Source organism: Tepidicaulis sp. (genome assembly GCF_965222285.1).
Lineage (GTDB): Bacteria > Pseudomonadota > Alphaproteobacteria > Parvibaculales > Parvibaculaceae > Tepidicaulis.
Map to the genome: position 1 here is coordinate 3,396,793 of NZ_OZ244942.1, position 112,608 is coordinate 3,509,400.

The 112,608-nt window shown below is 61.5% G+C and carries 107 protein-coding genes, 1 tRNA gene and 1 pseudogene (2 of these 109 cut by a window edge); 65 read left to right on the plus strand and 44 right to left on the minus strand.

Going from position 1 to position 112,608, the window contains the following annotated elements:
- Positions 1–686, plus strand: the 3' portion of a protein-coding gene (locus tag ACOQOT_RS16305) for a CaiB/BaiF CoA transferase family protein (protein WP_420560212.1). It extends 577 nt beyond the left edge of the window; the window shows 686 of its 1,263 coding nt (coding positions 578–1,263); its start codon lies off the left edge, out of view; the stop codon is at positions 684–686.
- A gap of 5 nt (positions 687–691) precedes the next feature.
- On the opposite strand, the gene ACOQOT_RS16310 is transcribed toward ACOQOT_RS16305, so the two are convergent.
- A complete protein-coding gene (locus tag ACOQOT_RS16310; protein WP_420560213.1) occupies positions 692–2,893 on the minus strand; it encodes a putative bifunctional diguanylate cyclase/phosphodiesterase in 2,202 nt (733 codons plus the stop codon).
- Between the two features lie 243 nt (positions 2,894–3,136).
- Here ACOQOT_RS16310 and acs point away from each other — a divergent pair, with 243 nt between their 5' ends.
- Both acs and ACOQOT_RS16320 read left to right on the plus strand, forming a co-directional pair.
- Positions 3,137–5,080, plus strand: a complete 1,944-nt coding sequence (acs, locus tag ACOQOT_RS16315; RefSeq protein ID WP_420560214.1) for an acetate--CoA ligase — start codon at positions 3,137–3,139, stop codon at positions 5,078–5,080.
- A gap of 166 nt (positions 5,081–5,246) precedes the next feature.
- On the plus strand, positions 5,247–6,065 hold the full coding sequence (locus tag ACOQOT_RS16320) for an MBL fold metallo-hydrolase (RefSeq protein ID WP_420560215.1): 819 nt from the start codon (positions 5,247–5,249) through the stop codon (positions 6,063–6,065).
- A 57-nt stretch (positions 6,066–6,122) separates the two neighbouring features.
- On the opposite strand, the gene ACOQOT_RS16325 is transcribed toward ACOQOT_RS16320, so the two are convergent.
- The 5 genes from ACOQOT_RS16325 to ACOQOT_RS16345 all read right to left on the minus strand — a co-directional run bounded on the left by ACOQOT_RS16325 (position 6,123) and on the right by ACOQOT_RS16345 (position 11,065).
- Entirely contained in the window at positions 6,123–7,328 is a 1,206-nt protein-coding gene (locus ACOQOT_RS16325) for a hypothetical protein (RefSeq protein ID WP_420560216.1), read from the minus strand.
- A 45-nt stretch (positions 7,329–7,373) separates the two neighbouring features.
- Positions 7,374–9,446 (minus strand): methyl-accepting chemotaxis protein, encoded by a 2,073-nt coding sequence (locus tag ACOQOT_RS16330; RefSeq protein WP_420560217.1) that lies wholly within the window; start codon positions 9,444–9,446, stop codon positions 7,374–7,376.
- 138 nt (positions 9,447–9,584) lie between these two features.
- Positions 9,585–10,040 carry a thermonuclease family protein gene (locus ACOQOT_RS16335; protein WP_420560218.1) on the minus strand — a complete coding sequence of 152 codons (456 nt, stop codon included), beginning with the start codon at positions 10,038–10,040 and terminating at the stop codon, positions 9,585–9,587.
- 70 nt (positions 10,041–10,110) lie between these two features.
- Positions 10,111–10,797: an extensin family protein gene (locus tag ACOQOT_RS16340; RefSeq protein ID WP_420560219.1), complete on the minus strand. Its 687-nt coding sequence runs from the start codon at positions 10,795–10,797 to the stop codon at positions 10,111–10,113.
- 31 nt (positions 10,798–10,828) lie between these two features.
- A complete protein-coding gene (locus tag ACOQOT_RS16345) occupies positions 10,829–11,065 on the minus strand; it encodes a DUF1674 domain-containing protein (protein WP_420560220.1) in 237 nt (78 codons plus the stop codon).
- A gap of 127 nt (positions 11,066–11,192) precedes the next feature.
- Here ACOQOT_RS16345 and htpX point away from each other — a divergent pair, with 127 nt between their 5' ends.
- Positions 11,193–12,059 carry a zinc metalloprotease HtpX gene (htpX, locus tag ACOQOT_RS16350; RefSeq protein ID WP_420560221.1) on the plus strand — a complete coding sequence of 289 codons (867 nt, stop codon included), beginning with the start codon at positions 11,193–11,195 and terminating at the stop codon, positions 12,057–12,059.
- Positions 12,060–12,076: 17 nt separating this feature from the next.
- On the opposite strand, the gene ACOQOT_RS16355 is transcribed toward htpX, so the two are convergent.
- Complete coding sequence (locus ACOQOT_RS16355; RefSeq protein WP_420560222.1) at positions 12,077–12,622, minus strand: GNAT family N-acetyltransferase; 546 nt, start codon at positions 12,620–12,622, stop codon at positions 12,077–12,079.
- A gap of 209 nt (positions 12,623–12,831) precedes the next feature.
- Between ACOQOT_RS16355 and ACOQOT_RS16360 the strand changes: the two genes are divergently transcribed.
- From ACOQOT_RS16360 to ACOQOT_RS16385, 6 genes are all read left to right on the plus strand, one after another.
- Positions 12,832–14,199: an RsmB/NOP family class I SAM-dependent RNA methyltransferase gene (locus ACOQOT_RS16360; protein ID WP_420560223.1), complete on the plus strand. Its 1,368-nt coding sequence runs from the start codon at positions 12,832–12,834 to the stop codon at positions 14,197–14,199.
- Between the two features lie 130 nt (positions 14,200–14,329).
- Positions 14,330–14,839 carry a Dps family protein gene (locus tag ACOQOT_RS16365; protein ID WP_420560224.1) on the plus strand — a complete coding sequence of 170 codons (510 nt, stop codon included), beginning with the start codon at positions 14,330–14,332 and terminating at the stop codon, positions 14,837–14,839.
- Positions 14,840–15,055: 216 nt separating this feature from the next.
- Positions 15,056–15,715: a ribulose-phosphate 3-epimerase gene (gene rpe / locus ACOQOT_RS16370; RefSeq protein ID WP_420560225.1), complete on the plus strand. Its 660-nt coding sequence runs from the start codon at positions 15,056–15,058 to the stop codon at positions 15,713–15,715.
- 51 nt (positions 15,716–15,766) lie between these two features.
- Positions 15,767–17,650: a heparinase II/III family protein gene (locus ACOQOT_RS16375; RefSeq protein WP_420560226.1), complete on the plus strand. Its 1,884-nt coding sequence runs from the start codon at positions 15,767–15,769 to the stop codon at positions 17,648–17,650.
- Positions 17,651–17,769: 119 nt separating this feature from the next.
- Positions 17,770–19,371, plus strand: coding sequence for a bifunctional phosphoribosylaminoimidazolecarboxamide formyltransferase/IMP cyclohydrolase (gene purH / locus ACOQOT_RS16380; RefSeq protein ID WP_420560227.1), 1,602 nt, complete (start codon positions 17,770–17,772; stop codon positions 19,369–19,371).
- A gap of 14 nt (positions 19,372–19,385) precedes the next feature.
- Complete coding sequence (locus tag ACOQOT_RS16385; RefSeq protein WP_420560228.1) at positions 19,386–19,802, plus strand: NUDIX domain-containing protein; 417 nt, start codon at positions 19,386–19,388, stop codon at positions 19,800–19,802.
- On the opposite strand, the gene ACOQOT_RS16390 is transcribed toward ACOQOT_RS16385, so the two are convergent.
- Together ACOQOT_RS16390 and ACOQOT_RS16395 are read right to left on the minus strand one after the other, a co-directional pair.
- A complete protein-coding gene (locus ACOQOT_RS16390; protein WP_420560229.1) occupies positions 19,799–21,277 on the minus strand; it encodes an MFS transporter in 1,479 nt (492 codons plus the stop codon). The two genes, ACOQOT_RS16385 and ACOQOT_RS16390, sit on opposite strands and share 4 nt — an antisense overlap.
- A gap of 80 nt (positions 21,278–21,357) precedes the next feature.
- The gene (locus ACOQOT_RS16395; protein WP_420560230.1) at positions 21,358–22,782 is read right to left on the minus strand and encodes an MFS transporter; all 1,425 of its coding nucleotides are present in this window, start codon (positions 22,780–22,782) and stop codon (positions 21,358–21,360) included.
- Between the two features lie 139 nt (positions 22,783–22,921).
- Between ACOQOT_RS16395 and ACOQOT_RS16400 the strand changes: the two genes are divergently transcribed.
- A complete protein-coding gene (locus ACOQOT_RS16400) occupies positions 22,922–23,935 on the plus strand; it encodes a D-2-hydroxyacid dehydrogenase (RefSeq protein ID WP_420560231.1) in 1,014 nt (337 codons plus the stop codon).
- A 65-nt stretch (positions 23,936–24,000) separates the two neighbouring features.
- On the opposite strand, the gene ACOQOT_RS16405 is transcribed toward ACOQOT_RS16400, so the two are convergent.
- Positions 24,001–24,075, minus strand: a tRNA-Gly gene (locus ACOQOT_RS16405).
- Positions 24,076–24,337: 262 nt separating this feature from the next.
- Between ACOQOT_RS16405 and ACOQOT_RS16410 the strand changes: the two genes are divergently transcribed.
- Entirely contained in the window at positions 24,338–24,868 is a 531-nt protein-coding gene (locus ACOQOT_RS16410; RefSeq protein WP_420560232.1) for a prolyl-tRNA synthetase associated domain-containing protein, read from the plus strand.
- Between the two features lie 62 nt (positions 24,869–24,930).
- Here ACOQOT_RS16410 and ACOQOT_RS16415 read toward each other — a convergent pair whose 3' ends face one another.
- Entirely contained in the window at positions 24,931–26,667 is a 1,737-nt protein-coding gene (locus tag ACOQOT_RS16415; RefSeq protein ID WP_420560233.1) for a methyl-accepting chemotaxis protein, read from the minus strand.
- A gap of 344 nt (positions 26,668–27,011) precedes the next feature.
- Here ACOQOT_RS16415 and trxA point away from each other — a divergent pair, with 344 nt between their 5' ends.
- Genes trxA through ACOQOT_RS16435 form a run of 4 tightly spaced genes read left to right on the plus strand, consistent with a single transcriptional unit; the run spans position 27,012 to position 29,259 of the window.
- On the plus strand, positions 27,012–27,935 hold the full coding sequence (trxA, locus tag ACOQOT_RS16420; protein ID WP_420560234.1) for a thioredoxin: 924 nt from the start codon (positions 27,012–27,014) through the stop codon (positions 27,933–27,935).
- A 52-nt stretch (positions 27,936–27,987) separates the two neighbouring features.
- Positions 27,988–28,671: an LON peptidase substrate-binding domain-containing protein gene (locus tag ACOQOT_RS16425; protein WP_420560235.1), complete on the plus strand. Its 684-nt coding sequence runs from the start codon at positions 27,988–27,990 to the stop codon at positions 28,669–28,671.
- Between the two features lie 16 nt (positions 28,672–28,687).
- Positions 28,688–28,903 carry a Trm112 family protein gene (locus ACOQOT_RS16430; RefSeq protein ID WP_045441767.1) on the plus strand — a complete coding sequence of 72 codons (216 nt, stop codon included), beginning with the start codon at positions 28,688–28,690 and terminating at the stop codon, positions 28,901–28,903.
- Positions 28,900–29,259, plus strand: coding sequence for a gamma-butyrobetaine hydroxylase-like domain-containing protein (locus ACOQOT_RS16435; protein WP_420560236.1), 360 nt, complete (start codon positions 28,900–28,902; stop codon positions 29,257–29,259). Before ACOQOT_RS16430 ends, ACOQOT_RS16435 begins: the two co-directional genes overlap by 4 nt.
- A gap of 16 nt (positions 29,260–29,275) precedes the next feature.
- Here ACOQOT_RS16435 and ACOQOT_RS16440 read toward each other — a convergent pair whose 3' ends face one another.
- Positions 29,276–30,529 (minus strand): FAD-dependent monooxygenase, encoded by a 1,254-nt coding sequence (locus ACOQOT_RS16440; protein WP_420560237.1) that lies wholly within the window; start codon positions 30,527–30,529, stop codon positions 29,276–29,278.
- A gap of 132 nt (positions 30,530–30,661) precedes the next feature.
- Between ACOQOT_RS16440 and ACOQOT_RS16445 the strand changes: the two genes are divergently transcribed.
- Entirely contained in the window at positions 30,662–32,023 is a 1,362-nt protein-coding gene (locus ACOQOT_RS16445) for an amidase (RefSeq protein WP_420560238.1), read from the plus strand.
- Positions 32,024–32,089: 66 nt separating this feature from the next.
- Here ACOQOT_RS16445 and ACOQOT_RS16450 read toward each other — a convergent pair whose 3' ends face one another.
- A complete protein-coding gene (locus ACOQOT_RS16450) occupies positions 32,090–34,333 on the minus strand; it encodes a PQQ-dependent dehydrogenase, methanol/ethanol family (RefSeq protein ID WP_420560239.1) in 2,244 nt (747 codons plus the stop codon).
- Between the two features lie 418 nt (positions 34,334–34,751).
- Here ACOQOT_RS16450 and ACOQOT_RS16455 point away from each other — a divergent pair, with 418 nt between their 5' ends.
- From ACOQOT_RS16455 to ACOQOT_RS16490, 8 genes are all read left to right on the plus strand, one after another.
- Complete coding sequence (locus ACOQOT_RS16455) at positions 34,752–35,090, plus strand: P-II family nitrogen regulator (RefSeq protein ID WP_045442278.1); 339 nt, start codon at positions 34,752–34,754, stop codon at positions 35,088–35,090.
- A gap of 10 nt (positions 35,091–35,100) precedes the next feature.
- A complete protein-coding gene (locus ACOQOT_RS16460) occupies positions 35,101–36,456 on the plus strand; it encodes an ammonium transporter (protein ID WP_420560240.1) in 1,356 nt (451 codons plus the stop codon).
- A 475-nt stretch (positions 36,457–36,931) separates the two neighbouring features.
- Positions 36,932–38,161: an ammonium transporter gene (locus ACOQOT_RS16465; protein WP_420560241.1), complete on the plus strand. Its 1,230-nt coding sequence runs from the start codon at positions 36,932–36,934 to the stop codon at positions 38,159–38,161.
- A gap of 322 nt (positions 38,162–38,483) precedes the next feature.
- The gene (locus ACOQOT_RS16470; RefSeq protein WP_420560242.1) at positions 38,484–39,689 is read left to right on the plus strand and encodes an aminotransferase class I/II-fold pyridoxal phosphate-dependent enzyme; all 1,206 of its coding nucleotides are present in this window, start codon (positions 38,484–38,486) and stop codon (positions 39,687–39,689) included.
- Positions 39,690–39,724: 35 nt separating this feature from the next.
- Entirely contained in the window at positions 39,725–42,310 is a 2,586-nt protein-coding gene (locus tag ACOQOT_RS16475) for a DNA translocase FtsK 4TM domain-containing protein (RefSeq protein ID WP_420560243.1), read from the plus strand.
- Between the two features lie 94 nt (positions 42,311–42,404).
- The gene (locus ACOQOT_RS16480; protein ID WP_420560244.1) at positions 42,405–43,127 is read left to right on the plus strand and encodes a LolA family protein; all 723 of its coding nucleotides are present in this window, start codon (positions 42,405–42,407) and stop codon (positions 43,125–43,127) included.
- Positions 43,128–43,246: 119 nt separating this feature from the next.
- Positions 43,247–44,089 (plus strand): gamma-glutamyl-gamma-aminobutyrate hydrolase family protein, encoded by an 843-nt coding sequence (locus ACOQOT_RS16485; RefSeq protein WP_420560245.1) that lies wholly within the window; start codon positions 43,247–43,249, stop codon positions 44,087–44,089.
- Positions 44,082–45,440 carry a glutamine synthetase family protein gene (locus ACOQOT_RS16490; RefSeq protein WP_420560246.1) on the plus strand — a complete coding sequence of 453 codons (1,359 nt, stop codon included), beginning with the start codon at positions 44,082–44,084 and terminating at the stop codon, positions 45,438–45,440. The genes ACOQOT_RS16485 and ACOQOT_RS16490 overlap by 8 nt, the downstream gene beginning before the upstream one ends.
- A 21-nt stretch (positions 45,441–45,461) precedes the next feature.
- Here ACOQOT_RS16490 and ACOQOT_RS16495 read toward each other — a convergent pair whose 3' ends face one another.
- Positions 45,462–46,421, minus strand: coding sequence for an alpha/beta fold hydrolase (locus tag ACOQOT_RS16495; RefSeq protein ID WP_420560247.1), 960 nt, complete (start codon positions 46,419–46,421; stop codon positions 45,462–45,464).
- 132 nt (positions 46,422–46,553) lie between these two features.
- On the opposite strand from ACOQOT_RS16495, the gene ACOQOT_RS16500 reads away from it, so the two are divergent.
- From ACOQOT_RS16500 to ACOQOT_RS16520, 5 genes are all read left to right on the plus strand, one after another.
- The gene (locus tag ACOQOT_RS16500) at positions 46,554–47,129 is read left to right on the plus strand and encodes a TetR/AcrR family transcriptional regulator (protein WP_420560248.1); all 576 of its coding nucleotides are present in this window, start codon (positions 46,554–46,556) and stop codon (positions 47,127–47,129) included.
- Positions 47,130–47,350: 221 nt separating this feature from the next.
- Positions 47,351–48,727: an aspartate aminotransferase family protein gene (locus tag ACOQOT_RS16505; protein WP_420560249.1), complete on the plus strand. Its 1,377-nt coding sequence runs from the start codon at positions 47,351–47,353 to the stop codon at positions 48,725–48,727.
- Between the two features lie 620 nt (positions 48,728–49,347).
- Entirely contained in the window at positions 49,348–49,956 is a 609-nt protein-coding gene (locus ACOQOT_RS16510) for a hypothetical protein (RefSeq protein WP_420560250.1), read from the plus strand.
- A 45-nt stretch (positions 49,957–50,001) separates the two neighbouring features.
- Positions 50,002–50,814, plus strand: a complete 813-nt coding sequence (xth, locus tag ACOQOT_RS16515; RefSeq protein WP_420560251.1) for an exodeoxyribonuclease III — start codon at positions 50,002–50,004, stop codon at positions 50,812–50,814.
- 316 nt (positions 50,815–51,130) lie between these two features.
- A complete protein-coding gene (locus tag ACOQOT_RS16520; RefSeq protein ID WP_420560252.1) occupies positions 51,131–51,757 on the plus strand; it encodes a TetR/AcrR family transcriptional regulator in 627 nt (208 codons plus the stop codon).
- Positions 51,758–51,760: 3 nt separating this feature from the next.
- On the opposite strand, the gene ACOQOT_RS16525 is transcribed toward ACOQOT_RS16520, so the two are convergent.
- Positions 51,761–52,279, minus strand: coding sequence for a PaaI family thioesterase (locus tag ACOQOT_RS16525; protein ID WP_420560253.1), 519 nt, complete (start codon positions 52,277–52,279; stop codon positions 51,761–51,763).
- Positions 52,276–52,749 (minus strand): cyclic nucleotide-binding domain-containing protein, encoded by a 474-nt coding sequence (locus tag ACOQOT_RS16530; protein ID WP_420560254.1) that lies wholly within the window; start codon positions 52,747–52,749, stop codon positions 52,276–52,278. The genes ACOQOT_RS16525 and ACOQOT_RS16530 overlap by 4 nt, the downstream gene beginning before the upstream one ends.
- 109 nt (positions 52,750–52,858) lie before the next feature.
- On the opposite strand from ACOQOT_RS16530, the gene ACOQOT_RS16535 reads away from it, so the two are divergent.
- Both ACOQOT_RS16535 and ACOQOT_RS16540 read left to right on the plus strand, forming a co-directional pair.
- On the plus strand, positions 52,859–53,326 hold the full coding sequence (locus ACOQOT_RS16535) for an acyl-CoA thioesterase (RefSeq protein ID WP_420560255.1): 468 nt from the start codon (positions 52,859–52,861) through the stop codon (positions 53,324–53,326).
- A gap of 117 nt (positions 53,327–53,443) precedes the next feature.
- Entirely contained in the window at positions 53,444–53,623 is a 180-nt protein-coding gene (locus ACOQOT_RS16540; protein WP_045441786.1) for a hypothetical protein, read from the plus strand.
- A 52-nt stretch (positions 53,624–53,675) separates the two neighbouring features.
- Here the strand turns inward: ACOQOT_RS16540 and ACOQOT_RS16545 are convergent, their stop codons facing one another.
- Positions 53,676–54,362, minus strand: coding sequence for a response regulator transcription factor (locus tag ACOQOT_RS16545; RefSeq protein ID WP_420560256.1), 687 nt, complete (start codon positions 54,360–54,362; stop codon positions 53,676–53,678).
- A gap of 164 nt (positions 54,363–54,526) precedes the next feature.
- Positions 54,527–56,293: a tetratricopeptide repeat-containing sulfotransferase family protein gene (locus tag ACOQOT_RS16550; protein WP_420560257.1), complete on the minus strand. Its 1,767-nt coding sequence runs from the start codon at positions 56,291–56,293 to the stop codon at positions 54,527–54,529.
- A 303-nt stretch (positions 56,294–56,596) separates the two neighbouring features.
- On the opposite strand from ACOQOT_RS16550, the gene ACOQOT_RS16555 reads away from it, so the two are divergent.
- Together ACOQOT_RS16555 and ACOQOT_RS16560 are read left to right on the plus strand one after the other, a co-directional pair.
- Positions 56,597–57,571: a hypothetical protein gene (locus ACOQOT_RS16555; RefSeq protein WP_420560258.1), complete on the plus strand. Its 975-nt coding sequence runs from the start codon at positions 56,597–56,599 to the stop codon at positions 57,569–57,571.
- Positions 57,572–57,618: 47 nt separating this feature from the next.
- Complete coding sequence (locus tag ACOQOT_RS16560; protein WP_420560259.1) at positions 57,619–58,143, plus strand: L,D-transpeptidase family protein; 525 nt, start codon at positions 57,619–57,621, stop codon at positions 58,141–58,143.
- An 11-nt stretch (positions 58,144–58,154) separates the two neighbouring features.
- Here the strand turns inward: ACOQOT_RS16560 and ACOQOT_RS16565 are convergent, their stop codons facing one another.
- On the minus strand, positions 58,155–58,823 hold the full coding sequence (locus ACOQOT_RS16565) for a YggS family pyridoxal phosphate-dependent enzyme (protein WP_420560260.1): 669 nt from the start codon (positions 58,821–58,823) through the stop codon (positions 58,155–58,157).
- Positions 58,824–58,924: 101 nt separating this feature from the next.
- Here ACOQOT_RS16565 and ACOQOT_RS16570 point away from each other — a divergent pair, with 101 nt between their 5' ends.
- The gene (locus ACOQOT_RS16570) at positions 58,925–59,536 is read left to right on the plus strand and encodes a thiamine phosphate synthase (protein WP_420560261.1); all 612 of its coding nucleotides are present in this window, start codon (positions 58,925–58,927) and stop codon (positions 59,534–59,536) included.
- Between the two features lie 7 nt (positions 59,537–59,543).
- Here ACOQOT_RS16570 and ACOQOT_RS16575 read toward each other — a convergent pair whose 3' ends face one another.
- Positions 59,544–60,386, minus strand: a complete 843-nt coding sequence (locus ACOQOT_RS16575; RefSeq protein ID WP_420560262.1) for a sulfotransferase domain-containing protein — start codon at positions 60,384–60,386, stop codon at positions 59,544–59,546.
- 140 nt (positions 60,387–60,526) lie between these two features.
- A complete protein-coding gene (locus tag ACOQOT_RS16580; protein WP_420560263.1) occupies positions 60,527–61,630 on the minus strand; it encodes a porin in 1,104 nt (367 codons plus the stop codon).
- 654 nt (positions 61,631–62,284) lie between these two features.
- On the opposite strand from ACOQOT_RS16580, the gene ACOQOT_RS16585 reads away from it, so the two are divergent.
- The 4 genes from ACOQOT_RS16585 (at position 62,285) to holA (ending at position 67,210) form a co-directional block, all read left to right on the plus strand.
- On the plus strand, positions 62,285–62,860 hold the full coding sequence (locus ACOQOT_RS16585) for a DUF3576 domain-containing protein (RefSeq protein ID WP_121881407.1): 576 nt from the start codon (positions 62,285–62,287) through the stop codon (positions 62,858–62,860).
- Positions 62,861–63,012: 152 nt separating this feature from the next.
- Complete coding sequence (gene leuS / locus ACOQOT_RS16590; RefSeq protein ID WP_420560264.1) at positions 63,013–65,637, plus strand: leucine--tRNA ligase; 2,625 nt, start codon at positions 63,013–63,015, stop codon at positions 65,635–65,637.
- On the plus strand, positions 65,624–66,145 hold the full coding sequence (locus ACOQOT_RS16595; protein WP_121881403.1) for an LPS assembly lipoprotein LptE: 522 nt from the start codon (positions 65,624–65,626) through the stop codon (positions 66,143–66,145). The genes leuS and ACOQOT_RS16595 overlap by 14 nt, the downstream gene beginning before the upstream one ends.
- 30 nt (positions 66,146–66,175) lie before the next feature.
- The gene (gene holA, locus ACOQOT_RS16600) at positions 66,176–67,210 is read left to right on the plus strand and encodes a DNA polymerase III subunit delta (protein ID WP_420560265.1); all 1,035 of its coding nucleotides are present in this window, start codon (positions 66,176–66,178) and stop codon (positions 67,208–67,210) included.
- 75 nt (positions 67,211–67,285) lie between these two features.
- Here the strand turns inward: holA and leuA are convergent, their stop codons facing one another.
- From leuA to mnmE, 6 genes are all read right to left on the minus strand, one after another.
- Positions 67,286–69,010 (minus strand): 2-isopropylmalate synthase, encoded by a 1,725-nt coding sequence (leuA, locus tag ACOQOT_RS16605; RefSeq protein WP_420560266.1) that lies wholly within the window; start codon positions 69,008–69,010, stop codon positions 67,286–67,288.
- A gap of 361 nt (positions 69,011–69,371) precedes the next feature.
- Entirely contained in the window at positions 69,372–70,304 is a 933-nt protein-coding gene (locus ACOQOT_RS16610) for a ParB/RepB/Spo0J family partition protein (RefSeq protein WP_420560267.1), read from the minus strand.
- A gap of 257 nt (positions 70,305–70,561) precedes the next feature.
- A complete protein-coding gene (locus ACOQOT_RS16615; RefSeq protein ID WP_420561962.1) occupies positions 70,562–71,416 on the minus strand; it encodes a ParA family protein in 855 nt (284 codons plus the stop codon).
- A 37-nt stretch (positions 71,417–71,453) separates the two neighbouring features.
- On the minus strand, positions 71,454–72,116 hold the full coding sequence (rsmG, locus tag ACOQOT_RS16620; protein ID WP_420560268.1) for a 16S rRNA (guanine(527)-N(7))-methyltransferase RsmG: 663 nt from the start codon (positions 72,114–72,116) through the stop codon (positions 71,454–71,456).
- A complete protein-coding gene (gene mnmG / locus ACOQOT_RS16625) occupies positions 72,113–73,993 on the minus strand; it encodes a tRNA uridine-5-carboxymethylaminomethyl(34) synthesis enzyme MnmG (RefSeq protein WP_420560269.1) in 1,881 nt (626 codons plus the stop codon). The genes rsmG and mnmG overlap by 4 nt, the downstream gene beginning before the upstream one ends.
- A 174-nt stretch (positions 73,994–74,167) precedes the next feature.
- The gene (gene mnmE, locus ACOQOT_RS16630) at positions 74,168–75,523 is read right to left on the minus strand and encodes a tRNA uridine-5-carboxymethylaminomethyl(34) synthesis GTPase MnmE (protein ID WP_420560270.1); all 1,356 of its coding nucleotides are present in this window, start codon (positions 75,521–75,523) and stop codon (positions 74,168–74,170) included.
- Positions 75,524–75,723: 200 nt separating this feature from the next.
- Between mnmE and ACOQOT_RS16635 the strand changes: the two genes are divergently transcribed.
- From ACOQOT_RS16635 to ACOQOT_RS16645, 3 genes are all read left to right on the plus strand, one after another.
- Positions 75,724–77,754, plus strand: coding sequence for a thioredoxin domain-containing protein (locus ACOQOT_RS16635; RefSeq protein WP_420560271.1), 2,031 nt, complete (start codon positions 75,724–75,726; stop codon positions 77,752–77,754).
- Positions 77,755–77,850: 96 nt separating this feature from the next.
- Positions 77,851–78,564 carry a dienelactone hydrolase family protein gene (locus ACOQOT_RS16640; RefSeq protein ID WP_420560272.1) on the plus strand — a complete coding sequence of 238 codons (714 nt, stop codon included), beginning with the start codon at positions 77,851–77,853 and terminating at the stop codon, positions 78,562–78,564.
- 72 nt (positions 78,565–78,636) lie between these two features.
- Positions 78,637–79,611, plus strand: coding sequence for a quinone oxidoreductase family protein (locus tag ACOQOT_RS16645; RefSeq protein ID WP_420560273.1), 975 nt, complete (start codon positions 78,637–78,639; stop codon positions 79,609–79,611).
- A 131-nt stretch (positions 79,612–79,742) separates the two neighbouring features.
- Here ACOQOT_RS16645 and rho read toward each other — a convergent pair whose 3' ends face one another.
- The 4 genes from rho to hemE all read right to left on the minus strand — a co-directional run bounded on the left by rho (position 79,743) and on the right by hemE (position 83,909).
- Positions 79,743–81,008: a transcription termination factor Rho gene (gene rho, locus ACOQOT_RS16650; RefSeq protein WP_420560274.1), complete on the minus strand. Its 1,266-nt coding sequence runs from the start codon at positions 81,006–81,008 to the stop codon at positions 79,743–79,745.
- A 292-nt stretch (positions 81,009–81,300) separates the two neighbouring features.
- The gene (gene hemJ, locus ACOQOT_RS16655) at positions 81,301–81,744 is read right to left on the minus strand and encodes a protoporphyrinogen oxidase HemJ (RefSeq protein ID WP_420560275.1); all 444 of its coding nucleotides are present in this window, start codon (positions 81,742–81,744) and stop codon (positions 81,301–81,303) included.
- A 63-nt stretch (positions 81,745–81,807) separates the two neighbouring features.
- A complete protein-coding gene (hemH, locus tag ACOQOT_RS16660) occupies positions 81,808–82,863 on the minus strand; it encodes a ferrochelatase (RefSeq protein ID WP_420560276.1) in 1,056 nt (351 codons plus the stop codon).
- Between the two features lie 8 nt (positions 82,864–82,871).
- Positions 82,872–83,909, minus strand: a complete 1,038-nt coding sequence (hemE, locus tag ACOQOT_RS16665; protein WP_420560277.1) for a uroporphyrinogen decarboxylase — start codon at positions 83,907–83,909, stop codon at positions 82,872–82,874.
- Between the two features lie 738 nt (positions 83,910–84,647).
- On the opposite strand from hemE, the gene ACOQOT_RS16670 reads away from it, so the two are divergent.
- Genes ACOQOT_RS16670 through dnaQ form a run of 5 tightly spaced genes read left to right on the plus strand, consistent with a single transcriptional unit; the run spans position 84,648 to position 88,354 of the window.
- Positions 84,648–85,469, plus strand: coding sequence for a pyruvate, water dikinase regulatory protein (locus tag ACOQOT_RS16670; RefSeq protein WP_420560278.1), 822 nt, complete (start codon positions 84,648–84,650; stop codon positions 85,467–85,469).
- Positions 85,469–86,065, plus strand: coding sequence for a Maf family protein (locus ACOQOT_RS16675; protein ID WP_420560279.1), 597 nt, complete (start codon positions 85,469–85,471; stop codon positions 86,063–86,065). Before ACOQOT_RS16670 ends, ACOQOT_RS16675 begins: the two co-directional genes overlap by 1 nt.
- Complete coding sequence (locus ACOQOT_RS16680) at positions 86,062–86,940, plus strand: shikimate dehydrogenase (RefSeq protein ID WP_420560280.1); 879 nt, start codon at positions 86,062–86,064, stop codon at positions 86,938–86,940. Before ACOQOT_RS16675 ends, ACOQOT_RS16680 begins: the two co-directional genes overlap by 4 nt.
- A 27-nt stretch (positions 86,941–86,967) precedes the next feature.
- Positions 86,968–87,597, plus strand: a complete 630-nt coding sequence (coaE, locus tag ACOQOT_RS16685) for a dephospho-CoA kinase (RefSeq protein ID WP_420561963.1) — start codon at positions 86,968–86,970, stop codon at positions 87,595–87,597.
- A 52-nt stretch (positions 87,598–87,649) separates the two neighbouring features.
- Positions 87,650–88,354 (plus strand): DNA polymerase III subunit epsilon, encoded by a 705-nt coding sequence (dnaQ, locus tag ACOQOT_RS16690; RefSeq protein ID WP_420560281.1) that lies wholly within the window; start codon positions 87,650–87,652, stop codon positions 88,352–88,354.
- 23 nt (positions 88,355–88,377) lie between these two features.
- Here the strand turns inward: dnaQ and secB are convergent, their stop codons facing one another.
- Positions 88,378–88,866: a protein-export chaperone SecB gene (secB, locus tag ACOQOT_RS16695; protein ID WP_420560282.1), complete on the minus strand. Its 489-nt coding sequence runs from the start codon at positions 88,864–88,866 to the stop codon at positions 88,378–88,380.
- 96 nt (positions 88,867–88,962) lie between these two features.
- The gene (locus tag ACOQOT_RS16700; RefSeq protein ID WP_420560283.1) at positions 88,963–89,523 is read right to left on the minus strand and encodes an FxsA family protein; all 561 of its coding nucleotides are present in this window, start codon (positions 89,521–89,523) and stop codon (positions 88,963–88,965) included.
- A 353-nt stretch (positions 89,524–89,876) separates the two neighbouring features.
- Here ACOQOT_RS16700 and ACOQOT_RS16705 point away from each other — a divergent pair, with 353 nt between their 5' ends.
- The 4 genes from ACOQOT_RS16705 to ACOQOT_RS16720 are packed head-to-tail and all read left to right on the plus strand — an operon-like array spanning position 89,877 to position 92,907.
- Positions 89,877–90,593, plus strand: a complete 717-nt coding sequence (locus tag ACOQOT_RS16705) for a Tim44/TimA family putative adaptor protein (protein WP_420560284.1) — start codon at positions 89,877–89,879, stop codon at positions 90,591–90,593.
- Between the two features lie 4 nt (positions 90,594–90,597).
- The gene (locus ACOQOT_RS16710) at positions 90,598–91,869 is read left to right on the plus strand and encodes a murein transglycosylase A (protein ID WP_420560285.1); all 1,272 of its coding nucleotides are present in this window, start codon (positions 90,598–90,600) and stop codon (positions 91,867–91,869) included.
- A gap of 1 nt (position 91,870) precedes the next feature.
- Positions 91,871–92,533 carry a Smr/MutS family protein gene (locus tag ACOQOT_RS16715; protein ID WP_420560286.1) on the plus strand — a complete coding sequence of 221 codons (663 nt, stop codon included), beginning with the start codon at positions 91,871–91,873 and terminating at the stop codon, positions 92,531–92,533.
- On the plus strand, positions 92,530–92,907 hold the full coding sequence (locus ACOQOT_RS16720) for a helix-turn-helix domain-containing protein (RefSeq protein WP_420560287.1): 378 nt from the start codon (positions 92,530–92,532) through the stop codon (positions 92,905–92,907). Before ACOQOT_RS16715 ends, ACOQOT_RS16720 begins: the two co-directional genes overlap by 4 nt.
- Positions 92,908–93,090: 183 nt before the next feature.
- Here ACOQOT_RS16720 and hslU read toward each other — a convergent pair whose 3' ends face one another.
- The 4 genes from hslU to ACOQOT_RS16740 form a co-directional block, all read right to left on the minus strand.
- The gene (gene hslU / locus ACOQOT_RS16725; protein WP_420560288.1) at positions 93,091–94,398 is read right to left on the minus strand and encodes an ATP-dependent protease ATPase subunit HslU; all 1,308 of its coding nucleotides are present in this window, start codon (positions 94,396–94,398) and stop codon (positions 93,091–93,093) included.
- A 48-nt stretch (positions 94,399–94,446) separates the two neighbouring features.
- A complete protein-coding gene (gene hslV / locus ACOQOT_RS16730; protein ID WP_420560289.1) occupies positions 94,447–95,013 on the minus strand; it encodes an ATP-dependent protease subunit HslV in 567 nt (188 codons plus the stop codon).
- A 125-nt stretch (positions 95,014–95,138) separates the two neighbouring features.
- Positions 95,139–95,783, minus strand: a complete 645-nt coding sequence (locus ACOQOT_RS16735; protein ID WP_420560290.1) for a pyridoxamine 5'-phosphate oxidase family protein — start codon at positions 95,781–95,783, stop codon at positions 95,139–95,141.
- An 18-nt stretch (positions 95,784–95,801) separates the two neighbouring features.
- Entirely contained in the window at positions 95,802–96,326 is a 525-nt protein-coding gene (locus ACOQOT_RS16740) for an HPP family protein (protein ID WP_420560291.1), read from the minus strand.
- 124 nt (positions 96,327–96,450) lie between these two features.
- On the opposite strand from ACOQOT_RS16740, the gene ACOQOT_RS16745 reads away from it, so the two are divergent.
- From ACOQOT_RS16745 to coaA, 10 genes are all read left to right on the plus strand, one after another.
- Positions 96,451–97,032 carry a TetR/AcrR family transcriptional regulator gene (locus tag ACOQOT_RS16745; RefSeq protein WP_420560292.1) on the plus strand — a complete coding sequence of 194 codons (582 nt, stop codon included), beginning with the start codon at positions 96,451–96,453 and terminating at the stop codon, positions 97,030–97,032.
- A 325-nt stretch (positions 97,033–97,357) separates the two neighbouring features.
- Positions 97,358–97,990: an imidazoleglycerol-phosphate dehydratase HisB gene (gene hisB / locus ACOQOT_RS16750; protein WP_420560293.1), complete on the plus strand. Its 633-nt coding sequence runs from the start codon at positions 97,358–97,360 to the stop codon at positions 97,988–97,990.
- A 132-nt stretch (positions 97,991–98,122) separates the two neighbouring features.
- Positions 98,123–98,683, plus strand: a complete 561-nt coding sequence (locus ACOQOT_RS16755) for a DUF2628 domain-containing protein (RefSeq protein WP_420560294.1) — start codon at positions 98,123–98,125, stop codon at positions 98,681–98,683.
- On the plus strand, positions 98,680–99,318 hold the full coding sequence (hisH, locus tag ACOQOT_RS16760) for an imidazole glycerol phosphate synthase subunit HisH (RefSeq protein ID WP_420560295.1): 639 nt from the start codon (positions 98,680–98,682) through the stop codon (positions 99,316–99,318). The genes ACOQOT_RS16755 and hisH overlap by 4 nt, the downstream gene beginning before the upstream one ends.
- Before the next feature lie 17 nt (positions 99,319–99,335).
- On the plus strand, positions 99,336–100,067 hold the full coding sequence (gene hisA / locus ACOQOT_RS16765) for a 1-(5-phosphoribosyl)-5-[(5-phosphoribosylamino)methylideneamino]imidazole-4-carboxamide isomerase (protein WP_420560296.1): 732 nt from the start codon (positions 99,336–99,338) through the stop codon (positions 100,065–100,067).
- Entirely contained in the window at positions 100,067–100,825 is a 759-nt protein-coding gene (gene hisF, locus ACOQOT_RS16770; protein ID WP_420560297.1) for an imidazole glycerol phosphate synthase subunit HisF, read from the plus strand. Before hisA ends, hisF begins: the two co-directional genes overlap by 1 nt.
- Positions 100,826–100,953: 128 nt before the next feature.
- Positions 100,954–102,474 carry a CHAD domain-containing protein gene (locus tag ACOQOT_RS16775; RefSeq protein ID WP_420560298.1) on the plus strand — a complete coding sequence of 507 codons (1,521 nt, stop codon included), beginning with the start codon at positions 100,954–100,956 and terminating at the stop codon, positions 102,472–102,474.
- 149 nt (positions 102,475–102,623) lie between these two features.
- Positions 102,624–103,664, plus strand: a complete 1,041-nt coding sequence (locus ACOQOT_RS16780; RefSeq protein WP_420560299.1) for a pentapeptide repeat-containing protein — start codon at positions 102,624–102,626, stop codon at positions 103,662–103,664.
- Between the two features lie 226 nt (positions 103,665–103,890).
- On the plus strand, positions 103,891–104,256 hold the full coding sequence (locus ACOQOT_RS16785) for a phosphoribosyl-ATP diphosphatase (RefSeq protein ID WP_420560300.1): 366 nt from the start codon (positions 103,891–103,893) through the stop codon (positions 104,254–104,256).
- A 13-nt stretch (positions 104,257–104,269) separates the two neighbouring features.
- Positions 104,270–105,307, plus strand: a complete 1,038-nt coding sequence (coaA, locus tag ACOQOT_RS16790; RefSeq protein ID WP_420560301.1) for a type I pantothenate kinase — start codon at positions 104,270–104,272, stop codon at positions 105,305–105,307.
- Here coaA and ACOQOT_RS16795 read toward each other — a convergent pair.
- On the minus strand, positions 105,304–106,299 hold the full coding sequence (locus tag ACOQOT_RS16795; protein WP_420560302.1) for an adenosine kinase: 996 nt from the start codon (positions 106,297–106,299) through the stop codon (positions 105,304–105,306). The genes coaA and ACOQOT_RS16795 overlap by 4 nt on opposite strands.
- A 218-nt stretch (positions 106,300–106,517) precedes the next feature.
- Here ACOQOT_RS16795 and ACOQOT_RS16800 point away from each other — a divergent pair, with 218 nt between their 5' ends.
- The 3 genes from ACOQOT_RS16800 to ACOQOT_RS16810 are packed head-to-tail and all read left to right on the plus strand — an operon-like array spanning position 106,518 to position 107,969.
- Positions 106,518–107,180 carry a sulfate transporter family protein gene (locus ACOQOT_RS16800; protein WP_420560303.1) on the plus strand — a complete coding sequence of 221 codons (663 nt, stop codon included), beginning with the start codon at positions 106,518–106,520 and terminating at the stop codon, positions 107,178–107,180.
- Positions 107,173–107,592, plus strand: a complete 420-nt coding sequence (locus ACOQOT_RS16805; RefSeq protein WP_420560304.1) for a hypothetical protein — start codon at positions 107,173–107,175, stop codon at positions 107,590–107,592. The genes ACOQOT_RS16800 and ACOQOT_RS16805 overlap by 8 nt, the downstream gene beginning before the upstream one ends.
- Before the next feature lie 32 nt (positions 107,593–107,624).
- Entirely contained in the window at positions 107,625–107,969 is a 345-nt protein-coding gene (locus tag ACOQOT_RS16810; protein ID WP_420560305.1) for a cupin domain-containing protein, read from the plus strand.
- An 18-nt stretch (positions 107,970–107,987) separates the two neighbouring features.
- On the opposite strand, the pseudogene nth reads toward ACOQOT_RS16810, so the two are convergent.
- From nth to ACOQOT_RS16825, 3 genes and pseudogenes are all read right to left on the minus strand, one after another.
- A pseudogene (nth, locus tag ACOQOT_RS16815) lies at positions 107,988–108,602 on the minus strand (endonuclease III); the annotation flags it as partial.
- 74 nt (positions 108,603–108,676) lie between these two features.
- Complete coding sequence (gene dmeF / locus ACOQOT_RS16820; RefSeq protein WP_420560306.1) at positions 108,677–109,627, minus strand: CDF family Co(II)/Ni(II) efflux transporter DmeF; 951 nt, start codon at positions 109,625–109,627, stop codon at positions 108,677–108,679.
- Positions 109,628–109,636: 9 nt separating this feature from the next.
- Entirely contained in the window at positions 109,637–109,903 is a 267-nt protein-coding gene (locus ACOQOT_RS16825) for a metal-sensing transcriptional repressor (protein ID WP_420560307.1), read from the minus strand.
- Positions 109,904–110,012: 109 nt separating this feature from the next.
- On the opposite strand from ACOQOT_RS16825, the gene ACOQOT_RS16830 reads away from it, so the two are divergent.
- A complete protein-coding gene (locus ACOQOT_RS16830; protein ID WP_420560308.1) occupies positions 110,013–110,516 on the plus strand; it encodes a DUF2244 domain-containing protein in 504 nt (167 codons plus the stop codon).
- Positions 110,517–110,525: 9 nt separating this feature from the next.
- Here ACOQOT_RS16830 and ACOQOT_RS16835 read toward each other — a convergent pair whose 3' ends face one another.
- The 3 genes from ACOQOT_RS16835 to ACOQOT_RS16845 all read right to left on the minus strand — a co-directional run.
- Positions 110,526–111,158: a 2,3-bisphosphoglycerate-dependent phosphoglycerate mutase gene (locus ACOQOT_RS16835; protein WP_420560309.1), complete on the minus strand. Its 633-nt coding sequence runs from the start codon at positions 111,156–111,158 to the stop codon at positions 110,526–110,528.
- A 57-nt stretch (positions 111,159–111,215) separates the two neighbouring features.
- Positions 111,216–112,025, minus strand: a complete 810-nt coding sequence (gene dapB, locus ACOQOT_RS16840; RefSeq protein ID WP_420561964.1) for a 4-hydroxy-tetrahydrodipicolinate reductase — start codon at positions 112,023–112,025, stop codon at positions 111,216–111,218.
- Positions 112,026–112,227: 202 nt separating this feature from the next.
- Positions 112,228–112,608 carry the final stretch of an OprO/OprP family phosphate-selective porin gene (locus ACOQOT_RS16845; RefSeq protein ID WP_420560310.1) on the minus strand. It continues 900 nt past the right edge of the window, so the window shows 381 of its 1,281 coding nt (coding positions 901–1,281); its start codon lies beyond the right edge, outside the window — the gene reads right to left on this strand; its stop codon occupies positions 112,228–112,230.

Sequence of the window (112,608 nt, forward strand, 5' to 3'; positions counted from 1 at the left end):
TCTCCGGCCTCTTTCTCGTCTCCGCGATCACCAGCGCGCTCTTTCATAAAGAACGAACGGGTGAGGGGCAGTTCGTGGAAGTGCCGATGCTGGAATCCGTCACCTCCTTCGTGCTCGCCGAACATTTCTACGATCATGTCTACGATCCGCCGACCGGCGAGTGGACCTATGGGCGCATCACCAATCCGGACCGGCGCCCTTACAAGACAAAGGACGGCTATATCGGCCTCCTTCCCTATTCGGACAAGCAATGGGAAAACTTCTTCGAGCTGGCGGGCCGCAAGGACGAATATCTCAGCGATCCGCGCTTCAAGGATTACAAAGCGCGCACGAAACATATCCGCGAGCTTTATGCGATGATCGAGGAGACGACGCAGCTCAAGACGACGGGAGAATGGCTGAAAGTATTGCAGCCGCTTTCCATCCCTGCTGTAAAAATGAACAAGCTGGACGATCTGCAGGACGATCCGCATTTCAAGGAAGTGGATTTCTTTGCCCGCTACGAGCACCCGGATGCGGGCGGTTATTTCGCGCTGCGCCCGCCCGTGCGCTTTGCCGAAACGCCTTCCAATATCCGCCGTCACCCGCCGCGCCTTGGCGAGCAAACCGAAGAAGTGCTGAAGGAAGCCGGGCTCAGCGATGAGGAAATCGCGGCGCTGCGCGCGGGGCGAAAAGCGGCCGAGTAAGAGCCTTAAGCCTGCGCGGTGCCGGAGGCCGGGGCCGCGCCCTCTTCGTGCTGCTCTTCCAAGAGCGCCTGATATTCGGCAAGGTCGAGCGGCTTGTTGAAATAAAAGCCCTGCAATTCATCGCAGCCCATGGCGGTCAGAAGATCGGCCTGCGAGGCCGTTTCAACGCCTTCCGCCACCACGCAGAGCCCAAGCCCCTTGCCGATTTCCACGATCTGCCGTGTAAGCAGCGCATCGGGCGCATGCGTCAGGCGCTGCACGAAAGAGCGGTCGATCTTCAGCTTGTGCACCTGGAACTGGTGCAGATAGGCAAGCGAGGAATAGCCGGTGCCGAAATCGTCGATCAGAAGCTCGACGCCCATGCCGGCAAGCTCGGCCAATTGTTCCTGCACCCGCTCGCGGTCGCTCAGCAGAGAGGATTCCGTCATTTCCACTTGCAAGAGAGACGGCGGCACCTCGAGCTCGCCGAGAAGCGCGCCGATTTCCTGCGCCTGGTCCTGCAGCATCAAATCGGCAGCGGAAAGATTGAGCGAGACAGGAAGCGGCTCAAGCCCCATCGCCATCCAGGAGCGCAGCTGGAAGACCGCCGTCTGCACCACCCAGCGGCTCAGCACGGTGATGAACCCCGTTTCCTCCGCAATCGGAATGAACTGATCGGGGGGAATGGGCCCGCGCTCCGGATGTTCCCAGCGCAAGAGCGCTTCAGCGGCGATGGGTTTGCGGGTGCGCGCGCACATGCGCGGATGATAGACGAGACGGAATTCACCGCGCTCGATCGCCTGGCGCATATCCTGCTGCAATTGCCCGCGCTCATGCACTTCTTCGGTCAGCCTGTCATCGACGACGAAATACTGCCCGCGCCCAAGTTCCTTGGCTTTGTAAAGCGCCATATCGGCATAGCGCATCAGCTCGTTCGAGAGCCCGTTATGCCAGGGATAGATGGCGATGCCGATGGAGCAGCCGACATTGACCATATTGCCGATCACTTCATAAGGCGCGGAAATCTCGCTGATCAGCGCGCCGGCCAATTCCTCGATGGCCGGAATACTGTCGAGGCGGCGGTAAAGAATGGCGAACTCGTCCCCGCCGAGCCGCGCGATCTGGCAGCTTTCCGGCGAGAGATCCTGCAGGCGCGTCGCGGCCTGAATAAGAAGCTGGTCGCCTGCTTCATGACCGAGCGTGTCGTTGACGTTTTTAAAACGATCGAGATCGATCAACAAAAGCCCGAAGACTTCGCCCGTCTCTTCCGTCTCGCGCACCGCATCGGCCATCAGATCGGCGAATGTCTGACGGTTATAAAGGCCGGTCAGTACGTCGAATTGCGCGCGCTGGCGCAATTCGTCTTCAAGACGCTTGCGCTCGGTCTGGTCGTGCATGATCACATAAGCGCAAGGCTGGCCGTTATGCTCGATCAGCACGCAGGAAATGAACGCCCAGAATTCATCGCCGTTGATTTTCTTCAGCCGCGCTTCGCGGCCCGTCGAATAACCTTGGGCAAGAAGGTCGGCGCGCAGCTGCGCGAGATCGGCTTTCTCGACGAAGAAGTCCGGCGTCTTCAAAGTGCCGCCATCACTCGCCACACCGAAAAGCTCGTTCGCCATGGCATTGGTGTAGATCACCTGGCGCGTATAAAGATTGGTGATGATGAGCGGGAACGGCGCCGCGGAAACGAGAGAGCGGAAATGCTCCTCGTTCTTTTGCAGCTGCTCGAGCATTTCCACACGCTCGGTAATATCTTCGATCGACCCGCCCACCGCATGAACATGTGCGCTCTTGTCGCGCAGCGCATAGCCGCGCGCGCGGATCCAGCGATAGCCGTCTTCCGACAGAAACCGCACTTCGATGTCGTACGCCTCGCCCTGGTCCACCTGGCCGCGAATGGCGGTGATGAGTGTTTCCCGGTCATCTGGATGCGCGCGCTCGGCCAGCGCATCGGTGAGCCCCGCCCGTGCCCGCTTTTCGATCCCCAAGAGACGCCAGGCATTGGAAGAGAAATTGAACTCACCGGATTTCAAGTCCCAGAACCATGAGCCGAAGGCTGAGTTCTCCTCGGCGGTATTGACCTGATTTTCGTGAAACTGAAGCTGGGCCTCGGCCTGCTTGGCCCGGGCACGCGCCGCCGCAGCCCGGCGCCCCGGCGCGCGGGCGCGCGCGGAAGCTGCCAGAAATCCCCGTCTTTTTGTTTCTCGTCTTAGAACACGTGCCACACTGTCCCTCCCTCACAAACGATCATGTAAGGAGGAAATGAACCAAATCTTTCCGGGGCTTACGCAGATTGCCAAAAACTTGGGCACAGTTAACCCTGCGTAAAACGCTGCTCTCACGAGTGTGAAGACCCCTGCTTGCTGCCCCTTGCCCAAGTGCCCATAATGCGCCCCAACCGGCTGAAAGAGCCCGGAAATCCGCCCACTCTAAAGAAGCCTGTAAAGAAGAACGGCAGGGAGGCCGCCATGTCAGAACCCCAGACTTTTCCCGTCCCCCAGGATTGGGCCCGCCGCGCCTATGCAGATGAAAACGCCTACCGGAAAATGTATGAGGCCAGCATCGACAACCCGGAGGGGTTCTGGCGCGAGCACGGCCAGCGCATCGACTGGATAAAACCCTACACCAAGGTCAAGAATGTCTCCTACGACAAGAGCGATCTGCATATCCGCTGGTTCGAGGACGGCACGCTCAATGCCTCGGCCAATTGCGTCGACCGGCATCTGGCCCACCGGGCCGACAAAGTGGCGATCATCTGGGAAGGCGACGAGCCGACCGACGACAAGAAGATCACCTACCGCGAGCTGCACGAGGAAGTGTGCAAATTCGCCAATGTGCTGAAATCGCAAGGCATCAAGAAGGGCGACCGCGTCACCATCTATATGCCGATGATCCCGGAAGCCGCTTACGCCATGCTGGCCTGCGCGCGCATCGGCGCGGTGCATTCGGTGGTCTTTGGCGGCTTCTCGCCGGACAGCCTGGCGGGCCGGATCGAAGACTGCGAATCGAACTGCGTCATCACCGCCGATGAAGGCGTGCGCGGCGGGCGGAAAATTCCCCTGAAAGCCAATATGGACAAGGCGCTGGAAAAATGCCCGGGCGTCAAATCCGTTATCGTCGTGAAGCGCACGGGCGGCGATGTCACCATGAAAGAGGGCCGCGACATCTGGTACGAAGAAGCCAAGGCCAAAGCCAGCGCCGACTGCCCGCCCGAGGAGATGAGCGCCGAGGACCCGCTTTTCATCCTTTATACGAGCGGTTCGACCGGCAAGCCCAAAGGCGTGATGCACACGACCGGCGGCTACATGGTCTATACCTCCATGACCCATCACTACGTCTTCGATTATCACGATGACGATATTTACTGGTGCACGGCGGATGTCGGCTGGGTGACGGGCCACTCCTACATTCTCTATGGCCCGCTCGCGAACGGCGCAACGACGCTGATGTTCGAAGGCGTGCCGACCTATCCTTCCCCCTCGCGCAGCTGGGAAGTCTGTGACAAGCACGGCGTGAACATCTTCTACACCGCGCCCACGGCGCTTCGCGCGCTGATGCGTGAAGGCGAAGGACCGGTGAAGAAAACCTCGCGCAAGTCACTGCGTCTTCTCGGCTCCGTGGGCGAGCCCATCAACCCGGAAGCCTGGCTCTGGTATTACAATGTGGTGGGCGAAGGGCGCTGCCCCATCGTCGATACCTGGTGGCAGACGGAAACGGGCGGCATTTTGATCTCGCCGCTGCCGGGCGCGACCGCACTGAAACCGGGCTCGGCAACGCTGCCCTTCTTCGGCATCAAGCCGGTGCTGGTCGACAATGAAGGCAAGGAGCTGGAAGGAGCAACGCAGGGCAATCTCTGCATCGCCGACAGCTGGCCGGGCCAGATGCGCACCGTTTACGGCGACCATCAGCGCTTTATCGACACATACTTCTCGCAGTTCCCCGGCAAGTATTTCACCGGCGACGGCTGCCGGCGCGATGAAGACGGCTATTACTGGATCACCGGCCGCGTCGATGACGTGCTCAACGTCTCCGGCCACCGCATGGGCACGGCGGAAGTGGAATCGGCACTCGTCGCCCATGCCAAAGTCGCAGAGGCCGCCGTGGTCGGCTATCCCCACGACATCAAGGGCCAGGGCATCTATGCCTATGTGACGCTGAATGTCGGCGAGGAACCGAGCGAGGAACTGCGCAAGGAACTCGTGCAATGGGTGCGCAGCGAAATCGGCCCCATCGCCTCGCCCGATCTCATTCAATGGGCGCCCGGCCTGCCGAAAACCCGCTCCGGCAAAATCATGCGCCGCATCCTGCGCAAGATCGCCGAGGACGATTTCTCCAATCTGGGCGATACCTCGACCCTGGCGGACCCCGGCGTCGTCAATGATCTGATCGACAACCGGCAGAACAAAAACTGACCGGACCTCCCAAGACACACAAAAGGCCGCCTCTTAAGGCGGCCTTTTTCTTATCCTCTTCCAATCCGCGCGCCATTCCCCATATGGGTCTCATCGGGCAGCGAGGAAACGGGAGGAGCGCGCCCTGCTGAGCTGGCAGGTTGGAAACGTCACGATCAAACGGCTTGTGGAATTCGAAGGCCCGCTGCCGGGCGGCGGCAAGGGCTCGATGGTGGAAGAGGCCTATCCGGAAGAAGTGAAAAAGATCGATTGGCTCACGCCGCATTTCGCCACCGAGGAAGGCCATATCATTGCCGCGGTGCAGGCGCTCCTCATCGAAACGCCGGACAAGAAAATCATCGTCGATACCTGTGTCGGCAATGACAAGAAACGATCCAATCCTTTCTTCAACGAATTGCAAACCCCGTTCCTGAAGCACTTGGCGGATGCCGGCTGGGACCGGGAGAAAGTCGACATGGTGCTCTGCACGCATTTGCATGTGGACCATGTAGGCTGGAACACCATGCTGGTGGACGGCGAACGGGCGCCGACTTTTCCCAATGCGGATTATCTGATCGCGCGCAATGAATGGGACCATTGGCGTAAAGAAATCAACGGTCCCGATCAGGCACCGGTGATGGAAGATTCCGTCCATCCGATTTTCGATGCGGGTCTTGCCAAACTCGTCTCGGAGGACGAGCGCATCAGCGATGAAATCCGCCTGATGCCGACACCGGGCCACACGCCGGGCCATGTTTCCATCGTCATCGAAAGCGAAGGCAAGACCGCCATCATCACCGGCGATATCATGCACCATCCCTGTCAGATCGCCCGGCCTTCTTGGGCAAGCGGTTTCGACACCGACCAGACTGCCGCCCGCGCCACCCGCGCCGCGTTTCTAAAAGAAGTGGAAGGGAAAGACATTCTCGTCCTCGGCACCCATTTCGCCGCGCCGACCGGCGGCTATGTGCGTGAAGAGGGCGAGGGTTACCGCTTTCACGTCTAAGAAAAAGGGGCAGCGCTGCCGCTGCCCCTTCCGCGCCTCCCTTAAAGCGCAGATCTTTTAAAGCGAATAGGCAAGCTGCACCCAGACCTTGTCCCTGTCTGCAAAACCGTTTTCCCCATCGAAGAAGGCGGCCTTAAGACCGAGAGAAAGGTCATGCGGCAGCTTCGCGTTCAGCGTGAAGTCCAGCTCATCGCCATAACTGGCCGAGCCGCGCTCGGCTTCGAAATCGTGATAGGTCGCGCCGAAGGCAATCCCGCTCAAGGGTCCGAGATCGCCGAACGTGTATGAACCGCCCGCATAAAGATCCTGAATGCCGTTGACCGGCGTCGTCAGGAACGCATCGGCAAAGCCTTGGAACTTATGCAGCGTGGCGATGGGTGTCGAAAAGCCCTGTGTGCCATTGCCTTCCAGCACTTCACCGCCAAGCGTGACTTCCCAGGCGTCTTTGCCGGCTTTGACCTCCCCGTGCCAGTAATCGAGCGAGAGGCTCAAGGGATTGTCGTCATAATCTTCCTGATGGGCATATTCCGCCACGCCCTTGAGGGAAAAGCCCGCGGCCTCCGTCTTGCCGTCGAGCCGCAGCCCGATGGTGCGCGTGGAAAGCAAAGGCGCCTGATCGAGCGAGAGGAAATGCCCATAAGCTTTTGCGGTAAGCGCATCGCTAAAGGCGTAGGCAATCTCACTGAGATGCGTTTCCCCGTTATACCGGCCATTGGGTGAGTTGTCCCCGAAGATGCGGTTGACCTGATCCACATAAGCGTAAGTCACACGCAGGTTTTCGATGCTCTCGAAATCGAGCTTGAAAGCATCGAAAGTCTGCTCGTTCTGACGCCAGCCGACATTGCCGACAAAGCGGCCATTGCCGAGAATAATGCGCTGGCGCCCGAGCGTCGCCGTCACACCGCCGTTCTGATAAGAAACCTGCGCACGGTTGAGCTCGGTATCTTCAGGATCGGCCACCACCGGATAATTGCCGCGCCCGTTCACCGTGTCATTGTAGCGGCCAAGACCGAGATCAATGACGGTTTCCCCTTCCACAAGAAAAGTGAACCCGTAAAGCGCGCCCGTCTCGAACCCGTAGCGGGCACGGAAGGTCGTGGCATGGGCATCTTCCGGCAGGCCTTGCTGATCGACATACTCATAGCGCAGCCGCGTATCGAGAATGGGCTTGCCTTCCTCCCAAAGCGCCGACAGCGTCTCCCCGGCGAAAGCCGGCGTGGCAAGGCCTGACAAGAGCACGGCGCCTGCAATGGTTTTCTTCATTTTCATCTCCTGCTTCCTTTCCTGACAAGTGGCCTTTGGGCGGCCTTAGGCGGCCTTGATTGCCTGCAGGAATGTCTGGATCGTTTTTTCCAATGAACCGCGGGCAGCGGAAAGCCCTTCCGCCGCGCCCAGTACTTTTTTCGATGCTTCACGCGTTTCGCCCGTGCTCGCGCGCACGTCCGAAATCTGCTGCGTCACTTCCTGGGTGCCGCGGGCTGCATCATTCGCACTCGTGGAAATTTCCGCCGTCGCGGAGCTTTGCTGCTCCGTCGCACTCGTCACGGAGGCGGCGATTTCCATATTCTCGCGGATGACGGATTGAATATCGGCCACGACCGACACCATCCGCTCGCTTACGGAACGCACTTCATCGACATTGGTGGAAATATCCGCCGTCGCCTTGGCGGTCTGCGTGGCCAGCGCCTTGACTTCGGAGGCAACGACGGCAAAGCCCTTGCCCGCTTCCCCCGCCCGCGCCGCCTCGATCGTGGCGTTGAGGGCTAGAAGGTTCGTCTGCTCGGCGATTTCGTCGATAAGGCTCGTGATCTCACCGATGCGCTGGGAGGCGGCGTTCAAAAGCTCGACGGTTTCCACCGCGTTCTGCGCCTTGTCCACCGCCTGCTGGGTGATTTCGGAGGAACGCTTGATCTGCCGCATGATCTCGCGCGAGGAAGAATCCATTTCCTCCGCGGCAGCCGCCACGGTCTGCACGTTGGAGGACGTGCGCTCGGCGATATCCGTTACCATGCCGCTTTGCTGTTCGGTCTGCTCGGACACGCTGGACAGCGTGCCGGCCACCCCTTCCAGATGCGCCACGTTTTCGGTGAGCTGCGACATGGCGGCAAGCACCTCCTCGTCGAAACTCCGGATCGAACTATCGACCGCTGCGGCCCGTTCATCGCGCCGCGCCTGATCCTCGCGCGCTGCCTGTTCGAGCGCTTCGCGCTGCTCCGCCCCTTCCTTGAAGGACAGAAGCGAGGCGGCCATGAGCCCGAGCTCGGATTTCGCACCCTCGCACGGCACCTCGACATCGAGCCGGCCACCCGACAAAGACTGCATCGCATCGGCCAGCGATACAAGCGGCCGCGTGACGCTTTGTGCAACGATATAGGCACAGAAGGAAAGCGCTCCCGCCCCGATCAGCGAGAGGGCAAGCGCGATCGTCATCGTCACGCGCGCATCCGCCGCAAGCCCGCTTGCCCGCTCCATTAGATGCATGTTCAGATCGTCCTCGACCTGCTTGAGCAGATTGATCTTCTTCGTGATCTCGGCAATCCAGTAAGGCCCGCTATAAGGCCCGCCCGCTACATCGCCGCGCCGGGAAATAACGTATTCCCGCATTTTGGCAACGTTTTCCACGGCCTCGCCCGTCACGATGCGCTTGTAAGCGTCCCGCGCTTCCTGCGTCGCCAGTCCGTCGAAAGAAGCAAGAAAGGCCTGTTGCTGAGCGATGAGGCCGATCACACGGCCTAGCAGCAATTCGGAAAGCTGACCGGAAGCAAAACCCGGCGCTGCCGCCGCCCGCTCCTGGCCCGCCCGTTCCTTGGCTTCCAGGAACGCGACATAAGACGCGATTTCACGGCTCAGCCCCGCATCCTCGGAAATCCCCGCCATGGTCTTAATGACATCGAGCAGGATTGCGATCGTGCCGCTATACCAATCGGCCATGGCTGCCGCTTCAAGATTAAGCGCGGAAATATCGGCGCGGGTGCGGGTGAGCTCTTCGAGCCGGGTCAGGCTCTTGGCCACTTTTTTCTCGAAGGCTGGGTCCTGCGCGCCCATGTCGAAGGCATTGAGCGCCCCGTTGAGCGCGGCAAGCTTGCTGTCGGTATCCGCCCGCTGCGCATTCAGCGACGTTACGAATTCCGCGCTGCCCTTCGCCCCGATGAAGCCCGCGGACTGGCCGCGTTCTTTCTGCAATTCGTGAATGACGTTGGAAAATCCCGGCGCAAGCTGCGCCAGATTCGAGAGCGCCTGGTAGGTGCGCGTGTCGCTATAGGCATTCCAGGAAATAACGGCCCCCGTCAGAGCCAGAAAGAAAAGCGGCAAGGCCGTCAGGCCGATGATCCGCTTGGTGAGGCTGAGGTTATTCAGCGCCCGCTCGACTGTGCCGATCACGGTATCCCCCTTGGAGTTGAGTAAGGGCGATAATCGGCACGCCTATGGCTTGCCTCTTACAACCCCAACCTCATCCCCACACGGACAATACAACCTGAAAGGTTAGAAACTGGTGAACCGGGGTGTAGTTTCGAACACCTAGCTGACGCCGCACCACCCCGCCCGCGCCCCGCCCTCGTAAGGCCGCGCGAAACCGGCGGCGGTCAGCCGCTCGGCAAGATCGCCGAGCTCCGCCTCGCGGACATGCGCCAGCACCCGGCCGGCATATTTGCCGTAATGAATGCCCGAAAGTGCGACGGCCTTACCCTCCACCCGGGAGAGCCAAGCCTTGGCGGCGCGGGCCTTTTCCTTTTCATCGGGGCATTTACCGCGCAGCTCCGGCGTGTCGATCCCGGCAAGACGTACCCGCACGAAAACATCCTGCCCGAGCCAGATGCGCGCCCGCACATCGAGCGTGTCCCCATCCACCACCCGCACGACTTCGGCAGGAACGGGGCCTGCAAGCGTTTCCGCCGCGCGTGCGGGCGCATTCGGCCCGAAAGCCGTCAAAAATAGAAAAGCGCACACGCCCGCTATGAGGGAAAATCGTCTCATGCTCGATTTATACGAGAATGACGGTTTTAGCGCCAGCCCGGAAAGCGGCAAGCGGGCTAGGGGCGCCAGATCAGCGGCAATAGCCCCAGCCGCTCAACTCGAAATGGAAATGGTCTTTGTGCCGGTCGTTGTAGTCGGGGCCGAGCACCCCGCCGAAAAGCCCGCAGGCCCCTTCATGAACGCGGGCGAGAAACTCTCCTTCCGGCGTTTCCTTGCCCCAGTCTTCCAGCACGGTGATCCGCCGCCCGTCTCTCAGCTCGAACCCCGCCACATCGATCGCTGCGGCGCTGGCATGTTTCGAGCGCCGGCCTTCTTCGGCATTATTGACGTTGCGGCAGGAATAGGTGCCGTAATGCAAAACGCGTTTGACCTGGCTTGAAAGAACCTCTTCGGCGGCGGGCATCACCTCATGGCGCTCCCAGAGAAGCAGCGAGACCATGGCCGGGCAGGCAAGGCGCACGCCGCCGCCGTAATTCAGCTTGCCTTGAAGGAGCCGCAGCGCATGAAGCGCGCCGCAGCCTTCCCGTTTGGAAATGATGGCGTCATGGGCATAGGAAATTCCGTCCTTACGCGCCGCCTCCTTCTCCATCACCGCGCGGCAGGCCGCCGGATCGCCCGCAATCCAGCGCTGTTTCAAAGGCGTTGCGAAGGTGGGCTCATGGGAAAGTTCGAGCGGGGCGAAGGGATTGTAAGGGGCGGGCAGGTTCCAGAGAACGAGAGCGCAGAACCCGGCCACGCCCAGCAGGACACCGAGCATGAGCGCTGCCGTGGCAAACCGGGTCGGGCGTTCAGAAATCGCTCAGGATCCCTTTCTTTTCCCAGTCCCCGTAGCGGGTCGGCTCCGGCCCGTCCTGGCCGCCAAGCTCGCGCGGACGCGCCGCCTCCTGCGCTGCGCGTTCGGCGCGGCGCGCATCGGCTTCCGCAAGCGCCCGCTGAGCCGCGGGCGGCAAAAGCTTGCGTCTTTCTTCTTCCGAAAGCGGGGCCTCTTCGGGCGCGCCCGTCTCTGTCTCGCTTGAATTGCTCATCACGCTCCAACATATAGAAAGATGCCCCAGCGGCGTCCAGCTTCCTATCGGCGTTCTGCCGGAGAAGGCAAGCGTCGGGTAAGAATCGGGCAAAAAGAAGAACGCTTATCGGATAGAGGTCCGGCAAATGAATATGGTCAAAACGGGCATGCTGCTTGCCGCCATGACGGCACTTTTCATGGGGATCGGCTTCATGCTGGGCGGCGAGGCAGGCATGCTTCTCGCGCTGCTCCTTGCCGGCGGCATGAACCTCTTTGCCTATTGGAATTCCGACAAGATGGTGCTGCGCATGTATGGCGCGCGCGAGGTGGACGAGGCCGCCGCGCCGGAATTCGTGCGCATCGTCCGCCAGCTTGCCGCCAATGCAGACCTTCCCATGCCGCGCACCTTCATCATCGAGACCGACCAGCCGAACGCTTTTGCCACAGGCCGCAATCCGGAAAACGCCGCCGTCGCCGCCACCACCGGGCTCATCCGGATGCTTGAGCCCGAAGAGCTTGCCGGCGTCATGGCCCATGAGCTTGCCCATATCAAGAACCGCGACACGCTGATCATGACCGTGACGGCAACCATCGCCGGGGCGATTTCCATGTTGGCGAATTTCGCGCTCTTTTTCGGCGGCAGCCGCAACAACCCGCTCGGCATTGTCGGTGTCATCTTGATGATGATCCTCGCTCCGCTCGCCGCCGCCCTCGTGCAAATGGCGATCTCGCGCACCCGCGAATATTCCGCCGATGCAGGCGGCGCGGAAATTTGCGGACGCCCGCAATGGCTCGCCTCGGCTTTGAAAAAGATCGAGCAGGGCGCTTCCCGCATCGACAATGAACCGGCCGAGAGCAATCCCGCCACTGCCCATATGTTCATCATCAACCCGCTGCATGCCCATAAGCGCGACAGCCTTTTTTCGACGCACCCGGCCACGGCGAACCGCGTGGCAAAGCTGATGGAAATGGCCGGGCTCGGCACAAGCGCGCCCAAACGTCCCTGGGGCTGAATGAGAGGCGGGGCGGCTTAAAGCGCCTGCCAGTCTTTCCGGCTCATGGCATAGATGAGAAAATCCGTGCCGCCCACATCGATGGAGCGGGCCTCACGTTCACCGAGCTTTTCGGCAACGCGGCGTGAGGCGGCGTTTTCCGGATGGATGATCGAACAGATCTCATCGGGCCCCAGCGCCCGGAAGGCCATGTCCCGGCAGGCGCGCGCCCCCTCGCTCGCATAGCCCTTGCCCCAATGGGTTTTGTCGATGAACCAGGAAAGTTCGAGCCCCGGCCAGCCATCCGGATACCAAAGCCCGAGCCGGCCGAGAAACGCGCCGCTTGCTTTTTCTTCCACCGCCCAAAGCCCGTAGCCGCGTAAATGCCAATGGCCGATCATCAAAGCGATGACGGACCAGCTTTCATCCGCGCTCACCGCGCCGCCGATCATATAGCGCATCATATCGGGATCGGCATGAAGGCGGGCAAGCGGAGCAACATCTTCCGCCCGCCACTGGCGAAGACGCAGGCGCTCGGTTTCAAAGGAAAGCGGAAGAGAGGCGTTGGAAACGGCAACAGACATGGGGAAAAGGTTTTCAGAAAAGCGTATCTATTTTCTTATCCCTTCCGATTTTCCCGCCTGAAGGTGGACTGGCCAAGTCACGTAGCGGTGATCGCAGAGGGGTCCATCTGCTTACAGACGAATTAAAGGGAAGGTGAACCCCGCCAATGCCCCCTTGGCCTGCGCCCTGCCATATGCTCTAACCGCGCTCAGAAACGAGTGAGAGCGCCATGACGGACAAACCCGGCAAGAAGAACCAAAAGTCCCCGGCTCCGGTCAAATCCCGCCAGACAAGCGGGGTGCCCGCGCGCGTCGCCGCCCATGAGCTGATCGCAAGGGTGCTTTTCGACCGGATCTCGCTGGATGAGGCGCTCCTTGCCTGCGAGCCCATGCTGGGCGCGCTCGAAACGAGAGACCGCGCTTTTGCCCGCGCCATTGCCGCCACCAGCCTGCGCCGGCTCGGCCAGATCGAGGCGCTTTTGACAAAGTTTCTCGACAAGCCGCTGCCGGAGCGGGCCAAGCGCGGGGGGGTCATTTTGGTCGCCGCTGCCGCCGAGCTCCTTTTTCTCGGTGTCAAACCCCATGCGGCGGTCAATGCCGCCGTTGGCGCCGCCGCGCTCGATCACAAGACGCGCCCGCTCAAAAATCTCGTCAATGCCATTGCCCGGCGCATCGACCGGGAGGGCAAAGAAATTGTGGAAGGCCAAGACGCGGAAAAGCTGAATACCCCCGCCTGGGCCTGGGAAAGCTGGCAGCGCGCTTACGGGGAAGAGACCGCGCGCGCCATTGCAAGCGCGCATCTGAAAGAGCCGCCGCTCGATTTTTCGGTAAAGGAAGACGCCAAAGGCTGGGCCGCGCGGCTGGAGGGCACGGTTCTGCCGACGGGCAGCGTGCGCCTTGCCAAAACCGCCGCGGTTGAAAAACTGCCCGGCTTTAAAGCGGGCGGCTGGTGGGTGCAGGATGCCGCCGCGGCGCTACCCGCCAAAATGCTGGGCGATGTAAAAGGCAAAGACGTGCTCGATCTATGCGCCGCACCCGGCGGCAAGACCGCCCAGCTTGCCGCGGCAGGTGCCCATGTGACCGCGCTCGATAAATCGGCAAGCCGCCTTGCCCGCATCCGTGAAAACCTGAAACGCCTTTCCCTTGAGGCCGACCTTGTGAGTGCGGACGCCTTGCGCTGGAAACCGGAGCGCAGCTACCCGCTTATTCTGCTCGATGCTCCCTGCTCGGCGACGGGCACCGCAAGGCGTCACCCGGATGTGCTGCATCTGAAAAGCGCCGAAGACATCGCCAAACTTGCCGATCTGCAATTCCGCCTCCTAAGCAAGGCACTCGGCTTCCTCGCCCCCGGCGGCACGCTCATCTATTGCACCTGCTCGCTGGAAGAAGCCGAAGGCCCGGCGCAGATCGAAAAGCTGCTGCGCAACCGCAAGGACATTGCCCGCCTGCCCATTGCGCCCGGCGAGCTTGGCGAAGACGCGGATGCCCTGGCCCCGCTCATCACGGCGCAGGGCGATCTGCGCACCCTGCCCGCCCATTTCGAAAGCCTTGGCGGGCTTGACGGCTTTTATGCCGCCAGGCTTCAAAAGCTAGCCTAAGATACTGATTTTATTGGGGAACAAGGTTTCTTTAGAAGCGTTCTTGCTTGTGAATGATCCAGTCACTTCCGGCCCCGGGGCACTCTCCTCCCGCCCCTGGCAGGCCGGCAAGAAGATGAAGGAGAACGTCATGAGTAAGGTTGCTGCCCTGAAAGAAAGCCCCCGCGAATCCCATATTCATACCGGCATCAAGGATGAAGAACGCAAGAAGCTCGCCGATGCGCTGGGCGGCGTTCTGGCCGATACCTGGGTGCTGCTCGTCAAGACCCAGGGCTTCCACTGGAATGTGGTCGGCCCGCATTTCTACGGCCTCCACAAGCTCACCGAAGAGCATTACGAGGATCTTTTCGCCGCTCTCGACGATTTGGGGGAACGGATCCGCGCGCTCGGCCATTTCGCGCCGCAGAGCCTGTCCGAGGTTTCCGAGCTTTCCTCCATCAAGGAGCAGGAAAACCCGGCCGCGGCGGACAAAATGATCCACCAGCTCATCGACAATCACGAGAAAATCGTGCGCCGGCTGCGCAATGCCGCCGAACATGCCGACAGCGCCGGCGACAAGGCGACGGACGACCTCCTCACCCAGCGCCTCGAAAAGCACGAAGAAGCGATCTGGATGCTGCGCGCGATCGTCAGTGAATAACCTCACCCCCTGAAACGCGCTCAGCGCTTCCGGGCGGCGCCTCTCCTTCTCGGCGCCGCCCGTTTTTTGTCTGAAGGCTCCGCTTTTTGTCTGAAGATTACGGCCGATGACCGGCAGGCACAGGCCCCGGCCCTTGCGCCAAGTTTGCTTGCGCGCCCGGAATCGCGCTGTTAAGCATGGACCTTAAGAGAAAGACCCCTTAGGCAGCACGAGTAAATGAGCCAGAGCATCAAGATCGCCCCGTCCATCCTGTCCGCCGATTTCGCCCGTCTGGGTGAGGAAGTGCGGGCCATCGACGAGGCCGGCGCCGATTACATCCATGTCGATGTCATGGACGGGCATTTCGTCCCCAACATCACGATCGGCCCGAATGTCGTCAAAGCGCTCCGGCCGCACTCGAAAAAGACCTTCGACGTGCATCTCATGATTGCCCCGGTCGATCCTTATATCGATGCCTTTGCCGATGCGGGCGCCGACATCATCACCTTTCATCCGGAAGCGGGCGCCCATATCCACCGCACCATTCAGTCGATCAAGGCGCGGGGCCTGAAAGCGGGCCTCTCGCTCAACCCGGCCACGCCGCTGAATGTGATCGACCCGATTTTGGAAGATCTGGACCTCATTCTCGTAATGAGCGTTAATCCGGGCTTCGGCGGGCAGTCTTTCATCGAATCGAGCCTGCCGAAGATCGAGGAACTGCGCCGCCGCATCGACGCCACCGGAAAAGCGATCGACCTGGAAGTGGATGGCGGCATCAATATGGAAACCGCGCCGCGCGTCATCGCTGCAGGCGCGGATGTCCTGGTTGCGGGCACCGCCACCTTTAAAGGCGGCCCGTCCGCCTATGCGAGTAATATCAAGGCCCTGCGCGGCTGAACCAGCGCCGAAGGCCTTGAGCGAGGGAGCCGCACGAAGCGGGTTTAGGCCTTGAGCGAAGAGCTTGCCGCATCACGCGCGCCGACCAAAGGCGCCCGGTCCGAACATCACATCATGCCCCCGGGCAACCGGACGGCGGACCTGATTGTCGCCGCGGCCCGGCGCACGCTCGATCATGCGCTCGCTTATATTTACGGCACCCGCGCCTATGGCCTCACGCTGCGCGGGCCGATGCCGGACCATATGGTCCATTACCCCAAAGACCTGCGCCCCGGCCGCGCCGACAAGGGCGCCGCTCTCATGCATGGCCGCTTCGACCTGCCGGGCGGCCAGGTGCGCGTCACCGACACCTCGCCTTTTTTGGCGGAACCGCCGAGCGAAACCTGGGCCGAGGAACTGCACGGCTTTTCCTGGGCCCGGCACCTTTCCGCCCGGGGCGATGCCCATGCGCGCCAATTCGCACGGCTGCTCATCGAAGACTGGATCGCCACAAGCGGGCGCTGGCATCCCATTGCCTGGCGCCCCCATGTCATCGGCCGCCGGCTCATCTCCTGGGTCGCCAATGGCCGGCTGATCATGGAAGACAGTGAACTCGTCTACCGCTCGACGCTCCTGCGCAATATGGCAAGTCAGGCCCGTCATCTCGCCCGCGTGGCAGGCGGCGCCCCGGCGGGCGAGCCGCGGCTTACCGCGGCGCTCGGCCTTGCCTTTTCCGGCCTCTGCCTTTCCGACGGGCCGAAGCGGCTCGCCAAGGGCCTTGCCCTGGTCTGCCGGGAGCTGCGCGAGCAGATCCTGCCCGATGGCGGCCATATCAGCCGCAGCCCCGCCGCTCAGCTTTCCATCCTACTGGATCTCGTCTCGCTGCGCGAAGCGCTGATCGCAAGGCGCCAGGAAGTGCCGATGGATGTGCGCAACGCCATCGACAGGATGATGCCGATGCTGCGCTTCTTCCGGCACGGCGACAGCAAGCTGGCGCTTTTCAACGGCTCGAACGAAGGCCCGGACGGGGCGATCGATGCGGTACTCGCCTATGACGACACGAAGGGCAAGCCTTTCGGCTTTGCGCCCCATTCGGGCTATCAGCGCCTCTCGGCGGGCAAATCGACGCTCCTTATCGATACCGGCCCGCCGCCGCCCGGCCGCTATTCCCATGACAGTCATGCCGGCTGCCTTTCCTTTGAACTGAGCGCCGGGCGCTGCCGCCTCGTCGTCAATTGCGGCGACACACGCCTTTTCGGCCCGGACTGGCGCGCGGCGAGCCGGGCAACCGCCGCTCATTCGACCATGGTGGTCAACGACACCTCCTCGGCCCGCTTCACGCAAGGCGCGATGGCCCATCTCCTGCTCGGGCCCCGGCTCATGGAAGGGCCGAGCCGGGTGGAAAGCCGGCGCAACGAAACGGCGGACGGGATTTGGCTGGAGGCGAGCCATAACGGCTATCAGAAGCTTTTCGGCCTGATCCATGGCCGCCGGCTCTTCCTTGCCGCCAACGGCGAGGATTTGCGCGGGGAAGACCATCTCCTGCGCGTTACCGACGACGACACCCCGCCCTGGCATCCCGATTACTGGAAAAAGAAGACCGAGGGCGAAGCCTTTGCCTTGCGCTTTCATCTGCACCCGGAAGCGCGCGCCTCGCTTGCCCATGACGGCTCCAATGTGCTCGTCATGCTGCCGAACGGGGACGGCTGGCAGTTCCGCGCAAGGGTGCTGGGCGGCGGGGAAAGCACGCTCGCGCTCGAAGACAGCGTCTATCTGGGCGGCGGCGAAACCACCCGCCGCTCCGAGCAGATCGTCGTCTCCGGCCATGTCTTCAAGGACGAGGCGAAGGTGCAATGGGCCTGGCGGCGGCTCTCGAACGCCCGCCCCGCAAAGGGCGAGGAGGCCGAAGTGCCGGAATTCCCGGAACTGACCCCCGCCTCCCCGGTATCGGACTAAGGTTCACCCTTCACATAAATGGCAGGATTGCCGCAGGCAGGCCCCGCCCGCTTGGCGCGGGACGCGCTTTCATGCTATCGCCCTCCTCAATTGTCCTCCCGCCAACAAATGAGCCAATCATGCCGCACGCCAAAGCAGCCGATATTCAGCCCATCCGCCGGGCGCTGATCTCCGTTTCCGACAAGACGGGGCTGATCGAATTCGCCGCCGCCCTCAATGAGGCGGGCATCGAGCTGGTCTCCACCGGCGGCACCGCCCGGGCGATCAAGGAAGCGGGCCTGCCGGTCAAGGACGTCTCGGACCTGACGGGCTTTCCGGAAATGATGGACGGAAGGGTGAAGACCCTGCACCCCATGGTGCATGGCGGGCTTCTGGCCGTGCGGGACAATGAGGATCACAAGTCCTCCATGGAAGTGCATGGCATTGCCCGCATCGACCTTCTAGCGGTCAATCTTTATCCCTTCGAGGAAACCGTGGCGAAGGGCGCGGATTACGAAACCTGCGTCGAAAATATCGACATTGGCGGCCCGGCCATGATCCGCGCCGCGGCAAAGAACCACGACTATGTGACCGTGCTGGTGGACGGCGCCGATTATGCGCAGGTGATCGCCGAGATTACGGAAGAAGGCGGCACGACGATGAAGACCCGCCGCGCCCTTGCCCATAAAGCCTATGCGCGCACCGCCGCTTATGACGCCGCCATCTCCAACTGGTTCGCGGATGCGCTGAAAGAAGAAGCGCCGACCTACCGCGCCATCGGCGGCACGCTCAAACAATCGCTGCGCTACGGTGAGAACCCGCACCAGAAGGCAAGCTTCTATGTCACCGGCGAAAACCGCCCGGGCGTTGCCACCGCCGAGCAGGTGCAGGGCAAGGAGCTGTCCTACAACAATATCAACGACACGGACGCCGCCTTTGAATGCGTCGCCGAATTCAACCCGGAAGAAACCGCCGCCGTCGCCATCATCAAACACGCCAATCCTTGCGGCGTCGCGATGGACGGCTCGCTCGCCGAAGCCTACCGCAAGGCGCTGAAATGCGATCCGGTTTCGGCCTTTGGCGGCATCATCGCACTCAACCGCACGCTGGACGGGGAAACGGCGGAAGAGATCGCCAAGATCTTCACCGAAGTCATCATCGCCCCCGACGCCGACGAAGAGGCGCGCAAGATCATCGGCGCGAAGAAGAACCTGCGCCTGCTGGTCACGGGCGGCCTGCCCGACCCGCGCGCGCCGGGCCTTTTCGTGAAAACCGTGGCCGGCGGCTTTCTTGCTCAGACCCGCGATAATGGTGTGATCGACGATCTCGACCTTAAAGTCGTCACCAAGCGCAAGCCGGGCGCGCAGGAACTAGCGGATCTGAAATTCGCCTTCCGCATCTGCAAACATGTGAAATCGAACGCCATCATCTATGCCAAGAACGGCGCCACCGTGGGCATTGGCGCAGGCCAGATGAGCCGCGTGGATTCGGCGCGCATCGCCGCACGCAAATCCGAAGACGCGGCCCGCGAGGCAGGCGAGGCCGAAGCGCTGACCAAGGGCTCGGTCGTTGCCTCCGATGCCTTCTTCCCCTTTGCCGACGGGCTTTTGTCTGCAGCGGAAGCCGGCGCCACCGCCGTCATTCAGCCGGGCGGCTCGATGCGCGATGAAGAAGTGATCGCGGCGGCGGATGAAAAAGACCTCGCCATGGTCATGACCGGCATGCGCCACTTCCGCCACTAAAGGCATGGGCAATCATGGAACGCGGAGCCACCCATGCCATTGCCGTTAAAGCGCATATCTGGCGCGCGGGGAAACTCTTGATCCTGAAGCGCCAGGAAAACGATGAAGAATATGGCGGCTACTGGGACATTCCCGGCGGCCGCCTTTTGCCTGGCGAAGACGCGCGCCAAGGCCTTACGCGCGAAGTGCGCGAGGAAACGGGACTGGCCCCGCAAAAAATCCGCCCGCTCACCGTCTGGGATTATGAAGCAGGCGGCACGAAGGTCGTCGGCCTCTCCTTCCTTGCCCGCACGGAAGAAGAGAGGGTGCGCCTTTCAGCCGAGCACAGCGCCTATGCCTGGATGGCCCCGGAAGAAATGAGCGCCTACCGCTTTGCCGCCAATCTGGAAAAAGAAATTTCCTGGATCATCGAAAAAGGCTGGCACCTTTAAATTTCATCTTCCACCGCTTCCGCCCGTTCCTCGCGCACGAAAAGCATCAGCGCCATGCCGCCGCCAAGGAGCAAAAGCACGGAGGCGAAACCGGCGCGCTGGCTGTGAAATGCGGAAGTGGCAACCCCCACGAGCAGCGGGCCGAGAAACGCCGTCGCCGTACCCGACAGCGCATAGAGCCCGAAAAATTCCGACATCTTGGAGACGGGCGCAATGCGCGCCAGCATGGTGCGGGAATTGGCATAGGCCGCGGTAATGAAAATCGCGACGAGAATGACGACGCAAACATAAAGAAGTTCCGGCAAAGTGCGGAAGAAAGGCAGATCCCAAAGCGGGGCGGCGGTCGCCGCATCGTAAGGGAAGATGAAAAACATTTCCTGCGGCGTCATGGAAACGGCCAGCACCACACCGAGCGAGGTAAAGCCGATCGAAGTGAGAATGGCATTGCGCGAGCCCAGATGATTGTCGAGCCAGCCGCCGACGAAGCCGCCCAGCACCGCGAAGATAGAAAGCACCACGCCGTATATCGTCAGCGCCAGCGGCCCCCAGCCGAAAACCCCTGCCGCATAGACCCCGCCGAAAATCAGCACCGCCGTCTTACCGTCATTGTAAAGCATCCGCGCGATGAGATAGAGCGCGATATTGCGATAGTGACGCAGCCCCTTCACCGTGCGCCAGACCGTCTTCACCCCCTCGCGCACCGCGCCTTTGGGGGAAAGCCCCGTTGCCTTTGCATCCGGCGTGAAAAGGAAAAGCGGCACGGCGAAGATCAAAAGCCAAAGCGCGGCAATGGGCCCGGCAATGCGGCTGTTTTCATGAGCGCTTGTATCGAGGCCGAAAATCGGCACCTCGGGAATGAAGCTCCACGGCACCGCCCCCGGCAGCATGAAGGCAATCAGCATGAAAATCAGAATGAGGAGGGAACTGAGATTACCGAGCGCGAGACCGAGGCCGGAAAGCCCCGCGAGTTTTTTCTGCGGCGCGATATGCGGCAGCATGGAATTGTGAAAGACGGCGGAAAACTCGAAAGAGACATTAGCGATGATCACCGCCGCCGCCGCGCCCAGAATGCCGATCCCCGCATTCATCGGCAGCGCGAACCAGAGGCAGAAAGTAGCAAAGCCCATGGAGAGCACGAAAGCGGCAAGCCAGGGCTTGCGCCGCCCGCCTCTATCCGCAATCGCGCCTAAAAGCGGGCCGAAGATCGCGATAATGAACCCGGCAATGCCGTTGATATGGCCCCAGATCGCCTGGCCGCGTACGGGATCGCCCACCACCGTGCTCGAGAAGTAAGGCGCAAAAATATAGATCGTGATGAGGATCACATAAGGATTGCGCGCCCATTCAAAGCCCGCCCAGGCAAGCTGGCCTTTGCTATCCGCCGCCTCGAGCCCCGTTGCCGATAGAAGCTGCGCGCTTGCCTGCCCCGGCACCTGCACGCGCACCGGCTCCGCCTTCTGGTCCTGGTCCGCCACATTCCCCTCCCTTAAAGGCGTTTCTGCCGAACGCCTTCAAACGAGTGGAGCACAGGACGCGCAAAGAAGAAAGCTGCCCTTTAAAGCGCCGCGCTGCGTTCTTCACGCACGAAGAGAAGACCGAGAAGACCGACAAGGAGAAAGCCGATGATCACGGCAAGGCCCGCGCGCTGGCTTTCATAAATCCCCGTGGCAACGGCAATCGCGAAAGGCGCGATGAAACTCGTTGCTTTACCCGAGAGCGAATAAAGGCCGAAGAACTCCGTCATCATCGAGGCGGGCGCAAGGCGCGCAAGCAGCGTGCGCGAGGCGGCCTGCGCCGGCCCGCCGAATACCCCGATCAGAATACCGGAGACGAGATAGACCTGCTCGGCAAGGGACGAGAACGGCGCCCCGCCCGGCTCCACCGGCGGCACGGCAATGACAAAGAAAATTTCATCACGGGTGATCGAAACGGCTAGCAGCACCGAAAGCACGAGACCCGTCACGGAGATAACGATGGTGCGCTTCGAGCCGATCGCATCGTCAAGCCGCCCGCCGATGAAAGCCCCGATGGCAGCGAAGACGGAAAGCACGATGCCGAAAATTGCCAGCGTCTCGATCCGCCAGCCGAATGTGCCCGCCGCATAAATGCCGCCGAACGCGAAGATCGCCGCCAGCCCGTCATAATAGACCATGCGCGAAATCAGAAAGAGCGCGATGTTGCGGAAGCGCCCGAGGCTTGAAAGCGTGTGGCCGAGCTGCGCGAGCCCTTTGCGCGCGGCATCGGCAAGCTTCATGCGCGTGCGCGGCGCATCGGGCGTGAAAAGCAAGAGCGGCAGAATGAAAAGAAGAAACCAGAGCCCCGTCATCGGCCCGGTAAAACGGTCCGCCTCATGCAGCGCCGGATCGAGCCCGAGAATGGGCGTAAGGCCCGCCAGCGTCTTGCCCGTTTCTTCATTCGCTACCATCAAAAGCAGCACGATGAAAAGCGCGATGAGCCCGCCCACATAGCCAATGCCCCAGCCAAACCCGGAAAGCCGCCCCATCTTCTTTTCCGGCACGATGGCCGGCAGCATGGCGTTATTAAAGACGATGGCAAATTCCATGGAAAACGCGGCAACCACCACCGCGCCCATGATGAAGAACGCCCCCTCAGGCGCACCGGGCATGGCGAACCAGAGGCAGGAGATGGCAGCGGCAAAGACAAGCGAGAAAAACGCAAGCCAGGGTTTGCGCGCGCCGGTCTGGTCCGCGATGGCACCGAGGATGGGCGAGCCGAGCGCAATCACGAGCCCGGCCATGGACTGCGTATAACCCCAAAGCTCCTGGCCGCGCACCGCATCGCCGATGAAGCCTGAGGCGAAATAGGGCGCGAAAATAAATGTCGTGATCAGCGTGTAATAAGGCTGGTTGGCGAAATCGAACATCGCCCAGGAAAAGCGCCCGAGCGAGGAGGCAGGTGTACCGCCGCTCACCGTCAGGTGATCGCTGTGTTGTGTGATGGTTTCTTCTTGCGCGCTCATGGCTCCCCCTTGATCCCCCGCCTAGCCTGACGATCTTGCGCGCCGGCGCAACTTAAAAAGCAGATGCGGCGTAGCGCGCCACCATGACAGGTTCAAGACAGAGCCGACTTCGCACGGTATAACTCGGGCCAAGAAATGAATGAGTGAAACGGGAGAAGAGATCATGCGCGTGTTGATGGGCGAGACCGCTTTTGAACGGGTGGGGGAACGGGCCAAGAAAATCACCGCGGATTTCACCCCGCTTATCGTCACACCGGAAGGCGATATCCTGGACGCAGGGAAAACACTCGCCAAGGGCGACGCAAAGCCCGATGCCGCTTGGCTGAGCACCGACATCCTGATGACGAAAAGCATCTTCCCGTTCGTCGAAACATTGCTGGCGGGCGAAAAGCTCAAATGGGTGCAGTCGGGCGCCGCCGGTTTCGATCATCCGATCTTCAAGGACATCGCAAAGAAGACGGAGGCCTTCTGCAATTCGAACGCCCATTCCATTCCCATCGCCGAATATGTGATGGCCAGCGTCATGGCCGAATTGCAGCCCATTGCCGAGCGCCGTGCCGCGCAGGCGGAAAAGAAATGGCAGCGCCTTGGCTTCCGCACGGTCTGGGGCACGAACTGGCTCGTTATCGGACTCGGCAATATCGGCTCTACCATCGGCGCGCGGGCACAAGGCTTCGGTGCCCATGTCACCGGCGTGCGCCGCACGGCAAAGCCCTCGCCCGGGGCGGATGAAGTCATCACACCGGCAGAGGTGAATGAGGCGCTCGGCAAGACGGATGTCATCGTGCTCGCCTGCCCGCTGGGTGAGACGACGCGTCATCTGGTGAATGCGGATTTTCTCTCCCGCCTCAAAGAAGACGCGATCCTCGTCAATATCGGCCGGGGCGGGCTTGTCGATGAAGCCGCGCTTTTAAAAGGGCTGGATGAAGCGAAACCTGCCGCCGCGCTGCTCGATGTTTTCGAAACCGAGCCGCTGCCCGCCGAAAGCGCCTTCTGGGCACATCCGCGCGTGCGCCTTACCGCCCATTGCGCCGCCTGGAGCCCCGTCTCGGAAATTCAGAACGACACGCTCTTCCTGGACAACCTTGCCCGCTTCGCCAAAGGCGAAACGCTTCAGCAGGAAGTCCCCATCGCCCAAATTCTGGAAGGGTAAGCGCGGATAGCGCCATGCGCGCCGCAGCGCTGGCGTTTGAAACAGCTAAATGAAAGAGAAGAAAATGGAGCGGGCGATGAGATTCGAACTCACGACCCCAACCTTGGCAAGGTTGTGCTCTACCCCTGAGCTACGCCCGCCCACCGGGAGAAACGCCCCAAACGAGGCGCTGTCGAGGGCCGTTATATGCCTGAGACGGCGGGCGATTGCAAGCCCGATTTAGGCACTATTTTCGGGCTATTCGGGGGTTTTTTTGCCGCTCCCGGCCCGCCCGCCGTTCCAACTTGAGGCAAGAGGCGCCCGGTTTTGACAAAGAATGGGGCCGGAACGTAAATCTTCTCACCCATACGCGGCCCGCGCCTTTTCGAACCGCCCGCGCCTTTTCAAACCGGAAGAGACCCCATGCTGACCAGCAAGGAAGACCTGCTCGCCCATCTTGCCTCCCTCGGCCTTGAAACCGAGACGGTGGAGCATCCCCCGCTCCACACGGTCGAGGAAAGCCAGGCCTGGCGGCGGGACATGGCGCCGGGCGGGCATTTCAAGAACCTCTTTCTGAAAGACCGGGACGGCCAGCTCTGGCTCATCGTCGCGCTGGAGGAAACGCGGATCCGCCTCAACAAACTTTATAAGCGCATGGAAGGTGCCGCCCGGCTTTCTTTTGCGAGCGCCGAGCTAATGGAAGAGGTGCTGGGCGTCAAGCCGGGCTCCGTGACGCCCTTCGCGCTTGCCAACGATAAAGAGCGCCGCGTGCGGCCCGTCTTCGATAAGGGGCTTCAGGCCCATGAGCGGCTTTATTTTCACCCCCTCGACAACCGCGCCACCACCGCCATTTCAAAGACAGACTTCATGGCCTTCCTTGCCGATTGCGGCCATGAGGTGACTTTCATGGCGCTCGACGAAGAAGCAGAACATGAAGCCGGGCAAGAAGCCTGAAAAGAAAAGGGCGCCTGCATCGCCAAGCGCCCCTTCCCGTCCCCAATGCCCCTTGGAGCTTTTTATGCGCTGCGGCGCAACTGTTCGAGAAGGCCTCCCATCGCCTGTTCCAGCGTATCGGTCTGGCCGGAGACGAGATCGACGGCGGACATCAGCTTGCCGGCGGACTCTTTCGTTTCCTCCGCATTACGGCGCACGGTCTGAATGGCGCCGGAGACGGCCTGCGAGCCGGCGGAAGTGCGCTGGATATTGTTGGAAATTTCCTGCGTCACCGCATCCTGCTGCTCGACGGAGGAGGCAATGCCCGTCGTGTTCTCGCCAAGCTCGGTAATCGAGCGTCGGATGCTTTCCATCGCCCCGCTCACCTCCCGGCTGGCAGCGGCAAGCTCGGCGATCTTGGCCTCGATTTCCTCCGTCGCTTTCGTGGTCTGACCGGCCAGCGCCTTCACTTCCGAGGCAACCACCGCAAAGCCCTTGCCCGCTTCCCCGGCCCGCGCCGCCTCGATCGTGGCGTTGAGGGCAAGCAGGTTCGTCTGTTCGGCAATATCGTTGATAAGGCCGATAATCTCCGAAATGCTGTCGGCAGAGGCCATGAGATGGGCCACCTTGCCGGACGTGTCGCCGCTTTCACCGGCCACCCGGTCCGCCAGATTTGCCGCCGCGCGCACATTGCCGGAAATCTCGCCGATCGAAGTTGAGAGCTCTTCGGCCGCGCCCGCCATGGTCGAGACATCCTGCGAGGAGGCATCGGCCTGCGCCGTCACTTCCTGCGCCGTGGCGCCCGTTTCTTCGGACTGGCGCGTCATGGCGTGGGCTTCTTCACGCATCTGGCGCACCGCATCTGCGATCTGGCGGATGACCCCGCCCACCTGGCTTTCCATGTCGCCGGCAAGACCCGCCAGAAGCTGCTGGCGTTCCTCGGCGGCTTTGCGCTCCAGTTCCTGCTGTTCGGTCTGCAGGCGCTGGCGCTCGGCCACGCTTTCACGCAGCACATCGACGGCTTGCGCCACCTGGCCGATCTCATCGGCCTGGCCGCAATAAGGCACGTCGATATCGGAGCGGCCCTTGGCCACTTCGCTGATCGTTTCGGTGATGCCCACCAGCGGGCGCAGCATCATCCGGAAAGAGACGACGGCGATACCGATGGTCAGAAGCAGCGCGATGCCGGCCACGATGAAAATGCCCTCACGCACATTCGAGCGCATGACGGCGACTTCCGCCTTTTCGACCCCGGCATAGAGAATACCGATAATATCGCCCGCCGGATTGTAGATCGGCTCGTAGATCGTGTAATAGGCCTTGCCGAGAATGTTCGCCTCGCCCCGGAACGTCTCCCCCTTCATGATCACGGGATAGACCGCGCCGTCCTTGCCGAGCGGCGTGCCGACCGCGCGCCTGCCCGCCGAAGCGCCGATATTCGTCGTCTTGCGCCAGAAATCCTGCGAGGCCTTATCGAAGGCGAAAACCGTCACCGTCTCGCCCGTCATATAACCGATCCGGTCGATCAGCTTATGGTCGCTGAACTCGGGAATAGCCGGCATGGTGAGCTTATCGATCACGCCATTGTGATCGGAGGAAACGTTAAGTTCGGGCACCGCCTCACGCAACTCATTCGCCGCAACGCGCAAATTATCCTGCTGCTTGGCATTCACCTGACGCTCGATTTCACCGGCCATTTGCCACTCGGTGGAAACCGCCATGGCCGCCACCAGAACCGTCATTAACATACTGACCAATAAGGCGCTTTTCGTCGTCATCCGGATGTCGGAAAAGCGGATACGGGAGAAGATTTCTTTCATGCCTGCCCTCATGCCTCGGCTCGGCGGCAAGCCGCCGGGTTCGCCTTAAGCGTAAGGCCGGGGGCTTTGAAAAACGGTGAACATCAAAGCAAAATAGACGTTTCGCAATGGGCGATCCGGGCGATCCGGGCGTTCCGGACCTCCCCCGCCCACATTCGTCGCATGCCGCAAAACCAAAAGGGGAGAACGGGCGTCAGCGCCAAAAAAAGCCCCGACTTGCAGGAAAAGCCTTCCCGCTTTACATCCTAGGACACACCCGGCCAGGCGCCGCCTGCCAGCGGCGCTTTCAACCCAGATTGCCAAGAAAACGACTGCCACGGCCGGGGGCCAGAAAGGACAGTTTCATGGAACCGGTCATGCCAACTCAGACAGGCGGTGCGGGCGCTCCCCAAGGCGCCCTGATCAAGGACACCACGACCGAGACTTTCGCCGCGGATGTGCTCGATGCCTCCATGGAAGTGCCGGTCATTCTGGATCTCTGGGCGCCCTGGTGCGGCCCCTGCAAGCAGCTCGGCCCCATGCTGGAAAAGCTGGTGACGAATGCGGGCGGCGCGGTGCGGCTCGTCAAGATGGATATCGACCAGCACCCGGAAGTCGCCCAGCAGCTGCGCGTGCAATCCATTCCCGCCGTCTTTGCCTTTAAAAACGGCCAGCCCGTGGACGGCTTCACGGGCGTTCTGCCGGAAAGCCAGCTCAAACAGTTCATCGAGCGCTTGGCAGGCCCCGTCGGCCCGAGCCCGGCCGAGCAGATGCTGGAAGCAGGCCATCAGGCGCTCGAAGCGGGCGATCTGAACCGCGCCGGCCAGCTTTTCGCCGGCTGCCTGCAGGCCGAGCCCGGCAATCCGGAAGCCATTGCCGGCCTTGCCCAATGCTATTTGAAAAGCGGCGATGTGGAGCGCGCCAAGCAGACGCTGGAGCTCGCTCCGCCCGAACAGCGCCAGCATGCGGCTATTTCCTCGGCCCAGGCCGCCATCGCGCTTGCCGACAAGGCAGCGGAAGCCGCCTCCGTCGATACCTCCGCGCTTGAGGCACGCCTTGCCGAGAACCCGAAGGATCACGAGGCCCGTTTCGAGCTTGCCATGGTCAAGAATGCCCGCGGCGACCGGGAAGGGGCGGTGGACGAGCTGCTCACCCTGCTTACATATGACCGTAAATGGAACGATGAAGCCGCCCGCACCCAGCTGATCGAGCTTTTCGAAGCTTACGGCCCGATGGACGAAGTGACGAAGACGGGCCGGCGGCGGCTTTCCTCGATCCTCTTCAGCTAAGCTCTATGTGAGAAGCTGAGGCCAGTGAAACGATCATGAAAGCAGCCCGCCGATGAGCTTTATCGACCGATACCGGAGCCCGGCCGATTTGCCGGAGCGCCTCCCGGTTTTTCCGCTCGCCGGGGTGCTGCTTCTGCCGCGCACGCAAATCCCGCTAAACATTTTCGAGCCCCGCTATCTGGCCATGGTGGATGCGGCGCTCGCGGGCGACCGGCTGATCGGCATGATCCAGCCCGACGGGCTGGAGGCCATGGCGGCGCAAGGCGATCCGTCGGCAAAACCTGCGATCCATCAGGTCGGCTGCGCCGGGCGCATCACCGCTTTTTCGGAGACCGAAGACGGGCGCGTGCTCATCACGCTGACCGGCATTTGCCGCTTCAAAGTGAAAGAAGAGCTCGACACGATCACCCCGTTCCGCCAGGTACGCGCCGATTTCGGCCCTTATGCGGACGATCTCAACGCCGATACCGGCGCGGACAAAGTGGACCGCGAGCGGCTTCTGGATGTCCTCAAACGCTATCTGACGCGCTATGATCTGCGCGCCGACTGGCAGGCGATCAAAAATTCGGGCAGCGAAACGCTGGTCAATTCGCTTTCCGTCATCAGCCCTTACGGCCCTGCGGAAAAACAGGCGCTGCTCGAAGCCAAGACCCTGGAAGACCGCAACCAGATGCTGATCGCGCTCACCGAAATGGCGCTGGCGGGCGACAGCGAAGACGGCACCAACCTTCAATAGTCCTCAGGAGGGACAGATGGCAAACGCGACAGGCGATTCACAGCCGGGCATCGACCGCAAACTTCTGGAAATTCTGGTCTGCCCCGTCACCAAGGGCACGCTTGTCTATGACAAGGAACGCGGCGAGCTGATTTCGGAGAAGGCGCGCCTCGCCTATCCGATCCGCGACGGCATTCCGATCATGCTGCCCGAAGAAGCACGCAACCTGGATGAAGAGAGCAGCCCGGCATGAGTGAGGGACGCCCTTGGCCGACCGATGTCAATTTGAACAAAGGCGAACAGCTTCTCGAAATCGCCTTTGACGACGGTGCGCAGTTTCATCTGCCTGCGGAATATCTGCGCGTCGAATCCCCCAGCGCCGAAGTGCAGGGCCATGGGGGCGATGAAAAGAAGATCGTGCCCGGCAAGGAGCACGTGCGCATCGAGGCGCTGGAATCGGTAGGCAATTATGCCCTGCGCCTGATCTTCGACGATGGCCACGATAGCGGCCTTTATACCTGGGATTATCTTTACGAGCTCGGCGCCAACCAGAACGAGAAATGGCAAACCTATCTTGCCGAGCTCGCCAAGCGCGGCCTGAACCGCTAAGCCCGAAGCCGCCTTTTTAAACCGGCTCGCCCTTCAAGAGCTTCGGCACATCGCCGCTGCCGCCCGCCGCCTCGCGCATCAAAAAGCGCCGGGCCGGGCCGAGCTTGCCGACAAGCCCGAGACCCACATCGCGCAGGAGACGGAGCGGGCCCACATCGTTGGAGAAGAGCCGGTTGAGCCCGTCCGTAACAAGCGCGAGCGAGACCGCATCGAAGCGGCGCCAGCGCTGATAGCGCTCGAGCGCGGCGAGCGAGCCGATATCGAGCCCGACCCGTGCCGTCTCCGCCGCCACCTCGATAAGCGCGGCGGCATCTTTCAGACCCCAATTGAGCCCTTGGCCTGCCAGCGGATGCAGCACATGGGCGGCATCGCCGACAAGGGCAATGCGCTCGCTCACATAGTCATGGGCAAGCTGCAGCCCGAGCGGGTAGGACCAGCGCGGCCCGACCGGGCGGTGCGCGCCCAGATAATCGCCGAAGCGTTTTGCGCATTCACGCGCAAAGCCATCCTCATCCATGGCCATGATGGTTTTGGCAAGCGCCGTCTTCTCGCTCCAGACAAGCGAGGAACGGTTGCCTTGCATCGGCAAAATGGCGAAGGGACCTGAGGGCAGGAAATATTCCTGCGCCGTGCCGTCATGAGGCAGCTCATGTTCGACCGTCGTCACAATGCCCATTTGATCGTAGGACCAGCCGACGGTTTTCAGCCCCGCAAAGGCGCGCAGCCGCGAGGCGCGCCCATCGGCGGCAACGGCAAGGCGCGCGCGGATCACCCGGCCGCTGGCAAGGCGCACATCGACGCCGCCTGCATCGCGCGCAAAACTTTCCGCCCCATCGGGCGCGATCTGATGAAGCGTGTCCGGCGCGCGCTCCGCCGCCTTTTGCGCGGCGATGCGGATATGCCGGTTCTCGGCCATGGACATGAGAGGACCGGTATCATTGTCAGCCGCATCGAAATGCAAAAAGAACGGCGCAGCGCGCCCGCCCACTTTGCCATCCGTCACCATGATGTCGGTGACAGGCTGAAGCTGGCTTTCAAGATGCGGCAGCACGCCGAGCTGGCCGAACATGGCAAGGCTGGCAGGGGAGAGCGCGGAAACGCGCCCGTCGAATTCCGCCCGCGCCACGTCTTCAGGCGCCTGCGCATCGATCACCGCCACCTTGAACCCAGCCTGCGCGAAGCCGAGCGCCAGCGGCAGGCCGACAAGACCGCCGCCCACGACGGCGATATCGAACATCTCGGGATTTTTAGTGCTCTGCGCTGTGCTCATGGCTCCAAAATCACGCGATCGGGCGCCCATGTCCAGCAAAAGCGGGGCGGGCTTCCACCGCTGCAACCATTTGCCGCTCTCGCGCTTGCCATGGGCCGCCGATTGTAGGAGCGTTCGGAAGAAGAGGACCATATGAGCGGCACGTATCACGAAAAACCGGCGCGGGCGCTCGGCGCGGAAATCGAAAAAGGCGCGCTCGATCCGCGTGAGCTGACCGAGTATTTTCTGGCGCGGATCGAGGCCGATCCGTTTTCCCCGCGCATTTTTACGCACGTCCTGACGACACGCGCGCGGGCCGAGGCGGCGGCTGCCGCCGAGCGGGCAAAGCGCGGCCTGCGCCGCTCTCCCCTCGACGGGGTGCCCATCACTTATAAAGACCTTTTCGACACGAAAGGCTGCGAGACCACCGCCGGATCGAAGCTCCTCATCGGCAACATGCCCGCCCGCGACGCCGTCCTTGTCGAAAATCTCGCCCGCGCGGGCCTCGTCACATTGGCCAAGACCACCATGACGGAGCTCGCCTTTTCCGGCCTCGGCCTCAACCCACATTTCGGCACGCCGCCCAATCCTTTCGATGAAACATGCGAGCGCGCGCCGGGCGGTTCCTCGTCGGGGGCAGGCGTTGCGCTGGCCCGCGGGCTTTGCGCTGCGTCCATCGGCACGGATACGGGCGGCTCGGTGCGCATCCCGGCAAGCTGGAACGGGCTGACGGGCCTTAAGACCACCGCCGGGCGCATCTCATTGCAAGGCACGGTGCCGCTTTCCCCGAGCCTCGATACCGCAGGCCCGCTCACCAAAGATGTGAAAGACGCCGCGCTCATCTTCGCGCTCATGGCAGGCGTCAAAACGCCCGATCTTTCCCATCCGAGGAAACGCGATACCCATGTGCTCATCGCCCGCGGCATCGGCTTTGAGGATTTGAGCCCCGGCATCGGCGAGGCGGTGGAGCACGCGCTGCGTCTTTTTTCAAAACGCGGCATCCATATCAAGGAAGTCAAGCTGCCGGTGCTGGACGAGATGAACGCTCTGACCTGGCAGGCGCCGAACCTCCTTGCCGCCGAAGCCTATGCGCTTTGGGGAGAAGCGATCGAGAAAGCGCCGGAGAAAATGTTCGCGCCCGTGCTGAAACGCTTCCGCATGGGCAAGGGCCCGGACAGCGCCGCGCTCGGCGCCAAATGGAAGAGGCGCGAGGAACTCCGCCGCCTCTACCTGGAAGAAACGGCAGGCTATGACGCCGTGCTCCTGCCCACCGTCTCGCTCAGCCCGCCGCCCATAGACGGGCTGATGGAAGACGATGCCGCTTACGGCAAGGCGAATGTGAGCGCGCTGCGCAATACGACGCTCGGCAATCAGCTCGGCCTTTCCGCCATCACGCTGCCTGTGGGCAAAGACGCGCTCGGCCTTCCCGTGGGCCTCATGGCGATGCGCGCGCCGCAGGGCGAGGAGCGCCTCCTTCGCCTTGGCCGCTGCCTTGAAAGCGTGCTGCATCCTTGAAACCCCAAAAGAAAACGCCGCCGGAAAACCGGCGGCGTCTCCATTCGCTTTATAAGGATCAAGAGGTCAGTTGGCGGGCGCCAGCCTGTCCCGGTCCTCACGTGCGCGCTTGATGATGTAGCCATAGATGTCTTTGACATCGCGCTCGCTCAAAAGATCGCCGAAGCTTGCCATGCCGCGATCCTTCAGCATGCCGCCGCGCACGATCTCCATGAAGTTGTCCTTCACCGCCGGCGACATGCGCCGCAGATCGGGCACCACACCGGAGGAAATCGCAAGCGCGCCGTGGCAAAGCCCGCAATGGGCCATGAACTGGACTTCGCCGTTGCGCAGCTGTTCTTCCGTCAGCTCCACAGGCTCATGCGGCGGGATCGACTGATCCTTGATGGCGACTTCCGGCAGGTCGGCCTTGCCGCCGACTTTGAAGACGAGAAGACGGCCCTCGTTCTGATATTTGGCCGCCGCCGTCTGGCGCGCATCGCCCGAGGCAATACCGACGCCGCCATAGCCCGCCATGACCGCGATATATTGCTCGCCGTCCACCGCATAGGAAATCGGCGGGGCGATGATGCCGGTCTGGATATCGGCTTCCCAGACCTTCTCGCCCCGGTCTGCCGTATAAGCGACGAAGCGCCCATCAGCCGTGCCCTGGAAGACGAGATTGCCGGCAGTGGTCAGAACACCGCCGTTCAGCGGAGCAGGCAGATCGACCACCCAGCGCGCTTCCTGCTTCACCGGGTCCCAGGCTTTTAGATAACCGGCGGCCAGCGGGATCTCGCCCATGGCGTTGATCGCATCGACATAATCGCCCCAGTCGAGGCCCGGGTTCCACCAGTTCTCCTTCACCTCATATTCGCGCTCTTCGCGCCATTGCCGCTCCAGGGAATAGATGCCGGCGATTTCCTGCGTCGGGATATAGACGAGGCCCGTATTCGGGTTATAGGCCATCGGGTGCCAGTTATGCCCGCCATTGGCGGATGGCAGCACCACTTGCGTCGTCTTGTCGTAAGCCAGCGCCGGGTTTTCCACAGGACGGCCCGTTTCAAGGTCGACATGGCTCGCCCAGGTGACGGTGATGTAATTATCCGCCGAGATCAGCTTGCCCGTTTCCCGGTCGATCACATAGAAGAAGCCGTTCTTCGGCGCCTGCATCAGCACTTTGCGCGTTTCGCCGCCGATTTCCATGTCGGCCAGAATAATGTGCTGCGTGGCGGTATAATCCCAATTGTCGCCTGGCGTCGTCTGGTAATGCCATTTCAAGTCGCCCGTATCGGGATCGATGGCGAGGATCGAAGAAAGATAGAGATTGTCCCCGCCGCCCGGCGAGCGGATTTCGCGGGTCCAGGGCGAACCATTGCCGACGCCGACATAAAGCGTGTCGAGCTCGGGGTCATAGGCCATGGAATCCCAGACCGTGCCGCCGCCGCCGACTTCCCACCAGCGCCCGCCTTTCCAGGTATCGACCGCTTTTTCAAGCGCGGGCGATTCCAGCGGCTTGGAAGGATCGCCCGGCACCGTATAAAAGCGCCAGAGCTGCTCGCCGGTATCGGCATCATAAGCGCTGAAATATCCGCGTACGCCATATTCCGCGCCGCCATTGCCGATAATGACTTTGCCCTTCACCACGCGCGGCGCGCCGGTGATCGTGTAAGGCGCGCCCGGAATGGTGTTCTTTTCCCAGATGACGGAACCGTCCTTGGCATCGAGCGCGATAAGGCGCCCGTCGAAGCTTGCCGCGAAGATCTTACCCTCCCAGGCGGCAACGCCCCGGTTGACGATGTCGCAGCAACCATAGCGCGCCCACTCACCCGGTACTTCGGGATCATACGACCATAGCTCTTCGCCGGTCTTGGCATCGAGCGCATGGACGACGCCCCAATTGCCGGTCGTATAGATTACGCCGTCGATGACGAGCGGCGAGGCTTCGAGACCGCGCGTCGTGCCCGTTTCGAAAACCCAGGCCGGCGCCAGCTCATCGACATTTTTATCCGTGATCTGATCAAGCGGGGAGAAACGCTGTTCGCTATAGGTGCGCCCATGGGCAAGCCAGGAACCGGGCTCGCTGTCGGCATTTGCGATGCGCGCGCCGGTCACAGCAGCCGGACCCGTTTCTTCCTGCGCTGCCTGTTGCCCGCCAGCGTCTTCCGGCGCGGCCATCTCTTCTTCCGGCGCTGACGTCATTTGCGGCATCGGCGCTTCGCCCTCGCCGCCGCCCGGCACCCCGGCAAATTGCCAGACGATCACGCCTGCCAAAAACAGGCCCGCCGCCGCATTGACCGCGACAGGCCACATGGATTTCGTTTCGGACATTCCGCACCTCCCCAGGTGTTGGTTGTTCTTGTTCATTGGCTTGCGGGCAGGCGCGCCGCGCCCTGAAAGGCCCCCGCCTGCTTTTTGCCTAAGCTTACCTGATCGATTTCAAAGGAAAAGTGCGGACTCCGACTCCGCTTTACTGATTTTCTGCATATTTTTTGATCATTGGTAAGTTTATGCACAAATATTATGCATATTTGCGCTCTGCTCAGCGCCCCTTTTGCGGGCAATTCTTCAGATTCGTTTAACGGATTCAACGCTTTAGGGCGTCTTCCGGCAAACCGGCACGCTTCTTGGAAAATGAAACCCCATCAGCCGTCCGGCAGTTCCTTGCCAGCAGCTCCTTGAAAGAGCGATCTGGATGGGACCGCCGGATGGCCGCGAAAGGCCAAAAGGTCAAAAAGGGGAAGAGCAGATGAAACTAGTTATGGCAGTCATCAAGCCGTTCCGGCTCGACGCCGTCAGAGAAGCGCTCACCTCGCTCGGGATCGAAGGGTTGACCGTGAGCGAAGTGAAAGGTTTCGGCCGGCAGAAAGGCCAAACGGAAATCTACCGCGGCGCCGAATACGCCGTGAACTTTCTGCCCAAGCTGAAAGTGGAAGTCGTCGTGAAAGACGGCGACACCGACCGCGTGGTGGATGCCATCGCCGCGGCCGCGAAAACCGGGCAGATCGGCGACGGCAAGATCTTTGTCGGACCGGTCGAACAGGTCATGCGGATCCGTACCGGTGAAACTGACGCAGAAGCCCTGTAGGAGAATGGAAATGACACGAGTTAAGCAGACACTCACACTACTTGCCGGCGCGGGGCTTGCGTCCATGGCCCTCACCGGCGCGGCTTTTGCGCAGGAAGAGCCCTTCACGCAAACGCCCGAAGAAACCGCCTTTATCTTCAACACGATCCTGTTCCTTTTGGGCGGCATCCTCGTCATGTGGATGGCAGCCGGCTTTGCGATGCTGGAAGCAGGCATGGTGCGCACGAAAAACGTCGCCATGCAGTGCACGAAGAACATCTCGCTCTTCGCCATTGCCGGCATCATGTATTACCTCGTCGGCTATAACCTGATGTATGCAGGCGTCGACGGCGGCTGGATCGGTTCGCTGAGCCTGTGGAGCCCGGACGACAGCGCCGCGCTTGCAGAAGCAGGCGCCACCTTCGGCAATGGCGGCGGCTATGCGGCCTCCTCCGACTGGTTCTTCCAGATGGTGTTCGTTGCCACCGCAGCCTCGATCGTCTCCGGCACGCTCGCCGAGCGCATCAAGCTGTGGCCGTTCCTGATCTTCACGGTCATCCTGACGGGTTTCATCTACCCGATCCAGGGCGCCTGGCAGTGGGGCGGCGGCTGGCTCTCTGAAATGGGCTTCTCCGACTTCGCCGGTTCCACGATCGTGCACTCGGTCGGCGGCTGGGCCGCGCTTGTCGGCGCCATCATCCTCGGCGCACGTCACGGCAAATACGGCCCGAACGGCGAGATCAACCCGATGCCGGGTTCCTCCATGCCGCTTGCAACGCTCGGCACGTTCATCCTGTGGCTCGGCTGGTTCGGCTTCAACGGTGCTTCTCAGCTTGCCCTCGGCACGGCTGCGGACGCGGTTGCCGTCTCCAACATCTTCGCCAACACGACCATGGCAGCCGCCGGCGGCGTGGTTGCGGCGATGGTGCTCACCCAGCTCCTCTACACGAAGGTCGATCTGACCATGGCGCTGAACGGCGCGCTGGCCGGCCTCGTGTCGATCACGGCTGAACCTCTGACGCCGGGCATCGGCTGGTCGCTGATCATCGGCGGTCTGGGCGGCGCGCTGGTCGTGGTTGCGGTTCCGCTGCTCGACAAGCTGAAGATCGACGACGTCGTGGGCGCGATCCCGGTCCACCTTCTGGCCGGTATCTGGGGCACCATGGCTGTGCCGATCACCAATAGCGGCACCAGCTTCGCCGTCCAGGCGATCGGTGTGGCCTCGATCGGTGCCTTCGTCATCGTCGCCTCGCTCGCCTTCTGGCTGGCCCTGCGCTTCACGATCGGCCTGCGCTGCTCGGAAGAAGACGAGGTGCTCGGTCTCGACAAAGCCGAAATCGGGCTGGAAGCCTATCCCGAATTCGGCACCGGCTCGAAGGCTTACTAAGCCTCTCCTCCCAGCCCCTCCCGAAGGTCCCCCTCACGGGGACCTTCCTCGGGGTCGGACGGGGCCTTGTGCCACCACCATTGAAGGCCCCGTCCTCACTGGAGCCCGGACCCCAAAAGGTCCGGGCTCTTTTTATGGGCCCACCCTTTCGGCCCACCGCCGCGAAATCAGGCAGGTCCGCCGTGTTGCCCTTCATTTAGGCAGCACTCTTTGGGCAAATGACCGCCATTTAGGCAAGTCCGGCATTGCCCAAAACCCGTGCAGATGCCGCGCGGGCAGGCTAACATCCTCAAATCATTAACGATTAGCGGATTGCACAGGCCAGAGGGCCGGTTGGCACGGCCCTTGATTAAAAGAATGCTTAAGCCGGGCAGCGGGGGGACCTTCCACTGCCCGAAATTGGGGCTCGGAGAAAGCCTCCCACAAGGCAAACAAAGACCCGAGCTCTCCGTCAGGTGGCACACGGAGGCACATCATGGAAGCAACCCAGCAGGGTGCGGACGTTTTTTTCGTGCTTATGGGCGCGATCCTCGTTTTTGCGATGCATGCGGGGTTCGCGTTTCTGGAAGTCGGCACGGTCCGTCATAAGAACCAGGTCAACGCCCTGGTCAAAATCATCGTCGATTTCGCGATTTCGACGCTCGCCTATTTCTTCGTCGGTTATTCGGTCGCGTATGGGGTGGATTTCCTCGTTTCCGCCGCCGTGCTCGACGGTTCGGCGGAAGGGAGCCCCTTCGCCAAGCAGGGCTTCGATCTCGTCAAATTTTTCTTCCTGCTCACTTTCGCAGCCGCCATTCCGGCAATCATTTCCGGCGGCATTGCCGAGCGGGCGAAATTCTGGACCCAGGCCATGGCGACGGCCGTCATTGTCGGCCTCATCTATCCCTTCTATGAGGGCATCGTCTGGGGCGGCAATTTCGGCCTGCAGGACTGGCTAAGCGAAAGCTACGGCGCCGCCTTCAACGATTTCGCCGGCTCGATCGTCGTCCATGCCGTGGGCGGCTGGATCGCGCTCGGCGCGGTCATCCTGCTCGGCCAGCGCCGGGGCCGCTATACCTCGGACGGGCGCGTCGTCGGCGTGCCGCCTTCCTCGATCCCGTGGCTGGCGCTCGGCTCCTGGCTGCTCTGCGTGGGCTGGTTCGGCTTCAACGTCATGTCCGCTCAGTCGCTGGAAGGCGTCTCGGGCCTCGTCGCCATGAACTCGCTTCTGGCCATGGTGGGCGGCATTCTCGTCGCGCTGATCGTCGGCAAGAACGACCCGGGCTTCATCCATAACGGCGCGCTGGCGGGTCTCGTCGCGGTCTGCGCCGGCTCCAACGTGATGCATCCCATCGGCTCGCTCCTGGTCGGCGGCGCAGCCGGGGCGATCTTCGTTATCTTCTTCAACCTCTGTCAGAACCGCTGGCGCATCGACGATGTGCTGGGCGTCTGGCCGCTGCACGGGCTCTGCGGGCTCTGGGGCGGCATCGCCTGCGGCATCTTCGGCCAGGAAGCCCTTGGCGGGCTGGGCGGCGTTGCCTTCATGAGCCAGCTCATCGGCTCGCTGGCAGGCGCCGCTTACGCACTGGCAGGCGGCTTTGCGGTCTACGGGGCATTGAAACTGCTGCTCGGTATCCGCCTTTCGCCGGAAGAAGAAGCGCAAGGCGCCGACCTTTCGATCCACAAGATCGGCGCCAACCCGGAATCGGAAATGGCCCCGCGCTAAGCGGCCTATTCCGCCCACGGAGACAGAACGCCCGGCTCCCGGTCTTAGGATCGAGGCCGGGCGTTTTGCATACCGCCCGCCCGAAAAGCAGACAGCTCACCTGAAAAGTTAACGAAACGTTAATAAAAAACTTCACATTGTCTGGATAAAGTGCTGATTACGCACAGGTTTTTCCCCGGACGCGCCTGTTAAACAGGCTGGACGGATTCGCGCGCATCGGTTTAAGATCACCCCTTAAGTCATTGATGTTAACCTTATGCCGCCAGACTGACGGCGCATAAGGCATGTCCGGCAGCGTACCGGGCGGGAAAGCGGGGGAAAGATGGCTGACGCGCAGGACCGTTTTGCTGCATTGCCGGAAAGCCCGTTTCCGCGGCTGAACGATCTGTTGGCCGGCATAAAGCCCGGCGCCGAGCCTTTGATGATGTCGCTCGGTGAGCCGCAGCATCCTTTTCCCGATTTCGTTCGCGAGGAACTGCGCGCCCATGAAGCCGATTACGGACGCTATCCGCCGATCATCGGCACGGCAGGCTTCCGCGACGCGGTGGCAGGCTGGCTCGGGCGGCGCTTCGATCTGCCGGTCGGCGCGGTCGATCCCGATACGCAGATCCTGCCCGTCAACGGCACGCGCGAGGCGCTGTTCAATATCGCGCTCCTCGCAAGCCCGCCGGAAAAGGCCGGCAAGCAGCCCGCGATCCTGATCCCCAATCCTTTTTATCAGTGCTATGCCGCCGCCGCGCTTGCCGCGGGCGCCGAGCCCCGCTACATCGCCGCGCGCGCCGAAAACGGCTTCCTGCCCGATTTCGAAGGCCTGCCGGGCGATCTTCTGGCGCGCACGTCCATCGTCTATTTCTGCTCGCCCGCCAACCCGCAAGGGGCGGTGGCTGACAAGGACTATCTCAAACGCCTCATCACGCTCGCGCGCCATCACGGGTTTCTGCTGGTGATGGATGAATGCTATTCGGACATCTACGACAAGGTACCGCCTGCAGGCGCGCTTTCTGCCTGCCTTGAGCTGCCGGTGCCTGCAAGCGGGGATGCATTTGAAAACGTCATCGTCTTTCACTCGCTTTCCAAACGCTCCAGCCTGCCGGGCCTGCGCTCCGGGTTTTGCGCGGGCGACAAGAAGCTGATGATGCGCTTCCGCTCCTTCCGCAATATCGCCGCGCCGCAAAGCCCGCTGCCGGTTCTGGCGGCGGCGGCAGCAGCCTGGAACGACGATGCCCATGCCGCCGAGAACCGCGCGCTTTATCAAAAGAAGATCGATGCGGCTGAGCGCATTCTCGGCAACCGCTTCGGCTTTTACCGGCCCGCCGGCGGCTTCTTCCTCTGGCTCGATGTCGGCGACGGGGAAGCAGCAGCAAGGCAGATCTGGGAGAAGGGCGGCGTGAAAGTGCTGCCCGGCAAATATCTTTCCCGCGACGATGAAGCGGGCAATCCGGGCGAGGCCTATATCCGCGTGGCGCTCGTCCATCCGCAAGACACGACCGAAGACGGGCTGAAACGGCTCGCAAACGCGCTCGGCTAAAGCGCCGATCCGCACGCACGGCAAAGGACAAGGATATGGCGGTTCTCAAATCCCTGCGCAGCCCGCTCGCCCTGCTTCCCATGGGCACGCGCCTCTTCTTGCGCGACCGTATGCAGGAACTGTTCGGCCTGGCGCTTGCCGCAGGAAGCCTTTTCGCGCTCGCCGCTCTTGCAAGCTGGAACGGGAACGATCCGAGCCTCAACCGGGCAACGGGCGCCGAGCCTGCCAATTGGATGGGAATGGAAGGGGCGGTCCTCTCCGACATTCTCTATCAATCGCTCGGCCTTGCCGCCTTGCTCTTTGCCCTGCCGCCCATGCTCTGGGGCATCCGCTTTCTGCGTCATGATCCTGCCGCCATGCCTTGGGCCCGCGCGGGCGCCTGGCTCATTGCGGCGATCTTTGCCGCACTCGCCTTCAGTTTTCTGCCGAGCCCCGATATCTGGCCGCTGCCTTCGGGCCTTGGCGGCTTTATCGGCTCCAGCCTTGCCGCGCTTGGCATCGACTCGCTGAGCTGGGCGATCGGCGAGGAAATCGCCTCCGGCCTGTCGGGTCTGCTCGCAGGCCTTCTGGCGATCGCGCTTTTCGCTTTTGCCGCCGACATAAGAGGCGAGCATATCGAAGCGCTGCAGGAGCGCTGGCTCGATTGGCGCGATGCCCGCGCCGAGCGCAAAGCCGAGGTACAAATGAACCGCCCGGCCAAACGCGTGAAGGCCGCGCAAGAAAAAGGGGCCCGCAAAACGGGCCGCGTGCAAAGCCGCCCGGATGTCGAGCCCTCGCGCCTGCGCATTCTCTTCTATCAGGTCTCCGATCTTGCCTCCGGCACGGCGGACCGCTTGCTGCGCCGGGGCGATTATGCGCCGCTCAGCGAAGAGGAAAAAGACCGCGCCCGCGCCGGTCTCTTCGGCAAGCGCGGCGCTGAGGAAGAAATTTACGAGGAAGAAGATTACGCGGACGATTATGAGGACGGTTACGAAGACGATGAGGCGCTTTACGATGAAGCGCCCGCCGCGCGCCGCCGCGTAAAAGTCTCCCGCCCGCAAAACAAGGTCAAACCCTCCAAACGCGCGGCCCGCGAAGCCCAGCCGAAACTGAAATTCGTTGCCGAGGATTTCAACCTGCCTGCGCTCTCGCTGCTCACCGCGCCCAAGCGCCCGAGCGCCGATGAGGTCATGAGTGACGAGGCGCTGGAACAGAACGCGCGCATGCTTGAAGGCGTGCTCGACGATTTCGGCATTCGCGGCGAGATCATCAATGTGCGTCCCGGCCCCGTCGTCACGCTTTATGAACTGCGCCCGGCGCCCGGCATCAAATCATCGCGCATCATCGCGCTGGCCGACGACATTGCCCGTTCGATGAGCGCGGTCTCCGCCCGCGTCGCCGTCGTGCCGGGGCGCAACGTCATCGGCATCGAGCTGCCCAACACGAAACGCGAGACCGTCTTCCTGCGCGAGCTGCTTGCCACCGCCGATTATGAAAACAGCCGCGCCAAACTGCCTTTGACGCTGGGCAAGAATATCGGCGGCGAGCCCATTATCGCCGATCTGGCGCGCATGCCGCATCTTCTCATCGCCGGCACCACGGGCTCGGGTAAATCGGTCGGCATCAACGCCATGATCCTCTCGATCCTCTACCGCTTCTCGCCGGAGGATTGCAAACTCATCATGATCGACCCCAAGATGCTCGAGCTTTCCGTCTATGACGGCATTCCGCATCTTCTCGCCCCCGTCGTCACCGAGCCGAAAAAAGCCGTCGTCGCCCTGAAATGGGTGGTGAAGGAGATGGAAGACCGGTACCGGAAAATGTCGAAACTCGGTGTACGGAACATCGAAGGCTATAATGTGCGCGCCGCCGAGGCCCTCGAGAACGACGAGACGATCACCCGCACCGTGCAGACCGGCTTCGACAGGGAGACGGGCGAGGCGATTTACGAAGAAGAGGAAATGACCCTCGAACCGATGCCCTTCATCGTCGTCATCATCGACGAGATGGCGGACCTGATGATGGTCGCGGGCAAGGAAATCGAAGGGGCGGTGCAGCGCCTTGCGCAAATGGCGCGCGCGGCGGGCATTCACATGATCACCGCGACGCAGCGCCCCTCCGTCGATGTTATTACCGGCACGATCAAGGCGAACTTTCCGACCCGTATTTCCTTCCAGGTCACCTCGAAGATCGACAGCCGCACGATCCTGGGCGAGCAGGGCGCCGAACAATTGCTCGGCCAGGGCGACATGCTCTACATGGCCGGCGGCGGGCGCGTTTCGCGCGTGCACGGGCCTTTCGTTTCCGACGAGGAAGTGGAAAAGGTCGTCAAGTTCCTGAAGAAACAGGGCGTGCCGGAATATCTCGATGCCATTACCGCCGAAGAAGAAGGCGGGGAGGGCGATCCCTTCTCCCTCGATGGCGGCGGCTCGGGCGATGATCTTTACGATCAGGCCGTGGCGATCGTCGGCCGCGACAAGCGCGCCTCCACATCTTATATCCAGCGGCGTTTGCAAATCGGCTATAACCGCGCCGCCCGGCTGATCGAAAAAATGGAAGATGAAGGCGTCGTTTCCCCCGCCAACCATGCCGGCAAACGCGAAGTGCTGATCGGCGAACCGGGAGACGGCGTGCGCTATTGACCCGGCGCTGCTGCGGGCGAAGGTTAAGCGCGGTTAACCAAATGCCGCGCTGCCGCCCGCCTACCTCCTTCTTTCCGCCACATTGGACCGCTATATGAGCGTCATGGATAAATACCATCACGACAGCTATCCCGGTGACGAGCAGGCAGCGAACCGCCGCCAGATCAAGCTCGTGCTCGCCGCGCTTGCAGGGCTTGCACTTCTGCTGCTTGTTCTTGTCGGCGCGCCTTATGCGCAGGCAAGCGAGACGGAAGCAAACCTCAGCGCCGAGGAAGCTGCCGATGTGGACCGCGCTTCGGGCTATCTGAATTCCGTCGGCCATATGCAGGGCGCTTTCCTGCAGGTCAATCCGGACGGCACGCTTTCGGAGGGCAATTTCTATCTGCGCCGGCCGGGCCGCATGCGCTTTGAATACGCCGCCCCGCAGGAACTCCTGGTCGTTGCCGACGGCACCTGGGTGATCGTCAAGGAAGACGAAAAGGCGCCCGCCGAGCGCTACCCTTTGAACGCGACCCCGCTCAACATTCTGCTTTCCGATCCGGTGAACCTGCGTGAGCGGGCAGAGGTGCGCCGCGTGGAAGAGGAAGCGGGCATCCTGCGCGTTACCCTTGCCGATGCAACGGGCGAAGCGCCGGGTGAAATCACCCTCGTCTTCGATGAGCCGGAGTTGCATCTGCGCCAATGGATCGTAACGGACGCCCAAGGCCTTCAGACCACCGTTGCCTTGCGCAATATCGAGTATGGGCAGAAAGCCGATAACGATCTTTTCGTCGTCAAAGGCGAAAGCCGCCCGGCGGTTTCAGGCGGCGGCCGCTGAGCCTTCCGGCAAGCGCGGTATCCCGCTCATTTTCTTAAACAAATGGCCGGAAAAGCACACCCTTGAGCGCCGCCCCCTCTTGACCATGGAGGGGGAGCGGGGGTTAGCTTAATGCCACCATGATCCAAAAAACTAAACACGATGCCGCCCGCAAGGGCCTGAGACGGCCCATCGTCGCCATTCCCTGCGACATTAAAATGATGGGCGTTCACCCCTTCCATGCCGTAGGCGAAAAATACATCAAGGCCGTGAATGAAGGGGCAGGCTGCCTGCCTATCCTCATTCCCGTCATGCCCGACCCGCTGGCGCTCGAAGAGATTTTCGCTGTCGCAGACGGCATCTTCCTCACCGGCTCCTGGTCGAACGTCCATCCGCGCCATTATGCCGGACCCGCCTCGCGCGAAGGCACGCTGCATGACGAGCAGCGCGACGCGCTGACCCTGCCGCTGATCAAGGCATGCATCGAACGCGGCCTGCCGCTTTTCGCCGTCTGCCGGGGTTTCCAGGAACTCAATGTCGCTTTCGGCGGCACGCTCCATCAGCACATTCATGAAGAACCGGCCGAAGAAGGCTATGCGCCGCGTTTCGACCATCGGGACAAGAAAGACGATCCGGTGGAAGTGCAATACGGGCCTGCCCACAAAGTGAGCACGGTGCCGGGCGGTTTCCTGGCACAGCTTACCGGTGAGAGCGAGATTACGGTCAATTCCTTGCACGGCCAGGGCATCGACCGGCTGGGCGAGGGGCTGGAGATCGATGCGCGCGCGCCCGACGGCACCGTTGAAGCGGTGCGCGTCAAGGAGGCCGCCGCCTTTGCCTATGCCGTGCAATGGCACCCGGAATGGCAGTTCTGGAACAACCCCGTTTCCCTTAAACTCTTCCAAGCCTTTGGCGAGGCCGTGCGCGGCCATGCCGAAGCGGCACATGACGAAGAAACAAAGAACCAGGTGACACATGCCTGAGGGCGAGCGAACGAATATCGAAAAATGGTTGAAGGACCGCCGGGTCACGGAAATCGAATGCATGGTGCCGGACATGTCCGGCATCGCCCGCGGCAAGATCCTGCCGACGAAGAAGTTTCTCGACAGCTACAACAATGAGACCCTGCGCCTGCCGGAATCGATTTTCGGGCAGACCGTGACGGGCGACTATATCGATGAAAGCGCAATCCTGAGCGAGATCGAGCCGGACATCATTCTCGTGCCCGACGTTTCGACCGTGCGCATGGTCCCCTGGTATGACGAACCGACCGCCCAGGTAATCTGCGACGCGGTAAACCGGGACGGCACGAAAGTTTCCATCGCGCCGCGTTCCGTGCTGCGCCGCATTCTCGCGCTTTACGAAGAGCAGGGCTGGTACCCGGTCGTTGCGCCGGAACTTGAATTCTATCTCGCCGCCAAGAATATCGACGCGGACTATCCGCTTGAGCCGCCGATCGGCGCGAGCGGGCGCCCGGAAAAGGGCCGCCAGTCCTACGGCATCGACGCAGTCAACGAGTTCGATAACATCTTCGAGGACATGTACGATTTCTGCGAGGCGCAGGAAATCGACATCGATACGCTGATCCATGAAGCCGGCGCCGCACAGGTTGAAATCAATTTCAACCATGGCGACCCGCTGGAACTGGCGGACCAGGCCTTCCTTTTCAAACGCACCGTACGCCAATGCGCATTGCGCCACGGCGTCTATGCCACGTTCATGGCCAAACCTTATGAGCATGAGCCGGGTTCGGCCATGCATATCCACCAGTCGGTGGTGGATAAGAACGGCAAGAACCTTTTCGCCTCACGCAATGGGCGCGACACGAAACTCTTCCATCACCATATTGGCGGGCTGCAGAAACATCTGCCCACCGCCATGGCGATGATCGCGCCGAACGTGAACTCCTACCGGCGGATCGTGAAGTGGAACGCCGCGCCCATCAACACACACTGGGCGCAGGAAAACCGGACGGTGGGCCTGCGCGTGCCCGAATCCGACGCCAAAGGCCGGCGCATCGAAAACCGCGTACCCGGCGCCGACGCCAACCCTTACCTTGCTATCGCCGCCTCGCTAGCCTGCGGCTATCTCGGCATGATGAACGAGCTCAAACCTTCAAAACCGAAAGAGGGCGTTGCCTACGAATCCCGCGGCTTCGCGCTGCCCAAGCATCTTCTCGACGCGCTGGGCAAATTGCACACGAACCGCGAGCTGAAAGAAGTGATGGGCGAGGAATTCGTCACCGTCTTCATGGAAGTCAAAGACGTGGAATACAACGCCTATCAGCAGGTCATCTCCGCCTGGGAACGCGAGCACCTTCTGCTCAATGTTTAGAGCCAGCGCTAAGACTGGCGTTTAAGACCGGGGGACATCGAGCTCTTCAAGAAATGTCCGGTATGCCTGACCGGTATCGGAAGGCCGGTCAAGCATCGGCACGTGCCCGCAGCCATTGAGCTCAACAAGCGTGTCGTTGGGCAAAAGATCAGAGAGAGCCTGCGCGCCGGTAATGTGAAAGACGCGGTCCTCCCGGCACCAGACGATAAGCGCGGGCTGCACCAGCTTAGGGGCAAGCGCTTCCAGCCGTTCGGCTTTAGAAGCGCCGACTTCCTCCCAAATCCGTTCATTGTCGTTTGCAAGGGCCGCTTCGCTTTTCGCCCAATCATTGAAAACGGGACCGGGAATGTAAGGTGCGTCGGGAAAGAGCCAGTCCATCCGGCTTGCAAAGCCTGCCTCGCTTGTCACCACAAGCGGGCGCTCGCCGCGGGCAAGGGCCCGCTCCATATCGCTCGCCACGGGGGAGGTGACGCCAGCCGCACTGCCGATGAAAGCGATGGAGCGGACCCGGCTGGGGAAGCGGTGCGCCAGCATGCCGGTGAGCTGCCCGCCCATGGAACTGCCTGCAAGATGAAAGGGGCCGGGCGCGAGCTCATCGAGCGCGGCCATCAACCGCGCCGCTTGCCGGTCATAATCATAAGCACCGTCGCCCAGCACCGTGTTCTCGCCGAAGCCGGGCAGGTCCGGAATGACGACGCGGTAGCCGTCAAGCGCGCGGGAGAAATCGATCCAGTGTTCTTTGCGCGCATAAATGCCGTGCAGCAAAACCACGGTCGGCCCTTCGCCGCCCTCAAGGTAATGCACCGGCCCGAACGCCGTCTCCGCGACTTTCGCTTCCAGTCCCGCCGAAGCCCTGAGCCCAGCCACCAGGAGACGCGCCGTCCCTTGCGGAAAGAGCAGGGTGAGAACCCAGAAAAAAAGAACCAGCCCTGCCAGAACCCCTGCCGCCCAGTACCCACCACGGCCCGCCGTCAATCTCATCCCGCTCTCCCTGTCTCATCTGTGTTGTTGATGACGACGTATACTGATTCGTATACTATTGGTCAAGAGAAACTGGATTATTGACACGAAGCTGGCTATTATGGGGATATATATCAGACGAAGTGGTTTACCATGCCCAGTCCAAAACGCGCCCAATTGCTGGAAACCGCCCAGAGCCTTTTTGCCCGGGAAGGCTTTAAAGGCACAGCGGTCGACAAGCTCGTGGCTGAAGCCGGCATTGCCAAGATGACGCTCTACAAAGCCTATGGGACGAAGGAAGAGCTGATCCTGGAAACGCTGCGCCGGCGCGATGCGGCTCTGCGCGCGTTCCTCGTGGCCGAAAGCGCCAAAGCCGGTCCCGACCCGGAAGAGAGAGTACTGGCCTGTTTCGATGCGCTGGAAACCTGGTCCGGCATGCCCGGTTTCAACGGCTGTTATTTCGTTAGTGCCCTGATGGAATACGGAAACCCGGACGACAAGGCCCGCCAACTTGCCAAAGATCACAAGCGCCATGTTCTCGATTTCGTGACCGGGCTCTGTGTTGAAGCCGGGTTCGAGGCGCCCGAAGACCGCGCCCGCGATCTGCGCCTTTTGATGGAAGGGGCAACAGTGGCAAAACTCACGCTCGATCAGAAAGACAGTTTCCGCCGCGCCAAGGAAATGGCCAGGCTTCTGCTTTCCCAGCAAACCCCATCTGCCGCCTCTTGAGCACCTGTAGCAGCCCTGCTAGGCTTTCCACATGCGACAGGACATCAAGAAAATCCGCGTGACCAAACAGGAGCTTTTGATCCTGTGCGCGCGTATTGGCTACAACCCATAGAACTCCAGGGGCAGCTTGCCCCGCGCGTCCGCAATTGTTTCCGGCACAGTTTCCCGCAAAAAGCCGGACCCTTTTTCGAACTGACGTTCCGTAACGGATGGAGTTTTCAATGTCGCAAACCGCACAGATTTCCAATCAGACCCGCCGCTGGCAGGAAATGGATGCCCGCCACCACGTGCATCCCTTTTCCGATCAGGCCGCCCTCGCCAAGAAGGGCGCGCGGGTCATCACCCATGCCGAAGGCGTTTATCTTTACGATTCCGAAGGCCACAAGATCATCGACGGCATGGCCGGTCTTTGGTGTGTGAATGTGGGCTATGGGCGCCCGGAGCTGGCCGAAGCCGGCTATAAGGCGCTCAAAGAGCTGCCCTATTACAATACGTTTTTCCAGACGACGAACCCTTATACCGCCGAGCTCGGCGAGCGGCTGGCGGAAGTGACGCCGGACGGGCTCGACCGGTTCTTCTTCGCCAATTCCGGCTCCGAAGCCAATGACAGCATGGTGAAGATCATCCGCTATTACTGGAGCCTGCAGGGTAAGCCGGAAAAGAAAGTCTTCATCTCCCGCAAGCAGGCTTATCACGGCGTCACCATGACGGCGGCCTCGCTTTCGGGCATCTCGGCCATGCATCCGCAGGCCGGGCTGCCGCTGCCGAACCACGCCCATATCGATTTTCCCTACTGGTACGGCATGGGCGGGGATATGGACCCGAATGAATTCGGCGTGCATATCGCCATGAAGCTGGAAGAAAAGATCCTGGAAATCGGCGCGGAGAATGTCGCCGCTTTCGTCGCCGAGCCCGTGCAAGGCGCGGGCGGGCTCATCATTCCGCCGGACAGCTATTGGCCGGTCATTCAGGAGATTTGCCGCAAATACGACATTCTTCTGCATGCGGATGAAGTGATCTGCGGCTTCGGGCGTACCGGCAACTGGTTCGGCAGCCACACATACGGCATCGTCCCGGACACGATGGCCATGGCCAAAGGCATGACCTCCGGCTACCAGCCGCTTTCCGCCGTCGCCCTCGGCCCCCGCGTCGGCGATGCCTTGCACAATGCCGGTGAGGAATGGTCGCACGGCTTCACCTATTCCGGCCACCCCGTGGCCAGCGCCGTGGCGCTTGCCAATCTCGACGTGCTGCAGAAAGACAAGCTCGTGGAAAAAGCGGGCGGTGAAATCGGCGAGCATTTCCAGAAGCACCTTCACGCCCTCGCCGATCACCCGATCGTCGGTGAGACGCGCGGTGTCGGTCTCCTGGGCGCGATCGAACTTGTCAAAGACAAGAAGACCCGCGAGCGCTTTGAAGGCGATACCGGCGGGCTCTGCCGCGATCATTGCTTCGAGAACGATCTCATCATGCGCGCCATCGGCAACACCATGGTGCTGAGCCCGCCGCTTTCCATCACCAAGCCGGAGCTCGACGAGCTTTTCACGCTGGCCCGCAAGGCGCTCGACGCCACCGCCAAAGATCTCGGCGCCATGTAAATCCAAAAGCCGGACTAGACCGGATACCGAGCGGCGCTTCCAGCTTCAGGGAGCGCCGCTTTTCATTGGGGCATCCCAAAGATCGCCGGACACCGAAAAGTGAGCCCTCAAAAGGACAGCAAAGCTGCATTGTCACGGAACCAATATGAGGACTGTTTTCCGCGCCTTTCAGCCGGGCCATCGCAAAACGAAAAGCTAATAGTTAATCGTTTTTAACCCCGGGTTAGGTATCTGGAACGGTTCCAGTTGAACTGGGGGCGGCAGGCTCCTATCTCTAGTCTCAGCAGGGTTGGATAAAAGCGGTCCGGGATAAGCCCCCCTCTCCCGCCGTGGTCCCCAACCCTGAAGAAGTGCCGGTATTCCCCTCCTGGCACTTCGCGCACTGACAGTAAGTAGCGCATCGTGCCTCGCCTCCCCCCAAGGCGGGGCACGACTCTTTTCAGGCCACTGCTTTCGGGCCCTTGCAGCCTCACGCTCCTGTTCCCGCCCATTTAATTTCTCCCGGCTCTCCTCATCTTGAAAAGCACGCCGCTGCGCGGGCTGCATCCAGCTGCGATTCACGGTATAAGGTGGCCCGCCAAGATTGCGGCCCCGAGGGGTCAAACAGGAACGCCTGCAAGATGGATCACGAACCGCATAGCGCCCCGTCCGATCAGGAACTGGAATTCCTTTCCCAGGAAATGCCGGCCCTTGCCCGGCTAAGGGATTTCGCGCGGCTCGCCGAATCCGTACAGTGGTTTTCCGATCTCGGCACGCCCTTGCGCAAATCCGTGCGCGAAATCGCCCGCGCCTATCTCGATGGCCTCGGCTTTCCGGATGTCCATATGGCCCGCCTTCATTCCTGGGAAGAAGCGGCGGCGGCCGGTGAAAGTCTCGACTGGGACACCGAAGGCTGGGAGGCCGAAGAAGGCCTGCGCGCCGCGCTCACTACCGATGCGCTTGAGCAGCTCAGCCAGGAAGCGCTCGAGGTCGGCCTTGCCTATCTTTTCTCCGCCATCGAAGACCCGATCCGCCAGGCCGTGCTGACCGCCGCCGCCATCTGGGGCGAGGACGATGAGGAACTGCTCGCCGCCGCCATGGGCGCCGCATTGCAGGCAGCCCATTGCGCAGCGCTCGCCGTCGTGGCCGAAGAAGACGACGAAACCCATCCCTTCATCCACCGCTTCCGCCTCTTCGAGCGCGGCCGCTGGCCGGTGAGCCTTGCCGGGCGCACCTACAATATTTTCTGACGAATAATTCCCGCTCCGCCCATACCAACCAAGAAAGACCGTACCGTGCCGCTCAAGCTTGCCACCTGGAACATCAACTCCGTCCGTCTGCGGATCAATCTCGTCGAACGGTTTCTGGAAGAATATCAGCCGGACGTTCTATGCCTGCAGGAAACGAAGTGCCCGAACGATGCTTTCCCCTCCAAGGCTTTCCGCAAGGCAGGTTATGAGCACATCGCCTTTCACGGGCAGAAGGGCTATCACGGCGTTGCCACGGTAAGCCGCATTCCCTTCCGCGATGAAGAGCGGCGCGACTTCTGCGAGAAGGGCGACACGCGCCACCTTGCCATCACCCTCGACATCGAAGGCGGGGACGGCGTGCGCGTGCATAATTTCTATGTGCCCGCCGGCGGCGACGAGCCCAACCGGGAGGTGAACGAGAAGTTCGCCCACAAGCTCGATTTCCTGACCGAGATGGAAAGCTGGTACAAATCCCACAAGGCCAAGAAGAACGCCCGCATGATCCTGGTCGGCGATCTGAATGTCGCCCCGCTCGAACACGATGTCTGGTCGCACAAACAGTTGCTGAAAGTCGTCAGCCATACGCCGATCGAGGTCGAGCATCTGGCCCGCGTCATGAAGGCCCATGACTGGGTGGACGTGATGCGCCGCTTCGTGCCGGATGAAGAAAAGCTCTACACCTGGTGGAGCTACCGCGCGAAAGATTGGGCGAAAGCCGACAAAGGCCGCCGCCTCGATCATATCTGGGTGACCCCGGCGCTTGCCGAAACGCCCACCGCCATGGAAGTGATAAAAGAAGCGCGCGGCTGGGAGCGCAGCTCCGACCATGCGCCGGTGCTTGCCACCTTCGACATCTAGAACGGACGTAGGGAAAGGGGGGTGGAAGCAGGCGCCTGGCCAAAATACGCCGGCCGGGGGCAGCTCAACTGGGGGGTATGAGGCAAGCCTCGACGCCCGCTCCCTGGGGTTCCTCACATTTCCTTGGCCGGTGATTTTCCCAGCGGGCAGGTTGTCCTGCTCTTCGAAAATGATCCGATAGCGCTAATTTAGGGCATTGACCCTACTCCCGCAAGCCCTCACCATCGCCTCTGGAGGGCCGGACCCGAAACCGGGCGCGAAAAACGCCGGATGCCGGGGCCGGTTGGGAGGACAAGAAGAAGACCCAAGAGGAAAAATGGCGCCCACCACGCGTGAACGCATACTCGCGTCCAGCCTGACGCTTTTCAACGAGCACGGCTTCGACGGGGTGACGACGGCCCGCATCGCCGAGAATGTCGGCATTTCGGAAGGCAATCTCTGGTACCACTTCCGCACCAAAAAAGACCTGGTGCGCGCCCATCAGCAATTGCTGACGCAGAAGATCGCCCGGCGCCTGGGGCTGAGCTGGACGCCGGAAACGGTGCTCACCTCCTATATCGCCTTCAACCGGCTGATGTTCGAGGAGATGTGGGAGTTCCAATATCTCTACCGGGATTCCGCCGAATACGGACGCACCTCCCCGGAAATGGAAGAACGGGTGCGCGGCATCTACAAGGAAACGACGGACCGTCTGCGCCGCTTTTTCGATCAGATGTGTGACGGCGGTCATCTGACCATGCCGCGCAGCGAGCTGCCCGCCCTTGCCGACAATGTCTGGATGGTGGTGCGCTATTGGCCAAGCTTCCTGCGCGAGACACAGGAAGTCGTGCGCATGGACAAGGAGGCGCTTCTGGCAGGCATCCGCCATCACCTCGCGCTCTTCGAGACGCATTTGAGCGACGAGGCGCGCGCCTATATCGAGAAGAACGCCTTTACCGATTAAGCTCTATTTCTTATCGGCCTTCTTGTCTTCGGCGCGTTTCAGCCGCACGAAGGTGGCCGTGGAACTGCCGGTCGCGAGCACCTTGCCGCTTTCATCGCGCAGCTCCCCTTCGATGAAGCCGACCGACTTGCCGCGCTTGATCACCCGTCCTTCACCGTAAATCCGGCCAGGCCGGGCCGCATTCAGCATCGAGACTTTGATTTCGAGCGTCGGGCTGATTTCCCCCCAATCAAGATCGAGCCCCACCGCAAAGGCCATCACATCATCGAGCATGGCCGCCACCATGCCGCCCTGAATGCCGCCCCACAGATTGCAGAGCTGCTCACCCGCATTAAAGGCCACCTTGACCCAGCGTTCGTCTTGGTCGGCATCGAGAATTTCAAGGCCGAGATATTCGCTCGCCGGCGCTTTGCGTTTCAGCGCGGCTTGAATATTGGGCGGCCAGGGCTTGCCCTTACTTGTCGTACCAAGACTTGCCGTATCCGGTGTTTTCTTCGTTTCTTCCGCCGCGCGCTCGCTCATACCCGTCCCTGTTCTTTTTCTTTCTTCTCTTTCAAAAGCCCGCGCAGCGCGCCGGAGATCCCCTCGAGCCTGTCCGCCGCAGCGGCGGCGACGCCCAATGCAAGTTCCGGAAACTCGTCCGTCAGGCGGGCGAAAAGCGCACGGCTGATTTCCATCAGTTCCAGCGCTTCGCCTGCCCTGACACTTGCCTTTGCCGGCACGGGCTTCATCAAGGCGGTTTCGCCGATGATGTCCCCCCTGTCAAGGCGCGACGCCATGGGCCGGCCCTCCCCGTCCTCGCCCAGCATGACGGCAGAGCCTTCCAGCACCACATAGGCCCCTTCCAGAAGCTGGCCGCGCTCGATCACCAGCGTGCCTTCTTCAAAGTGCCGGTGGGCGGCGGTAAAGGCGAGGACTTCCAGGCGCACGGGATCGACACGGGCAAAAAGCGCCGTGCGCCGCAAAACCTCGATATCCCGCTCCACCGTCATAGCAGCCCGCTTCTTCCACACGCATTTAAAGGGCCGCTCTCTCGCCCCTTCCCGTCAAATCTGCTAGGTAGAGCCGGGCATGTAAAGAACGGAAAAGAAGATGACGGGCATGAACGAACCGGCCGAAGGATGGGATTACCCCAGCCCTTTCATCGTGAACCTGACGGTGAAGCCCGAGCATATAGATGATTTTCAGCATACGAATAATGTCGTCTATCTGAGCTTCATGGCGAAAACCGCCTGGGACCATTCCAAAGCCCTTGGCCTTGATTTCGAGATCTACCGCAAACTCGGCAAGGGCATGGTCGTGCGCCGCCATGAGATGGATTACTTCGCCCCCTCCTTCGAAGGGGAGGCGTTGCGCATGGGCACCTGGATCACCGGCAATGACGGGCGCCTGCGCCTGCGCCGCCGCTTCCAGCTCATCAACGAAAAAGGCGCGACCTTGCTGCGCGGCCTTTCGGATTTCGTCTGCATCAATATCGAAAGCGGACGGGCGGTGCGCATGCCGCCGGAATTCGTCAGCACTTATGCGCTGACCGCGGACGAGCCCGCCGATAGACCCGCGCCTAAGTAGGGATAATAACAGGGAAAATTGCGGCAAACCGCCGCGCGGCGCCGCGCCGCCTACCCGCGCGCGCCCTTAAGAGGCATATCAGGGGAACCTTTAACGCTTCTTCGAGGAGAGCCCCCAATGTATGGCCGCATCAACGGTTCGTTCCAGCCCGTGCTTGTTTGTCTGAATATCGTCATGGCGCTGGCACTGGCGGTAATCTTCTTCGGCGCGACCGCGCTCGTCATTGCAGCGCTCGCCGCCGTGCCTGTCGTCTTCGGCGTGCTGATCCACCTGACCGCACCCTTCTCGCGCACATAAGCGCAAGCGGGAAGAAGGATCGTAAGCCGGGGACGGAAATGTCCCCGGTTTTTTATGGCATGAGCTTGTAGCCGCCCGTCTCCGTCACCAGCAATTCGGCATTGGAGGGATCGCGCTCGATCTTCTGGCGCAGACGGTAGATATGCGTTTCCAGCGTATGCGTGGTCACACCGGCATTATATCCCCACACTTCATGCAGGAGCACGTCGCGGCCCACCACCTTCTGGCCCGCGCGGTAGAGATATTTCAGGATCGCCGTTTCCTTTTCCGTCAGGCGCACTTTCTTTTCCGACGGATCGACCAGCACCTTGGCCGATGGCTTAAAGGTGTAGGGGCCGATGGCGAAGACCGCATCCTCGCTCTGCTCGTGCTGGCGCAGATGCGCGCGCACCCGCGCTAAAAGCACGCCGAAGCGGAAGGGCTTGGTGACATAATCATTGGCGCCCACTTCAAGGCCGAGGATCGTATCTGAATCGCTATCGGCAGCGGTCAGCATGATGATCGGCGCTTTCAGCCCGGCCTTGCGCATCAGCCGGCAGGCCTCACGTCCATCCATATCCGGCAGGCCTACATCGAGCAGCACCAGATCCGCATGGTCCGAGCGCACTTGCTCCAACCCTTGAGCGGCTGTGGAGCCGGTAATGCAGGTAAACTCTTCATGCAGGTCGAGCTGCTCGACGAGCGATTCGCGCAAGGCGTCATCATCATCGACGATCAGGATCTTTTTGACGGTGCTCATCTGCCCCTCATCTCTGGCGTGCAGCAATAAACTGCGCTCAACATGCCGGTGATGTAAAGGCAAGCTCTCCCAGTCACAAGAGCGAGAGCGGGGGTATCACATTCATGTGAGACTGTTTGATCTCATTAGAGTAAATATCCGCTCCCCTGCCGGACCGGGCCAGCTCAGGAATAGCCAAAAGCGGCAACAAAAGGCGCAAGGCGGCGCTCCGCCGGCTCCAGATAGGCACTGTAGCGCTCATAGCGGGCGGCGGCGCGCTGGTAGATCGGCTCCGTCACCTGCGCATAAGACGGCGTGCGGATGGTGCCGCGGGCCTTGGCATGAGCCACATGCTCAAGCTGCGCCGGGTTCCAGGCAAGCCCCAGATGCGCCAGCACCGGGCGCACCGCGCCTTCCACATCGCCAATCAGCTCTTCATATTTGATGGAGACCGTATCGAGCGCGAAGCGGCCCTCATAAAGCTGCCAGAGCCCCATCACCGCTTCATAAAGCCGGGCGGCATCGCCGATATCGAGGAAATGCGCCATGGAGGCATTCACCTCGAAATCCTGCATGAAGCAGGACAGCACGCTGTCGAGGGGATGGCGGAGCGCCAGAATAAATTTCGCTTCCGGAAAGACCCGGTGAATAAGCCCCGCATGGATGATATTGAGCGGCAATTTGTTGATGACGGTCTTGGTTTCAAGCTCGGCGCCTTCTTGCCTCAGCGCCGCCCAATAGCGCGCGCGCAAATCCTCAAGGCCCGCTTCATCGAGCTTTTCAAGAGCGCCCGGATAACCGCCGGGCAGCGCCGCCACCGCATCGCGCACGGCGAGCAGCGCCGGGCGCTCTTCTATCACCTGCACATCCGGATGGGCATCGAGGATCTGATCGAGCAGCGTCGTGCCCGAGCGGGGAAAGCCGACAAGGAAGACCGGCGCATTGGCGTGACCCTCAGTCACCTTCCCCGTCTCCGGCCAGTTTTTCCCGAGCCCCGTTTGAAAGGCTTCGGTGAGGCCCGTCACCTGCGCCATATAGTTTGCTTTGTCGATGCCTTGAGCGGCGGCCTGCTGCTTTGCCATCTCGTTCTGGCGGGCAAAATGAGAATAAGCGTTCTGGGTATCGCCCAGCCGGTCATAGGCCTGGGCAAGCTCGGCATGGATAAGCCGGGCGGCATGAGGCGGAAACTTGCCGATCGCGACCTTTTCCAGCCGGTCTTTGACTTCCTCAAACCCGCCGAGACGGCGGGTTACGCTTGCCCAGACTTTGAGCGCCATGGGCGTGTGCGGCAGCGCGGCAAGGGCCTGATCGGCCAGCGGCTTGGCGGCCTCAAGATCGGAAAGGCGCTCATAGGCGGTGGCGAGCCCGGCCAGGAAATGGGCATGGCCGGGCAGCGCTTCGAGCCCGCGCTTATAGGCCTCGGCCATGGCGTGAAAATCGCCCGCACGCAAATGGTGCTGGGCAAGCTGGGCATAGCCGCCCGGCTCCCCCGGCGCGCGTTTGATCGCTTCCTCGAAATCCGCCCGGGCCTCATCCTTCCGGCCAAGCTCGGAGAAAAGAATGCCGCGGTTGAGATAGATGCCCGGAAAGGCCGGATCGAGCGAGGCGGCTTTGGCGAAGGTCGCCAGCGCTTCGTCGATCTTGCCCTGGCGGCGCAAAGCATTGGCGAGATTGACCTGCATGAAGGCATGGGACGGGGCCTGGGCCACTGCAAGGCGGATGAATTTTTCCGCCAGTGCCGGGTTCTGCGCCCTGAGTGCGACGAGCCCGCTCAAATGCAGGGCGTCCGGGTGATTGGGCGCCGTGCGGCGAATGTCATTAAGGAGCTTGCCCGCGCCTTTCAGATCCCCCGCATCAAGCTGAGCGGCAGCCTCGCGCAGCGCGGCCTTGATCCGATCGGGGCTGAGCGGGGCGCCTTTCGGCGCGGATTTGGGCGGAGAAGAAGAAACCATGAAATGACTGAACCAGACTGCCGGACGTTAAGGGCCATATCCACGCGGGAGTGCTGGCCCAGAGGAAGAGCGCCGGAACGCGCCCCATTATCTGACGGCGAGTTTCGCATGGAAGCCCTGCCAGGCTCCAGAAAAACCCTTTAAAGCCCTGCCCGCTCAGCAGAAAAAACCCGGCAATTTTTGCCGCCTGGCAGGGGTGCCGGGGCCCCTCCCCGCATAAGTCGTTGAAATAGCTGGCAGCCCGTCTGGTCCGCTTTTTGCGGCTCTTTCAGCAGACATCAGCCTTGAGTATTGCGACCGACCATGAGCCTTGAAACCGCCGCCGACCTGCCCCTTTATCTTCGCCTTGGCAACAAGCGCGGCACGAACGCGCTGGCCGAGCTTCGGGCGGCCAATCTGCGCAAGGCACAGGAAAGCGCCGCGGCGCAGCCCCAAAGCGCCAAAGCCCCGCAATCCCTGACCCGCAGCGCCGAGGCCCGCCAGAACCTTGCAACACCTCCTGCCGTCACCGGCCAGGAAAAGGGCGCGGAAAACGGGCTTTCCTTCGGCGATCTCATCGATGTTATCAACCCGCTTCAGCACCTGCCCGTCGTCTCCACCCTTTACCGGGAATGGACGGGCGATGAGATTGCGCCCGCCGCAAAAGTCGTGGGCGGAGCGATTTATGGCGGCCCCATCGGCGCCGCCGCCTCTCTCGTCAACGCGGTGATCGAGGAATCGACCGGCAAGGATATTGGCGGTCACGCGCTGGCCCTGCTGGGCGGTGAGGAAGAGGCCGGACCGCAGCTTGCCGCAAACGCGGCGCGCCCGGCTGAAGCAGCTGCCATTAATCCGGCACCCGCCGCGCAGGTCGCCGCCGAGACTGAGGAAGCGGCACCGCAAATCCTGGCGCAGGCCGCGGAAGCGCCCGCCGCCCCTAAAGGCGCCTTTGAAGCCAAAAGCGCCGCCGCCTCGAACCTGCCGAGCCTGAGCGAGGAAGGCTGGGATGCGCTACTGCGCTCCGTGAACGATCCTGGCGCCCTGAAACGCCCTGAAACGGCAGAAGCCGCCATTCAGACCGCTCCGGAAAAGACCGCAGAAAAGCCTGAACGGCTTGCCTCTGCCGCGCCCGCCGCCCCAGCCGGCAATGAGCTGCCCGCCTGGCCGCCGCAGCCCGGCGCCATCGACCCATTGACACTCATGGCCCGTTCCCTGGACAAATATGAAGCGGGCAAAGCGGCCGGCTTCGGCGCTGCCTTCAGCGGAGAGACGGGCACCCGCACCGATAAGCGGTTCTAAGGCGCAATTTGGGATAAGGCTCAGGTAAAAGCCGGGCCGGACAGATCATGGACATTACCGTTTCCGCCAAATCGGGCACTTATCGCGGCAAGCTGGAAATCGGCGCGCTGCGCTTTGCCTGCGCCCTTGGCCGCAGCGGCCTGACGGAGGAAAAACAGGAAGGGGACGGGGCAACGCCCATCGGCATCTGGCCGCTGCGCGAGGTTTTTTACCGCGCCGACCGGCTGGATGCGCCGAAAACCGATTTGCCCATCACTCCCATCCATCCGGAAAACGGCTGGTGCGATGCGCCGGAGGACCCGGCCTACAACCGGCCCGTCAAACTGCCCTATCCGGCCAGCGCCGAAAAGCTTTGGCGCGAGGACGGGCTCTACGACATCGTGGTGGTGCTGGGGTATAACGACGAGCCGCCCGTGCCCGGCAAAGGCAGCGCCATCTTTTTCCACTTAGCGCGCGAAGAAGAAGACGGCGGCTACGGGCCCACGGAAGGCTGCGTCGCGGTATCGCGCGCCGATATGCTGAAACTGTTGCAGCTTTGCGAGCCGGATAGCCAGATGCGGATCGGCATCTGATCTCTTCTACCTTACGTGCGCGCGCCGAAAATCGCGCTGCCCACCCGCACATGGGTGGCGCCAAGCTCGATGCCCGTCTCGTAATCCGCGCTCATGCCCATGGAAAGCGCGCTAAGCCCATTACGCTCGGCGATCTTGCGCAGAAGCGCGAAATGCAAGGCGGGCTCTTCGTCCACAGGCGGAATGCACATCAGCCCATCGACCGGCAAGTGAAGCTCATCCCGGCACAGCTTGATGAAACCGTCCGCCTCGTCCGGCAGAATACCCGCCTTCTGTTCTTCCTCGCCCGTATTGACCTGAATGAAAAGCCTGGGCAGGTCCGTCCCCTTCTCCCGCTCCTTGGCAAAGGCACGGGCAAGCTTTTCCCGGTCGAGCGTTTCGATGACATCGAAAAGGGCCAGCGCTTCGCTCACCTTGTTGGTTTGCAGCGGGCCGATGAGATGGAGCTCGATGCCGCTATAATCTTCGCGCAGTTTCGGCCATTTCTTATGGGCTTCCTGCACGCGGTTTTCACCAAAGACGCGCTGGCCCGCTTCAAGCGCCGGGCGTATCTCTTCCGCATCGAAGGTTTTGGAGACGGCAACGAGCGTCACCGCGCCTTCCGCGCGGCCTGCCTGTTTGCAGGCCTTGGCGATGTCACTCTGCACGGTTTTCAGATTGTCGCTCACACTGCCGGCCATTTGCCGCTCCTTCCGAACCGCTTTACGGGGATGGGCCAAAGGAACGGCATTCTGCTAATCTTGTCCAGACCGATCTCGGCCTTTCTTTAAGGGAGACATGCATGGCGCGGCCCTCCGCAAGCCTGATGCGCAGTGTGCGGGAGCTCGGGGCGAAAGCCCCGTACCTGCCCGATCTGCTGGCGCTGTCGGATGAAGCGCGCGCGCGCGATCCCCTTGTGACGCTGGAGGGCCTGCCTGCGGGAAGCGGCTATATCTTCCGCCATTATTCGCTGGCTAGGCAAGAACGCATGAAGCTGGCAAAAGAAGCAGAACGCGCGGCGCGTCGGCGCGGCATCTTCTTTCTCGTGGCGGGTGATTTCGGCCTTGCCACGCATCTGCGCGCCGACGGCATGCATCTGTCCGAATGGCAGGTGAAACGGGGATATGCGGCAAGGGCGCTGGAACGTTTCGCGCTTGTCACTTGCGCCGCTCATTCCACCGAGGCACTCGTGCGCGCCGCCCGCGCGGGGCTCGATGCCGCGCTCCTCTCCTCGGTTTTTCCGACGCAAAGCCATCCCGGGGCGAAAGCGCTTGGGCTTTTGCGCTTTGCGGCGCTTACCGAAGAAGCCGCGCTCCCTGTCTATGCCATGGGCGGGATAAATGAAGAAACGGTGCGCCGTCTCTGCCCCACAAAGGCAGCGGGCATTGCAGGGATCGGTTTTACGTCAGGCTGAGCGTTACTTAATCTTTATAGTCTTCGGGAATATAACCGAAGCGTTCCATTTGCTCTTTATGCTGATCGATAATCAGGCGCACCTGATCCGGCGTCAGTTCCTCGCGCCATTGCTCCGCCTTGCCTGAGCGAAAGAAGGCCTTGGCATGTTCCGAGCGTTCCTTGAAGCCCGCCTTTTCCTCCTGCGCTTTCAGCGCCTTGAAGGAGGAATGACGGATCGCCCGCTCCAGCCTTTCGGTGGAAGGTTTCAGCCCCAGAAACTTCGTTACGCTTTTGAACGCGCGCCGGGGTTTCACGAGCATATCCTCATAGCGCAGAACCAGCAGCTGCGGATTAGGATGCTGCGTCCAGCTTTTCACATGCGCCGACCAGGAGGAATGAAATTCCGGTACGTGCCCCCCGCCTGACGACGTGGCCGCCCCCTTGTTGCCCAGCCGCTCAATCGCTTCATCAAGCGTCAGGCCAAAATGATGGGTCATGGAGAGCACGACATCGAGCGGGTTGCGCACCACATAAATGCCGCCAGCGGTCACATCCATATTGTGCATCGGCATGCCGTGCCATTCGCCCAGAAAGTTGTGGGTCTTGACGAAGACGGAGTCCGGGAAAGCCTGGGTCATATCCGCATGGGCAAAGGGGCGGATTTTCATGACCACTTCGGGAGAGGCGTCTTCCACCGGCGTTTGCAGATGCCGCGCATACCACTGCGCGGAGGACTCGCCGAGGCAAAACTGATCGAGCTCATTGATATTGGCCGGCGTAGGCGTGTTGCGCAGAAGATTGTAGAGAAAGGAGCGCAGCCAGGTATTGCCGGACTTCGGGTAGGATGCGAGCCAGATGATGCCGCCCATGTCAGATGCCTTTCGATTGCATGCCCGCTGCTTTTAGCAACAACCGGGCGCGCGGAAAAGCCATCTGCCCATCCCACCGACGGCACAAAAAAAGAGAGCGGGCAAAGCCCGCTCTCTTCCGTCCCAAGACTTCAGAAGTCTTAGAAAGAGATCGCCAGAACGATACCAGCAGATTCGGAGTCAACGGTGTTGGTGCCGTTGTTGTCTTCGATCAGCTGGATGTCGAGGCCGAGGTCAACACCGGCGCCGAGCGAGTAGCCGCCACCGATCTGCCAGAACTCGATTTCCGTGTCGCCAAGACCGGTACGCTCACCCGTGGATTCCAGGTACGCGGTACCAACGGTCCAGGGGCCCGAGCCGTAAGCCAGACCAGCGGTCCAGACTTCGGTTTCGTCACCCGAGAAAGCCGTGTTCTGCGTGCCGCGGGCAATGTCTTCGTTCTGGTACCAGGCGCCGCCCAGCGTGAAGCCGGCGAAACCGAGATTGGCACCGAAACCCCATTCTTCCGGGTCGCCGCCGCCAGCAGCCGGGGCATCGCCCGTGCCGTAGAAGCCGTCAACGCCGACAGACACTGCGCCGAATTCACCGGCGTAGTTGGCGGCGATTTCGAACACTTCTTCAACAGCGCTGTTCTGCGGGCTGATGCCGAAGCCGTTCGCAACCGGGTTGTTCGCACCGGCGTCCGGCGTGTAGGACACACCGAGCTGGAAGCCGGCAAGGCGCGGCGTGAAGTACGAAATCTTGTTGTCGTCTTCCGTCAGCAGTGCGTACGTGGACGTACGAACCGAGGTACGGGGCGAGTTGAAGATGTTCGGGCTGTCAACGCCGTTACCCGGCACGAACCAGGGCGACGAATAGTGCATTTTGAAGGAAGCGGAGTCGGTAGCACCGATTTCCGTACGGCCGAAGCCGCCCTCAAGGTAAGCGAACACTTCCTGGAAGGTTGCGTCGTCGTTAGCCGGAACGGCTGCGCCTTCGTCATCGCCGAGCTCGAGCATCAGCGTGGCACCGGCAACGAGGCCGTTATCCAGCGTGCCTTCAGCGTTGATGGTCAGGTCACGGGCAACAACCGGGACTTTCGTGTCGTCGGTGGAAACACCGCCGACGCTGTCGGAGTCAACGAAGTAGAAGCCGGTGATCAAGGAGCCGCTCACCGTTACGTTGAGCGGGTCGCTAGCAAGGGCCGGACCGGCAACGAGGCCGGCGGTGACCAGAGCGGTCGTCCCAAGGAGAGTCTTTTTCATCTGTTCCTCGCAGTTCAGCAGTTAGCTGTCTAACTTGAGATCTTCGGAGCCTTGTATTTTTGCGAACCGGATTTTCTTACCAGATTTGCTGTCGCCGGGATGTGCTCCCGTTCCCTCAATCCAGTCGTCCAACCGGTCCTTCCGCAAACGTTTCAGCTCTTGGATCCTCTCGTCGCCGGGCGACAAATTGCAATGCCCCCCCAAGCGCGTACCCCGATTAATCAAGATGACCCGGCCACACGTCAAGCAAACCCGACCGGTATTGAGGGAAATTTGAGGTTATGTTGCGTAAAGATCACAACACCTTAGCAGGAAATCGAAAAGCGAAAGCTGAACCGCAGGACCGGGATTCCAACAGGCCTGCCATACGCCCACGGGGCATCTGTGGTGTTTTTATCACACACCTGTGAGGGACATCGCTCCTCAAAGCCTCTCTTAAGCCGCCCTGCGCGGCGCAAACCCAGCGCCGAAACCTGCCGGATGACGCGCAAAGGCCCCGCTTATGTTGGACGGGAGAAGGCAAACAGGCTATAAGAACTGCCAAATCTGGGACTTTGGTCCATGGGCGAGCCGGTATTGAGTGCCGGCTGACCAGATCAACCGATTAGACCACGGGCCAGACCACAGGAATACAAGTCAGAAGAGAATATTCCCATGCCCAAACTGGCGTTTCGTGCCTCCTCGTTCGTTTCCATCGCCGGGGCCGTTTTCCTGAGCCTGTTCATCGCCGCCTGTGCCGGCGCGGACAAGGACGAAAGCTACCCCACCTCGTCGAGCGACAAGGGCTACGGGCCCAATAATCCCCGCCCTTCACAGGAGCGGGAGAGCATTTTCGGTGAAGACGGCCTGTCGCTATTCGGCGGCGGGGGCGGCGCAGCCTCCGGCGGCGGCGCGGGCATCGGGGTCAATTCCTTCCTCTGGCGCGCCTCGCTCGACACGCTGGCCTTCGTGCCGCTCGCTTCGGCCGACCCCTTTGGCGGCGTCATCATCACGGACTGGTATTCCGATCCCAAAGCCCCTGACGAGCGCTTCAAAATGACGGTCTATATTCTCGACCGCCGCTTGCGCGCCGACGGGCTGAAAGTCTCCGTCTTCAAACAGGCCCGCGACAGCGAGCGCGGCTGGGTAGACGCTTCCGTCGATCCCAATACCCATGTCCAGCTGGAGAACGCTATCCTGATCCGCGCCCGCCAATTGCGGATCAGCACGCTGGAAGCAGACGAAGGCTAAGCGGAACTTATGACGGCCCTCTTGCCGTATAGCCAAATACGGGGCAAAACGAAGCGCGGCGCAGGAGCCGCGCTTCTTGTTTGAGGAGCCCGCCCCGCGCGGCAAGATGACCGCCTTTCCGTTTGCCCAAGTTTCGAGAGCACGACCCGACCATGGCCAGCCCGGATACGACCGACACCGCCCGCTATAACGCCAAGACCGCCGAGCCCAAATGGCAAGAGACCTGGGACCGGCAAGGCTGTTTCCGCACGCGCGAGGAAAGCGAAGCACCGGGCAAGGACAAATATTACGTCCTGGAGATGTTTCCCTATCCTTCCGGCCGCATCCATATGGGCCATGTGCGCAACTATGCGATGGGCGACGTCATCGCCCGTTTCAAACGCGCGCGCGGCTTCAACGTCCTCCACCCGATGGGCTGGGACGCCTTCGGCATGCCGGCGGAAAACGCGGCGATGGAGAACAAAGTCCATCCCGCCGACTGGACCTATAAGAACATCGCCGCCATGCGCGGCCAGCTCCAGGCCATGGGCCTTGCCATCGACTGGGAGCGGGAATTTGCAACCTGCGATCCTTCTTATTACCGCCACGAACAGGCAATGTTTCTTGACATGGTCGAGGCCGGTCTCATCACCCGCAAGAAGAGCTATGTGAACTGGGATCCGGTGGACATGACCGTGCTTGCCAATGAGCAGGTGATCGACGGCAAGGGCTGGCGCTCGGGCGCGCCCGTCGAACGGCGCGAGCTCACCCAGTGGTTTTTCAAAATCACCGATAAGGCCGACGATCTCTTGAAAGGGCTCGAGGGGCTGGAGCGCTGGCCGGACAAAGTCCGCATCATGCAGACCAACTGGATCGGCCGCTCCGAAGGCGCGCGCGTTTTCTTCCCCGTGGAAGGTCTGTCTAAAGACTATTCCCTTGAAGTCTTCACCACCCGGCCCGACACGCTGTTCGGCGCGTCCTTCTGCGCGCTCTCGCCCGGCCATCCGCTGACCCGCGAGCTTGCGGAAAAAGACGCCAAGCTTGCCGCCTTCGTGCGCGAATGCGAACAGCTCGGCACCAGCGAGGAAGCGATCGAAACCGCCGAGAAGAAAGGCTATGACACGGGCCTGCGCGCCCGCCATCCTTTCATCGAAGGCCATTCCGTTCCCGTCTTCATCGCGAATTTCGTGCTGATGGATTACGGCACCGGCGCCATTTTCGGCTGCCCCGCCCATGACCAGCGCGACATGGATTTCGCCCGCAAATATGCCCTGCCCGTTTTGCCCGTCGTGGCACCGAAAAAACTGCAAGGCGCGGAGCTTGAAACATTCCTGAGCGAACTTGGCGAGGCAAACGAAGCCTTCGACGGAGACGGCGTTGCCGTCAATTCCGATTTCCTCAATGGGCTGGAAGTGACCGAGGCCAAACGGGCCGCCATCGAAAAGCTCGAAGCCTTGAAACTCGGCGAGGGCACGGTCAATTACCGCTTGCGCGACTGGGGCATCTCGCGCCAGCGCTATTGGGGCTGCCCGATCCCGATCATCCATTGCCCCTCTTGCGGCACCGTGCCGGTGCCCCGCGCCGACCTGCCGGTGGAACTGCCCAAGGATGTGAGCTTCGAAAAACCGGGCAATCCGCTCGATCATCATGCGACCTGGAAACATGTCGCCTGCCCGAAATGCGGCGGCAAGGCCGAGCGCGAGACCGACACGTTCGACACGTTTGTAGATTCTTCCTGGTATTTCGCCCGCTTCTGTTCGCCGAAAGCCGAAACACCGACCGATGTCGCCGCCGCCAATTACTGGCTGCCGGTCGATCAATATATCGGCGGGGTCGAGCACGCGGTGCTGCATCTTCTTTATGCGCGCTTCTTCACCCGCGCCATGAAAGAGACCGGCCATGTGGGGCTCGATGAGCCCTTCACCGGCCTTTTCACCCAAGGCATGGTGACGCATGAAACCTATAAGGGCCCGGACGGGCGCTGGGTGGCGCCGGACGAGCTTTTCTGGAAAGACGGCAAACCCTTCCTCGATGAAGCGGCCGGCACACCGGTAAAGGTCGGCGCCATCGAAAAGATGTCGAAATCGAAGCGTAACACGATCGATCCCACCGCCATCATCGATCAATATGGCGCGGACACCGCACGCTGGTTCATGCTGTCCGACAGCCCGCCCGAGCGCGACGTGCAATGGACGGAAGAAGGCGTGGAAGGCGCCTGGCGCTTCACTCAGCGCTTCTGGCGCATCGTCACCGGTGATCCGGCAAGCCTGGCCGCGCCCGGCACGCCCATGCCGGCCCTCGATGAGGCGGCGGAAGCCCTGCACCGCACGGCGCATCAGATCCTTGCCGCAATTACCGCCCATATCGAGGCGCTGCAATTCAACAAGGCCGTCGCCCGGATTTACGAGCTTGCCAATGCTATTTCCGCCTTCAAACCGCAGGATGAAGCAGCCGGCAAATGGGTGAAACGGGAGGCCGTGGACATGCTGGTGCAGATGGCCGCGCCCATGATGCCGCATCTGGCCGAAGAAAGCTGGCAGGCGCTCGGCCATGAAACGATCCTCGCCGAAACGCCCTGGCCCATTGCAGATGAGAGCCTTTTGGTGGAAGACTCCGTTACCCTGCCCGTGCAGGTAAACGGGAAGCGGCGCGATGAGGTGACCGTGCCCCGCGATGCCGATAAAGCCGCCGTGGAGCAAGCTGCTCTCGGCCTTGAAAAGGTGCGCAATGCCCTGGACGGTAAAACACCGAAAAAGGTCATCGTCGTGCCGGGACGGATTGTGAATGTCGTGGTTTAAAGAGCGCCGGGCCGTTCTGGCTCTTCTCGTGGTAGCTGGCTTTGCCCTTGGCGGTTGCGGCTTTCATCCGCTTTATGCGGACCGCACCGGCGGTGCGCCCGTCAAAGCCAAGCTGCAAAACGTCTCGGTCAGCGCCCCCGGCACGTCTTATGGCCGCAATCTGAAATTCACGCTCGAAGACCTGATGGGCGCGGCGGGCAATCAGGGCACCCGCTATCAGCTCTCGCTGACCCCGACCATTTATGAAACCGACATCGCCGTGCAGCAGGACACCGAAGTGACCCGCAGCAACATCCGCATGACGACCCCCTTCTCCCTTTACGATCAAGAACTGGGCGAAGTCGTCTTTAAAGGCACGGCGCTCAGCGTTGCCTCTTATAACCGCGTCGATTCCGAATTTGCCAATGTCATCGCCACGCGCGATGCCGAAGAGCGCGTCTCGAACGATACCGCCCGCGACATCTATACCAGGCTCAGCATCTTCTTCGAGCGTCAGGGCCGGAGCTGACACGGAAAGCTGCAGAAGGACCCGCGCCCCGTGAAGCTGAAGCCGAGGGAAATCGACGCCTTTATCCGCAAGCCCGATCCGGCGGTGCAGGCGATCCTCGTTTTCGGGCCGGATCAGGGGCTGGTGCAGGAACGTTGCCGCCAGCTTGCCAAGACCGTCCTTGACGATCTGACCGATCCCTTCCGCCTGACCGATATAAGCGATGCGGATCTGCGCCAGGACCCGGCGCGTCTGGCCGATGAAGCCGCCGCCATTTCCATGATGGGCGGGCGGCGCGTCGTGCGCGTGCGCGGCGCGGCGGACGGGCTTTCGAAAACCTTCAAAAGCTTTCTGGAAAATCCGGCAGGCGATGCGCTGATCATCGTTTCGGCAGGCGAGCTCACGCCGCGCTCCTCTTTACGCAAAACCTTCGAGGACGCAAAAAACGGCGCTGCCATCGCCTGTTATGCCGATGACGCTCAGGCACTTGAAGGCGTGATCCGCACACGGCTGAAAGAAGCAGGGCTTAGCATCGATGCCGCCGCAACCAACTATCTGCAGGCCCATCTCGGCGGCGACCGGGGCGTGACATTGCAGGAACTCGACAAGCTCATACTCTATATGGGCTCAGCCGAGCAAAGCGAAGTGACGCTGGAAGACGTGCAGGCCTGCGTCGGCGATACGGCGGCGATGAGTGTCGATGAAGTGGTGGACGCCTCGCTTGGCGGCGATCTGCCCTCGCTCGACCGCGCGCTCATCAAAGCGCGCGAGGCCGACACAAGCCCCGTCATGCTGCTCAACGCCGTCACCCGCCATGCCGAGCAGCTCCATCTTTTGACGGGACAGGCCGAAGCCGGTGCGCCGCGCGACGGGCTTTTGCGCACCATCCGCCCGCCCCTTCACTTCCGAAGAGAAGCCGCCGTCAAACGCCAGCTTTCCTTATGGACACGGGCGCGGCTCGACCGGGCGCTGATGCTGCTCGAAGAAGCCGACCGGCAATGCAAAACAACGGGCATGCCCGATTGGGCAGTGTGTGCCCAGGTACTCTTCCGCATTGGCCAGGGCGCACGGGCCGGCAGACGCTGACGAGGTAAATGCGCGCAAAGAAAAAGGCCGGGCGCAGTGCCCGGCCTTTTGGTTCTTTAGAAAGCCGAAGGATCGTCAGATATCGGAGGCCTGATTGGCTGCGCTGATCAGCGCTTTCAAGGACGCCTGCACGATATTGGGATGAATACCGACACCCCAGATCGTCGAGCCGTCCGGTCCTTCCACTTCCACATAGGCAACAGCGGCTGCATCCGCGCCCGTGCCCACCGCATGTTCGGTGTAGTTCTTCAGGCGCATATCGACATTGCAGTCGCTGCGCAGCGCATTGACGAAGGCATCGATCGGCCCGTTGCCCTTACCGTGAATTTCGCGCAGCTTGCCCTTGTCCTTGATCTCCGCCGTGAGCAGACGCCGCTCGCTGGCATGCGGGTCCGGCGTCGTGCGGTAAGTCACGAACTCAAAGGGCTCGGCGCGGGTGAGATATTTCTTCTCGAAGAAATCCCAGATGAGTTCGGAGGAAACTTCCTTGCCGGTTTCATCCGTGTACTTCTGAATGACTTTCGAAAAACTCGCCTGCAAAGCCTTGGGCAGATCGAGATTGAAATCGCGCTGAATGAGATAGGAAATCCCGCCCTTGCCCGACTGGCTGTTGACGCGCACGATCGCCTCGTAGCTGCGTCCCAGATCCTGCGGGTCGATGGGCAAATAGGGCACTTCCCAGATCTCACTATTAGCTTTTTCCTTCGCCGCCATCCCCTTCTTGATCGCATCCTGGTGCGAACCGGAAAAGGCGGTGAAAACAAGATCGCCCACATAAGGATGGCGCGGATGGATCGGCAATTGATTGCACTCGATCGCCACATCGCGCAGTTCGTTGATATCGCCGATCTCCAATTGCGGATCGATACCCTGCGTGAACATGTTGAGCGCGATATTGATCACATCGACATTGCCGGTGCGCTCGCCATTGCCGAACAGCGTGCCTTCGATCCGGTCCGCCCCGGCCAGAATGCCAAGCTCGGCGGCGGCCACGCCCGTGCCCCGGTCATTATGCGGATGCAGTGACAAGATCACGCTGTCCCGGCGCGGCAAATTACGGTGCATCCATTCGATCTGATCCGCATAGATATTCGGGCTCGCCATTTCCACCGTCGCCGGCAGGTTGAGGATCACCTTTCGGTCCGGCGTCGGCTCCCAGACATCCATGACAGCGGCGCAGACATCGCGGGCAAAGTCGAGCTCGGTGCCGGTGAAACTTTCCGGCGAATATTCGAACATCACTTCCGTTTCGGGCATCGCATCGCGCAGCTTCTTGCAAAGTTCGGCGCCTTTCACCGCGATCTCGGTAATGCCCTCCCGGTCCATGCCGAAGACCACCCGGCGCTGCAGCGTCGAGGTGGAATTATAAAGATGGACGATAGCCCGCGGCGCGCCTTTGATCGCTTCGAAAGTCCGCTCGATCAATTCGGGCCGGGCCTGGGTGAGCACCTGGATGGAAACATCGGCGGGCACTTTTCCCTGCTCGATAATCTCGCGCACGAAATTGAAATCCGTGTCGGAGGCCGCCGGAAACCCGACCTCGATTTCCTTGAAGCCCATCTTCACCAGCGCATCGAACATCTTGTGCTTGCGCCGGCTGTCCATCGGCTCGATCAAAGCCTGATTGCCATCCCGCAAATCCACCGAACACCAGATCGGCGCTTTCGTGATCGTGCGACCAGGCCATTGCCGGTCGGGCAGATCGATAGGCTCGAAGGCCCGGTATTTCTGGATCGGCATCGCGCTTTTATGTTGTCGCAAAGCCGTATCGCGCGGCGGCAAATTCTTTTCTTGTGTCATGTCATCAATTCCAAATGTCGGAAAGTCTTATACCGGCGCTCCTATGGAAGGAGCAATGACGGACCGCACCGAGCCGCCGGCTGTCCACTTGATCCGGCGGCCCGCGATAAGTCGCAGAAGGCCGCGTAGAAGAGAGGACAAGACGCCATGCCGCATATCCGCGCGCGCGGAGGGGCGAAAACGAACCGAATGAATGTGAGAAGACATTAACAGCCTCAAGCAATGAAACGACAAAACGACCCTGGGCCCGGCACGCCTTATGCGGCCGGGTTGATAAGTCGTAGCGCTAGGTTCATTGCGATCACTGTCATCATGTCCAAAACTTAAGGGCTCGGGACCTGCCGCGCAAGTCCCTCCAAGCTCAGCGCACGAGCCCGCCCCCGGAACCACCGCCATGGGCGAGACGGCGGCAAATCTCATCGAGCTGCTCGAGCGTCTTGTAATGCACTTTTACCTCGCCGCCGCTTTCCCCTTTATGAACGACATCGACATTAAGGCCGAGCGCATCGGAAATGTTCTTTTCCAGCGCCCGCGTATCGGCGTCTTTCTCCTTGGGCGCGCTGCCGGCCCCCGTCCCGCGCCCGCCGCCGGATTTGGCCGTGTCGTCTTTCCGGGTCAGCGCTTCGGCTTCGCGCACGGACAGGCCTTGCTCGACGATTTGCTTTGCCAGCGCCTCAGCATCCGGCCGGCCGACCAGCGCGCGGGCATGGCCGCCCGTCAGCTCGCCATTCGTAATATAAGCGCGCACTTTTTCCGGCAGCGACAGAAGCCGCAGCAGGTTTGCAACATGCGACCGGCTTTTACCGATCATCTTGGAAAGCTGGTCCTGAGTGTACTGGAACTGATCGATCAGGCGCTGGTAGCCCGCCGCTTCTTCAACGGCATTGAGATCGGCGCGCTGCACGTTTTCGATAATGGCGATTTCGAGCGATTCATGATCGGTCAGCTCGCGGACGATCACCGGCACCTGATGGAGCTGCGCAGCCTGCGAGGCGCGCCAGCGCCGTTCCCCGGCCACGATCTCGAAGGCGTTTTCCTCACCTTCCAGCGGGCGCACCACGATGGGCTGCAAAATCCCCTTCTCACGGATCGAATTCGTCAGATCGGCTAGGTCTTCCTCACGGAACGTGTGACGCGGCTGAAAGGGGTTGGGCCGCAAATATTCGATCGGTACCTGGCGGATACCGCGCGCTTCGGCCGCTTCCGTATCCCCAAGATCGATTGCCGTATCTTCCCCGATCAGGGCCGCAAGACCCCGTCCCAACCGGCTTTTGCTCTGCGCTTCGTCGGCCACCGCCTACCTCCACCATTTGCCTGTATCCCGTGATACCGGCCAGGCCATTCGGCCCAAATCTCATTTGAGAGCCCCAAAGCACTACTTTTGGTAGTACCTGCCAAGCCCTTTAAGCGCCCGGGTTTTTCATCTCAATGCCGCGCCAGTGCTACCAAGTAGGACAAAGCCAAATCTTTTCAGCAGCTTATCCCGGCTTCTTAAGAGTCTTAAGAGACTCGTTTAAGTTGCATATCCCCCGTCCGCCTTCACCTATCCGCTCACGCCGCCGGACGATTGCGCAATTTCTGCTCGCGCTGAATGATCTCGGAGGCAAGGCGCATATAGGCCTGGCTGCCGGAGCAGCGGAAATCGTAAACCAGCGCCGGCTTGCCATAAGACGGTGCCTCGGAAATCCGTACGTTGCGCGGGATGACCGTCTTATAGACCTTGTCGCCGAGATAGGCGCGCACGTCTTCGGCCACCTGGCCGGAGAGATTATTGCGCTTATCGAACATGGTCAGCACGATGCCCTGAATTTCCAGCTTCGGATTGAGGCTGGAGCGCACCCGCTCCACCGTGCGCAACAGCTGGCTGAGACCTTCGAGCGCGAAGAACTCACATTGCAAGGGCACGAGAATAGCATCCGCTGCCGTCATCGCATTGATGGTCAAAAGATTGAGTGAGGGCGGGCAATCGATCAGCACATAAGAATAAGGCTGCGACTGAATGGGGTTTGCATCGCGCTCCGGCGCGCGGCCTGCCGGCGGCATCCGGTTCAGCGCATCGCGCAGCCGGTGCGAACGGCGCGCGACGGAGGCAAGCTCGAGCTCCGCGCCAAGCAGATCCATCGTGGAGGGCGCTACATCGAGCCCCGGCACTTGCGTTGAGACGATCGCATCCTCGATCACCGCCGAGCCGGTCAGCACATCATAGGTGGAAACTTTACGCGCCTGCCGATCGATGCCGAGGCCGGTGCTGGCATTGCCTTGCGGATCGAGATCGACGATCAGCACCCGCTCGCCCACCGCAGCCAGCGCAGTTCCCAGATTGATGGCGGTCGTGGTTTTGCCGACCCCGCCTTTCTGATTGGCGAGAACCAGCACGCGGGGTTTTTTCACGCCCTGATCCGGCATTTGCTTGCCGGTGCTGGCAGGCGCTTCCGTGTTCTGATCAAGTGTTTCCACGCGCGAGCCCCTGAAGCTTGACGATCGTACCGGCCGGATCGGATCGGCTGGGTATTTCCTCTGCACTAAATGTCCAACATTTATGGGCTGTCGTCAATTCATCCCCTACCCCTTGACCCTTCAAAAAGAGCCCTATGGTTTGCGGAGTGAAAAAAGGTGCCGCCCAGTCCAGCAATTGGACAAGCGGCGCACAGGCACGGGCCGTCACGGCATCGACCGGACCCAGCGCCGCGGCGTCCAACTCCTCGATCCGGCAGGTATGAACCTGGGCCCGGGCCCCGCTCTGGCGCAGCGCCTCGCGCAAGAACGTCGCTTTACGCCGGTCACTATCGACCAAGTGAATTTCGACGTCCCGGTCCGCCAGAAGAATGGCCAGCACCACACCGGGAAAACCGCCCCCGCTCCCCAGATCGACAAGCCGCGTCAGGCGTTCTGGTAGAAGGGGAAGAAGCTGGGCAGAGTCAAAAAAATGCCGGCCCCAGAGGGCATCCAGCGTGTTCGCAGAGACCAGATTGATAGAGCGCTGCCACTTCCTCAGACAGGACTCGTAGGCGGCGAGACGGTCTAATGTTTCACGTGAAACAGGCATCGCCGCCGAAAAGGATTCCCGATCAACGACTTGCTGGACATTCTTAGTATGGCTGCTCATTCGCCCGCAGCCCGGCGCTTCTCAGGACGTTTCACGTGAATCAAAAGCGCCGTCAAGGCTGCCGGTGTCATCCCTTCAATCCGGCCGGCCTGGCCCAGTGTTACGGGGCGCGCATCCTTCAATTTCTGACGGATTTCCGCCGAAATTCCGTGTACTTGTCCATAGTCCAGATCCGCGGGAATCTGTAGCTCTTCATCCCGGCGGAACGCTTTGATATCCGCCGCCTGCCGGTCCAGATAGCCTGCATATTGAGCGTCGATCCCGACCTGCTCCAGGATCGCCGGGTCGAGTTTCGAGAGTTCCGGCCATACTTTTTCAATACCGGTCAACCCCACATCGGGATAGGCCGCAAGATCGAATGCCGTCCGCCGTACGCCGTCCTGGTTGATCTTGAGCCCCCGTTTGACGAGCTCATTCGGCGTCAGAGAAAGGGAAGTCAAAAGAGCCTTCGCCTCCTTGAGAGCCTGCCCCTTTTCCTCGAAGGCTGCGCGCCGCGCGTGACCCACACAGCCCAGCTCCATACCCAAAGGCGTCAGCCGCTGGTCGGCATTGTCCGCCCGGAGCGTCAACCGGTATTCCGCGCGGGATGTAAACATCCGGTAGGGCTCGCTCACCCCCTTGGTGACCAGATCATCAATCATCACGCCGATATAGGCATCCGCCCGGTCGAGGATAAAAGCGTCGCCACCGCCCGCTGCCCGTGCCGCATTAAGCCCGGCCATCAGGCCCTGCGCCGCGGCCTCTTCATAGCCAGTCGTACCATTGATCTGCCCGGCGAGATAAAGCCCCGGCAGCTTCTTCGTTTCAAGCGTCGGCAGCAATTCGCGGGGATCAATATAATCATACTCGATGGCATAGCCCGGCCGCCAGATCACCGCTTTCTCCAGACCGGGAATGGTCTTCAGAAATTCCTTCTGAATCTCTTCCGGGAGCGCCGTCGAAATACCGTTCGGATAAACCGTGTCGTCATCGAGCCCTTCCGGCTCCAGGAAAATCTGATGGGACTCCCGCTCCGCAAAGCGGACAACCTTATCTTCGATGGACGGGCAATAGCGCGGGCCCCGGCCTTCGATCCGGCCGCCATAGACGGGCGACTCTTCGAGATTGGCGGCAATGATGTCATGGGTCGCCTGGACCGTCCGGGTAATACCGCATTCGATCTGCGGCACCGTAATAGCCGTTGTCAGGAAGGAGAACGGTGTCGGGGGATTATCCGCCGGCTGGGTTTCGAGTGAAGCCCAGTCGATGGTCTTCCCATCAAGGCGCGCCGGTGTGCCCGTCTTCAAGCGGCCGAGCTGAAAGCCAAGCCCGTACAGGCGGTCCGAGAGCCCCAGCGCCGGTGCCTCTCCGACACGGCCCGCAGGTATCCGCTTCCGGCCGATATGGATCATCCCCCGCAAAAAGGTGCCGGTCGTCAGCACCACTTTCGGCGCTCCGTAGCGCCGCCCATCTTCCGTGATGACACCCTTGAGCTGGCCATTCTCAACCAGCAGATCATTGACCGCGCCCCCAATCACATCGAGCTCCGCCTGCGCGGTCATCTCTCTCTGCATCGCCTCGCGGTAGAGTTTCCGATCGCTCTGGGTACGAGGCCCGCGGACCGCCGGTCCCTTACGCCGGTTGAGCAGACGGAACTGGATACCGGAGGCATCCGCCACCCGGCCCATCACACCGTCCAGCGCATCGATCTCCCGCACGAGATGCCCCTTGCCCAACCCGCCGATGGCCGGATTGCAGGACATCTCCCCGATCGTTTCGATCTTATGGGTGAGCAGAAGCGTTCGGGCACCCAGGCGCGCAGAGGCAGACGCGGCTTCGCATCCAGCGTGGCCGCCGCCAATGACAATCACATCATAGGAACTTGTTACGTCGCTCATCTCATCACCCGCTCACGGGGACTCCATATGGAGAGTGCGGCCCCGTTCTGACTCCCTTTGGCGGAGGCGTCAATGCGGCTGAATAGCCGCGCTACCTGCCACCAGCAGTTTTCCACAAAACCCGGACTCCTTTTGTTTCACGTGAAACATCAAAGCCACGGAACCCGGCGTCTCCTACTTCCCGATACAGAAATCCCGGAACACCACATCCAATAATTCTTCGACATCCACCCGGCCAGTCAGCCGCCCGAGCGCCCTCAGTGCTTGACGCAATTCCTCACCGCCAAGCACCACATCATCCTCTGCCAGCCAGCGTTCGGCCCCGGTCAATCCGGCCACACAGTCCTGCAGCGCGATGCGGTGCCGCTCGCGGCTGATCACTGGATTATCCAGAGAGGGGGCGAGACGGCGCACTTTTTCCTCGATCAGCGCAGCCAGTTCTTCCAGCCCTTCCCCCCTCACTACCGATATGGGGAGGATTCTACGTCCATAAAGCCCGGGTTCAGGGACCTGTTCCGGAGCCGAATCCAGATGGTCCGATTTATTGAGCACACACACATCATCCGGCGTGGCATCCTCGAAAGACCCCAATATCTCGTGTCCACCCGGGCTTGCCGCCGCCATCACAATCCGGAAATCGGCGGCCTCCGCCCGCGCCAAAGCGCGGCGCACGCCTTCCGCCTCCACAGCGTTCTCCGCCTCCCGCAGCCCCGCCGTATCGGCAATCGTCACAGGCAGGCCCGCGAGTTCCATCCGCGCCTCGATCACATCGCGCGTCGTCCCCGCCTCTTCCGAGACGATGGCCGCTTCCCGCCCGCACAGCCAATTAAGCAGCGAGGACTTCCCGACATTAGGCGGCCCAACAATCGCAATCTCCAGACCCCGGCGCACCAGCTCGCCCCGGTATCCGTCGGCCAGTACCGCTTCGATCTCCGATTTGAGCGCGCCAAGCCCCGGCAGAATGGAAGCGCCGAGACCCGCGCCCACATCGCCTTCCTCTTCTCCGAAATCGATATCGGCTTCCACATAAGCGCTCATGGCGATCAGCCGCGCCCGCCAATCCTCTGCCTTCTCTTTTAGCGCCCCGGTCATCTGGCGCAGCGCCTGTTCGCGCTGGCCCGCCGTCTCCGCATCGATGAGATCGGCCAGCCCTTCGACTTCGGTGAGATCAAGCCGCCCGTTCTCGAACGCCCGCCGGGTGAAGGCGCCCCGCTCCGCCGGTGCGAGCCCCGGCAGCCGCGTCAGCGCGCCAAGCACCGCCTCCACGACCGCGCGCCCGCCATGGACATGGAGCTCGGCAACGTCTTCGCCGGTGAAACTCGCCGGGCTTTTGAAAAACAGCACCAGCGCCTCATCGAGCCAGGCCCCGGTTTCCGGATCGCGCAGCCGCCGCAGCACCGCCTGGCGCGGCGCGCCCGGACCCCTGCCGCTCAGCTTCTCAATAGCTGCGCCCGCATCCGGCCCCGAAATCCGGATCACCGCCACTCCGCCTTTACCCGGCGGCGTAGAGAGCGCAAAGATCGTTTCCATTCCGAATCGAGCCCTTCCCGTCCGGCTTCATCCCGCGCCTCCCGGCTCCAGGATTTTCGCAATCAATTCATCGACATAGAGCTTGCCGCCCTGATACCGTCCGCTACATATCGGAGGGGCGGTTTTCCTGCCCCGCGCCCGCAACGGGCTGCCCGATCCTGCGCCCCTCACGTCCCCGCGCTTCTTACGTCAAGGACCTCATGACCCAGACCCGCGCCCAGAACCAGCTTGCCAGCCAGACCAGTCCCTACCTTCTCCAGCATAAGGACAACCCTGTGCATTGGCGGCCCTGGGGCCCGGAGGCGCTGGCGGAGGCGAAAGCTTCGGGCAAGCCCATCCTGCTCTCGGTCGGCTATGCCGCCTGCCACTGGTGCCATGTCATGGCGCATGAGAGTTTCGAGAACGCCGAAATCGCCGCACTCATGAACGATCATTTCATCAATATCAAGGTCGATCGCGAAGAACGGCCCGATATCGATGCCATCTACATGTCCGCCCTGCATATGCTCGGTGAACAGGGCGGCTGGCCGCTCAGCATGTTCCTGACACCGGAGGGCGAGCCCTTCTGGGGCGGCACATACTTTCCGCCCGAGCCGCGCTATGGCCGCCCGGGCTTCCCGCAAATCCTGCAGGAAATTTCGCGCATCTTCCGCGAAGAGCCGCAAAAAGTCGACGCCAATCGCACCGCCCTGACGAAAGCGCTCCATGCCCGCTCCTTGAAGGACGCGCGCGGCACCCCGCCCCCCGATCTTGCGTCACGTGTCGCGGGCAAACTTCTGCAGGTGATGGACGCGCAGAACGGCGGCATCCAGGGCGCGCCCAAATTTCCGCAAACCGGCATTCTGACGTTGCTTTGGCGCAACTATCTGCACACGGAAGATGAGGCTTTTGCTGCACCGGTGCGTAAGGCGCTCGATCACATGTGCGAAGGCGGCATCTACGATCATTTGGGCGGCGGCTTTGCCCGCTACTCTGTCGATGCGGAATGGCTCGTGCCGCATTTCGAAAAGATGCTCTACGACAATGCCCTGCTTCTCGATCTTCTCACCCTCGTCTGGCGCACCACCGGCGATGCGCGTTATGCCGCGCGCATCGAAGAGACGGTGACCTGGATCTCCCGGGAAATGATCGCCGAAGGCGGCGGCTTTGCCGCCAGCCTCGATGCGGACAGTGAAGGCGAGGAAGGCAAATTCTATGTCTGGTCGCAGGCCGAAATCGATGCCGCGCTTGGCGAGGATGCGGCGCTTTTCAAACAGGCCTATGACATCAGCCCTGCCGGTAATTGGGAAGGCAAGAACATCCCGAACCGCCTTCACGCCGCAGATGCGCCGTTCGACACCGCCCTCGATGAAAAACTGAAACCCACCCGCCAAACGCTTCTTGCCTTGCGCGAGAAGCGCGTGCACCCCGGCTGGGACGACAAAGTCTTGAGCGACTGGAACGGTCTCGCCATCGCCGCCCTTGCCCGCGCAGGCGCCGCCTTCGAGCGGCCTGACTGGGTGGAGCTTGCCCAGCGCGCCTTCAATTTCATCACCGGCACGATGTATGTGGGCGGAAGGCTTTTCCATTCCTGGCGCCAGGCGAAACTTCAGCACCGCGCCATGGCGAACGGGCTTGCCGCGATGATCGACGCCGCTCTTGCGCTTTTCAAAGCGACAGGCGCGCGTGCCTATATCGAGCAGGCCGAAGCCTGGGTGGAAGAACTCGACACGCATTACTGGGCCGAGCCTCAAGGCGGCTATTATTTCACGCCCAATGATGCCGATGCGCTCATCACCCGCATCCGCACCGTGCAGGACGATGCAACGCCCGCCGCCAACGGCATGATGCCCGGCCTCCTCATCAAGCTTCATGCGCTGACCGGCAAGCTGCATTATCTCGAGCGTGCCGATCAGATCCTTGCCGCCTTTGCAGGAGAAGCGGAACAGAACGCCTTCCCGCTTGCCTCGTTCCTTGCCAGCCTCGACACCCGTCTTCACCTCGTGCAGATCGTGCTTATTGGCGAAGGTGAGGCGATTGCCCCTTTCCGCGCCGCTGCCGCCCGCGCCCCGCTTGGCGATTATGTGCTTGAGGAACTGGCGCCGGGAGACGACTTGCCCGATGCCCACCCCGCCAAAGGCAAAACGCAACATGAGGGCAAACCCACCGCCTATATTTGCCGCGGCGATACCTGTTCCCTGCCGGTCACCGAGCTGGCAGAGTTCGAAAAACAACTCGCCGCTGCCCGCTGACGCGCGCGCGCCAAGCAGCTAAGCTGCGCGCAGCAATCTCGAACCGGCGCGCCCTGCGCGGCCGCCGTACTTAGAAGCCATAACAGGGAGATACACATGCCCGGTAATTTTCTGCCAGGACAGGACGTCACCATCAAAGGCCCGGACGGAGATTTTTCGGGCTACCTCTCCGTGCCCAAATCCGGCTCGGGCCCCGGTATCGTCGTCATTCAGGAAATTTTCGGCGTCAACCAGGTGATGCGCGACATCACCGAATGGCTGGCCGATCAGGGATACGTGGCGCTCTGCCCCGATCTCTTCTGGCGCATCGAGCCCGGCATCCAGATCACCGACAAGACGGATGAAGAATGGAAACAGGCTTTCGATCTTTTCGGTAAGTTCGACGTCGATAAAGGCGTGACCGACATTCAGGCGACGATCGATCACCTGCGCGGACTGGAGGCCTGTACGGGCAAGGTCGGCGCGGTCGGCTATTGCCTCGGCGGCCAGCTTGCCTATCTCACCGCCGCGCGCACCAATGCGGATGCCGCCGTCGGCTATTACGGCGTCAATATTCAAAACCTGCTCGGCGAAGCAAAGAACATCAAAAAGCCGCTCGCGCTGCATGTGGCCGGCAAGGACGAGTTCGTGCCGAAAGAAGCTCAGGAGCAGATTATCGCCGGGCTGCAGGATCACCCTGAGGTCACGCTCTATACCTATCCCGAGCGCGACCACGCTTTCGCCCGTGAAGGCGGCGCGCATTATCATCCCGCCGACGCTAAAACGGCGAACACGCGCACACTCGATTTCTTCAAGAAACATCTGGGCTGACGGCCAGCTGACGGAAAGGGAGGCACGCGCCTCCCTTTTCCCTTTGCCGCGCCCCTTCAAAGGAACCGCCCCATGATCAAAGCCATCCACATCCACAAGACCGGCGGACCGGACGTCATGAAGCTCGAAGAGATCGAGCTGCCCGCCCCCGGCAAGGGCGAGGTTCGCATCCGCCATAAAGCGATCGGCGTCAACTTCATCGACACCTACCACCGCACCGGCCTTTATCCCTTGCCCCTGCCCATCGGCCTCGGGTTGGAAGCGGCCGGCATCGTCGAAGAAGTCGGCGACGGCGTGACGAACCTCAAAAAAGGCGACCGGGTGGCCTATGGCGCAGGTCCCCTCGGCGCTTATGCCGAGGCGATCAACGCCCCCGCGAACCGCATCGCCAAAGTGCCGGACGGGGTGAGCGATGAACAGGCCGCCTCCCTCATGCTGAAAGGCATGACGGTCCGCTATCTTTTCAAGGAAACCTATTCTTTGAAAAAAGGCGACACGGTGCTTTTCCACGCCGCAGCCGGCGGCGTCGGCCTCATTGCCTGCCAATGGGCGAAGGATATGGGCGTGACGCTGATCGGCACCGCAGGCTCGGATGAAAAATGCGCCCTCGCCAAATCCCATGGCGCGGCCCATGTCATCAATTATTCCAAGGAAGATGTCGTCGCCCGGGTGAAAGAGATCACCGATGGCCAAGGCGTGCCCGTGGTTTATGACGGGGTCGGCAAGGACACATTCGAAATCTCTCTCGACTGTCTTTCCCGGCGCGGCCTCCTTGCCACTTTCGGCAATGCCTCGGGGCCCGTCACGGGGGTCAATCTCGGCATTCTCACCCAAAAAGGGTCGGTCTATGTCACCCGCCCCTCGATGATGGATTATCTCGTCACTGACGAGGAGCTTGCCGCCACCACCGCCGATGTCTTCGACGCGGTCGCGCGCGGCGCCATCAAAATCGATGTGAACCAGCGCTACGCCCTGAAAGACGCCGTCCAGGCCCATAAGGATCTGGAGGGCCGCAAGACCACCGGCGCGAGCGTGCTTCTGCCTTAAACGGCGGATTGGAGGAATTCGGTCCTCAAAAGGGCCGAAGATTCTCTTATAACGAAGATTGGGACCTTAAAAAGATTCACCCCGGGAAAATTCCCGGGGTGTTTTAACTTCTAAGTAACCGTAAGTCCCGATCAAGTATTCATACTATCGAAGAACTCGGCATTATTTTTCGTCTGCTTCAGCTTGTCGAGCAGGAACTCGATGGCGTCCACCGTGCCCATCGGGTTGAGAATCCGGCGCAGCACATACATCTTCTGCAGCTCGGCCTTGTCGATAAGAAGCTCTTCTTTCCGGGTACCGGATTTGAGAATATCCATGGCCGGGAAGACGCGCTTGTCGGCCACCTTCCGGTCGAGCACGATTTCCGAGTTACCCGTGCCTTTGAATTCCTCGAAGATCACTTCGTCCATGCGGCTGCCGGTATCGATCAGCGCCGTGGCGATGATGGTGAGCGAGCCGCCTTCCTCGATATTACGCGCGGCACCGAAGAAGCGTTTCGGGCGCTGCAGGGCATTGGCGTCCACACCGCCGGTCAGCACCTTGCCCGAGCTCGGCACCACCGTGTTATAGGCGCGCCCGAGACGGGTGATGGAATCGAGCAGGATCACCACATCACGCCCATGTTCGACCAGGCGCTTGGCTTTCTCGATCACCATTTCGGCAACTTGGACGTGGCGCACCGCCGGCTCGTCGAAGGTCGAGGAAATCACTTCCCCCTTCACCGAGCGCTGCATATCCGTCACTTCTTCCGGCCGCTCGTCGATGAGCAGCACGATCAGATAGCATTCAGGATGATTGGCGGTGATGGAATGGGCGATATTCTGCAGCAGCACCGTCTTACCCGTGCGCGGCGGCGCAACGATCAGCGCGCGTTGGCCTTTGCCGAGCGGCGCCACCATATCGATTACGCGGGCGGAACGGTCTTTCAGAGTGGGGTCTTCCACCTCCATCTCGATCTTCTCATCCGGATAGAGCGGCGTCAGATTGTCGAAATGGACTTTGTGGCGGGTCTTTTCCGGCGATTCAAAATTGATCGTGTTGACCTTGAGCAGCGCGAAATAGCGCTCGCCGTCTTTCGGACCGCGGATCTCCCCTTCCACCGTATCGCCCGTGCGCAGCGAAAAGCGCCGGATCTGCGAGGGGGAGACATAAATGTCATCCGGGCCCGGCAGATAGTTGGCCTGCGGCGAGCGCAGAAAGCCGAACCCGTCCTGCAGCACTTCCACCACCCCTTCACCGATAATATCGATGCCCTGTTCGGCCAGTTTTTTCAAAATGGCGAACATCATGTCCTGGGTGCGCAGCGTGCTGGCATTTTCCACTTCCAGCTCTTCGGCAAACGCCAGAAGTTCCGTGGGGGATTTGGACTTGAGATCCTGCAGTTTAATCTGCTGCATGAAGCTGACCTTGAGCTTGAAAGAAACCGCGCGGACCCGGTTTCGAATGATTTGAGAAAAGTCTGAAGGCGGGAAGTCGGAACCCTTCACCCGGCCCGGCTGCTAAGCGGCCAATGCCTTGTGTGAGCTCTCTCTCGCTCTCACCTGCCGGCCCAGAAATGTGATGAAATGTCTGTCCCGGAGATGAGCGGCGGCGCCACAGAAACGGCGCGCCGGACCGTTGTGATCGGCCAACGGGAGAAATATACGTCAAAAGCCGCCGATTACAAACAGTCTCGGACGCACAATTGTGTCAAAAGGGCCGCACAATCACCATGATGACAATAAAAATGGTCAGCAGCGGCGGCACTTCATTGGCGATGCGCAGGAATTTCGATGTGTGCGGGCGCTCATCGGCCGCGTAAAGCCGGCACCATTTCGTCAGCACCCCGTGATAGGCGGACATGACGATGACCAGCGTCAGCTTCACATGAAACCATCCCTCGGAAAGAAGCGAGGGAATGGTGAGAATAAGCAAAATGCCGAAGAGCCAGGTCGCGCCCATCGCCGGATTGACGATGCGCTTTAAAAGCAGTTCTTCCATGCGCTTATAATTCTCCGAGAGCACCGATCCTGTTTCGGTTTCGGAATGATATACGTAAAGCCTTGGAAGATAATACATTCCCGCCATCCAGAAGATGACGGAGATGATGTGAAACGCCTTGGTCCAGAGATAAAAGGGCTGCAGAAATTCCATCGTTCCGGTTTCGACTCTTTTAAGTTTTGATCCCTAGAGCCCCGCTGGAAGGCTTTTCTTCCGTCAGGAAATCCCGGCAATCGCCCGCCCGGCCGTGCACACATGCCCCGGCGCATCTTCCGGGCAGAGCACACCGGTGCTGGCGAGACTCTCAAGCACCAGCCGCGCCAGCCCGTCGATGAAGGGCCGCTCGGTGCCGACAGCCGCAACGCGCACATAAGCCGGCACCCCGCTTTCCCGCGCCAGTTTGCCATATTCGATATCGAGCTCCACCAGGGTTTCCGAATGTTCGGAGACAAAAGCGATGGGCACGACGACCAGCGCCTTACCCTCGGCCCCCGCCCGCTCGATTTCCTTATCCGTCGCAGGCCCGATCCATTCGAGCGGCCCAACCCGGCTTTGATAGCAGGTTTGCCAGTCGAGCCCGGGAATGGCGAGCTCATTGACAATCGCCGCGCAGCTTTGCTCGACCTGAGCCTGATAAGGATCGCCGTCTTCGATGACTTTTTTCGGCAGGCCATGGGCGGAAAAGAGCACCCGGGCTTTTTCCGGCCCGCCTGCTTCTGCCAAAGCCGGACGGATCAGACTTACATAAGAAGAAATGAAACCAGGTTCGGCCGGATAACAGCACACCACATGAACGGGTGCTTTCAACCCGGCTTCCCCCGCCGCGCGCATCCAATCCTTGAACGAGGATTCGGTCGTTGTCGTCGAATATTGCGGATAAAGCGGCAGGAGGACGATTTCATCGGCGCCCCAGGCTTTCACCTGCGCTGCCGCGTCATCGGCAAAGGGATGCCAGTAGCGCATGGCAAGAAAGGTCTTTGCCTCGATCTCCCCCGCCGCCGCCTGGTCTGCCAGCACCTCTTCCAGCGCCCGGCCTTGTGCTTCAGTCAGCGGCACGAGCGGCGAGCCGCCGCCAAGCTCCGCATAAATTTCCCGGGCAATTGGCGCGCGGCGTTTCGAAATCAGCTTGGCGAGCAAAAAGCGGAACGGATTGGGAATGCGGATGATCGCCGGATCGTTGAAGAGATTGAACAGGAAGGGCTGCACCGCTTCGGGCCTGTCCGGCCCGCCCAAATTCATCAATACGATGGCAACTTTGCGCCGTCCGGTCATGGGATCGCTCATCTGAAATTACGGATGAAGTCCAAGAGCTCCGCCACATGCTCAGGCGGGGTCTGCGGCACGATGCCGTGGCCAAGATTGAAAATGAAAGGCCCGTCCCCCAGTGCTTCGAGAATGCGCGCGGCGGCGGTTTTCATTTCCTCCCCGCCTGCCACGAGAAGCAGCGGATCGAGATTGCCCTGCACCGGCCCCAAAGGCTGCACCGTGTCCCGCGCCCATTCAGGCGCAATCGCCGTGTCGAGACTGACGGCGCTCACCCCCGTTGCTTTGAAATAGTCCGCATAAGCCGGCCCCGCCCCTTTCGGGAACGCGATGACGGGGATATGGGGCGCTGCCTCTTTCAGCCGCGCGCGGATCTGGCGCACGGGCTCGACACACCAGCGCTCGAAATGGGCGGGCGGCAGGGAACCGGCCCAGGTATCGAAAAGCTGAATGGCTTCCGCCCCCGCCTCGATCTGAGCGAGAAGATAATCGCCCGTCGCCTCGATGAGGAGATCGATCAGTACCTGAAACTCGTCCGGCGCGCGGTAAGCCCAGAGCTTTGCCGCCGCCTGATCCGGCGAGCCGCGCCCGCCCACCATATAGGTCGCAACGGTCCAGGGCGCCCCGGCAAAGCCGATCAGCGCCGTCTCACCCGGCAATTCCTTGGAAAGCCGCCGCACGGTTTCAAAGACCGGGGCAAGATGTTCAAGCAGCCCTTCCTTGCTCAAAGCGGAGAGCTCCTGCGGATTGGTGACAGGCTTCAACACCGGGCCGATCCCCTCTTCGAACCGCACGTCCTGGCCGAGCGCATCCGGGATCACGAGAATGTCGGAAAAGAGGATCGAAGCGTCGAAGCCGTAGCGGCGGATCGGCTGCAGCGTGACCTCAACCGCGAAATCCGGCGTATAGCAAAGATCGAGAAAACTGCCTGCCTCTTTGCGCACCTGCCGGTATTCGGGCAGGTATCGCCCTGCCTGGCGCATCATCCAGATCGGGGGCACATCGAAGGATTGGCCTTCCAGGGCGGCGAGAAATTTCTTCTTGGGCTCGGTCACGTCATTGCCTGTTTGTCACGCCAGCCGGATAGGAAGGACTGGCCGTCTTCATTTCCCGTCTTGCTTACATGCTCGCGTCTTGAATTGCGAGCTTGCAGGTTGCCGCAGGCATCGTCCCTTGCCAGGTCCCTTCGGAAGCTTGCTTCCTTAAAAGCGCTTATTGGAGGTCCCCGGTTTATCCACGAGTCTTCTTCCAATCTAAATATCTCTTAGAAGGATGTGGTGGGTAGTGGTTGCCTGTGGATGGTGAGGATTAAATTTGGTCCGGATTCCGCTCACATCAAGCGTAAGGTGAAAATCTTCTGCGTCCTTTCCCGCTCGGCTGTGCAAAAGCGGCGGGACAGGAAAAAGCAGGCAGGATTCCAATGGTTTGAATATGAGGCTCCCGATTGTGGAAAACGGGGAGGACGTGAATGAACCGGAGCCGGAATTTCAGTTACGCACTTATCCTCTTTATCCCCAAGGGCACGCGCGCATCTGTTCAGAGAGGAACGAGTCTGTTCGCCGAAAAGGTCTTGCCGGGGATGAAAAATTGGGCGCCCTTTTAACCCCCGCCTTGCCCCCGTTACCCACAGTTTTCCACAAGCCGGGCGCCAATATGCGCAGCGCCTTCCTCAACTGGCGCAAATAAGAACGCCAGGGAAAAAACTGGCACCTACCGGTCTCAATCAGTAGCTTCTCTCCCAAAGACATTCCCGGGTGCGGCGCTGCCCTGCCCGGTAATCAAGGACAGGGTGCATGGCCGGACGGCGCGTTTTTCATCTTCATCTGGTCTCCGACGCGACAGGGGAAACCTTGAACGCGGTCGCGCGCGCGGCCTGCGCGCAATATGAAGATGTGCGGGCGATCGAACATGTCTATGCGCTGGTGCGCGGGCCCAAGCAGCTCGAGCGGGCGTTGGGGGAAATCGAAGAAGCGCCGGGCATGGTCATGTTCACCATGGTGAATGATGATTTGCGCGCGAAACTTGAAAAGCGCTGTCTGGAGCTTGAAGTGCCCTGCATCAGTGTGCTCGATCCGGCGATCAATGCGCTCGGCTCTTATCTCGGCCGCGAGATTTCGCACAAGCCCGGCGGCCAGCACATTATGGATCAGGAATATTTCGACCGGATCGCCGCGCTCAATTTCACCATGGCCCATGATGACGGTCAGAGCCCCGGCGATCTCGATGACGCGGATGTCATTCTGGTCGGTGTCTCGCGCACCTCAAAAACCCCGACCTGCATCTATCTGGCGAACCGCGGCATCAAGGCGGCAAACATTCCGCTCGTGCCGAATATTCCTCTGCCGCCGGAACTGGGTACCGCGAAAAAGCCCCTCATCATCGGTCTCGTTGCCAACCCGGAACGCCTCATTCAGATCCGCCGCAACCGGCTCTTGTCGCTGAACGAAAAAACCGAAACCGATTATGTGGACCGCGAGGCGGTGGCCGCGGAAGTCGCCCATGCCCGCAAACTTTACAGCCGTAATGGCTGGCCGGTGATCGATGTGACCCGCCGCTCGATCGAGGAAACGGCCGCCGCCGTGCTCAATCTTTATACCCGCAAGGAGAATGCGTGATGGGGGATCATCTGCCGCTTCTTCTGGCCTCCGCCAGCCAGGTCCGTGCCGATCTTTTGCACGGGGCGGGCCTGCCTTTCGATATTTGCGTCTCGCCCGTCGATGAGGACGAGGCCAAGCAGCGCCTGTCGCGCGAGCCCGATGCGCTGGCAATGGAACTTGCAAAACTGAAAGCCTGCGCGGTCTCCCTCGACACGCCCGCCACCCTTGTCATCGGCGCCGATCAGGTGCTTTCCTGTGAGGGGAAAAAATTCGACAAGCCCCGCGACATGAAGGAAGCGCGTAAGAACCTGTCCTTCTTCCGGGGCAAGACCCATACGCTCCATTCCGCCGTCACCCTGGCGCTTGATGGTGAGATCGTCTGGTCGCATGGGGACCGCGCGCATTTGACCATGCGCGATTTTTCCGATGCCTTTCTCGATCATTATCTGCGCCAGGCGGGGGAGAAAATTCTCAAAAGCGTGGGCTGCTATCAGCTCGAAAGCGTGGGCGTGCAGCTATTCGAGAAAATCGACGGGGTCTATTTCACGATCCTCGGCCTGCCGCTTTTGCCGCTCTTGGAAGAATTGCGCGCCAGAAAAGTGATCCTCGCATGAGTGAGAAATCTGCACGCACGCCTACGGACCGTACGGCCGAACGCCGCGTCTGTGTTATCGGCTGGCCGGTGGACCATTCCCGCTCGCCGCTGATCCATAATCACTGGATCGCCGAGCACGGGATTGAAAACGCCGTTTATGAAAAACTCGCCGTGCCGCCGGAAGAAGCTGAGGAAACATTGCAGGGTCTCGATGCGCGCGGCTTTATCGGCGCCAATGTCACCGTCCCGCATAAGGAAACGGCCTTCGCCGCCATTCCCCGCCACGATAAAATGGCCTCCCGCGTGCGCGCGGTGAACACGCTCGTCAAAACGGATGAGGGATGGGAAGGGCGCAATACCGATGGCTATGGGTTCATCGCCAATTTGAAAGAAGGCGCGCCCGATTGGCAGAAGAACAAGCCGGCTGTCATTGTCGGGGCGGGCGGCGCCTCGCGCGCCGTTATCGCCGCGCTGTGGGAAGAGGGCGTCAACGATATCCGCCTTATCAACCGCACGCGGCTGAAATCGGAAAAACTGGCAGGCGATCAAGGCATCCCGCTTCTCGTTGTCGATTGGGAAAACCGCAATCAGGCGCTGCCCGGCGCCGGCCTTCTCGTCAATACGACTTCGCTCGGCATGAAGGGAAGCGAGCCGCTCGATATCGATTTAAGCGGGCTGAGCAAAGAAGCGGTGGTGACGGACATCGTCTATACCCCGCTCATCACGCCGCTGCTTGAAGCGGCGCGCGCGCGCGGCAATCCCATTGTCGACGGGCTCGGCATGCTGCTGCATCAGGCGGTGCCTGGGTTTGAGGCCTGGTTCGGCGTGCGCCCGGAAGTCACGCCTGCGCTGCGCAAACTCATTCTGGACGATCTTGGACAAAAAGAAGACTGAACGAAGAAGAACGCTATGAAAAACGATGTGCTTCTCATTGGCCTGACGGGCTCGATCGGAATGGGAAAATCCGAAACCGCCAAAATGTTCGCAAGGCTCGGCGTGCCGGTCTATGACGCAGATGCCGCCGTGCACGAACTTTATGCCCCGGGCGGCGCGGCGGTTGCCCCGCTTGAAGAAGCCTTTCCCGGCACGGTGAAGGACGGCACGGTCGACCGCGAGGAGCTTTCCAAACGCGTGCTCGGTAAACCGGAAGAACTGAAAAAACTCGAAGCCATCGTCCACCCGCTAGTGGGCCAAGTGCAGCGCGCTTTCCTGCAAAAAGCCATGGCTGAGGATCAGCCCATGGTGCTGCTCGACATCCCGCTTCTTTTTGAAACGGGCGGGCGCGAGCGGGTGGATGTCATCGTTGTCGTCTCCGCCCCTTACGAGGTGCAGCGCGAGCGGGTGCTTGCCCGGCCCGGCATGAGCGCGGAAAAATTCGATGCGATCCATGCCAAGCAGGTGCCCGACGCGGAGAAGCGTGCCGGGGCCGATTTCATCGTCGAAACGGACAAGGGCCTCGAGCATGCGTTCGAGCAGGTCAAAGAAATCGTGAATAAATTGCAGGGCCGGCCCGGCAAGATTTTGCCCAAGATGCTGGCGCAAATGGGCTAGACTCGGATCCCGCGCGGGGGTGCGCGCGGGTACGATGAGATGAGGGGAAGCCATGCGGGAAATCGTTCTCGATACGGAAACGACGGGCATCAGCGCGGCGGACGGGCACCGGCTGGTGGAAATCGGCTGTGTCGAGCTCGACAATCATGTGCCGACGGGCCGCGTCTTTCATGAATATCTGAACCCCCAGCGCGAGGTCGATGCAGGCGCACTGGAAGTGCACGGGCTTTCCAACGAGTTCCTCTCCGACAAGCCGCTCTTTGCCGATATTGCCGACCGGTTTCTGGAATTTGTCGGCGACGCGCCGCTCGTCATTCACAATGCCGCCTTCGATATGGGCTTTCTCAATGCGGAGCTGAAACGGCTCGGCCGTCCGCCGCTTCCCGATGAACAGGCCATCGACACGCTGGCCATTGCGCGGCGCAAATTCGCCGGCGCGCAAAATTCGCTCGATGCGCTATGCCGCCGTTTCGGCATCGACAATTCCAACCGCACGAAACACGGCGCGCTGCTCGATAGCGAGCTTCTGGCGGAAGTTTACCTGGAGCTTGTGGGCGGGCGGCAATTCGGCCTCGGCCTTGCCGGCCAGAAAGATGCGGGCGGCGAGGCCGGCATGCATATGCTCTCGCGCCTGCCCAAACGCGAGCCGAGGCCCAAACCGCTTAGCCCTCGTCTCAGCGAAACCGAACGCGAAAGCCATGCCGCTTTCGTTGCAAGCTTCGGCGCGCCCGCGCTCTGGACCAGCTCGAAAAACTAAACCCCTATCAGGCGCCGCAGCTGTTACGCGTCAGGCGTTGCCTGGGCGCTTGCTTCGGCCTGTGCCTGCGCCATTTGCTGACGGTAGAGACCGGAGAAATCGATCGGGTCGATCATCAGCGGCGGGAAGCCGCCATCGCGCACCACATCGGCAACGATCCGCCGCGCGAAGGGGAAGATCTGACGCGGGCATTCGATGAGCAGCACCGGCTGCAGGCTTTCCTGAGGAATATTGGCGAGCCGGAAGATGCCGGAATAGACGAGCTCGACGATGAAGAGCTGCTTGTCCTCGGATTTCGCATCCACGTTCAGCTTCAGGTCGACTTCATAGTCGCTTTCGGCCAGCTTGCGCACGCCGACATCCACATGAACGGAAATCTGGGGCGGCCCGCTTTGCTGAGTGAGGGAGTGCGGCGCGTTCGGGCTTTCGAAGGACAGATCCTTGATATACTGGGTTACGACGCGCAGCTGCGGCCCGTTTTCTTCTGCCGCGTTGGTATCCGTTTCACTCATTGCCTGATCCGCCTCTCGATTGCAGGAAAGGAGGTTGGGCTAACACGGAACGGCCTGCCTCACAAGCGCGCAGCGCTCCGCCGCCCGCGCGCGAACTCAAGTCCGCCAAGGCGAATTGGGGTTGGGTTCGCCCTTTCCGGGCCGTCTCTCCTCGCCCTCTTCTTCGATGACTTCCCCTTCGATAATGGGTCCGCCCCGGCCGGGCTTGCCGCCAAAGGGATCGTGAGTAAAAGGATCGTGGCCGGGAGGTTGGCGCCCGGGACCCATACCGGGACCTGCGCCATAGACATGCACCTGCCCGCGCGCCATCAGCGCATGTAAAATCTTTTTGCCGAGCGCCAGGCGGATGCCGGGCACGAAAAGCAAAAGGCCGACCGTGTCGGTGATGAAGCCGGGGGTCAGCAGCAAGATCCCGGCGACCGCCAGAAAAAGCCCGTGCACCATTTGCTCCACCGGCAACTGACCTTCATTCATCGAGGCCTGCGCCTTGGCGAAAGTGGCAAGCCCCTGCGCTCTTAGGAGCCAAGTCCCCGCAAAGGCGGTGGCGATAACGATGGCGAGCGTCGGCACGACGCCGATGGCGGAGCCAGCCTCGATGAAGACCGCGATTTCCGCGATCGGAACGCCAACGAAAAGAAGAAAAAGGAGTAAGGGCATAAAGATCAGGGACTTTCTGTCGTTTCATGTGCACGCGCCCGGCGGCGGGCTTTTGCGCCAAATCGGGCCGGAAAAGCCACACTTTGCGCGCCTGCGGCAGCGGGGCGCACTTTTCTGCGGATAATCTGGCATTAGGTCGCTACTTGGCCTAGGTTATAGAGAACATATGTGGTGAAAAAGGGACCGTGCCAAGCACAGGACGGCGAGTGAGCCGTTGATAAGAGAAGACGGCGCGCGGGCTCTTTCGAAAACCACTGGCAAAAGCCGCTGGCAAAAGCCCAGAGGAAAGAGCCGAAAGCAAGCGAGCGTTCGCGCGAAGCCCCGCGCTTGAAACGCACCAAAGGAACGGTTTCATGGGAAACGGCTTCGACCTACTCAATCTCATTCTGCTGATCGCCGCGGTTGTGGTCTTCTGGCGGCTGCGCTCCGTGCTCGGCCAGCGCACCGGCCATGAGCGCCGGCCTTACGATCCTTATTCGGCCTCGAATGGCCGCGGCCCGCAGGAAGAAGCCGACGGCAAAGCGGATAGCGACGGCAAGGTCATTCCCATGCCCGGCCGCGCCGTGCCGCCCGCGCAGGAGGGTCCGCTTTCCGGGCGCCTGCAGCATGTCGAGCCCGGCGCCCAGCAGGGCCTGACGGAAATCGCGCTGACCGACCGCATGTTCGATCCGGAAGCGTTTCTGGAAGGCGCGCGCGCCGCTTATGAAATGATCGTCACGGCCTATGCTGAAGGTGACCGGGAGACGCTGCGCCCGCTGCTTTCCGATGGCGTCTATGCAAGTTTCGAAGGCGCGATCAGCGCGCGGGAAGAAAAGAAACTGAAAGTCGAGTTTGCCCTGATCGGGCTGAAATCGGCGGATGTCAAAACCGCCAAGCTTGCCGATACGAAGGCGCGGATCGGCGTCAAATTTGTCTCCGAACAATCGAGCGTCACGAAAAACGAAGACGGTATCGTTGTCGAAGGCGATCCGGTGACCGTGCATACCGTCACCGATATCTGGACCTTCGAGCGTGACACGCGCAGCCGCGACCCGAACTGGCAGGTCGTGGCGACGGAAGCCGGCGCCTGAGGCGATGATCTGCCGATGGGCCGCGCCGCGCCTTTTCCCCGCCAAACCGGCGCTTGTGGCCGTCTTCACGGCCGCTTTGGCGCTTGCCGCCTGTGCCGAGCAGGAAAAGAAGACCGAGCCGCCTGCTGCCCAAAAGGGGCCTGAGGCGGTGGCGGAAACCTCTCTTACCCGGATTTCCTTTGCCGAGCTGCCCGGCTGGCAGGGCGATGATCATGCCGAAGCGCTGGCCGCCTTCCGGCGCACCTGCCCCGTCATTGCCGCCCGGCCCGTCAGCGCGCCGCTCGATCCGCGCATGGACGGCAAAGCCGGGCTTTCGGGTCCCGCCGGGGCTTGGGCCGGGGTTTGCGCCCAGGCCGAGCGGGTTGCCGCGAAAGAGGCCCGCGCGTTTTTCGAGAGCCAGTTCACGCCTTATGCGCTGGCAGCGGGCGGAAAAGAGACAGGCCTGTTCACCGGCTATTACGAACCGGAGTTTAAAGCGGCCCGCGCGCCGGGCGGTGCCTATCAAACCCCTCTGCGCGGCAAGCCGGTGGATCTTCAGACCATCGATCTTGGCGCGTTCGACCCCGAGCTTGAAGGCAAACGCATCCGGGGCCGGGTGGAAGGCGCGCGTTTCGTGCCTTATCCCGACCGGGCGAGCATCGAGGCGGGCAATGTAGGCCCGGGCGCTAAGCCCTTCGTCTGGCTCGCCGATCCGGTGGACGCTTTTTTCCTGCATATTCAAGGCTCTGGCCGCCTTCTCATGGAAGACGGGACAGCCATGCGGGTCGGCTTTGCGGCAAAGAACGGGCGGCCCTATACGCCCATTGGCCGGGTCATGGCAGAGCGCGGATTCCTCGTCCGCGAAAATATCTCCATGCAGTCGATTCGCGATTGGCTGAAAAACAACCCGGAAAAGCGCCAGGCGATCTTGAACGAGAACCGCTCCTATATTTTCTTCCAGGAAATCGAGGGTTCCGATCCGGCGCTTGGGCCGGTTGGCGCGGCAGGCCGCCAGCTCACCCCCTGGCGCTCGCTGGCGGTGGACCGGGCGGTCCATGGCCTCGGCGCCCTCCTTTGGCTCGAGACGGAACTGCCGGGCGGTCAGCCCTTCCGCCAGCTCATGGTGGCGCAGGATACGGGCTCGGCCATCAAAGGGCCCATCCGGGGTGACATCTTCATGGGCTCGGGAGAAGCCGCAGGTGAGATCGCGGGCAAGATGGCAGAGGAAGGCCGGCTCTTTCTGCTCCTGCCGAAATCTGCGGGCGCTGCGGCGTCTTTGAGCTCCCCGCGAGGCTGAGATGGCCCGCAAACGCCCCGCCCGCCCCCTGTCACCGGAAGAAAAGAAACTCTGGAAAGAGGTGACGGAGACCGTCATCCCCGCGCCGGGCCGTATGGCCCCGCTGCTCGATGGGGAAGAAGGCGGGGGAAAAACCTCCGGCAAAATCGATACGGAAGCGAATCCATCCCCTAAGTCTGCCGTGAAAAGCACAAACCGGAAAAGCGGCACACCCGCGCCCTCTGCGAAGACCCTGCCCCCGCAAAGACTCGCCCGGAGCGAAATCGTCCGCGCGCCGAGCCCGCCGCCGCTCACGGGCCTCGACCGGCGCACTTCTCAGCGCCTCTCCCGCGGGCAGATCGAACCGGAAGCCTATCTCGATCTTCACGGCGAAACGAAAATGACCGCCGAAATGCGCCTTACCCGCTTTTTGCAGGATGAGCGCGCCCGCGGCACCCGCGTTGTCCTGGTGATCACCGGTAAGGGCAACGCGCCCCATTCCCGCCACACGTTGCACGGGCATGAGTTTTATCACACGCCCGAGCGCAAAGCCGTATTGCGCCAGCTCGTGCCGGACTGGCTGCATGGGGACCGGCTGCGCGGGCTCGTCGCCGGTTTTCAGCCCGCCCATCCCCGCCACGGCGGCGGCGGCGCGCTTTATGTCTGGCTGAGACGCAAGCGATGACTCCCTTCGGCGAAAAGCTCCGCGTCCACCGGGAGCGCAAGGGCCTCAGCCAGGCGGAACTTGCCAAGGCGGTGGGGGTAAGCGCGGCTTATCTCTCCGCCCTTGAGCACGGGTACCGGGGGCGGCCGGGCTTCGATCTCGTCCAGCGGATTATCGGCACGCTCGGCATTATCTGGGATGAGGCAGAGGAACTGGTTGCCCTTGCCCGCCTCTCTCATCCCAAGGTCACGATCGACACCGCCGGCCTTCATCCAAAGGCGACGGAGGCGGCCAATCTGCTTGCCAAAGAGATCCGGTTCCTGCCTGAAAAAGACCTCGATGCGCTTTTGCGCTTCCTCGAAAAAACGCGCAAATCCGGGCCTGACTCGCGCTAAGCGGTAGATGGGCGTCGGCCGGATTCGTTTTCAGCGAAGAAATGGGAAGGCCAAGGCGCGCGGAATAATGGCGCACCGCCACCTTTGAAGGCAGCGCGGATTCGCGCCTTGCGAAAGGGGTGCGGGAGATGGATTCACCAACTTGTTCCGCTACCGGATTGAAGAGTCAGCGCGCTAGAGAGTCTAGAGGATAAAGCGCGTCAGGTCCGTGTTTTTCGCCAGCTCGCCTACATGCTCATCCACATAGGCTTTATTGATGGTCACGGTTTCCCCACTCCGGTCGGAGGCGGTATAGGAAATGTCGTCCAGCACCCGCTCCATGATCGTATGGAGCCGGCGCGCGCCGATATTTTCCACGCTCGTATTGATTTCGGCGGCAAGCCCGGCCAGCGCGTCGATCCCGTCTTCTGTGAAATCCAGATTCACACCTTCGGTTTCCATCAGAGCTTTGTATTGCTTGATGAGGCTGGCTTCCGGTTCAGTAAGGATGCGGCGGAATTCTTCCTTTGCCAGCGGCTGCAGCTCGACCCGGATCGGCAGGCGCCCCTGTAGTTCGGGCAGCAGGTCCGACGGTTTGGCGAGGTGGAAGGCGCCCGAGGCGATGAAGAGAATATGGTCGGTCTTCACCGTGCCGTGCTTGGTGCTGACCGCCGTTCCCTCGATAAGGGGCAGGAGGTCGCGCTGCACCCCCTCCCGGCTGACATCGGCACCCTGCCGGTCGGCCCGGGCGCAGATCTTGTCCACCTCGTCCAGAAAGACGATGCCGTCATTCTCGACCGAGCGGATGGCGTCCTGCACCAGGGCGTCCTGGTCGAGCAGCTTGTCGGATTCCTCGGCGATGAGAATGTCATGGGAGTCTTTGACGTACATTTTCCGCGGTTTTGTGCGTCCCCCGAAGGCTTTGCCGAAAATATCGCTGAGATTGACCATACCCATCTGACCGCCGGGCATTCCGGGTATGTCCATCATGGGCATACCGCTGGCGCTCTCGGTTACTTCGACCTCGATCTCCTTGTCATCCAGCTCGCCGGCCCGCAGCTTGCGCCGGAAGGCCTCCCGCGTCGCTTCGGAGGCGCCTGCGCCCACCAGCGCATTCAATACCCGTTCCTCGGCGGCCAGATGTGCGCGCGCCTCCACTTCCTTGCGCCGCTTCTCGCGCATCAGCGTGATGGCGCTTTCCAGAAGGTCACGGATGATCTGCTCCACGTCCCGGCCGACATAGCCGACTTCGGTGAATTTCGTCGCTTCCACTTTAATGAACGGCGCTTCAGCAAGTTTCGCGAGCCGACGGGAGATTTCCGTCTTGCCGACGCCCGTGGGGCCGATCATCAGAATGTTTTTCGGCAGCACTTCCTCTTTCAAGGAACCGTCGAGCTGCTGGCGGCGCCAGCGGTTGCGCAGTGCAATGGCGACGGCGCGCTTGGCTTCGTGCTGGCCGACAATATAGCGGTCGAGTTCGGAAACGATTTCGCGGGGAGAAAAGCTGGTCATGGGCTGGCCTGTCGAAAACGGCTGAATTTTAAAGCAGGTGGCGCGCGTCTAGCGGGCGGAGGGAAGTTTCTCCACCACGATATTCTCATTGGTATAGACGCAGATCTCGGCGGCGATTTTCATGGCGCGGCGCGCGATTTCCTCGGCGCCGAACTCGGTATCCATCAGTGCGCGGGCTGCGGCCAGGGCAAAATTGCCCCCGGAACCGATGCCGATCACCCCGGCTTCGGGCTCCAGCACATCGCCGTTGCCGGTCAGAACCAGGGATGCTTCCGCATCCGCAACGATCATCATGGCTTCCAGCCGGCGCAAATAGCGGTCGGTGCGCCAGTCCTTGGCGAGCTCCACGCAGGCCCGGGTGAGCTGGCCGGGATATTGGTCGAGCTTTGCTTCCAGCCGCTCGAACAGCGTCATCGCATCCGCCGTCGCCCCGGCAAAACCGCCCACCACTTTGCCGCCGGGCCCGAGCGGGCGCACCTTGCGGGCGTTGCCTTTGATCACCGTGTCGCCGAGGGAAACCTGGCCGTCCCCCGCGACCACCACCTCGCCGCCCTTGCGGACCGTTAGGATCGTGGTGCCGTGCCAGGAAGGAAGGGGCGAGCTTTCGTGAGGCATATGTCATGTCCGGGTGGTGGAAGGGCGAGGAAGGCCGGCCGGTTTCCCGGCCCGCACGGCCTAACATGTGGCGCCCTTCCCGCCAAGATCAAGAAGCGCCCGCCCGGCACGCCTGCCCGCAGGCCTTACGTCAGCCCGACATGTTCGAACGGGCCGGGGTCGCCCCCCAATTCCCGGACTTGCGCTTCCAGCTGCTTGATCCGCGCTTCCAGCCGCGCGAAAGCCGGCTCCAACAGGTCCGGGGAATAGCGCGGCAGAATGTGCTGATGGCAATTCGTGTCCCAGGCTTCCACCGTGATGATGATCGCCCGCTCCACCGCCGCGTTATAGCCTTCCGGTTTCAGGCTGCGGATCAGCTCGTTGTCGCGCTCTTCCACCCGCGCGCGGCCCCAGATTTTGACGCGCCGCCTTGTCGGATAATCCATCAGGAAGAGAAAGCATTTCGGATTGTCTTTCAGATTGCCGATGGAAATATACTGCTTGTTCCCGGCGTAATCTGCGAACCCAAGTTCATGTTTGTTCAGGGGACGCAGAAAGCCTTTCGGCCCGCCCCGGTGCTGGATATAGGGCTGACCGTCCGCATTGGCGGTGGAAAAATAAAACGAATCCGTATTCGCCAGCCTTTGGATCAGATCTTCATTCACTTCGCCGCGCCAACCCATGGTTTGCTCATATCTTTCGTAGAATGTGCGGCTGCCCAGCCGCTCCTGCTCCGCCTTCACCGTGGGGGTGAAGCCGATATCGGTAATATAGCGGCGTTCTTCGCTCATAACGTGTCCTCCGTTCCTTTAGACCCAATAAAGCGGATAGGGGCGGCGGCCTGCGAGCCAATTCACGCCAATTCCGATCAAAACAATGAGAGCGCTGCCCGCGAGCACCGGATGCAGAAGCTGCGGCCAAGCCTCGGCAAGCCCTTGACCTGCCATCATGAAAACCAGGGGATCGGCGCCGGCTGGCGGGTGCACCGTGCGCGTGAGCTGCATGGCGACGACCGCCAGCGCCATGCTGGCGGCAAGTGCCAGCGGTGTGGCGGGCAGCAGCCCTGCCAAAATGAGACCGATCATACTCGCGATCAAATGTCCGCCGATCACATGGCGCGGCTGGGCAAGCGGGCTTTCCGGCAGGCCGAAAACCAGCACGCAGCTTGCCCCGAAGGGGGCCATCAGCCAGGCAAGGCCGCTCCATTCGCTAAGCAGCCCGCAGGCCCCGATAGCGAGAAATGAGCCGAGCCCCGCCCAGGCAATGCGTTTGAGCGGGGGCACCCCGGGCCGGGTGGCCACGGGCGATGCGGGGGATGCGGCGTCAAAAGGCATAGGGGACTCCCAAGTGATACGGTTCGGTCTATCTATAGCTTCAAAAGATGTTTTACAAGACCGCTCCGTCTCATTAGACTGATTTTATCCGGTTTCGCCGGTGCCAAGCCCGAGGAGATACGAGATGCCCCGCCCTTCCCGCCGCGACGATGTCGTGGACAGCGCCATGAAGCTCTTCGCCGAAGAAGGCTTTCATGCGGTGGGGATCGACCGCATCCTTTCCCAAGGCGGGCTCGCGAAAATGACGCTCTACCGTCATTTCGACTCCAAACAGGCACTGATCCTGGCCTCCCTTGAAGCGCGCAACCGGCAGATCCTCGCCTGGTTCGGCCGCAAACTTGCTGAAAGCCACTTGCCGCCGCCGGACCGCCCGCTGGCGCTTTTCGATGCGCTGGAAGAATGGATCGGCGGGGAGACGGAGCTCGGCCCTTTCAATGGCTGTATGTTCGTGCGCGCGGCGGGGGAGTTTCCGGATCTTGCCGACCCCATCCATCAGGCGGCGGCAGAAGCAAAAGAGAACCTGCGCGCGACGATCGTTTCTGCTGTGGAACTGGCGGGCTATCTGGAGGCCGAAGATCTGGCCGGTGAGCTCATGGTGCTGAAGGAAGGGGCGACCGTGCTTGCCCAAATTCACGGCTCCGCCGAGCCTGTCCAGCATGCGCGGCGTACCGCCCGCGCCCGGCTGCGCGCCTGGCTGCGCGCTTAAGTGAAAGGCGCAAATCCGGGCTTTCTGAGCTTTGTGCCCTAAGCAAATGAGTCCGCAGCGAAATTTCGCTTACCGCACAGATTCACCTTTGGTTAATAATAAGAGGTTGGACCTCCGCCTTAATCTGGAATCGCGCGTTTCAGGACCTCACACGTATCCCGCTAGATTTTTATGGTTAACCTTTTCTAACCGTTTGAGCGGCTAGGCTTTTTGTCTTGTCTGCCGGGCCCCGCGCCCGGGGCGGGCAAAACCCTGTGGCGGCGGCAGGCCGCCCATGTTAGAAGCTGTCGAAACTGGTGGGTCATCGGGTCTGCCGGGACTTTGAATGAAGGATGCTCCCATGCTCGCCGAGACGGGCGGCCGCACGGCCACGGTGGAACGCAAAACGAAAGAGACGGAAGTCTTCGTCTCTCTGGATCTGGACGGCACCGGCGATTACGACATCGATACCGGCATCGGCTTTCTCGACCATATGCTCGAGCAGCTCTCCCGCCACTCCCTGATCGATCTGAAAGTGCGCGCCGAGGGTGATCTTCATATCGACTTTCACCACACGACCGAAGATACGGGCATCGTCATCGGCGAAGCGCTGCGCCGTGCGCTGGGCGATCTGAAAGGCATCCGCCGCTACGCTTCCGCGCTCATCCCCATGGATGAGACGCTGACCCGCTGCGCCCTCGATGTCTCGGGCCGGCCCTATCTCATCTGGAAGGTGAATTTCACGAAGCCGAAGCTCGGCGATATGGATACCGAGCTTTTCCGTGAATGGTTCCAGGCCTTTGCCTTCAATGCCGGGATCACACTCCACATGGAAAACCTCTATGGGGAGAACAATCACCACATCGTGGAATCGAGCTTCAAGGCACTTGCCCGTTCGCTGCGCGATGCGATCGAGATCGACCCGCGCAAGGCCGATGCCGTCCCCTCGACAAAGGGCATGCTGGGCACGAACGGCTAAGGCAGCGTTTGCTCAACGGGCCCGTTGCGGGGCTGGTCTTTTCGCCGCTAATCGCCTAAGTAAAGCGCGCAACCCGCAACGCACTGGGCGCGCTTTTGGGCCGCCCGCCGGATGCGCCGCCAAAGGTTCCGGATGAAGTTCTACACCGTCCATCTCAATGACGCGGAAACGCGCGAGACGCGCCAGATCGTCTTCGTCAAGGAAGGCATGGCCTGGCCGGCGCTTGCCATACCGCTGCTCTGGCTGCTTTATCACCGGCTCTGGTTCGAGGCGGCGGGCTATTTCGGCCTCTCGCTTCTTTTAACCGCGGGTCTCGTCTATCTGGGCTATGGCGAAACGCCGATCATGATCGCCTCTTTTGCCCTCCAGCTTTTAGTGGCGGCGGAAGGCAATGAGCTGCGCCGCCTGGCGCTTGCCCGCAAAGGCGCGGGCTTTGCCGCCATCGTGCGTGGGGGCAGTGAGGAAGAAGCCGAGGAACGTTTTTTCCGTGATTATGACGGCGCCTTGCCCGCGCCGCGCCCCGCCCCCGCCTGGGGCCTGCCGCTGAAAGGCGGCGTCTGGCCGGCGGCACATGAGCGGGCGGGCGCCAAGAGCCAAGCGCAAACCGCGCCGCGTTCACCCCATGGGCGGGAGCAAAGCCGAGGCAATGACGTGCTCGGTGTCTTTCCCGAACCTTCCGGATGGCGGACATGAAAGTAGCAATCGTCGATTACGGCTCGGGCAATCTGCGCTCGGCGGAAAAGGCTTTTGAGCGTATGGCCCGTGAAGCAGGCCTTGCCGCCGATATTCTGGTCACGCCCGACCCGGAAGAAGTGCTGAGCGCCGACCGCGTGGTGCTGCCCGGTGTCGGCGCTTTTGGCGATTGCCGCCAGGGGCTCGGCAAGCTGACCGGCATGATCGAGGCGCTGGAAGAAACGGTCATCAAAAAAGGCCGTCCCTTTCTCGGCATCTGTGTCGGCATGCAGCTTATGGCAAGCGCCGGCCACGAGCACGGCACCCATCCGGGCCTTGGCTGGATTAAGGGCGATGTCGTGCCCATAGAGCCTGAGGATGAAAACCTGAAAGTTCCTCACATGGGCTGGAACGAGCTTCATATTTATGGGGCGCATCCGGTGCTGGAAGACCTCGGCGCCACCCACGCTTATTTCGTGCACTCGTATCATTTGAAAGCGGCAAACCCGGGAGAGGTTCTGGCCGAGGTGGATTATGGCGGCAGGCTTACCGCCGTTGTGGCGCGCGACAATATGATCGGCACGCAGTTCCACCCGGAAAAAAGCCAGACACTCGGCCTGTCCCTTATTCGCAACTTCCTTCACTGGAAGCCGTAACGTTTTGGAGACCTGAGATGATCCTCTTTCCCGCCATCGATCTGAAAGACGGCCAATGCGTGCGCCTCGTGCACGGGCTGATGGATCAGGCAACGGTCTTCAACGATAACCCGGCAGCCCAAGCCCGCGCCTTTCAGGATGCAGGCTTCTCTTATCTCCACCTTGTCGATCTGAACGGCGCTTTCGAAGGCAAGCCCGTCAATGCCGGCGCGGTGGAGGCGATCCTGAAAGAGATCGATCTGCCGGTGCAGCTCGGCGGCGGCATCCGCGACATGGGCACGATCGAGGCCTGGCTTGAAAAAGGCGTGACCCGCATCATCATCGGCACGGCGGCGGTGAAGAACCCGGAGCTCGTCATCGAGGCCTGCAAAAAATATCCGGGCCGCATTGCCGTTGGTCTCGATGCCAAAGACGGGCGCGTTGCGGTGGAAGGCTGGGCGGAGGTTTCCGACCTCACCGCCTTGGATATGGCGCGCCGCTTTGAAGATGCGGGCGTTGCCGCCATTATCTATACCGACATTTCCCGCGACGGCGCGCTGCAGGGTCTCAACATCGAGGCAACGGTGGCGCTTGCTGAGGCGATTTCCATTCCCGTGATTGCAAGCGGCGGTCTTGCCTCCATCGACGATGTGAAAGAGCTTTTAAAGACAGGCTGCAAAAACATCGAAGGGGCGATTTCCGGCCGCGCGCTTTATGACGGCCGTCTTGATCCGAAAGAAGTTATCGCGCTCCTGAAAGAGGCTGCCTGATGTTGAAGGTCCGCATCATTCCCTGTCTCGATGTGAAAGACGGACGCGTCGTCAAAGGCGTCAATTTCGTCGGCCTGCGCGATGCAGGCGATCCGGTGGAAGCGGCGAAAGCCTATGATGCGGCGGGCGCGGACGAGCTTTGCTTTCTCGACATTACCGCGAGCCATGAAAAACGCGGCACCCTGATCGATGTCGTGCGGCGCACCGCCGAGCAATGTTTCATGCCGCTGACGGTGGGCGGCGGCGTGCGCACGGTGGACGATGTGCGCCGTCTTCTTCTGGCCGGTGCCGACAAAGTGTCGATCAATACCGCCGCCGTCACCAATCCGGAATTCGTGCGCGAGGCGGCGGAGAAATTCGGCAGCCAATGCATCGTCGTTGCCATCGATGCGAAAACCGTCGCGCCCGGCAAATGGGAAATCTTCACCCATGGCGGGCGCGAGCGCACCGGCATCGATGCGGTGGCGTTCGCGAAAAAAGTCGTGGCGCTCGGCGCGGGCGAAATCCTTCTCACCTCCATGGACCGGGACGGCACGCGCGAAGGTTTCAACCTGCCGCTCACCCGCGCCATCTCCGATGCGGTGCGGGTGCCGGTCATCGCCTCGGGCGGCGTCGGCACGCTCGACCATTTGGTGGAAGGCGTGACCGAGGGTCACGCGAGCGCGGTTCTTGCCGCCTCGATCTTTCATTTCGGCGATCACACGATCGGCGAGGCGAAAGTCCATATGTCGAAGGCCGGGATACCGATGCGTCTTTGAGACGCATGCCGCACTGACTGCAAGTCACGGCCGATTTCCGTTTGGCCCCCCTTCAAGCGCGCGTCATAGTCCTGTCATGTGAAATGGGGCAGGTGAAACCGGCCATGTGAAACCAGTTGGGGCAGGCCTTGCGCGAGATCGAACTGAAATTGCTGCTGGATACGCGCGCCCTTGCCCGCTTGCCGCAAACGGCCTGGGCGGGACGGAGCGACCTCGCCCATGTGAAGCGCCAGCGCCTGCGCTCCACTTATTTCGACACGCCTGATCTCGCGCTTAAAGCGGCGGGCTTCACGCTTCGGGTGCGCGAGGCGGGCGCCAAGCAAATCCAGACCGTCAAGGCAAAGCCGCGCGGCACGGGCCTCGCCCTTGATCGGGCGGAATATGAAAGCCCGGTCGGTGCTTCCGCCGCCCTGCCCGATCTCGGTCTCCTGCCGGAGGAAGTGGCGGGCGCGATCGAAAAGCTCTGCGGCGCTGCGCCGCCCCGGCCCGTCTTCACCACCGATATCCGCCGCCGCACCGCCTATGTCAAAACCCCGGATGCGCTGATCGAACTGGCTCTCGATGAAGGGGCCATTCTGGCAGGAGCGGAAAAAGAGCCGCTGCGCGAGCTGGAACTGGAATTGAAAGAAGGCGCGCCGCTCGCCCTTTACCGGGAAGCATTGGTGCTCCTTGAAGAAGTGCCCCTGCGCCTCTCGCTGCGTTCAAAAGCTGAACACGGGTTCAGGCTTGCCTCGGGCGGCGCGATTTCCCCGGTCAAGGCTGCGCCCATCGAGCTTGAAGCCACCGCCACTGCTGGTGAAGCACTGGAGGCGGCGCTGTCGAGCGCCCTCTCCCAGATCTTGGCAAATGAGCCGGCCATCATGGAAGCAGGCGATCCGGAAGGCATTCACCAGATGCGGGTGGGCCTGCGGCGGCTGCGCGCCATGATCGGTCTTTTGGGGGACCATTCCGAAGAGTTGAACCTACTTTCATCCAAAGCGAAGGAGTATGCCGCGATCCTGGGCGAGGCCCGCGATCTCGATGTCTTCGAGGAAGAGATTTTAAGCCCGGTCGCCGCGCTCGATCTCCTGGACGTGGATCTCGCGCCCATCGTCTCGGCGCTGAAGCGGGCGCGTAAAGCCGCCTGGACGCATGTACGCGCCGCTCTCAGTGAACCTGAGTTCACTAAATTCCTGCTCACCCTTGCCTGTGAGATCGAAGCGTTGCGCGAGGCGGGAAAGGAAGGAGATTTGGGCGCTGCGGCGCGGGAGGCGGGTGCGGCCAGGCTGGAAAAGGCCGCAGCAAAGGCCGGGAAGCTGGGACGGAAATTCGCGGCACTTCCTCCGCCCGCGCGCCATGAATTGCGCAAGAGGCTGAAAAAACTGCGGTATGCGGCGCAGGTTTTCGAGCCGCTTTTCAAATCCGGCCAAACCGCGCCCTATCTCACCCATCTCGGCGCGTTGCAGGACAGTCTGGGGGCGCTGAACGATGTAGCGGCGGCGGAGGAAACGCTGGCCCGCCTGCCCGTCGCCGCCCAGCACCGCACGGCAGCCGCCAAAGCGGGTGGCTTTATCCTCGGCTATCATGGCCGCCGCGCCGAACAGGATCTGAAGGCGGCGGAAAAACTTTGGAAAAAATTTGCGAAGGCGCCGCGCTTCTGGCAGGGCTGAGCGGGCAGCAGACGCAGCGTCACCTTGGTGCTTTAACCCTAAAAGTCGCAGTTTTTAAGCAAAACCTGCCTGTTTTTGTCGTACTTTCTAAGAACCTTTCAGGCAAATTGGCCCATAGACGAATTGCCCGGCTCTGGGGGGAGGCCGGCATGCCGAAGATGGGTGGCCGCTCCTCCATGACTGTACTTTCCGGATACCGGGTAACGCCCGAGCTCCTGCGCCGTTTGCACGTTTTGCACCGCCGCTATATCCGCGGGATGCGCGACGGGCGGCGCGCTGTGCTGAAAGATTGCAATCTCTCCGATCTCGTCATCACGGCCCATGACTTTTCCGATTCCGAATTCATTGCTTGCAATTTCAAGGGCGCGGTCCTGGTCGATACGCATTTCGAGCGGGCGAACCTCTTCGGCTGTTCCTTTACCCAGGCGGACCTGACCCGCGCCAATTTCTCCCGCGCCGACCTGCGCGGGGCGAAATTCGACGAAGCGATCCTCACGCATACCGTTTTCAAGGAAGCGGACTTACGCCGGGGCGAGGTGATCGGCACCGAGGGCAAGCTGCTCTCCGCGCAGCCGGAAACCTCCTTCAAGGCGGCGCAACTGGAGCGGACGGAGCTCTCGGGCTCGCGGCTCGGCGGGGCGGATTTTGCTGCCGCCCGGCTGAAAGGCGTTAGCTTCCAGAACGCCGATATGCGCTATTGCAGCTTCAAGGGCGCGGAGATGAACGAAGTGGTGCTGCAGGGCGCCAATCTCATCGATGCCGATCTGCGCCAGGCCGCGCTCGATGAGGCGACCGAGCAAAGCACCAGCCTGATGCGGGCCCAGCGCGCCCGTCCCGGCCCTTCCGCCGACGATCTGCCCGATATTCTGAAAGCCCATTTTGCCTGGGCACAGAGCGGCGGAAAGACCGGCGCGCGCGCCGATTTCAGCCAGATGGACATGAGCGGGCGCTATCTCGGCAAAGCGGTTCTGGCGGGCGCCGTCCTGCGGGGCACGGTGCTCACGGATGCGGACCTCTCCAATGCGGTGCTTGCCGCGTGCGATCTTCGGGATGCGGTCCTGCTGCGCACCGATCTGAGAGGCGCGGACCTACGCGGTGCGGATTTGCGCGGCGCGCATCTGGCCAATGCGCTGCTTGACGATGTGCTGCAGGGCCGGATCGGGGAAGCCGGGCTTGCCACCCGCGCCTGAGGCCGCTCTCGGCATTCCCTCTCCCGTCCTTCCCTAACGGCATTCCCCAGGGGTCTAAGCGTTTTTCAGCCCTGAAAAAGCGGCCTCAACATTGAGCTCTTTCCCCCTTTGCCCTTCGCTGGCGCTTCTGCCACAAATCTGATACGAAGACGCGCCCCGCAAGGCGGGTTTCCCGCGGCTTTGGGCCGGTCTGGAACTCTAAAGTGAACTGAAGAGGCAGGATAAGATGGCGCAGGAAGCCGGTGACGGCCGTCAGCTCGACCGCTTGTTCGAGACCATCGCCGCCCGCAAGGGCGCCGACCCGGACGCGTCCTATACCGCCAAGCTCCTGCATCGCGGCGTTGAAAAATGCGCGCAGAAAATGGGCGAGGAAGCGGTGGAAACCATCATCGCGGCCACCGCGCGCGATAAAGCGGGCGTGATTTCGGAATCCGCCGACCTTCTCTATCATTGGCTGGTGCTGCTCGCCGCCTCGGACGTGACGCCGCAGGAAGTCTACGCCGCGCTTGCCCGCCGCGAGGGCACATCCGGCCTTGCCGAAAAAGCAGCGCGCCAGAAGACTGACAAGAACGCTGCGCCCAATAAAAACTGAAAGGGGCCGCCTTATGACAAGCGCGGAACAAAAGTCGCCGGCAGGTCCGGGTGAGGCGCAAAGCGCTAAAGGCAAAGAGCAGGCAAGCGCGGAAGAAGCCAAGCTCCGCCTGACAAGCGATCTGTCCCCCTACCGGCATTTTGAAACCGCCGACTGGGGCGATCTGCGCGAGGATACGCCGCTCACCCTGTCCGAAGCCGATCTTGAGGTGCTGCGCGGCTGGGGCGAGCGCATCTCGCTCGATGAAGTGAGCCAGGTCTATCTGCCGCTGTCCCGCCTCCTCAATCTTTATGTGGGCGCGACCCAGGACCTTTACCGCGTCACCTCGCAGTTCCTGCGCCAGAACCACGCCAAGGTGCCCTACATTATCGGGATTGCCGGTTCCGTTGCCGTGGGCAAAAGCACGACGGCGCGTATTCTGCGCGAGCTGCTCGCCCGCTGGCCGAACCATCCGAAAGTCGATCTCGTCACGACCGACGGCTTTCTCTATCCCAATGCGGTGCTTGAAGAGCGCGAGCTGATGGGCCGTAAGGGCTTTCCGGAAAGTTTCGACATCAAGCGTCTGGTGCGCTTTCTCACCGATGTGAAATCGGGCTGCAAGCGCGCCGCCGCGCCCGTCTATTCCCACTTCTCTTACGACATCGTGCCGGGAGAAGAAGTGGTGGTCGAGCAGCCCGATGTGCTCATCGTCGAAGGGCTGAACGTGCTGCAAGGCCCGCGCATTTCAGACGGCGGCGCGCCGGAGCTCATCGTTTCGGACTTCTTCGACTTCTCCGTCTATATCGATGCGGATGAAGAAGTGATCCGTGACTGGTATATCCAGCGCTTTCTGGACCTGCGCAAAACCTCATTCCAGAATCCTGATGCTTACTTCCACCGCTACGCCAATTTGACGGACGAAGAAGCGGTGAAGGTCGCCGACGGTATCTGGACCTCGATCAACCTGGCGAACCTGCATCAGAACGTGTTGCCGACGCGCCAGCGCGCCGACCTTATCCTTCGCAAGGGTACGGATCACTCGATCAAGGACGTTTACCTGCGCAAGCTTTAAAGCAGGTCTTTTTCGTCCGCCAGTTCCTTCAGCGAGGTCATGGGCCGCGGTCCGTAATGGCTGATGGATTCGGACGCTGCGAGCGAGCCGAGCTGGCCGCAGCGCACCGGCCCGTAGCCGCGCGCCAGGCCGAAAAGGAAGCCGGCCGCATAAAGATCGCCCGCGCCGGTGCTGTCGACGATTTTCGGAATCTTCACCGCATCCACCACATGCACCTCGCCGTCCGCCACGATGACGGAGCCGGCTTCAGAGCGTGTCAGCGCGGCGAATTTGCAATCCTTGCGCACGGCCTGCAATGCGGCGTCGAACGTGTCGACTTCATAAAGCGACATGATCTCGGCTTCGTTGGCAAAGAGAAGATCGACCTCTTCTTTTGCCAGTTTGCGGAACTCGTCGCGGTAACGGTCGACGCAGAAAGAATCCGACAAGGTAAGCGAGACCATGCGCCCGGCTTCATGGGCAATGCCCGAAGCTTTGACGAAAGCTTCCTTCGCGCGGGGCGGGTCCCAGAGATAGCCTTCCATATAGGTGATGGCGGAGGCCTTGATCAGGTCTTCGTCGATATCCTCCGGGCCGATGCCGCCGGCAGCGCCCAGAAACGTGTTCATCGACCGCTGGGCGTCCGGCGTTACGAGAATGTAGCAGCGCGCGGTGGAAGGGCCGTCCGTGGCCGGCACGGTGTCGAAATGCACGCCCATGGATTTCAGATCGTGCTGAAAGACTTTGCCGAGCTGATCGTCGCGCACCTTGCCGAAATAAGCGCCCTTGCCGCCCAGCGAGGCGATGCCTGCGATCGTGTTGGCGCAGGAGCCGCCGGAGACCTCTACCGCCGGTCCCATCTTCGCGTAAAGCTCTTCGGCGCGCGGCTCGTCGATCAGCGTCATGCCGCCTTTCTGAATGCCGTTGGCGACCAGGAAGTCGTCCCCCGCTTCGGCGATAATATCCACAATGGCGTTGCCGATCCCGGCGACATCGAAGCGGGCTGTGCTCATTCCGTATCCTGTCCGTCAAAATGCGTCTTTGGTTTACTGGGGCGGCAGTATAGGGACGCAGCGCCAAGGAACAAGCGCCGATCCTTCTGGGCGCGGCAGGTGCCAGCCGGGCCCCGCACGGCTTGTCATCAAGGCCAAAGCCGCTAAGCTGGCCGCTCCCGCGGCCTGGATCTTCTGCGATCCGGGCCCAAGGCGGACAAGCGAAGGATGACGACCCGATGTTCAAAGCCGCTCTGACCGCCGCGTCGGATATTTTCTCGCCCCCCTTCCGCGCCGTGCTCTGGAAGTCGCTTGCCCTGACGCTGGCGCTGCTCGTCGCGCTGGGTTATGGGGCGCAGTGGGGCATCGCCGCCATTCCGGATATGGAATGGGCCTGGGCGAACACCACGGTCGATCTTCTGGCGCAGTTCATTCTCGTCATCGTGCTTGTCGTCATGCTGATGCCGGTCTCCTCGCTCTTTGCCGGGCTCTTTCTGGAAGAGATCGCAGGCGCGGTGGAAGACAAGAATTATCCCGCCGACCCGCCGGGCAAGGACCAGCCCTTCTGGCAGGGGCTCTGGCTCGCCTTGAAATTCACCGCCGTGCTCGTCGTGCTCAATCTTCTGGCCTTGCCGCTTTACTTCGTTCCCATCGTCGGGGTCGCGGTCTTCTGGCTTTTGAACGGCTATCTGCTGAGCCGGGAATATTTCGAGCTTGTGGCGCTGCGCCATCTTGAGCCGAAGGAAGCCGCTTCCCTGCGCCGGACGCATCGGCTGCGGCTTCTCATTGCGGGGTTCTTGGTGGCGGCGCTCGCCAGCGTGCCCCTGCTCAATCTTTTCGTGCCGCTCTTTGCCACCGCTTTCATGGTGCATGTTTATAAGAGGATCATCCGGCTTGCGTAATTCATCTTTTTCTTTCGCCGCGCCGCTTGTGGGCGCTGCCCTCCTTCTTGCCGCCTGTGAAAGCCCGGGCCGCGCGCAGTTTGCCCCGCGCGCCGAGGCTGCGCCGCAGCAACAGGCAAGCGCCCCGCCCGCCCTTGACCCCGCCCCCGCCCCGGCCTCGCTTTTGGGTGCAGGAGCGGACGGCATCCGCGCCAAGCTCGGCGCGCCCGATTTCGTGCGTAAAGAGCCCGGCGCCGAAATCTGGCGCTATGGCGGGGAAGCCTGCACGCTGCTTGTGATCTTTTATGAAGAGGGAGCGCAAATGCGCGCCTCTCATATCGATGCGCGCGCGCCGGGCGGCGGCGCGGCGGATAAAGGCGCCTGTGTTGCCTCCGTCAACAAGGCGCTGCAGCTCGGCGCCCGCCCCGCCTGAGCCGGAACTGAGACTGGAACTGGGGCAGGAAGATGACGCGCAAGGCGCCGCCTCTTTTCAATTTTCTGGATGTGCCGCGCCCGGAAGTGCCGGGTGAAGCGCTTGAGGTGCTGCTGGCCCGCAAGGGCGTGCGGCTCGAGCGGATCGTCTCCCTTGGTCATGCAACACCCGAGGGCGAGTGGTACGACCAGCGGCAAGATGAATGGGTGATGCTGGCCGCGGGCCGCGCCGCGCTTCTCATCGAAGGCGAAGAAAAAGCGCGGGAGATGAAAGCGGGCGACTGTCTTCTTCTGCCTGCCCATTGCCGCCACCGGGTGACCTGGACGGACCCGGAAAGCCCGAGCGTCTGGCTCGCGCTTCATATCATGTCCGAGTAAAACCGGGCCTGAGTGAAATCAGGCCGCCGTCGTCTTGCCTTTGAAACGGCACAGATCGGCGACGATGCAGGCGGGGCAATCGGGCTTGCGCGCCTTGCATGTATAGCGCCCATGCAGGATCAGCCAGTGATGCGCATGAAGTTTGAATTCGGCGGGCACGGCTTTTTCCAGTTTCTTTTCCACCTCGAGCGGCGTCTTTCCGGGGGCAAGGCCCGTGCGGTTGCCGACGCGGAAAATATGCGTGTCGACGGCGATGGTCGGCTCACCGAAAGCGACATTCAGAACGACATTCGCCGTCTTGCGCCCGACGCCTGGCAGCGATTCCAAGGCGGCGCGGTCGCGCGGCACCTCGCCGCCATATTCTTCGATCAGTTTGCGTGACAGCGCGATGACGTTCTTCGCCTTGTTGCGGTAAAGGCCGATGGTCTTGATTTGATCGCGCAGCTTCGCCTCGCCGAGCTTTACCATTTTTTGCGGCGTATCGACGGTCTTGAAAAGCTTTTCGGTTGCTTTGTTGACGCCGACATCCGTTGCCTGCGCCGACAGCGCGACGGCCACGACCAGCGTGTAGGGATTGGTGTAATTGAGCTCGGTCTTGGGTTCGGGCAGAGCCGCGGCAAGGCGCGAGAAGAACGTATGGGTATCGGCTTTTTTCATGCGCAAAGCCTAGCCATTTCCGCTCCGCCCGCAAGCCTGATACGCGCGCCTTAGCCGCGCGGCGCAACCTCGACGGTCAGATGCGAAAGCTGCGGCAGGCCGGCAAGCTTCTGCTTGTAATAGGCGGGCGGCTCGGGCCGGTCCGTCTCGATGGAAAGGATCGCGGCCATATGCCCCGGCCCGACGCGCCAGAGGTGAAAATCGGCAAGCCTGTCGCCCTCTTCCTCGATGCGCCCGGCAATATGCGCGTGCAACTCCTCATCGGGCAGCGTGTCGAGCAGCACCGCGCCCGCATCGCGCATCAGCGTCCAGGACCAGCGCGCGATCACGATGGAGCCGACAATCCCCATGATCGGATCCATCCAGATCCAGCCATAAGCGCGCCCGGCAAGCAGGCCCAGAATGGCGAGCACCGAGGTCAGCGCATCGGCAAGCACATGGAAATAGGCCGAGCGCAGATTGTTGTCGCGCGTGTCATGGGCGTGATGGTGATGCGCGTGGCCGTGATCGTGCCCATGCCCATGACTATGACCGTGATCATGGCCTCCCTGATGCAGCAGAAAGGCGCTGAGCAGATTGACGCCGAGCCCCAGCACGGCAACGGCAATGGCCTCGTTGAAACGGATGGCAATGGGATCGATCAGCCGGGAAACGGATTCAGCCGCAATGCCGAGCGCGAAGACCGCCAGAATGACGGCGCTGGCAAAGCCTGCAAGATCCCCCACCTTGCCGGTGCCGAAACCGAAAACAGGGTCATGCGCATGGCGGCGGGCATAAAGATAGGCGAGCGCCGCGATGGTCAGCGCGCCGGCATGGGTTGCCATGTGAATGCCGTCCGCCAGCAGCGCCATGGAGCCGAAGGCGATCCCGGCCACGATCTCGCCGACCATCATGGCGGCGGTCAGCGCGATGACGGCCCAGGTGCGCCGTTCGTTGCGCGCGTGGTCGGCGCCGAGAAAGACGTGATCATGCGCGCCGCTTTCTGTCACAGGGCTTTGCATGGGCTCTCCTTAAAGATATTTCGCGATCTCGCGGAACTTGGCGAGTTCCTCTTCCATCTCCGGCGGCAGCGGGCCTGTCATTTCCGTCAGGTGATGGTCGATGTGATGAAGGATCATGGTCTTCTTGCCGTTTTCCAGTGCCCGGATCACCGCCTGCATCTGCTGGGCGATGTCGAGCCCGTCCCGGCCTTCCTCGACCATGCGGATGACGCTGGCAAGGTGGCCCTGCGCGCGCTTCAGCCGTTTCAGGATGTCCGGGTTATTGGCGTGGCTCATGGGCTTGTCATATCCCCCCGGGGGGGATGAGTCAAATCCCGGCTTCGCTGTTCCCCGGCGGGGCTTGCCGGGCACGGAGACCAGGCCTATTTTCAAGCCCATGCAGCCCATGGAAGATCAGGCGCCGCTCCGCCCCCCGCTTTATTTCGATGCCGTGCTCACCCCGCACCGCTCGCTTTCGCCGCGCGGCTTTCTGGTCATGATGGGCCTGGTGGGGAGCGTCAGTTTCATTTCCGGCATGGCGTTTTTGATGATGGGGGCCTGGCCGGTCTTCGGGTTTTTCGGGCTGGATGCGGCGCTCATCTATTTTGCCTTCCGCCTGAATTACCGCGCCGCCCGCGCTTATGAGACGGTGCAGATTTCGGGGGGCGAGGTCAGGGTGCGCAAGGTCGATGCGCGCGGCAATGTCACGGCCTGGAGCGCGCCGCCCTATTGGGCCCGTGTCGATCTGCATGAAGAAGAAGAGGCGGAGGAAAACACCCGCCTCTCGCTGATCTCCCATGGCCGCGCCGTGGTGGTGGGCGCTTTCCTTGCGCCTTTTGAGCGCAAGGAGCTCGGCGAGGCGATCCGCCAAGGTCTTGGCGATGCGCGCCGCGCCAGCAATCCTCTTTAGAGAATTCTCTTACGAATAATCCCGCTCGATCAGGATTTTCTTGGAAATCACTTCGCCCGTATCGCTGAGCTCATAAACGATGGGCGCACCCGTTGCGATATTGAGCGCGATCACCTCGTCCTGGTTCAGCTTGTCGAGCTGCATAACGAGCGAGCGCAGCGAATTGCCATGGGCGGCGACGAGCACGCGCTCGCCTTTCAAGACGCGCGGCAGGATTTCCTTTTCGAAATAGGGCAGCACGCGCGCCGCCGTATCTTTCAGGCTTTCGCCGCCGGGCGGGGGAATGTCATAGGAGCGGCGCCAGATATGCACTTGCTCCTCGCCCCATTTTTCCCGCGCATCGTCCTTGTTGAGCCCGGAAAGATCGCCGTAGTCGCGCTCGTTGAGCGCCTGGTCGCGGATGATGGGCAGGTCTTCCTGGCCGAGCTCGGCAAGAATGAGATCATTCGTATGCTGAGCGCGGGTAAGCACGGACGTATAGGAGACATCGAATGTGTAGCCCGCCTCTTTCAGCGCGCGGCCCGCGGCTTTGGCTTCCTCGATGCCTTTTTCCGTCAGGTCCGGATCGCGCCAGCCGGTGAAAAGGTTTTTCTCGTTCCAATCGCTCTGCCCATGGCGGACCAGCACCAGCAAATTACCCACATTCCACTCCGTTTTATCAAACCGCCCGGATGGCTAAAGCTAAGCCGGGCTCATCCTTCAAAGCTCTTTGAGGCCCAAAACATCGGCCATGCCGAAAAGGCCGGGGCCTTTGCCCTGGCCCCATTTGGCCGCCGCCACCGCGCCGCGCGCGAAAATCGCCCGGTCCTCGGCCACATGGGAGAGCACGAGGCGTTCTTTTTCGCCCGCGAAAATTGCCGAGTGTTCACCCACCACCGAGCCGCCGCGCAGCGTGGCAAAGCCGATATCGCCTTTCTTGCGCGCGCCCTTTTGCGAATGCCGGTCGAGATCGCTGACTTCTTTAAGGTCGGCGCCGCGCCCCTTCGCCGCCGCATTGCCGAGCAAAAGCGCGGTGCCGGACGGCGCATCGACCTTGTGCTTATGGTGCATTTCCAGAATTTCGATGTCCCAGTCCGCATCGAGAATGGCGGCCACCTGGCGCACCAGCGAGCTCAGCAGGTTGACCCCGAGGCTCATATTGCCTTCCTTGATGATCGTCGCGTGGCGCGCGGCAGCGGCGATCTTCGCGTTGTCCTCCTCGGAAAAGCCGGTCGTGCCGATGACATGGACGATCCGCGCCTGGGCGGCCAGTGCGGCATGTTCGCAGCTTGCCTCGGGCACCGTGAAGTCGATCACCGCATCCGCATCCTTGAAAACGGCCAAGGGGTCGGCGGAAACCTCGATGCCGAGCGGCTCGGGGCGCCCAGCAAGAAGGCCCAGATCCGCGCCGATATGCGGCGAGCCCTCAGGCTCCGTGCCGCCGGAAAGGGTGCAGCCTTCGGTTTCCAGCACCTGCGCCAGCAATTGCCGGCCCATACGCCCGCCCGCCCCTGCAATCGCAATCTTGATCTCGCTCATGGGAATACCCCGGATATCTCACGTCGCGCCCCAAAAAGGCGCCCGGGCGGTATATCAGGGGAAGGGGAAGGCGTAAATCCGCTAAGGGGCAGCCTCGGGCCAAGGCCGCCCCAAAGAAAAAGCCGCCATACCTTACGGCATGGCGGCTGATCCTGATTTGGGTCCGGGCGGGGAAGCCCCCTGCCCGCCCCTCTTAGAAGTCGAGCTGGATACGCGAAACCACAGCGTCGATATCTTCATCCGTTCCGGCGGCGACCCGGTCCACTTCGGCATGAACGTAGTTCAGCATCAGGCGGACATTCGGGTTGAAGTAATAGTTGGCGCCGAGCGTGTAGTTGTCTTCCTCGCCATTCGTGGCGGCGGCGCTGGCCTCCGACAGATCGACGGTGGAATAGCGGGCGGCAAGCTCGATGGCGTTCTCCGCCTTCACGCGGCCGAAGGTGCCCTTCTTGGCGTTATAAGGACGCGACTCGCCCGTCACGAACCAGCTGGCGAAGACATAGCCGCCTTCCAGGTCCGCATCGCCGAGACCGGCGGTGCGCTCGACCGTCGTCCAGTGATATTCGCCCTGCAG

Coding starts and splice junctions, on each gene's coding strand:
- acs (WP_420560214.1), top strand. CDS start 3,137: ATGTCAGAACCCCAGACTTTTCCCGTCCCCCAGGATTGGGCCCGCCGC.
- ACOQOT_RS16325 (WP_420560216.1), bottom strand. CDS start 7,328: ATGAAGAAAACCATTGCAGGCGCCGTGCTCTTGTCAGGCCTTGCCACG.
- ACOQOT_RS16335 (WP_420560218.1), bottom strand. CDS start 10,040: ATGAGACGATTTTCCCTCATAGCGGGCGTGTGCGCTTTTCTATTTTTG.
- ACOQOT_RS16340 (WP_420560219.1), bottom strand. CDS start 10,797: ATGCTCGGTGTCCTGCTGGGCGTGGCCGGGTTCTGCGCTCTCGTTCTC.
- ACOQOT_RS16345 (WP_420560220.1), bottom strand. CDS start 11,065: ATGAGCAATTCAAGCGAGACAGAGACGGGCGCGCCCGAAGAGGCCCCG.
- htpX (WP_420560221.1), top strand. CDS start 11,193: ATGAATATGGTCAAAACGGGCATGCTGCTTGCCGCCATGACGGCACTT.
- ACOQOT_RS16355 (WP_420560222.1), bottom strand. CDS start 12,622: ATGTCTGTTGCCGTTTCCAACGCCTCTCTTCCGCTTTCCTTTGAAACC.
- ACOQOT_RS16360 (WP_420560223.1), top strand. CDS start 12,832: ATGACGGACAAACCCGGCAAGAAGAACCAAAAGTCCCCGGCTCCGGTC.
- ACOQOT_RS16365 (WP_420560224.1), top strand. CDS start 14,330: ATGAGTAAGGTTGCTGCCCTGAAAGAAAGCCCCCGCGAATCCCATATT.
- rpe (WP_420560225.1), top strand. CDS start 15,056: ATGAGCCAGAGCATCAAGATCGCCCCGTCCATCCTGTCCGCCGATTTC.
- purH (WP_420560227.1), top strand. CDS start 17,770: ATGCCGCACGCCAAAGCAGCCGATATTCAGCCCATCCGCCGGGCGCTG.
- ACOQOT_RS16385 (WP_420560228.1), top strand. CDS start 19,386: ATGGAACGCGGAGCCACCCATGCCATTGCCGTTAAAGCGCATATCTGG.
- ACOQOT_RS16395 (WP_420560230.1), bottom strand. CDS start 22,782: ATGAGCGCGCAAGAAGAAACCATCACACAACACAGCGATCACCTGACG.
- ACOQOT_RS16400 (WP_420560231.1), top strand. CDS start 22,922: ATGAGTGAAACGGGAGAAGAGATCATGCGCGTGTTGATGGGCGAGACC.
- ACOQOT_RS16410 (WP_420560232.1), top strand. CDS start 24,338: ATGCTGACCAGCAAGGAAGACCTGCTCGCCCATCTTGCCTCCCTCGGC.
- ACOQOT_RS16415 (WP_420560233.1), bottom strand. CDS start 26,667: ATGAAAGAAATCTTCTCCCGTATCCGCTTTTCCGACATCCGGATGACG.
- trxA (WP_420560234.1), top strand. CDS start 27,012: ATGGAACCGGTCATGCCAACTCAGACAGGCGGTGCGGGCGCTCCCCAA.
- ACOQOT_RS16425 (WP_420560235.1), top strand. CDS start 27,988: ATGAGCTTTATCGACCGATACCGGAGCCCGGCCGATTTGCCGGAGCGC.
- ACOQOT_RS16430 (WP_045441767.1), top strand. CDS start 28,688: ATGGCAAACGCGACAGGCGATTCACAGCCGGGCATCGACCGCAAACTT.
- ACOQOT_RS16435 (WP_420560236.1), top strand. CDS start 28,900: ATGAGTGAGGGACGCCCTTGGCCGACCGATGTCAATTTGAACAAAGGC.
- ACOQOT_RS16440 (WP_420560237.1), bottom strand. CDS start 30,529: ATGAGCACAGCGCAGAGCACTAAAAATCCCGAGATGTTCGATATCGCC.
- ACOQOT_RS16445 (WP_420560238.1), top strand. CDS start 30,662: ATGAGCGGCACGTATCACGAAAAACCGGCGCGGGCGCTCGGCGCGGAA.
- ACOQOT_RS16450 (WP_420560239.1), bottom strand. CDS start 34,333: ATGTCCGAAACGAAATCCATGTGGCCTGTCGCGGTCAATGCGGCGGCG.
- ACOQOT_RS16455 (WP_045442278.1), top strand. CDS start 34,752: ATGAAACTAGTTATGGCAGTCATCAAGCCGTTCCGGCTCGACGCCGTC.
- ACOQOT_RS16460 (WP_420560240.1), top strand. CDS start 35,101: ATGACACGAGTTAAGCAGACACTCACACTACTTGCCGGCGCGGGGCTT.
- ACOQOT_RS16465 (WP_420560241.1), top strand. CDS start 36,932: ATGGAAGCAACCCAGCAGGGTGCGGACGTTTTTTTCGTGCTTATGGGC.
- ACOQOT_RS16470 (WP_420560242.1), top strand. CDS start 38,484: ATGGCTGACGCGCAGGACCGTTTTGCTGCATTGCCGGAAAGCCCGTTT.
- ACOQOT_RS16475 (WP_420560243.1), top strand. CDS start 39,725: ATGGCGGTTCTCAAATCCCTGCGCAGCCCGCTCGCCCTGCTTCCCATG.
- ACOQOT_RS16480 (WP_420560244.1), top strand. CDS start 42,405: ATGAGCGTCATGGATAAATACCATCACGACAGCTATCCCGGTGACGAG.
- ACOQOT_RS16485 (WP_420560245.1), top strand. CDS start 43,247: ATGATCCAAAAAACTAAACACGATGCCGCCCGCAAGGGCCTGAGACGG.
- ACOQOT_RS16490 (WP_420560246.1), top strand. CDS start 44,082: ATGCCTGAGGGCGAGCGAACGAATATCGAAAAATGGTTGAAGGACCGC.
- ACOQOT_RS16495 (WP_420560247.1), bottom strand. CDS start 46,421: ATGAGATTGACGGCGGGCCGTGGTGGGTACTGGGCGGCAGGGGTTCTG.
- ACOQOT_RS16500 (WP_420560248.1), top strand. CDS start 46,554: ATGCCCAGTCCAAAACGCGCCCAATTGCTGGAAACCGCCCAGAGCCTT.
- ACOQOT_RS16505 (WP_420560249.1), top strand. CDS start 47,351: ATGTCGCAAACCGCACAGATTTCCAATCAGACCCGCCGCTGGCAGGAA.
- ACOQOT_RS16510 (WP_420560250.1), top strand. CDS start 49,348: ATGGATCACGAACCGCATAGCGCCCCGTCCGATCAGGAACTGGAATTC.
- ACOQOT_RS16520 (WP_420560252.1), top strand. CDS start 51,131: ATGGCGCCCACCACGCGTGAACGCATACTCGCGTCCAGCCTGACGCTT.
- ACOQOT_RS16525 (WP_420560253.1), bottom strand. CDS start 52,279: ATGAGCGAGCGCGCGGCGGAAGAAACGAAGAAAACACCGGATACGGCA.
- ACOQOT_RS16530 (WP_420560254.1), bottom strand. CDS start 52,749: ATGACGGTGGAGCGGGATATCGAGGTTTTGCGGCGCACGGCGCTTTTT.
- ACOQOT_RS16535 (WP_420560255.1), top strand. CDS start 52,859: ATGAACGAACCGGCCGAAGGATGGGATTACCCCAGCCCTTTCATCGTG.
- ACOQOT_RS16540 (WP_045441786.1), top strand. CDS start 53,444: ATGTATGGCCGCATCAACGGTTCGTTCCAGCCCGTGCTTGTTTGTCTG.
- ACOQOT_RS16545 (WP_420560256.1), bottom strand. CDS start 54,362: ATGAGCACCGTCAAAAAGATCCTGATCGTCGATGATGATGACGCCTTG.
- ACOQOT_RS16550 (WP_420560257.1), bottom strand. CDS start 56,293: ATGGTTTCTTCTTCTCCGCCCAAATCCGCGCCGAAAGGCGCCCCGCTC.
- ACOQOT_RS16555 (WP_420560258.1), top strand. CDS start 56,597: ATGAGCCTTGAAACCGCCGCCGACCTGCCCCTTTATCTTCGCCTTGGC.
- ACOQOT_RS16560 (WP_420560259.1), top strand. CDS start 57,619: ATGGACATTACCGTTTCCGCCAAATCGGGCACTTATCGCGGCAAGCTG.
- ACOQOT_RS16565 (WP_420560260.1), bottom strand. CDS start 58,823: ATGGCCGGCAGTGTGAGCGACAATCTGAAAACCGTGCAGAGTGACATC.
- ACOQOT_RS16570 (WP_420560261.1), top strand. CDS start 58,925: ATGGCGCGGCCCTCCGCAAGCCTGATGCGCAGTGTGCGGGAGCTCGGG.
- ACOQOT_RS16575 (WP_420560262.1), bottom strand. CDS start 60,386: ATGGGCGGCATCATCTGGCTCGCATCCTACCCGAAGTCCGGCAATACC.
- ACOQOT_RS16580 (WP_420560263.1), bottom strand. CDS start 61,630: ATGAAAAAGACTCTCCTTGGGACGACCGCTCTGGTCACCGCCGGCCTC.
- ACOQOT_RS16585 (WP_121881407.1), top strand. CDS start 62,285: ATGCCCAAACTGGCGTTTCGTGCCTCCTCGTTCGTTTCCATCGCCGGG.
- leuS (WP_420560264.1), top strand. CDS start 63,013: ATGGCCAGCCCGGATACGACCGACACCGCCCGCTATAACGCCAAGACC.
- ACOQOT_RS16595 (WP_121881403.1), top strand. CDS start 65,624: ATGTCGTGGTTTAAAGAGCGCCGGGCCGTTCTGGCTCTTCTCGTGGTA.
- leuA (WP_420560266.1), bottom strand. CDS start 69,010: ATGACACAAGAAAAGAATTTGCCGCCGCGCGATACGGCTTTGCGACAA.
- ACOQOT_RS16615 (WP_420561962.1), bottom strand. CDS start 71,416: ATGCCGGATCAGGGCGTGAAAAAACCCCGCGTGCTGGTTCTCGCCAAT.
- rsmG (WP_420560268.1), bottom strand. CDS start 72,116: ATGAGCAGCCATACTAAGAATGTCCAGCAAGTCGTTGATCGGGAATCC.
- mnmG (WP_420560269.1), bottom strand. CDS start 73,993: ATGAGCGACGTAACAAGTTCCTATGATGTGATTGTCATTGGCGGCGGC.
- mnmE (WP_420560270.1), bottom strand. CDS start 75,523: ATGGAAACGATCTTTGCGCTCTCTACGCCGCCGGGTAAAGGCGGAGTG.
- ACOQOT_RS16635 (WP_420560271.1), top strand. CDS start 75,724: ATGACCCAGACCCGCGCCCAGAACCAGCTTGCCAGCCAGACCAGTCCC.
- ACOQOT_RS16640 (WP_420560272.1), top strand. CDS start 77,851: ATGCCCGGTAATTTTCTGCCAGGACAGGACGTCACCATCAAAGGCCCG.
- ACOQOT_RS16645 (WP_420560273.1), top strand. CDS start 78,637: ATGATCAAAGCCATCCACATCCACAAGACCGGCGGACCGGACGTCATG.
- rho (WP_420560274.1), bottom strand. CDS start 81,008: ATGCAGCAGATTAAACTGCAGGATCTCAAGTCCAAATCCCCCACGGAA.
- hemJ (WP_420560275.1), bottom strand. CDS start 81,744: ATGGAATTTCTGCAGCCCTTTTATCTCTGGACCAAGGCGTTTCACATC.
- hemH (WP_420560276.1), bottom strand. CDS start 82,863: ATGACCGGACGGCGCAAAGTTGCCATCGTATTGATGAATTTGGGCGGG.
- ACOQOT_RS16670 (WP_420560278.1), top strand. CDS start 84,648: ATGGCCGGACGGCGCGTTTTTCATCTTCATCTGGTCTCCGACGCGACA.
- ACOQOT_RS16675 (WP_420560279.1), top strand. CDS start 85,469: ATGGGGGATCATCTGCCGCTTCTTCTGGCCTCCGCCAGCCAGGTCCGT.
- ACOQOT_RS16680 (WP_420560280.1), top strand. CDS start 86,062: ATGAGTGAGAAATCTGCACGCACGCCTACGGACCGTACGGCCGAACGC.
- dnaQ (WP_420560281.1), top strand. CDS start 87,650: ATGCGGGAAATCGTTCTCGATACGGAAACGACGGGCATCAGCGCGGCG.
- secB (WP_420560282.1), bottom strand. CDS start 88,866: ATGAGTGAAACGGATACCAACGCGGCAGAAGAAAACGGGCCGCAGCTG.
- ACOQOT_RS16700 (WP_420560283.1), bottom strand. CDS start 89,523: ATGCCCTTACTCCTTTTTCTTCTTTTCGTTGGCGTTCCGATCGCGGAA.
- ACOQOT_RS16705 (WP_420560284.1), top strand. CDS start 89,877: ATGGGAAACGGCTTCGACCTACTCAATCTCATTCTGCTGATCGCCGCG.
- ACOQOT_RS16710 (WP_420560285.1), top strand. CDS start 90,598: ATGATCTGCCGATGGGCCGCGCCGCGCCTTTTCCCCGCCAAACCGGCG.
- ACOQOT_RS16715 (WP_420560286.1), top strand. CDS start 91,871: ATGGCCCGCAAACGCCCCGCCCGCCCCCTGTCACCGGAAGAAAAGAAA.
- ACOQOT_RS16720 (WP_420560287.1), top strand. CDS start 92,530: ATGACTCCCTTCGGCGAAAAGCTCCGCGTCCACCGGGAGCGCAAGGGC.
- hslU (WP_420560288.1), bottom strand. CDS start 94,398: ATGACCAGCTTTTCTCCCCGCGAAATCGTTTCCGAACTCGACCGCTAT.
- hslV (WP_420560289.1), bottom strand. CDS start 95,013: ATGCCTCACGAAAGCTCGCCCCTTCCTTCCTGGCACGGCACCACGATC.
- ACOQOT_RS16735 (WP_420560290.1), bottom strand. CDS start 95,783: ATGAGCGAAGAACGCCGCTATATTACCGATATCGGCTTCACCCCCACG.
- ACOQOT_RS16740 (WP_420560291.1), bottom strand. CDS start 96,326: ATGCCTTTTGACGCCGCATCCCCCGCATCGCCCGTGGCCACCCGGCCC.
- ACOQOT_RS16745 (WP_420560292.1), top strand. CDS start 96,451: ATGCCCCGCCCTTCCCGCCGCGACGATGTCGTGGACAGCGCCATGAAG.
- hisB (WP_420560293.1), top strand. CDS start 97,358: ATGAAGGATGCTCCCATGCTCGCCGAGACGGGCGGCCGCACGGCCACG.
- ACOQOT_RS16755 (WP_420560294.1), top strand. CDS start 98,123: ATGAAGTTCTACACCGTCCATCTCAATGACGCGGAAACGCGCGAGACG.
- hisH (WP_420560295.1), top strand. CDS start 98,680: ATGAAAGTAGCAATCGTCGATTACGGCTCGGGCAATCTGCGCTCGGCG.
- hisA (WP_420560296.1), top strand. CDS start 99,336: ATGATCCTCTTTCCCGCCATCGATCTGAAAGACGGCCAATGCGTGCGC.
- hisF (WP_420560297.1), top strand. CDS start 100,067: ATGTTGAAGGTCCGCATCATTCCCTGTCTCGATGTGAAAGACGGACGC.
- ACOQOT_RS16780 (WP_420560299.1), top strand. CDS start 102,624: ATGCCGAAGATGGGTGGCCGCTCCTCCATGACTGTACTTTCCGGATAC.
- ACOQOT_RS16785 (WP_420560300.1), top strand. CDS start 103,891: ATGGCGCAGGAAGCCGGTGACGGCCGTCAGCTCGACCGCTTGTTCGAG.
- coaA (WP_420560301.1), top strand. CDS start 104,270: ATGACAAGCGCGGAACAAAAGTCGCCGGCAGGTCCGGGTGAGGCGCAA.
- ACOQOT_RS16795 (WP_420560302.1), bottom strand. CDS start 106,299: ATGAGCACAGCCCGCTTCGATGTCGCCGGGATCGGCAACGCCATTGTG.
- ACOQOT_RS16800 (WP_420560303.1), top strand. CDS start 106,518: ATGTTCAAAGCCGCTCTGACCGCCGCGTCGGATATTTTCTCGCCCCCC.
- ACOQOT_RS16810 (WP_420560305.1), top strand. CDS start 107,625: ATGACGCGCAAGGCGCCGCCTCTTTTCAATTTTCTGGATGTGCCGCGC.
- dmeF (WP_420560306.1), bottom strand. CDS start 109,627: ATGCAAAGCCCTGTGACAGAAAGCGGCGCGCATGATCACGTCTTTCTC.
- ACOQOT_RS16825 (WP_420560307.1), bottom strand. CDS start 109,903: ATGAGCCACGCCAATAACCCGGACATCCTGAAACGGCTGAAGCGCGCG.
- ACOQOT_RS16830 (WP_420560308.1), top strand. CDS start 110,013: ATGGAAGATCAGGCGCCGCTCCGCCCCCCGCTTTATTTCGATGCCGTG.